Annotated in this window: 106 protein-coding genes and 4 tRNA genes (2 of these 110 only partly in view); 46 read left to right on the forward strand and 64 right to left on the reverse strand. The window is 72.9% G+C overall.

The window, feature by feature from the left end; genetic code table 11:
* The 5 genes from BX286_RS13940 to speB all read right to left on the reverse strand — a co-directional run.
* Window positions 1-1,486, reverse strand: the beginning of a protein-coding gene (locus tag BX286_RS13940) for an ABC transporter ATP-binding protein (RefSeq protein ID WP_121015054.1). It extends 2,279 nt beyond the left edge of the window; only the first 1,486 of its 3,765 coding nucleotides appear in the window; the start codon lies at window positions 1,484-1,486; its stop codon lies off the left edge, out of view.
* Between the two features lie 130 nt (window positions 1,487-1,616).
* Window positions 1,617-2,048, reverse strand: a complete 432-nt coding sequence (locus tag BX286_RS13945; protein ID WP_121015055.1) for a PIN domain nuclease — start codon at window positions 2,046-2,048, stop codon at window positions 1,617-1,619.
* Window positions 2,045-2,254, reverse strand: coding sequence for a type II toxin-antitoxin system VapB family antitoxin (locus BX286_RS13950; protein WP_079427092.1), 210 nt, complete (start codon window positions 2,252-2,254; stop codon window positions 2,045-2,047). Before BX286_RS13950 ends, BX286_RS13945 begins: the two co-directional genes overlap by 4 nt.
* 61 nt (window positions 2,255-2,315) lie before the next feature.
* Window positions 2,316-4,004: a thiamine pyrophosphate-binding protein gene (locus BX286_RS13955; protein WP_121015056.1), complete on the reverse strand. Its 1,689-nt coding sequence runs from the start codon at window positions 4,002-4,004 to the stop codon at window positions 2,316-2,318.
* Window positions 4,005-4,072: 68 nt separating this feature from the next.
* Window positions 4,073-5,041, reverse strand: a complete 969-nt coding sequence (gene speB / locus BX286_RS13960; RefSeq protein WP_045951081.1) for an agmatinase — start codon at window positions 5,039-5,041, stop codon at window positions 4,073-4,075.
* Window positions 5,042-5,157: 116 nt separating this feature from the next.
* Between speB and BX286_RS13965 the strand changes: the two genes are divergently transcribed.
* Complete coding sequence (locus tag BX286_RS13965) at window positions 5,158-7,035, forward strand: PucR family transcriptional regulator (RefSeq protein ID WP_261993417.1); 1,878 nt, start codon at window positions 5,158-5,160, stop codon at window positions 7,033-7,035.
* A 69-nt stretch (window positions 7,036-7,104) separates the two neighbouring features.
* On the opposite strand, the gene BX286_RS13970 is transcribed toward BX286_RS13965, so the two are convergent.
* A complete protein-coding gene (locus BX286_RS13970) occupies window positions 7,105-7,374 on the reverse strand; it encodes a hypothetical protein (protein WP_121015058.1) in 270 nt (89 codons plus the stop codon).
* Window positions 7,355-7,936, reverse strand: coding sequence for an RNA polymerase sigma factor (locus BX286_RS13975; protein WP_121015059.1), 582 nt, complete (start codon window positions 7,934-7,936; stop codon window positions 7,355-7,357). The genes BX286_RS13970 and BX286_RS13975 overlap by 20 nt, the downstream gene beginning before the upstream one ends.
* Before the next feature lie 272 nt (window positions 7,937-8,208).
* Between BX286_RS13975 and BX286_RS13980 the strand changes: the two genes are divergently transcribed.
* Complete coding sequence (locus BX286_RS13980; protein WP_079427101.1) at window positions 8,209-9,366, forward strand: acyl-CoA dehydrogenase family protein; 1,158 nt, start codon at window positions 8,209-8,211, stop codon at window positions 9,364-9,366.
* Between the two features lie 6 nt (window positions 9,367-9,372).
* Entirely contained in the window at window positions 9,373-10,251 is an 879-nt protein-coding gene (locus tag BX286_RS13985; RefSeq protein ID WP_079427103.1) for an acyl-CoA thioesterase II, read from the forward strand.
* Here the strand turns inward: BX286_RS13985 and BX286_RS13990 are convergent.
* Together BX286_RS13990 and BX286_RS13995 are read right to left on the reverse strand one after the other, a co-directional pair.
* On the reverse strand, window positions 10,208-10,597 hold the full coding sequence (locus tag BX286_RS13990; RefSeq protein WP_121015060.1) for a hypothetical protein: 390 nt from the start codon (window positions 10,595-10,597) through the stop codon (window positions 10,208-10,210). The two genes, BX286_RS13985 and BX286_RS13990, sit on opposite strands and share 44 nt — an antisense overlap.
* Before the next feature lie 38 nt (window positions 10,598-10,635).
* The gene (locus BX286_RS13995; RefSeq protein ID WP_079427107.1) at window positions 10,636-11,097 is read right to left on the reverse strand and encodes a MarR family winged helix-turn-helix transcriptional regulator; all 462 of its coding nucleotides are present in this window, start codon (window positions 11,095-11,097) and stop codon (window positions 10,636-10,638) included.
* 78 nt (window positions 11,098-11,175) lie between these two features.
* Here BX286_RS13995 and BX286_RS14000 point away from each other — a divergent pair, with 78 nt between their 5' ends.
* On the forward strand, window positions 11,176-12,033 hold the full coding sequence (locus BX286_RS14000; protein WP_121015061.1) for an SDR family NAD(P)-dependent oxidoreductase: 858 nt from the start codon (window positions 11,176-11,178) through the stop codon (window positions 12,031-12,033).
* A 9-nt stretch (window positions 12,034-12,042) separates the two neighbouring features.
* On the opposite strand, the gene BX286_RS14005 is transcribed toward BX286_RS14000, so the two are convergent.
* Together BX286_RS14005 and BX286_RS14010 are read right to left on the reverse strand one after the other, a co-directional pair.
* Window positions 12,043-12,852, reverse strand: a complete 810-nt coding sequence (locus BX286_RS14005; RefSeq protein ID WP_398898502.1) for a phosphatase — start codon at window positions 12,850-12,852, stop codon at window positions 12,043-12,045.
* Between the two features lie 62 nt (window positions 12,853-12,914).
* Window positions 12,915-13,493 carry a TetR/AcrR family transcriptional regulator gene (locus BX286_RS14010; RefSeq protein WP_079427116.1) on the reverse strand — a complete coding sequence of 193 codons (579 nt, stop codon included), beginning with the start codon at window positions 13,491-13,493 and terminating at the stop codon, window positions 12,915-12,917.
* Between the two features lie 101 nt (window positions 13,494-13,594).
* Between BX286_RS14010 and BX286_RS14015 the strand changes: the two genes are divergently transcribed.
* The 10 genes from BX286_RS14015 (at window position 13,595) to BX286_RS14060 (ending at window position 27,112) form a co-directional block, all read left to right on the forward strand.
* Window positions 13,595-15,211, forward strand: coding sequence for a carboxyl transferase domain-containing protein (locus tag BX286_RS14015; RefSeq protein WP_079427118.1), 1,617 nt, complete (start codon window positions 13,595-13,597; stop codon window positions 15,209-15,211).
* A 37-nt stretch (window positions 15,212-15,248) separates the two neighbouring features.
* Window positions 15,249-17,438 carry an acetyl-CoA carboxylase biotin carboxylase subunit gene (locus BX286_RS14020; RefSeq protein WP_121015062.1) on the forward strand — a complete coding sequence of 730 codons (2,190 nt, stop codon included), beginning with the start codon at window positions 15,249-15,251 and terminating at the stop codon, window positions 17,436-17,438.
* Between the two features lie 11 nt (window positions 17,439-17,449).
* Window positions 17,450-18,370, forward strand: a complete 921-nt coding sequence (locus BX286_RS14025; protein ID WP_121017639.1) for a hydroxymethylglutaryl-CoA lyase — start codon at window positions 17,450-17,452, stop codon at window positions 18,368-18,370.
* 7 nt (window positions 18,371-18,377) lie between these two features.
* Complete coding sequence (locus BX286_RS14030; RefSeq protein WP_121015063.1) at window positions 18,378-19,538, forward strand: acyl-CoA dehydrogenase family protein; 1,161 nt, start codon at window positions 18,378-18,380, stop codon at window positions 19,536-19,538.
* Between the two features lie 219 nt (window positions 19,539-19,757).
* Complete coding sequence (locus BX286_RS14035; RefSeq protein ID WP_079427124.1) at window positions 19,758-20,798, forward strand: ABC transporter substrate-binding protein; 1,041 nt, start codon at window positions 19,758-19,760, stop codon at window positions 20,796-20,798.
* Window positions 20,799-20,824: 26 nt separating this feature from the next.
* Window positions 20,825-21,769 carry a siderophore-interacting protein gene (locus BX286_RS14040; protein ID WP_121015064.1) on the forward strand — a complete coding sequence of 315 codons (945 nt, stop codon included), beginning with the start codon at window positions 20,825-20,827 and terminating at the stop codon, window positions 21,767-21,769.
* 139 nt (window positions 21,770-21,908) lie between these two features.
* A complete protein-coding gene (locus BX286_RS14045) occupies window positions 21,909-23,420 on the forward strand; it encodes an aspartate aminotransferase family protein (RefSeq protein ID WP_121015065.1) in 1,512 nt (503 codons plus the stop codon).
* A complete protein-coding gene (locus BX286_RS14050; RefSeq protein WP_187344137.1) occupies window positions 23,377-24,705 on the forward strand; it encodes a lysine N(6)-hydroxylase/L-ornithine N(5)-oxygenase family protein in 1,329 nt (442 codons plus the stop codon). The genes BX286_RS14045 and BX286_RS14050 overlap by 44 nt, the downstream gene beginning before the upstream one ends.
* Window positions 24,702-25,289: a GNAT family N-acetyltransferase gene (locus BX286_RS14055; protein WP_121015066.1), complete on the forward strand. Its 588-nt coding sequence runs from the start codon at window positions 24,702-24,704 to the stop codon at window positions 25,287-25,289. Before BX286_RS14050 ends, BX286_RS14055 begins: the two co-directional genes overlap by 4 nt.
* Complete coding sequence (locus tag BX286_RS14060) at window positions 25,286-27,112, forward strand: IucA/IucC family siderophore biosynthesis protein (protein ID WP_121015067.1); 1,827 nt, start codon at window positions 25,286-25,288, stop codon at window positions 27,110-27,112. Before BX286_RS14055 ends, BX286_RS14060 begins: the two co-directional genes overlap by 4 nt.
* Here BX286_RS14060 and BX286_RS14065 read toward each other — a convergent pair.
* Entirely contained in the window at window positions 27,105-27,302 is a 198-nt protein-coding gene (locus tag BX286_RS14065; RefSeq protein ID WP_079427136.1) for a hypothetical protein, read from the reverse strand. The two genes, BX286_RS14060 and BX286_RS14065, sit on opposite strands and share 8 nt — an antisense overlap.
* Window positions 27,303-27,453: 151 nt before the next feature.
* Here BX286_RS14065 and BX286_RS14070 point away from each other — a divergent pair, with 151 nt between their 5' ends.
* Window positions 27,454-28,884, forward strand: coding sequence for a hypothetical protein (locus tag BX286_RS14070; protein ID WP_148710268.1), 1,431 nt, complete (start codon window positions 27,454-27,456; stop codon window positions 28,882-28,884).
* Between the two features lie 45 nt (window positions 28,885-28,929).
* On the opposite strand, the gene BX286_RS14075 is transcribed toward BX286_RS14070, so the two are convergent.
* Complete coding sequence (locus tag BX286_RS14075) at window positions 28,930-30,567, reverse strand: beta-N-acetylhexosaminidase (RefSeq protein ID WP_121015069.1); 1,638 nt, start codon at window positions 30,565-30,567, stop codon at window positions 28,930-28,932.
* A 64-nt stretch (window positions 30,568-30,631) separates the two neighbouring features.
* On the opposite strand from BX286_RS14075, the gene BX286_RS14080 reads away from it, so the two are divergent.
* From BX286_RS14080 to glmS, 3 genes are all read left to right on the forward strand, one after another.
* Window positions 30,632-31,522, forward strand: a complete 891-nt coding sequence (locus tag BX286_RS14080; protein WP_079427142.1) for a DUF4429 domain-containing protein — start codon at window positions 30,632-30,634, stop codon at window positions 31,520-31,522.
* A gap of 106 nt (window positions 31,523-31,628) precedes the next feature.
* Window positions 31,629-31,904, forward strand: coding sequence for a hypothetical protein (locus tag BX286_RS14085; RefSeq protein WP_079427144.1), 276 nt, complete (start codon window positions 31,629-31,631; stop codon window positions 31,902-31,904).
* 92 nt (window positions 31,905-31,996) lie between these two features.
* A complete protein-coding gene (glmS, locus tag BX286_RS14090) occupies window positions 31,997-33,814 on the forward strand; it encodes a glutamine--fructose-6-phosphate transaminase (isomerizing) (RefSeq protein WP_079427145.1) in 1,818 nt (605 codons plus the stop codon).
* A 94-nt stretch (window positions 33,815-33,908) separates the two neighbouring features.
* On the opposite strand, the gene BX286_RS14095 is transcribed toward glmS, so the two are convergent.
* Both BX286_RS14095 and BX286_RS14100 read right to left on the reverse strand, forming a co-directional pair.
* Complete coding sequence (locus tag BX286_RS14095) at window positions 33,909-34,478, reverse strand: GPR1/FUN34/YaaH family transporter (RefSeq protein WP_079427147.1); 570 nt, start codon at window positions 34,476-34,478, stop codon at window positions 33,909-33,911.
* 97 nt (window positions 34,479-34,575) lie between these two features.
* Window positions 34,576-35,109, reverse strand: a complete 534-nt coding sequence (locus BX286_RS14100; RefSeq protein ID WP_079427149.1) for a universal stress protein — start codon at window positions 35,107-35,109, stop codon at window positions 34,576-34,578.
* Window positions 35,110-35,611: 502 nt separating this feature from the next.
* Between BX286_RS14100 and BX286_RS14105 the strand changes: the two genes are divergently transcribed.
* The 5 genes from BX286_RS14105 (at window position 35,612) to BX286_RS14125 (ending at window position 39,722) form a co-directional block, all read left to right on the forward strand.
* Entirely contained in the window at window positions 35,612-35,881 is a 270-nt protein-coding gene (locus BX286_RS14105; protein ID WP_398898507.1) for a hypothetical protein, read from the forward strand.
* A 376-nt stretch (window positions 35,882-36,257) separates the two neighbouring features.
* Window positions 36,258-37,430 carry a helix-turn-helix domain-containing protein gene (locus BX286_RS14110; protein WP_079427153.1) on the forward strand — a complete coding sequence of 391 codons (1,173 nt, stop codon included), beginning with the start codon at window positions 36,258-36,260 and terminating at the stop codon, window positions 37,428-37,430.
* A 92-nt stretch (window positions 37,431-37,522) separates the two neighbouring features.
* Window positions 37,523-38,125 carry an oligoribonuclease gene (orn, locus tag BX286_RS14115; protein ID WP_079427155.1) on the forward strand — a complete coding sequence of 201 codons (603 nt, stop codon included), beginning with the start codon at window positions 37,523-37,525 and terminating at the stop codon, window positions 38,123-38,125.
* A 105-nt stretch (window positions 38,126-38,230) separates the two neighbouring features.
* Window positions 38,231-38,303 (forward strand) — tRNA-His (locus BX286_RS14120).
* Window positions 38,304-38,540: 237 nt separating this feature from the next.
* A complete protein-coding gene (locus tag BX286_RS14125) occupies window positions 38,541-39,722 on the forward strand; it encodes an MFS transporter (protein ID WP_148710269.1) in 1,182 nt (393 codons plus the stop codon).
* Here the strand turns inward: BX286_RS14125 and BX286_RS36550 are convergent.
* From BX286_RS36550 to BX286_RS14140, 4 genes are all read right to left on the reverse strand, one after another.
* A complete protein-coding gene (locus BX286_RS36550; protein WP_159036783.1) occupies window positions 39,719-39,883 on the reverse strand; it encodes a hypothetical protein in 165 nt (54 codons plus the stop codon). The genes BX286_RS14125 and BX286_RS36550 overlap by 4 nt on opposite strands.
* 105 nt (window positions 39,884-39,988) lie before the next feature.
* Window positions 39,989-40,663, reverse strand: coding sequence for an NADPH-dependent F420 reductase (locus tag BX286_RS14130; protein ID WP_079427159.1), 675 nt, complete (start codon window positions 40,661-40,663; stop codon window positions 39,989-39,991).
* 134 nt (window positions 40,664-40,797) lie between these two features.
* Window positions 40,798-42,198, reverse strand: a complete 1,401-nt coding sequence (locus BX286_RS14135; RefSeq protein ID WP_079427161.1) for a HAMP domain-containing sensor histidine kinase — start codon at window positions 42,196-42,198, stop codon at window positions 40,798-40,800.
* Window positions 42,195-42,881: a response regulator transcription factor gene (locus tag BX286_RS14140; protein WP_185117278.1), complete on the reverse strand. Its 687-nt coding sequence runs from the start codon at window positions 42,879-42,881 to the stop codon at window positions 42,195-42,197. The genes BX286_RS14135 and BX286_RS14140 overlap by 4 nt, the downstream gene beginning before the upstream one ends.
* Window positions 42,882-42,959: 78 nt before the next feature.
* Here BX286_RS14140 and BX286_RS36555 point away from each other — a divergent pair, with 78 nt between their 5' ends.
* Window positions 42,960-43,520 (forward strand): hypothetical protein, encoded by a 561-nt coding sequence (locus BX286_RS36555; protein WP_079427165.1) that lies wholly within the window; start codon window positions 42,960-42,962, stop codon window positions 43,518-43,520.
* A 26-nt stretch (window positions 43,521-43,546) separates the two neighbouring features.
* Here the strand turns inward: BX286_RS36555 and BX286_RS14150 are convergent, their stop codons facing one another.
* Both BX286_RS14150 and BX286_RS14155 read right to left on the reverse strand, forming a co-directional pair.
* Window positions 43,547-44,443 (reverse strand): spermidine synthase, encoded by an 897-nt coding sequence (locus BX286_RS14150; RefSeq protein WP_079427167.1) that lies wholly within the window; start codon window positions 44,441-44,443, stop codon window positions 43,547-43,549.
* Between the two features lie 25 nt (window positions 44,444-44,468).
* Entirely contained in the window at window positions 44,469-44,924 is a 456-nt protein-coding gene (locus BX286_RS14155) for a hypothetical protein (RefSeq protein ID WP_121017640.1), read from the reverse strand.
* A gap of 237 nt (window positions 44,925-45,161) precedes the next feature.
* Here BX286_RS14155 and BX286_RS14160 point away from each other — a divergent pair, with 237 nt between their 5' ends.
* Window positions 45,162-46,490, forward strand: coding sequence for a transcriptional regulator (locus BX286_RS14160; RefSeq protein ID WP_079427172.1), 1,329 nt, complete (start codon window positions 45,162-45,164; stop codon window positions 46,488-46,490).
* A 133-nt stretch (window positions 46,491-46,623) separates the two neighbouring features.
* On the opposite strand, the gene BX286_RS14170 is transcribed toward BX286_RS14160, so the two are convergent.
* A complete protein-coding gene (locus tag BX286_RS14170; protein ID WP_079427174.1) occupies window positions 46,624-47,220 on the reverse strand; it encodes a histidine phosphatase family protein in 597 nt (198 codons plus the stop codon).
* 202 nt (window positions 47,221-47,422) lie between these two features.
* Here BX286_RS14170 and BX286_RS14175 point away from each other — a divergent pair, with 202 nt between their 5' ends.
* Genes BX286_RS14175 through BX286_RS14185 form a run of 3 tightly spaced genes read left to right on the forward strand, consistent with a single transcriptional unit; the run spans window position 47,423 to window position 51,479 of the window.
* Entirely contained in the window at window positions 47,423-48,592 is a 1,170-nt protein-coding gene (locus BX286_RS14175; protein ID WP_100863614.1) for a hypothetical protein, read from the forward strand.
* Window positions 48,580-50,151, forward strand: a complete 1,572-nt coding sequence (locus BX286_RS14180) for a hypothetical protein (RefSeq protein WP_079427178.1) — start codon at window positions 48,580-48,582, stop codon at window positions 50,149-50,151. Before BX286_RS14175 ends, BX286_RS14180 begins: the two co-directional genes overlap by 13 nt.
* Window positions 50,148-51,479: an AAA domain-containing protein gene (locus BX286_RS14185; protein WP_100863612.1), complete on the forward strand. Its 1,332-nt coding sequence runs from the start codon at window positions 50,148-50,150 to the stop codon at window positions 51,477-51,479. Before BX286_RS14180 ends, BX286_RS14185 begins: the two co-directional genes overlap by 4 nt.
* A gap of 4 nt (window positions 51,480-51,483) precedes the next feature.
* On the opposite strand, the gene BX286_RS14190 is transcribed toward BX286_RS14185, so the two are convergent.
* Window positions 51,484-51,966 carry a MarR family winged helix-turn-helix transcriptional regulator gene (locus BX286_RS14190; protein ID WP_079427182.1) on the reverse strand — a complete coding sequence of 161 codons (483 nt, stop codon included), beginning with the start codon at window positions 51,964-51,966 and terminating at the stop codon, window positions 51,484-51,486.
* A 136-nt stretch (window positions 51,967-52,102) separates the two neighbouring features.
* Between BX286_RS14190 and BX286_RS14195 the strand changes: the two genes are divergently transcribed.
* From BX286_RS14195 to BX286_RS14210, 4 genes are all read left to right on the forward strand, one after another.
* Window positions 52,103-52,660 (forward strand): NADPH-dependent FMN reductase, encoded by a 558-nt coding sequence (locus BX286_RS14195; RefSeq protein WP_121015071.1) that lies wholly within the window; start codon window positions 52,103-52,105, stop codon window positions 52,658-52,660.
* Window positions 52,661-52,734: 74 nt separating this feature from the next.
* Window positions 52,735-53,079, forward strand: a complete 345-nt coding sequence (locus BX286_RS14200; RefSeq protein WP_079427186.1) for a hypothetical protein — start codon at window positions 52,735-52,737, stop codon at window positions 53,077-53,079.
* Window positions 53,080-53,314: 235 nt separating this feature from the next.
* Window positions 53,315-53,920 carry a bifunctional DNA primase/polymerase gene (locus tag BX286_RS14205; RefSeq protein ID WP_107438258.1) on the forward strand — a complete coding sequence of 202 codons (606 nt, stop codon included), beginning with the start codon at window positions 53,315-53,317 and terminating at the stop codon, window positions 53,918-53,920.
* A tRNA-Lys gene (locus BX286_RS14210) sits at window positions 53,911-53,984 on the forward strand. Before BX286_RS14205 ends, BX286_RS14210 begins: the two co-directional genes overlap by 10 nt.
* Window positions 53,985-54,057: 73 nt before the next feature.
* Here BX286_RS14210 and BX286_RS14215 read toward each other — a convergent pair.
* Window positions 54,058-55,299 carry a M6 family metalloprotease domain-containing protein gene (locus tag BX286_RS14215; RefSeq protein ID WP_100863609.1) on the reverse strand — a complete coding sequence of 414 codons (1,242 nt, stop codon included), beginning with the start codon at window positions 55,297-55,299 and terminating at the stop codon, window positions 54,058-54,060.
* Window positions 55,300-55,665: 366 nt separating this feature from the next.
* Between BX286_RS14215 and BX286_RS14220 the strand changes: the two genes are divergently transcribed.
* Entirely contained in the window at window positions 55,666-57,621 is a 1,956-nt protein-coding gene (locus BX286_RS14220; RefSeq protein ID WP_187344138.1) for an EAL domain-containing protein, read from the forward strand.
* A 96-nt stretch (window positions 57,622-57,717) separates the two neighbouring features.
* Here BX286_RS14220 and BX286_RS14225 read toward each other — a convergent pair whose 3' ends face one another.
* Both BX286_RS14225 and BX286_RS14230 read right to left on the reverse strand, forming a co-directional pair.
* A complete protein-coding gene (locus BX286_RS14225; RefSeq protein WP_121015072.1) occupies window positions 57,718-59,409 on the reverse strand; it encodes a glycosyl hydrolase family 18 protein in 1,692 nt (563 codons plus the stop codon).
* Window positions 59,410-59,685: 276 nt separating this feature from the next.
* A complete protein-coding gene (locus BX286_RS14230) occupies window positions 59,686-61,008 on the reverse strand; it encodes an LLM class flavin-dependent oxidoreductase (protein ID WP_261993419.1) in 1,323 nt (440 codons plus the stop codon).
* Between the two features lie 121 nt (window positions 61,009-61,129).
* On the opposite strand from BX286_RS14230, the gene BX286_RS14235 reads away from it, so the two are divergent.
* Window positions 61,130-61,888 (forward strand): IclR family transcriptional regulator, encoded by a 759-nt coding sequence (locus BX286_RS14235; RefSeq protein ID WP_121015073.1) that lies wholly within the window; start codon window positions 61,130-61,132, stop codon window positions 61,886-61,888.
* Window positions 61,889-62,027: 139 nt separating this feature from the next.
* On the opposite strand, the gene BX286_RS14240 is transcribed toward BX286_RS14235, so the two are convergent.
* The 6 genes from BX286_RS14240 to BX286_RS14270 all read right to left on the reverse strand — a co-directional run bounded on the left by BX286_RS14240 (window position 62,028) and on the right by BX286_RS14270 (window position 71,233).
* Window positions 62,028-62,101: transfer RNA gene (locus BX286_RS14240), tRNA-Lys, on the reverse strand.
* A gap of 59 nt (window positions 62,102-62,160) precedes the next feature.
* On the reverse strand, window positions 62,161-62,889 hold the full coding sequence (locus BX286_RS14245; protein ID WP_148710270.1) for a hypothetical protein: 729 nt from the start codon (window positions 62,887-62,889) through the stop codon (window positions 62,161-62,163).
* Between the two features lie 50 nt (window positions 62,890-62,939).
* Window positions 62,940-64,766 carry an AMP-binding protein gene (locus tag BX286_RS14250; RefSeq protein WP_121015075.1) on the reverse strand — a complete coding sequence of 609 codons (1,827 nt, stop codon included), beginning with the start codon at window positions 64,764-64,766 and terminating at the stop codon, window positions 62,940-62,942.
* A 26-nt stretch (window positions 64,767-64,792) separates the two neighbouring features.
* The gene (locus tag BX286_RS14255; RefSeq protein ID WP_121015076.1) at window positions 64,793-65,413 is read right to left on the reverse strand and encodes a lytic polysaccharide monooxygenase; all 621 of its coding nucleotides are present in this window, start codon (window positions 65,411-65,413) and stop codon (window positions 64,793-64,795) included.
* A 364-nt stretch (window positions 65,414-65,777) separates the two neighbouring features.
* Window positions 65,778-67,409: an SPFH domain-containing protein gene (locus BX286_RS37000; protein WP_261993420.1), complete on the reverse strand. Its 1,632-nt coding sequence runs from the start codon at window positions 67,407-67,409 to the stop codon at window positions 65,778-65,780.
* A gap of 2,570 nt (window positions 67,410-69,979) precedes the next feature.
* On the reverse strand, window positions 69,980-71,233 hold the full coding sequence (locus tag BX286_RS14270) for a peptidoglycan-binding protein (protein WP_398898889.1): 1,254 nt from the start codon (window positions 71,231-71,233) through the stop codon (window positions 69,980-69,982).
* A gap of 704 nt (window positions 71,234-71,937) precedes the next feature.
* Here BX286_RS14270 and BX286_RS14275 point away from each other — a divergent pair.
* Window positions 71,938-72,011: transfer RNA gene (locus BX286_RS14275), tRNA-Lys, on the forward strand.
* A 77-nt stretch (window positions 72,012-72,088) separates the two neighbouring features.
* Here BX286_RS14275 and BX286_RS14280 read toward each other — a convergent pair.
* The 13 genes from BX286_RS14280 to BX286_RS14345 form a co-directional block, all read right to left on the reverse strand.
* Window positions 72,089-72,751 carry a class F sortase gene (locus BX286_RS14280; RefSeq protein ID WP_079427247.1) on the reverse strand — a complete coding sequence of 221 codons (663 nt, stop codon included), beginning with the start codon at window positions 72,749-72,751 and terminating at the stop codon, window positions 72,089-72,091.
* Complete coding sequence (locus BX286_RS14285; protein WP_121015079.1) at window positions 72,748-73,353, reverse strand: hypothetical protein; 606 nt, start codon at window positions 73,351-73,353, stop codon at window positions 72,748-72,750. The genes BX286_RS14280 and BX286_RS14285 overlap by 4 nt, the downstream gene beginning before the upstream one ends.
* A gap of 121 nt (window positions 73,354-73,474) precedes the next feature.
* Window positions 73,475-74,254: an HAD-IIA family hydrolase gene (locus BX286_RS14290; protein WP_079427251.1), complete on the reverse strand. Its 780-nt coding sequence runs from the start codon at window positions 74,252-74,254 to the stop codon at window positions 73,475-73,477.
* A gap of 110 nt (window positions 74,255-74,364) precedes the next feature.
* Window positions 74,365-75,972 carry an alkaline phosphatase family protein gene (locus tag BX286_RS14295; RefSeq protein WP_261993421.1) on the reverse strand — a complete coding sequence of 536 codons (1,608 nt, stop codon included), beginning with the start codon at window positions 75,970-75,972 and terminating at the stop codon, window positions 74,365-74,367.
* Between the two features lie 165 nt (window positions 75,973-76,137).
* Window positions 76,138-77,223 (reverse strand): 2-aminoethylphosphonate ABC transporter substrate-binding protein, encoded by a 1,086-nt coding sequence (locus BX286_RS14305; protein WP_100863603.1) that lies wholly within the window; start codon window positions 77,221-77,223, stop codon window positions 76,138-76,140.
* Between the two features lie 70 nt (window positions 77,224-77,293).
* Window positions 77,294-78,091 carry an ABC transporter permease gene (locus tag BX286_RS14310; RefSeq protein WP_079427255.1) on the reverse strand — a complete coding sequence of 266 codons (798 nt, stop codon included), beginning with the start codon at window positions 78,089-78,091 and terminating at the stop codon, window positions 77,294-77,296.
* The gene (locus BX286_RS14315; RefSeq protein ID WP_079427257.1) at window positions 78,078-79,001 is read right to left on the reverse strand and encodes a 2-aminoethylphosphonate ABC transporter permease subunit; all 924 of its coding nucleotides are present in this window, start codon (window positions 78,999-79,001) and stop codon (window positions 78,078-78,080) included. The genes BX286_RS14310 and BX286_RS14315 overlap by 14 nt, the downstream gene beginning before the upstream one ends.
* A gap of 229 nt (window positions 79,002-79,230) precedes the next feature.
* Entirely contained in the window at window positions 79,231-80,286 is a 1,056-nt protein-coding gene (locus BX286_RS14320) for an ABC transporter ATP-binding protein (RefSeq protein WP_100863600.1), read from the reverse strand.
* Window positions 80,283-81,008: a phosphonatase-like hydrolase gene (locus BX286_RS14325; RefSeq protein ID WP_121015081.1), complete on the reverse strand. Its 726-nt coding sequence runs from the start codon at window positions 81,006-81,008 to the stop codon at window positions 80,283-80,285. Before BX286_RS14325 ends, BX286_RS14320 begins: the two co-directional genes overlap by 4 nt.
* Window positions 81,009-81,013: 5 nt before the next feature.
* A complete protein-coding gene (locus BX286_RS14330) occupies window positions 81,014-82,135 on the reverse strand; it encodes a TIGR03364 family FAD-dependent oxidoreductase (RefSeq protein WP_079431738.1) in 1,122 nt (373 codons plus the stop codon).
* Between the two features lie 157 nt (window positions 82,136-82,292).
* Complete coding sequence (locus BX286_RS14335; protein WP_079427261.1) at window positions 82,293-83,066, reverse strand: GntR family transcriptional regulator; 774 nt, start codon at window positions 83,064-83,066, stop codon at window positions 82,293-82,295.
* Window positions 83,067-83,325: 259 nt separating this feature from the next.
* Window positions 83,326-84,120, reverse strand: a complete 795-nt coding sequence (locus BX286_RS14340; RefSeq protein WP_121015083.1) for a hypothetical protein — start codon at window positions 84,118-84,120, stop codon at window positions 83,326-83,328.
* Between the two features lie 401 nt (window positions 84,121-84,521).
* A complete protein-coding gene (locus BX286_RS14345; RefSeq protein ID WP_261993422.1) occupies window positions 84,522-85,961 on the reverse strand; it encodes an ROK family transcriptional regulator in 1,440 nt (479 codons plus the stop codon).
* 56 nt (window positions 85,962-86,017) lie between these two features.
* On the opposite strand from BX286_RS14345, the gene BX286_RS14350 reads away from it, so the two are divergent.
* Window positions 86,018-87,139, forward strand: coding sequence for a Gfo/Idh/MocA family oxidoreductase (locus BX286_RS14350; RefSeq protein ID WP_121015087.1), 1,122 nt, complete (start codon window positions 86,018-86,020; stop codon window positions 87,137-87,139).
* 83 nt (window positions 87,140-87,222) lie between these two features.
* On the forward strand, window positions 87,223-88,413 hold the full coding sequence (locus BX286_RS14355; RefSeq protein ID WP_148710271.1) for an ALF repeat-containing protein: 1,191 nt from the start codon (window positions 87,223-87,225) through the stop codon (window positions 88,411-88,413).
* Window positions 88,414-88,564: 151 nt separating this feature from the next.
* Here the strand turns inward: BX286_RS14355 and BX286_RS14360 are convergent, their stop codons facing one another.
* From BX286_RS14360 to BX286_RS14375, 4 genes are all read right to left on the reverse strand, one after another.
* The gene (locus tag BX286_RS14360) at window positions 88,565-89,422 is read right to left on the reverse strand and encodes a fumarylacetoacetate hydrolase family protein (protein ID WP_121015091.1); all 858 of its coding nucleotides are present in this window, start codon (window positions 89,420-89,422) and stop codon (window positions 88,565-88,567) included.
* 132 nt (window positions 89,423-89,554) lie between these two features.
* Complete coding sequence (locus BX286_RS14365) at window positions 89,555-90,247, reverse strand: YidC/Oxa1 family membrane protein insertase (RefSeq protein ID WP_121015093.1); 693 nt, start codon at window positions 90,245-90,247, stop codon at window positions 89,555-89,557.
* Between the two features lie 121 nt (window positions 90,248-90,368).
* Window positions 90,369-90,686: a DUF6412 domain-containing protein gene (locus BX286_RS14370; protein ID WP_398898516.1), complete on the reverse strand. Its 318-nt coding sequence runs from the start codon at window positions 90,684-90,686 to the stop codon at window positions 90,369-90,371.
* An 88-nt stretch (window positions 90,687-90,774) separates the two neighbouring features.
* On the reverse strand, window positions 90,775-91,665 hold the full coding sequence (locus BX286_RS14375; protein WP_315974719.1) for a class E sortase: 891 nt from the start codon (window positions 91,663-91,665) through the stop codon (window positions 90,775-90,777).
* 47 nt (window positions 91,666-91,712) lie between these two features.
* Here BX286_RS14375 and BX286_RS14380 point away from each other — a divergent pair, with 47 nt between their 5' ends.
* The 3 genes from BX286_RS14380 to BX286_RS14390 are packed head-to-tail and all read left to right on the forward strand — an operon-like array spanning window position 91,713 to window position 94,079.
* Entirely contained in the window at window positions 91,713-92,729 is a 1,017-nt protein-coding gene (locus BX286_RS14380; protein WP_121015095.1) for an SEC-C domain-containing protein, read from the forward strand.
* Window positions 92,730-92,782: 53 nt separating this feature from the next.
* Window positions 92,783-93,625, forward strand: a complete 843-nt coding sequence (locus BX286_RS14385; protein WP_187344139.1) for a NaeI family type II restriction endonuclease — start codon at window positions 92,783-92,785, stop codon at window positions 93,623-93,625.
* Entirely contained in the window at window positions 93,615-94,079 is a 465-nt protein-coding gene (locus tag BX286_RS14390) for a very short patch repair endonuclease (RefSeq protein ID WP_121015099.1), read from the forward strand. The genes BX286_RS14385 and BX286_RS14390 overlap by 11 nt, the downstream gene beginning before the upstream one ends.
* Window position 94,080: 1 nt before the next feature.
* Here the strand turns inward: BX286_RS14390 and BX286_RS14395 are convergent, their stop codons facing one another.
* From BX286_RS14395 to BX286_RS14410, 4 genes are all read right to left on the reverse strand, one after another.
* On the reverse strand, window positions 94,081-95,280 hold the full coding sequence (locus BX286_RS14395; protein ID WP_121015101.1) for a DNA cytosine methyltransferase: 1,200 nt from the start codon (window positions 95,278-95,280) through the stop codon (window positions 94,081-94,083).
* A 119-nt stretch (window positions 95,281-95,399) separates the two neighbouring features.
* Window positions 95,400-97,235, reverse strand: coding sequence for a DEAD/DEAH box helicase (locus tag BX286_RS14400; protein ID WP_121015103.1), 1,836 nt, complete (start codon window positions 97,233-97,235; stop codon window positions 95,400-95,402).
* Window positions 97,232-98,647 carry a transcriptional regulator gene (locus tag BX286_RS14405; RefSeq protein ID WP_121015105.1) on the reverse strand — a complete coding sequence of 472 codons (1,416 nt, stop codon included), beginning with the start codon at window positions 98,645-98,647 and terminating at the stop codon, window positions 97,232-97,234. The genes BX286_RS14400 and BX286_RS14405 overlap by 4 nt, the downstream gene beginning before the upstream one ends.
* Before the next feature lie 92 nt (window positions 98,648-98,739).
* Window positions 98,740-99,423, reverse strand: a complete 684-nt coding sequence (locus BX286_RS14410) for a hypothetical protein (RefSeq protein ID WP_121015106.1) — start codon at window positions 99,421-99,423, stop codon at window positions 98,740-98,742.
* A gap of 293 nt (window positions 99,424-99,716) precedes the next feature.
* Between BX286_RS14410 and BX286_RS14415 the strand changes: the two genes are divergently transcribed.
* Window positions 99,717-100,481: a hypothetical protein gene (locus tag BX286_RS14415; protein WP_148710272.1), complete on the forward strand. Its 765-nt coding sequence runs from the start codon at window positions 99,717-99,719 to the stop codon at window positions 100,479-100,481.
* On the opposite strand, the gene BX286_RS14420 is transcribed toward BX286_RS14415, so the two are convergent.
* Genes BX286_RS14420 through BX286_RS14430 form a run of 3 tightly spaced genes read right to left on the reverse strand, consistent with a single transcriptional unit; the run spans window position 100,456 to window position 102,113 of the window.
* Complete coding sequence (locus BX286_RS14420) at window positions 100,456-101,103, reverse strand: hypothetical protein (protein WP_121015108.1); 648 nt, start codon at window positions 101,101-101,103, stop codon at window positions 100,456-100,458. The two genes, BX286_RS14415 and BX286_RS14420, sit on opposite strands and share 26 nt — an antisense overlap.
* A gap of 44 nt (window positions 101,104-101,147) precedes the next feature.
* Window positions 101,148-101,504, reverse strand: a complete 357-nt coding sequence (locus tag BX286_RS14425; RefSeq protein WP_121015109.1) for a hypothetical protein — start codon at window positions 101,502-101,504, stop codon at window positions 101,148-101,150.
* 57 nt (window positions 101,505-101,561) lie between these two features.
* Window positions 101,562-102,113, reverse strand: a complete 552-nt coding sequence (locus BX286_RS14430; protein ID WP_199848320.1) for an N-acetyltransferase — start codon at window positions 102,111-102,113, stop codon at window positions 101,562-101,564.
* Between the two features lie 174 nt (window positions 102,114-102,287).
* Between BX286_RS14430 and BX286_RS36560 the strand changes: the two genes are divergently transcribed.
* On the forward strand, window positions 102,288-102,464 hold the full coding sequence (locus BX286_RS36560) for a hypothetical protein (protein ID WP_159036781.1): 177 nt from the start codon (window positions 102,288-102,290) through the stop codon (window positions 102,462-102,464).
* Window positions 102,465-102,555: 91 nt separating this feature from the next.
* Window positions 102,556-102,855, forward strand: a complete 300-nt coding sequence (locus BX286_RS14435) for a hypothetical protein (RefSeq protein ID WP_079427278.1) — start codon at window positions 102,556-102,558, stop codon at window positions 102,853-102,855.
* Window positions 102,856-103,033: 178 nt separating this feature from the next.
* On the opposite strand, the gene BX286_RS14440 is transcribed toward BX286_RS14435, so the two are convergent.
* The 5 genes from BX286_RS14440 to BX286_RS14460 form a co-directional block, all read right to left on the reverse strand.
* Window positions 103,034-104,341: a DUF445 domain-containing protein gene (locus BX286_RS14440; protein ID WP_100863593.1), complete on the reverse strand. Its 1,308-nt coding sequence runs from the start codon at window positions 104,339-104,341 to the stop codon at window positions 103,034-103,036.
* A gap of 99 nt (window positions 104,342-104,440) precedes the next feature.
* Window positions 104,441-105,277, reverse strand: coding sequence for a DUF1707 domain-containing protein (locus BX286_RS14445; RefSeq protein ID WP_261993423.1), 837 nt, complete (start codon window positions 105,275-105,277; stop codon window positions 104,441-104,443).
* Window positions 105,278-105,391: 114 nt separating this feature from the next.
* Window positions 105,392-106,354, reverse strand: a complete 963-nt coding sequence (locus BX286_RS14450; RefSeq protein ID WP_261993424.1) for an ATP-binding cassette domain-containing protein — start codon at window positions 106,352-106,354, stop codon at window positions 105,392-105,394.
* Between the two features lie 2 nt (window positions 106,355-106,356).
* Window positions 106,357-107,256, reverse strand: coding sequence for an ABC transporter permease (locus BX286_RS14455; RefSeq protein ID WP_121015110.1), 900 nt, complete (start codon window positions 107,254-107,256; stop codon window positions 106,357-106,359).
* Window positions 107,249-108,052, reverse strand: a complete 804-nt coding sequence (locus BX286_RS14460; RefSeq protein WP_121015111.1) for an ABC-2 family transporter protein — start codon at window positions 108,050-108,052, stop codon at window positions 107,249-107,251. The genes BX286_RS14455 and BX286_RS14460 overlap by 8 nt, the downstream gene beginning before the upstream one ends.
* A 174-nt stretch (window positions 108,053-108,226) precedes the next feature.
* Here BX286_RS14460 and BX286_RS14465 point away from each other — a divergent pair, with 174 nt between their 5' ends.
* On the forward strand, window positions 108,227-110,773 hold the full coding sequence (locus BX286_RS14465) for a transglycosylase domain-containing protein (protein ID WP_398898521.1): 2,547 nt from the start codon (window positions 108,227-108,229) through the stop codon (window positions 110,771-110,773).
* Between the two features lie 3 nt (window positions 110,774-110,776).
* On the opposite strand, the gene BX286_RS14470 is transcribed toward BX286_RS14465, so the two are convergent.
* From BX286_RS14470 to BX286_RS14480, 3 genes are all read right to left on the reverse strand, one after another.
* A complete protein-coding gene (locus BX286_RS14470) occupies window positions 110,777-111,097 on the reverse strand; it encodes a multidrug efflux SMR transporter (protein WP_079427291.1) in 321 nt (106 codons plus the stop codon).
* A gap of 197 nt (window positions 111,098-111,294) precedes the next feature.
* Window positions 111,295-111,636 (reverse strand): co-chaperone GroES, encoded by a 342-nt coding sequence (locus BX286_RS14475; protein WP_079427293.1) that lies wholly within the window; start codon window positions 111,634-111,636, stop codon window positions 111,295-111,297.
* A gap of 61 nt (window positions 111,637-111,697) precedes the next feature.
* A complete protein-coding gene (locus BX286_RS14480) occupies window positions 111,698-112,015 on the reverse strand; it encodes a DUF3618 domain-containing protein (protein WP_079427295.1) in 318 nt (105 codons plus the stop codon).
* A gap of 118 nt (window positions 112,016-112,133) precedes the next feature.
* Between BX286_RS14480 and bcp the strand changes: the two genes are divergently transcribed.
* Both bcp and BX286_RS14490 read left to right on the forward strand, forming a co-directional pair.
* Window positions 112,134-112,601, forward strand: coding sequence for a thioredoxin-dependent thiol peroxidase (bcp, locus tag BX286_RS14485; RefSeq protein ID WP_079427297.1), 468 nt, complete (start codon window positions 112,134-112,136; stop codon window positions 112,599-112,601).
* A gap of 149 nt (window positions 112,602-112,750) precedes the next feature.
* A protein-coding gene (locus BX286_RS14490; RefSeq protein ID WP_121017648.1) for an HNH endonuclease signature motif containing protein crosses the window boundary here: on the forward strand, window positions 112,751-112,946 show its 5' end (the start). Its footprint extends 446 nt past the window's final position; the window shows 196 of its 642 coding nt (coding positions 1-196); it begins with the start codon at window positions 112,751-112,753; the stop codon falls past the right edge of the window.

The following is a 112,946-nucleotide window of genomic DNA, read 5'->3' on the forward strand; positions in this document are numbered from 1 at the left end:
GGGGGTCGGTGAGGAGGGCGCGGGCGAGCGCGATCCGCTGGCGCTGGCCGCCGGAGAGGGTCAGGCCCTGTTCGCCGACCTTGGTGTCGTAGCCCGCGGGGAGGGCTTGAATGAACGATTCCGCTTGGGCCGCGCGGGCGGCGGCGCGGATCTCCTCGTCGGTGGCCTCGGGGCGGCCGTAGGCGAGGTTGGCGCGGATGGTGTCGGAGAAGAGGAACGAGTCCTCGGGCACCAGGCCGATGGCGGCGCGCAGCGAGTCGTACGTCAGCTCGCGCACGTCGTGGCCGCCGACGCGCACGGTGCCGTGGTCGGCGTCGTAGAAGCGCGGCAGGAGCAAGGAGACGGTGGACTTGCCGGAGCCCGAGGCGCCGACCACGGCGACGGTCTCGCCCTCGGCGACGGTGAGCGAGAACCCGTCGAGCACGGGCCGCTCGGGGTCGTAGCCGAAGCGGACGTCCTCGAACGCGACGGTGGCGGGCGCGTCGGCCGGCAGCTCCCGCGTCCCCTCCTCGATCACCGGCTCGGTGTCGATGAGCTCGAAGACCCGCTCGACGCCCGCCCGGGCCTGCTGGCCGACGGTCAGCACCATGGCGAGCATGCGGACGGGGCCCACCAGCTGGGCGAGGTAGGTGGAGAAGGCGACGAAGGTACCGAGGGTGATGTGCCCCCGGGTGGCCAGCCAGCCGCCGAGGGCCAGCATGGCGACCTGGCCGAGCGCGGGAACGGCCTGGAGGGCGGGGGTGTAGCGGGAGTTCATCCGGATGGCACGCATCCGCCCGCCGAACAGCCTGCGGCCGGCCTCGCGGAGCTTGCCGGTCTCCTGCTCCTCCTGCCCGAAGCCCTTGACCACGCGGACCCCGGTCACGGCCCCGTCGACGACGGTGGCGACGGCGGCGGCCTGGCTCTGCGCGTACCAGGTGGCGGGGAAGAGCTTCTTGCGGCTGCGCTTGGCGATGAACCACAGAGCGGGGGCCATCAGCAGCGCGACCACGGTCAGCAGCGGCGACAGCCAGACCATCACGGCCAGGGATATCCCGAAGAGCAGGAAGTTGCCGATGGTCATGGGCAGCATGAAGAGCAGGCCCTGGATCAGCTGGAGGTCGCTGGTGGCCCGCCCGACGACCTGGCCGGTCGAGAGCTCGTCCTGGCGCCGCCCGTCGAGGCGGGCGATGGTCCGGTACATGTCGGTGCGCAGGTCGTGCTGCACGTCGAGGGCGAGGCGGCCGCCGTAGTACCGGCGTATGTAGGTCAGCACGTAGACGAGCAGGGCGGCGCCGACGAGCAGGCCCGCCCAGGGGGCCATCGCCTTGGTCTCGTCCCCGATGACGTCGTCGATGATGACCCGGGTGACGAGCGGCACGAGCGCCATGACGGCCATACCGGCCAGCGAGGAGCCGAGCGCGAGCAGCACGTTGAGCTTGTACCGCCAGGTGTAGGCGGCGAGCCGCCTGCCCCAGCCCTGTTTCTCGCCAGCCGCCGCCGTCACGTGGGTGCCTCCCCGTAGGTCCTGTCCTGCCGAGACCCCCAACGCTGCGACCGGCGGATTTCATCCCGCCGCAACAATTCGAACATCCGCGTACGGCGCCTCCGGCGCACTCCGGAAGCGCCCGGACGGGCTAGGCGGTGCCGGGTGCTGCCGGGCGCCCCACCCAGACCACCGGCTGGCCCGTGACGCGGGCGATCGTCTCGAAGTCCTTGTCGTGGTGGAGCAGGGTCAGACCGGCCAGCTCGGCGGTGGCCGCCACCATGAGGTCGACGGGCCCCGCACTGCGGTGCTCGCCCCGGTCGGTGAGCATCCGCTGTACGGCACGGGCGCGCTGGTACACGCCGTCGGGGACGGGGACCCAGTTGAACAGCTCCGTCAGCAGGTCTTCCTTGTCCAGCCGGTCGGCCAGGGAGCGCGCCGAGTAGAGGATCTCCAGCTCGGTGACCTCACAGATGCCGATCACCCCTTCGACGAGGTGGCGGCTGAGGGGCTTGCGGACGGCCGGGTCGGTCAGGATCCGGGCCACGGCCGACGTGTCGATGAGATGGGTGACCGGGCTCACCGCCGGTAGTTCTCCTTGTCCAGGAGGAGGTCGAAGTCCCCGCGTTCACCCATCTGGGCGAGCCGTTCCAGAGCCCGCAGACGGCGGTGCCTCTTGGCGACTTCGAGCAGCGCCGCGTTGACCGTGTCCTTCTTCGTCTTGGTGCCCAGTATCGACGCGGCCTCGGCCAGGGCTTCGTCGTCGACGTCGACGTAGAGGTTCGACATATATGCCTCCTGGGTTCGGCGCATATGAAGCATATGCCGCCTCGCCCGGAGCGGGCCACCGCTAGCCCAGGTGGGTCGGGGCGAACATCTTCAGGGTGGCCGGGAGGACCAGGACCGAGGGGCCGGGGGTGGCGAGGGCTTCGGCCAGGTCCTTGCGGAGGGTGGCCGGGGTGGTGGTGGCCGCCGGGATGCCGAAGGAGCCGGCCAGGGCGGTGAAGTCGGGGCGGGTGAGTTCGGTGGCGGTGGTGCGGCCGTCGAAGGCGTCCGTCATGTACTCGCGCAGGATGCCGTAGCCGCCGTCGTCCACGATCAGCCAGGTGACGTCGAGGTCGTACTGCTTCGCGGTGGCGAGGTCGGCGACGGAGTACATCGCGCCGCCGTCGCCGGAGACCGCGAGGACCGGGGTGCCCGGCTCCGCGACCGCCGCGCCGAGGGCCGCCGGGAAGGCGTAGCCGAGGCCGCCGGCGCCCTGGGCGGAGTGCATGGTGTTGGGGTGCCTGGCGTCGAAGGCCGACCAGGCCCAGTAGGACAGGATCGTCATGTCCCAGAAGGAGGGGGAGCGGGCCGGGAGGGCGGACCGGATCGAGGTCAGCAGCTCCTGCTCCAGGGTGAGGTCCTGGGCGGCGAGGCGGGCAGCGATGTCGGCCAGGACCGCACGGACCCGGGCGGGGGCGTCGGCGTCCTCGCGGGGTTCGACCGTCTCCAGGAGGGCCTGGAGGGCCAGGCGGGCGTCCGCGTGGATGCCCAGGGCCGGGTGGTTGGACTCCAGCTTGCCGAGGTCGGCCTCGATCTGGACGACCCGGCCGGTGGGGAAGAACGTGTGGTAGTTGGAGCTGAGTTCGCCCAGGCCCGAGCCGACGACGAGGAGGACGTCGGCGTCCTCCAGGAAGTCCGTCATGTGGCGGTCCTCCAGCCAGGACTGGAGGGAGAGCGGGTGCGTCCAGGGGAAGGCGCCCTTGCCGCCGAAGGTGGTGACCACGGGCGCGTTCAGGCGCTCCGCGAGCTGCCTGAGCTTGCCGGCGGCGTCGGCGCGGACCACGCCGCCGCCCGCGATGATCACCGGGCGGGAGGCCCGGGACAGCCAGTGCGCCGCCAGTGCGGTCAGCTCCGGGCGCGGGGCCAGTTCACGCGGGGTCGCGTCCATGCCGGTGACCTGCGGGATCACCGTCTCCGCGCGGAGCACGTCCTCGGGGATCTCCACCCAGACGGGGCCGTGCGGGGCGGTCAGGGCCGACTCCCAGGCCTCGGCGACGACGGAGGGGATCTGGGAGGGGGTACGGGCGATGTGGACGGACTTGACCACGTCACGGAAGGACGCGGACTGCTCGCGCAGCTCGTGCAGGTGGCCCCGCCGGCCCCCGCCCAGGCCCGGGGACGGGACCTGGGAGGAGAGGGCGAGGACGGGCGCGGAGGCGGCCGCCGCCTCCGCGAGGGCCGGCAGGGACATCAGCGCCCCCGGGCCGGTGGAGAGCAGGAGCGGGACCGCCTCGCCCGTGAGGCGGCCGTAGGCGTCGGCGGCGAAGCCGGCGTTGTTCTCCGTGCGCAGACCGACCAGGCGCAGGTCGGAGCGGCCGACGGCGTCGAAGAGGGCGAGCGCGTGCTGCCCCGGCAGACCGAAGACGGTCGTCGCGCCGAGGCCGCGCAGCGTCTCCACGACCAGGTCCCCGCCCGTGCGGCCCGGCGGCGGGGCCAGGGCGGCCGCCGTCTGGGCCTCGGTGGGGCGGAGAACCAGGTCGTGGTCGTGCGTCACGTGCTTGCGTGCCCTTCGTGCCGGTGCGCCGCCGCGCTGTGCTGCCGGGCCGCCGTGCCCGCCGGGTGCTACTTGGCCTTCGAGGCGGCGATCTGGCGGCTCATGATCGTGGTGAGCTCGTACGCGGTGTGCGAGGCCGCGACCGAGGTGATCTCGGCGTGATCGTACGCCGGGGCGACCTCGACCACGTCGGCGGAAACGAGGTTGCAGGACGACAGACCGCGGATGATCTCCAGCAGCTCGCGGGAGGTCATGCCGCCCGCCTCCGGCGTGCCGGTGCCGGGCGCGTGGGCCGGGTCCAGGACGTCGATGTCGATGGAGATGTACAGCGGGCGGTCGCCGATGCGCTGGCGCAGCTGGTCGGCGATCTCGTCGGCACCGCGGCGGTAGACGTCCGCCGAGGTCACGATGCCGAAGCCCATCTTGGCGTCGTCGTCCAGGTCCTGCTTGCCGTACAGCGGGCCGCGGGTACCGACGTGGGACAGCGCCTCGGTGTCGAGGATGCCCTCCTCGACGGCGCGGCGGAACGGGGTGCCGTGGGTGTACTCGGCGCCGAAGTAGGTGTCCCAGGTGTCCAGGTGGGCGTCGAAGTGCAGCAGGGCGACCGGGCCGTGCTTCTTCGCGACCGAGCGCAGGAGGGGGAGGGCGATGGTGTGGTCGCCGCCGAGGGTCATCAGACGGGAGCCGGAGGACAGGAGCTCGTCCGCGGCGGCCTCGACCGTCTCGACGGCCTCGTTGATGTTGAAGGGGTTCACCGCGATGTCGCCGGCGTCCGCGACCTGCGCCAGGGCGAACGGGGAGGCGTCCTGCGCCGGGTTGTAGGGGCGCAGGAGGCGGGAGGCCTCGCGGATGGCGTTGCCGCCGAAGCGGGCGCCGGGGCGGTAGGAGACACCGGAGTCGAAGGGCACGCCGACCACGGCGACGTCGGCGGAGCCGACCTCGTCCAGGCGGGGCAGGCGGGCGAAGGTGGCCGGACCGGCGTAGCGCGGGATGCGGGAGGAGTCGACGGGGCCGCGCGGCGTCTGCTCGGTGCTCATGGGGGGTGCCCTTCTGGTGGTCCTGCTGGTGCGGTCTTTCGAGCGTAAGCGTGCCGCGCGGGGGTGGGGAGGGTACGTTTCATCCATCTGGCCACGCCGAAATGTACGGAGTATCCATGGCCGACCTCCCGGTCCCCCCGCATCCCGGCACCGGGCCCCGGGCGGCGTCGTCCGCCCCCGCCGGGGAACCGATGACGCCGCCCGTGGGGCTGGCGGGGCTGCTCGGGGAGCGGGGGCTCGGGCTGCGGCACCTCGCCGGGCCGGCGGTGGCGGAGGTGCACGGGGTGCACGCCTCCGAGATGGCGGACCCGTCCCCGTACCTGCTGGGCGGCGAGCTGCTGCTGACGGCCGGGGCCGGGCTGGGGGACGCGGATGCCGGGGCGTACGTCGCACGGCTGGTGCGGGCCGGGGTGGCGGGGCTGGGCTTCGGCGTGACGCCGGTCCACGAGACGGTCCCGGCCGGTCTGGCGGAGGCGTGCGCGGAGTACGGGCTGCCGCTGGTGGAGGTGCCGCCGGGGACCCCCTTCACGGCGGTCGCCCGCACGGTCTGGCGGCTGATGGCGGAGGCCCGCACGCGGGAGCTCCGCCGCGTCACCGAAGCCCAGCAGTCCCTGGCGGCGGCCGCCGCCCGCCCGGACCCGGTCCCGTCGGTCCTCTCCCGCCTGGCGGCGACCCTGGGGGGCTGGGCGGCGCTGTGGGAGCCGGACGCGGCGGGCGCCGACGAAGGGGAGCGACCCGGCCCGGCGGGCCCGGGCTCCGGCCCTGCGGGTGCTGCCGTCGGCACGGCCCCTGCCCCCGGGCCAGCGGATCGGCGCCGGGGTACCGGAGCAGGGCCGGGGGCCGGTGCGAGCACGGCCGCCGGGGCCGGTGCCGCCGGTGGGGCGGGCGTCGGGCCCGAGCCGGCGGGCCGGCGAGCCGGGGCGGGCACGGGCGCGGCCGCCGGGGCGGGTGCTGCCGGTGGGGCGGGCGTCGGGCCCGAGCCGGCGGGCCGGCGAGCCGGGGCGGGCACGGGCGCGGCCGCCGGGGCGGGTGCTGCCGGTGGGGCGGGTGCTGCCGGTGGGGCGGGCGTCGGGCCGGGCTCCACTGCCGACGGTGGCGCGCCGGCCACCGCGTTCCGTCCGGCCAGGGCGGCGGCCGGGCCCGAGCCCGGGGAGGAGGTGCGTGCCGCCCTGGCGGCGCTGGCGCGGCGGGTGGTGCCGGGGAGTGCCGCGACCGCGACCGACAGCCTGGGAGGTACCCAGCTGGCCGCCTACGCGGTCGGTGGCGGCCGGGTGCTGGCCCTGGCCACCCCCGGCCGGGCGGCGGGCGACCACACCATCGCCTCGGTCGGCGCCGTGCTGCTGACCCTGCTCACGGCGAGCGGCCCGGCCGGCGCGGAAGCGGCCGCGCTGGCCCGTCTCCTGCTGGACGGCGACCCGGCCGCCGCCCTCACCCCGGGCCCCTGGTACGCCGTCCACGCCCGGGGCGGCGGGGACCCGCGGGCCCTCGCGGCGGCGCTGGGCACCGTGCTGCTGGACCCGCGCGGGGACGGCGTGCGCCTGATCACCGACCGGGAGCCCGGCCCGCAGCCGGGGTGGCGGCTCGGGGTCAGCGCCCCTGCCGCACCGGCGGAGCTGCGCACGGCCGACGCCCAGGCCCGCCGCGCTCTGGCCCGCGCCGAGGCCTCCCGCACCCCGCTGGCCCGCCACACCGACCCCGGCGTCACGGGCCTGGTCGGCGCAGCGGAAGCCCGCGGCCACGCCGAAGCGCTGCTGCGGCCCCTCTCCCCCGCCCTCAGGGAGACCCTGCGCGCCTGGCTGTCCCACCACGGCAGCTGGGACCGCACGGCGGCGGCCCTGGGGGTCCACCGGAACACCGTCCGCCAGCGGATCGCCCGGTGCACGGCCCTGCTGGGCGACGCCGACCTGGACGACACGGACACCCGGATGGAGCTGTGGTTCGCCCTGCGGTGGCTCGGTCCGGCACCGGACCGGCCCTCCGGGCCCCCCGGCTGACGGCGACCCGGTGCACGTACCGCGGCGACTCGGCCGACCCCGCCCCCCGGGCGGCCTCCGCGGACGCGCTCAAGCAGGGGTGATCCGGCACCGCCCGCCCTCGCAGGAGCGCCGCAGCCGGCCCCTGGAGAGGGTCTGCACCAGGCCGACCGTCCAGCACATCGGGCAGCCGCGCAGCGCGAGCAGCCCGGCCGGCAGGAGGGCCAGGCTCACCGGCCAGGCGTACGGCAGGAGTGCGACGGCGCCGGCCAGCGAGCCGAAGCCCAGCGCGCCGCGCGCCAGATGCCGGGGCAGGGACGCACTGGCGAAGTCGGGGCCGTCAGCCTTCGGTGCGGGCATCGTTTCCTCCTGGGGCGGTGTCGAGGAGCGTCTGCCGGACCGCCGCGCGGGCCCGGTGGAGGCGGGACTTCATCGCCGGCGTGCTGAGGCCCAGCGCGTCGGCGACCATGCGGCCGCTGTGGCCTTGGACGTCCCGCATGATCAGCACCCGCCGCTGGTCGGGCGGCAGGGCCGCGACGGCCGCCGCCACCCGGCCCGCCTCCAGGCGGCGCAGCGCCTCGTCCTCCGCCGAGTCCACGGCGGTGCCGGGGGCCGCGTCGGGGGCCGCGGGGTGCTCCCGGTCGCGGACGACGGCACGGGCGCGCCGCAGGCATTCGTTGCGGACGATGCGGAACATCCACGAGGCCAGGGCGCCGGAGGCGCGCAGCATGCCGATCTTGCGGTAGAGGATGATCAGGGCCTCCTGCGCCGCGTCCTCGGCGTCCTCCGGGGTCGCGCACAGGGAGCGGGCGAAGCGCCGTACGTTCGGGTGCGAGCCCGAGACCAGGGCGGTGAGCGAGTCGAGGTCACCGCCCTGGGCCGCGGTGATCAGCCGTTCGCCGGGCCAGGACGGGTCAGCCACGTGCGCCGCGCCCCCGCTTCAGGACGAACACGCACGTGCAGAGCAGCACCGCGCCCACGGCGATGGCGATGGCGATACCGATGATCATGGCGACCTCCAGGTCCGTTCCGTACCCGCGTCCGTCGCGGTACGGGGATAAGAGGCACGGGCCACCGGAAAGGATTCAGCACCGGACGGCCGAGTCTGGACAGGATCCACAACCCGCCGGTAACTTAGCTATGAGCAAGCGCTTAGACATAAGCGGCGGACCGCCGCGACGAAGGGAGCCGGCCGTGCGCCGTACGGTGTTCAACGAGGACCACGAGGCGTTCCGCGAGACCCTCCGCGCCTTCATCGAGGCCGAGGTCGTCCCGGTCTACGACGAGTGGTTCCAGGCCGGCCAGGCGCCGCGCGACTTCTACTACAAGCTCGGCGAGCTGGGCGTCTTCGGCATCAACGTCCCCGAGGAGTTCGGCGGCGCGGGCCTGGACACCCACAAGTTCGAGGCCGTCCTGTACGAGGAGACCTCCCGCGCGGGCGTCAACTTCGGCGGTTCCGGCGTGCACGTGCTGCTCGCCCTGCCCTACATCAAGATGCTCGCCACCGACGAGCAGAAGAAGCGCTTCCTGCCGAAGTTCGTCTCCGGTGAGGAGATGTGGGCGCTCGCGATGACCGAGCCGGGCACCGGCTCCGACGTCGCCGGCATGAAGACCACCGCCAAGCTCTCCGAGGACGGCACGCACTACGTCCTCAACGGCTCCAAGACCTTCATCACCGGCGGCGTGCACGCCGACCGCGTGATCGTCTGCGCCCGTACCTCCGCCCCGAGCGAGGACGACCGCCGCTTCGGCATCTCCCTGTTCGCCGTGGACACCAAGTCCGAGGGCTACTCGATCGGCCGCAAGCTCGACAAGCTGGGCCTGAAGACCTCCGACACCGCCGAGCTGGCCTTCGTCGACGTCAAGGTCCCGGTCGAGGACCTGCTCGGCGAGGAGGGCAAGGGGTTCTACTACCTGGGCCACAACCTGGCCTCCGAGCGCTGGGGCATCGCCTTCGGCGCCTACGCCCAGGCCGCCGCGGCCGTCCGGTTCGCCCAGCAGTACGTCACGGACCGCACGGTCTTCGGCAAGCCGGTCGCGCACTTCCAGAACACCAAGTTCGAGCTGGCCGCCTGCCAGGCCGAGGTGGACGCCGCCCAGGCCGTCGCCGACCGCGCGCTGGAGGCCCTGGACGCGGGCGAGCTGACGCCGGCCGAGGCCGCCTCCGCGAAGCTCTTCTGCACCGAGGTCGCGCACCGCGTCATCGACCGCTGCCTCCAGCTGCACGGCGGCTACGGCTACATGAACGAGTACCCGATCGCCCGCCTGTACGCGGACAACCGCGTCAACCGCATCTACGGCGGCACCAGCGAGATCATGAAGTCGATCATCGCCAAGTCGATGGGTCTGTAAGTCCCCTTGAACGAAGCGCTCTCCGGTCTCCTCGATCTGCTCGACCTGGAGCAGATCGAGGAGAACATCTTCCGCGGGACCAGCCGCCCGTCGCTGATCCCGCGCGTCTTCGGCGGACAGGTCGCGGCCCAGGCGCTGGTCGCGGCCGGCCGCACCGTGCCCGGGGACCGTACGGCTCACTCGCTGCACTCGTACTTCCTGCGCACCGGTGACCCCGGCGCGCCCATCGTGTACACCGTCGACCGGATCCGCGACGGGCGCTCCTTCACCACGCGGCGGGTCGTCGCGGTGCAGCACGGGCAGCCGATCTTCCACCTGTCGGCCTCCTTCCAGGTGGACGAGGAGGGGCTGGACCACCAGATCCGCATGCCCGACGCGCCCGACCCGGAGACCCTGCCGACGGCCGCCGAGGCCCTGCCCGCCTACCGGGACCTGTTCCGGGACCCGGGCACGGTGGAGCGGCTGCTGGAGGCGCGCGGCGCCGTGGACCTGCGGTACGCGACGACGCCGCCGTGGGGGTCGATCGGCGAGCCGGTGGAGCCGCGCTCGCAGGTGTGGTTCCGCACGGCCGGCAAGCTCGACAGCGCCGACCCGCTGCTGCACACGTGCCTGGCCACGTACGTCTCGGACATGACCCTGCTGGACTCGGTACTGCTGGCGCACGGGCGCGGCGGCTGGGCGGTGGGCGACGTGGTCGGGGCCTCGCTGGACCACGCGATGTGGTTCCACCGGCCGCTGCGGGCGGACGAGTGGCTGCTGTACGACCAGGACTCGCCGACCTCGCACGGCGGACGGGGCCTGGGCCAGGCCCGGATCTGGACCCAGGACGGCCGGCTGGCCGTCACCGTGATCCAGGAGGGCGTGGTCCGCGTACCGCGAGGATGACGGCCGCCGCCACGGCCGCGAGGGTCGCGGCGGAGAGCACGGCCAGGCCGGGGTTCACATAGCCGGGGACCATGTCGTGGTGGGCGTTGCAGGTGCTCGACAGCGGCAGGAGCGATTCCCTGGCCTCCCCCGGCACGTAGACGGCTCCCTCGAAGAACTCGCAGGTCTTGTCCATGCGCAGGCCTCCTCCCAGGGCGTGGAAGAGGCCCCAGGCGTAGAGGGTGCAGGTGGCGAGGAAGAGGGTGACGGCCGCCCGCGCCCAGCGGGTCACGCCCGTCGCTCGCAGCACGGAGCGGATCCGCACGGTGAAGACGACCAGCAGGATCAGGCCGACGATGATGATCATGTGATCACCGTACGGCTGCTGCCGCACGCGCCTCCCCGCTACCCCTTGGGGCGGGCCTTCAGCTTGGCCCAGACCGCCTCCAGGGCGGCGATGTCGGCGTCGTCCAGCAGGTCGTCGAAAACCTCGGCGAGGGCCTCGCGGCGGGTGGCGTCGGCCTCGGCGTAGGTGCGGCGGCCGGCTTCGGTGAGGGCGATGCCGACCGAGCGGGCGTCGGTCGGGGAGGGTATCCGCTCGATGAGCCCGCGGGCCTGGAGCGAGTCGGCGACGCGCGAGACCTGGCTGCGGCTGAGCAGGGTCCTGGCGCCCAGCTCCGAGGGGGCCACCGGCTCCTGCTGCACGCTCAGCCACAGCATCACCTCGAACCACGACAACGGCAGGTCGTGGCGGCGCGTGAGCGCCTGGTCGACCCGGGCGGTGAGGGTGGTGCCGGCCCAGACCAGACCGTAGAAGGCGTGGTCACGGGGGGTGAGGCCGTCCAGGTTGAGGTTCGCGTGCGCCATGGGGAAAGGGTACCGGGTTGCGTGCACGTGCACACATCGTTAATGTGTGTGTGCACGCACAAATCTAGGGAGCCTTCCATGACCAGCACGTCCGCAAAGACCGTCCTCATCACCGGCACCTCATCCGGCATCGGACTCGCCGCCGCGGTGGCGGCGGCACGGGCCGGCTGGCACACCGTCGCCACCATGCGCGACACCTCCCGCTCCGAGGCCCTGGTCAAGGCCGCCGCCGAAGCCGGCGTCACCGGTCTCGTCCAGGTCAAGCGGCTCGACGTGACCGACGCGGACTCCGTCGCCGCCTGCGTGGCCGAGGTCGTCGCCGAACACGGCCACCTCGACGCCGTGGTGAACAACGCGGGCGCCGGCTTCGTCGGCACCGTCGAGCAGCACGGCATGGCGGAGGTGCGCTCCGTGATGGAGGTCAACTTCTTCGGCGTCGTCGAGCTCACCCGGGCCGCCCTCCCCCACCTGCGCGCCTCGGGCGGCCGGGTGATCACCGTCACCAGCGTCGGCGGCGTGGTCGGCCAGCCGTTCAACGAGTCCTACTGCGCGGCCAAGTTCGCCGTCGAGGGCTTCATGGAATCCCTCGCACCGGTCGCCGCGGCCGCGGGGGTCCAGGTCTCCGTCGTGGAACCGGGCGCCGTCTCCAGCGAGTTCGTCAACAACGTCGGCCTCGACATCCCGGCCCTGCTCGCCCAGGCGGGCCCGTACGCCCCGCAGCTCCAGGGCTACATCGACCACGCCATGCGGTCCTTCGGCAGCGACACCGCGCAGACCCCGGAGCAGGCGGCGGCGCCGGTCGTCGAGGCCCTGACCGCCGAGAACATGCCGTTCCGGATCCAGACCTCCGACTGGGCGCGCACCTTCGTGGGCAGGAAGCTCGCCGACCTCGACGGCTCCGCCGTCCAGACCGAGATGGGCTCCTGGCTCGGCTAGCCGGACGCGCTACAGCAGGCCCGCCGCCGACAGCAGGTACGCCACCATCGGGTCGTAGAAACGCGGATCGCGCACGTGGTCGTCCAGGGGGACCGCCACCTGGAGGGTGCCCTCCGCCTCCCCGAGGAACAGCGCGGGGTCGTTGGAGTCGGCGTAGCCCACGGCGTCCAGCCCCCGCTGCGCCGCGCACCCCGCCCAGCCGTGGTCGGCGACGACCAGGTCCGGCAGGGGGCGGCCCTCGGCCGCCAGGCCGTCCAGGACGGCCGCCATCGGGGCCGGGGAGTGGGTGTGCCACAGGGTCGCGCCCCGCTCCAGGACCGCCACGTCCGCGAACTGCCACACCGAGCCCTCGTCGGCGACGAGCCCCGCCGGGATGCGGACGATCTCGCAGCCCGCGGCGCGCAGCGCGCCGGCCGTGGCGCGGTGGACGTCCAGGAGGCCGCCCGGGTGGCCGGTGGCGAAGAGCACGCTCTGCCGGTCCAGCGCCGCCTTGCGCAGGCGGGCCGCCATCCGGTCGAGGCCCGCGACCGTCAGCTCCGGGTCGATGGTGTCCTGCCCGGCCCGGTGCGCCGGGTCGTCGACGACGCCGACGCGCTCCGCCATCACCGCCAGCACGTCCTGCTCGTCCGCCCAGCGGTCGCCGAGTTCCAGGCCCAGCCAGTAGTGCCGGTCGCCGTTGGCGAGCTTGCGGTAGTGGGAGAGGTTGTTCTCGCGCGGGGTGGCCACCTGTCCCGCGATGCGCGTACGCACCAGGTGGTCGATGAGCTGCGCGCGGCTGGGGGTCTCTATGGGCTCTGTCGGCTTCGGCATGCGGTCCATTCTGCCGCCGCCCGGCCGGATCCGTCCGCCGCGCCAAGCCGCCTTCAAGCCGGGAAGCCCCTTCACCCCGACAACGCCCCGAAGGCCCCGTGCGCGAGCCGGCGCAGCAGCGACTCCGTCGCCTCGCGGCTCGGCGCGCCCAGGTGCGGGGTGGAGTTCAGCAGGCCGAACACGGCGTGCACGGCGACCCGTACCTCCGCCTCCCCGACCTCGGGGTGCAGTTCGCGCACGACGGCCACCCACAACTCGACGTACTGGCGCTGGAGCTGCCGCACGAGCTTGCGGTCCTCGTCCTTGAGCCGGTCGAGCTCCCGGTCGTGCAGGGTGATCAGCGCCCGGTCGTCCAGCGCGAAGTCGATGTGCCCCTCGACCAGGGAGGCGAGCAGCGCCCGCGGGTCGGCCGCGGCCTCCTCGACCCGGCGCCGGCCGCCGGTCAGCAGCCGCTCGCTGATCCCGACCAGCAGCTCGGCGAGCATCGCGTCCTTGCCGGCGAAGTGCCGGTAGAGGCCCGGGCCGCTGATGCCGACCGCGGCCCCTATCTCGTCCACGCCCACGCCATGGAAGCCGCGCTCCGCGAAAAGCCGAGCGGCCTCGCGCAGGATCTGCTCGCGGCGGGTCGGGGTGGCAGCTCTGGTGCTCATGGGAATCCATTCTAGACAGGGCGGTTAGCGCTCGTTAACCTGTGACCCACACGCGTTAACGGTCATTAACACAGCAGGTACCGAGCAAGGGAGCTCGACCGATGCAGCAGGCACCAGTGCTGACGAGCGCCGCGGACCCGGCGTCCGAGGCCTGGCGGACCAATGAGGCCGCCCACCGCGAGCTCGCCGAGGGCCTGCGCGCCCGGCTGGACGCGGCCCGTCTCGGCGGCGGCGAGAGGGCCCGCGCCCGGCACACCGCGCGCGGCAAGCTCCTGCCCCGCGACCGCGTGGACACCCTCCTCGACCCCGGTTCCCCCTTCCTGGAGCTGGCCCCGCTGGCCGCCGAGGGGATGTACGGGGGAGCGGCCCCGGCGGCCGGCGTGATCGCGGGCATCGGCCGGGTCAGCGGCCGCGAGTGCGTGATCGTCGCCAACGACGCCACCGTCAAGGGCGGCACGTACTACCCGATGACGGTCAAGAAGCACCTGCGGGCGCAGGAGGTGGCGCTGGAGAACCGGCTGCCCTGCCTGTACCTGGTCGACTCGGGCGGCGCCTTCCTGCCCATGCAGGACGAGGTCTTCCCCGACCGGGAGCACTTCGGCCGGATCTTCTACAACCAGGCCCGCATGTCCGGCGCCGGCATCCCGCAGATCGCGGCCGTCCTCGGCTCCTGCACGGCGGGCGGCGCGTACGTCCCGGCGATGAGCGACGAGGCCGTCATCGTGCGCGGCCAGGGCACGATCTTCCTCGGCGGCCCGCCGCTGGTGAAGGCCGCCACCGGCGAGGTGGTCACGGCCGAGGAGCTCGGCGGCGGCGAGGTGCACTCGCGCACCTCCGGCGTGACCGACCACCTCGCGGAGGACGACGCGCACGCGCTGCGGATCGTCCGGAACATCGTGGCGACCCTGCCCGAGCGGGGGGCCCTGCCCTGGTCGGTCGAGCCGGCCGAGGAGCCGAAGGTGGACCCGTACGGGCTCTACGGCGCGGTCCCCGTCGACTCCCGCACCCCCTACGACGCCCGCGAGATCATCGCCCGCGTCGTGGACGGCTCCCGCTTCCAGGAGTTCAAGGCCGAGTTCGGGCAGACCCTGGTCACCGGCTTCGCCCGGATCCACGGCCACCCGGTCGGCATCATCGCCAACAACGGCATCCTCTTCTCCGAGTCCGCGCAGAAGGGCGCCCACTTCATCGAGCTGTGCGACCAGCGCGGCATCCCGCTGCTCTTCCTCCAGAACATCTCCGGCTTCATGGTCGGCCGCGACTACGAGGCGGGCGGCATCGCCAAGCACGGCGCGAAGATGGTCACCGCCGTGGCCTGCGCCCGGGTCCCGAAGCTGACCGTGGTGGTCGGCGGCTCGTACGGGGCGGGCAACTACTCGATGTGCGGCCGGGCGTACTCGCCGCGCTTCCTGTGGATGTGGCCCAACGCCAAGATCTCCGTGATGGGCGGCGAGCAGGCCGCCTCCGTCCTGGCCACCGTCAAGCGCGACCAGATCGAAGGCGCGGGCCAGGAGTGGCCCGCCGAGGACGAGGAGGCCTTCAAGGCCCCGGTCCGCGCGCAGTACGAGGAGCAGGGCAACGCCTACTACGCCACCGCCCGGCTGTGGGACGACGGGGTCATCGACCCCCTGGAGACCCGGCAGGTGCTGGGACTGGCCCTGACCGCGTGCGCGAACGCCCCGCTCGGCGAGCGCGGCTACGGCATCTTCCGCATGTGACCCGTGACTTGTGACTTGTGACGTGAGGACCTCACAGATGTTCAGCACTGTTCTGGTGGCGAACCGGGGCGAGATCGCCGTACGGGTCATCCGCACCCTGCGGGAGCTCGGGATCCGGTCCGTGGCCGTCTTCAGCGACGCCGACGCGGACGCCCGGCACGTACGGGAAGCCGACACGGCCGTCCGGATCGGCCCCGCTGCGGCCGCCGAGAGCTACCTGTCGGTCGAGAAGCTGCTCGACGCGGCCCGGCGCACGGGGGCCGAGGCCGTCCACCCCGGGTACGGGTTCCTCGCGGAGAACGCGGCCTTCGCACAGGCCTGCGCCGAGGCGGGGCTGGCCTTCATCGGGCCGCCCGCCTCGGCGATCTCCCTGATGGGCGACAAGATCCGGGCCAAGGAGACGGTGAAGGCCGCCGGGGTGCCGGTCGTGCCCGGGTCGTCCGGGAGCGGGCTGTCGGACGCCGAACTCGTCAAGGCCGCCGAGAAGATCGGCATGCCGGTGCTGCTGAAGCCCTCGGCGGGCGGCGGCGGCAAGGGCATGCGCCTGGTCCGGGACGCGGGGCTGCTCGCGGAGGAGATCGCGGCGGCCCGGCGCGAGGCGCGCTCCTCCTTCGGTGACGACACCCTGCTGGTGGAGCGGTGGGTGGACCGGCCGCGGCACATCGAGATCCAGGTCCTGGCCGACGCCCACGGCAACGTGGTGCACCTCGGCGAGCGCGAGTGCTCGCTCCAGCGGCGCCACCAGAAGGTCATCGAGGAGGCCCCCTCGGTCCTGCTGACCCCGCAGATCCGGGCGGCGATGGGCGCGGCGGCGGTGGAGGCGGCCCGCTCCTGCGGGTACGTCGGCGCGGGCACGGTGGAGTTCATCGTGCCGGGCGGCGACCCGTCCTCGTACTACTTCATGGAGATGAACACCCGCCTCCAGGTGGAGCACCCGGTCACGGAGCTGATCACCGGGCTGGACCTGGTGGAGCAGCAACTGCGGGTGGCCGCGGGGGCTCCGCTGGCCTTCGGCCAGGAGGACGTCCGGCTGAACGGGCACGCGATCGAGGCCCGGGTCTGCGCGGAGGACCCGGCGCGCGGGTTCCTGCCGTCCGGCGGCACGGTGCTGGCGCTGTCCGAGCCCTCGGGCGGCGCGGTGCGCACGGACTCCGGGCTGCTGGCCGGGGTGGACACGGGGTCGACGTACGACCCGATGCTGTCGAAGGTGATCGTCCACGGCCCCGACCGGGAGACGGCCCTGCGGATGCTGCGGGGGGCCCTCGCGGACACGGTGATCCTGGGCGTCCAGACGAACGCCGGGTTCCTGCGCAGACTCCTGGCCCACCCGGACGTGGTGTCCGGGAACCTGGACACGGGGCTGGTGGAGCGGGACCTGCCGTCCCTCCTGCCGGAGGGGGTCCCCGCCGAGGTGTACGCCGCCGCGGCGCTGCTGGCCCAGGCCTCTCTCCCCCACCCCGCCCCTTCCCGTAACCGGGGCTCCGCCCCGGACCCCGCGCCTCAAACGCCGACGGGGGGTAGCGCGGGCGCGTGGGCGGACCCGTTCTCCGCCGCCAACGGCTGGCGCCTGGGCGGCACCCCGGCCTGGACGGTCCGCCACTTCCGCCTCCCAGGCCAGGACCCGGTCACGGTCCGCACCCGCCAGCGGGGCACGGAGCAGGAGATCCTGCTGGGCACGGACACGCAGTCGCCTGCACAATCCGCAGCCGACAACCGAGCCGCACCAAATCCAGCCTCGCCTGGGGGTACCCCCGGACGGAGTCTGGGGGAGATTGAGGCGCGGGGTCTGGGGCAGAGCCCCAGGACGCCGGCCCGCGGCCGCATCATCAGCCTCACCCCCGACCGCCTCTCCGTCGAACTGGACGGCGTCACGCACCACTTCGCCCACGCCACCTCCCCGGAGGGGACCTGGCTCGGCCGCGACGCCGACTCCTGGCACGTCCAGCGCCACGACCCCGTCACTGCGAAGGGCGCGGCCAGCGCAAACGCCGACACCCTCGCCGCCCCCATGCCCGGCACGGTCACCGTCGTCAAGGTGGCCGTCGGGGACAAGGTGGCGGCCGGGCAAAGCCTGCTGGTCGTGGAGGCGATGAAGATGGAGCACGTCATCTCCGCCCCGCACGCTGGCACCGTCACCGAACTCGACGTCACCCCCGGCACCACGGTGGCCATGGACCAGGTCCTGGCCGTGATCACCCCCGACGAGGAAGCCGAGGCGAGCGAGTGAACGGGCTCCCCATGACCGTCCCGTCGCCCGCCGGGCTCCCCCCGCGGGTGCGGATCCACGAAGTCGGCGCCCGCGACGGCCTCCAGAACGAGAAGACGGCCGTCCCCACCGAGGTGAAGGCCGAGTTCATCCACCGGCTGGCCGCCGCCGGCCTGACCACCGTCGAGGCCACCAGCTTCGTCCACCCCAAGTGGGTGCCCCAGCTGGCCGACGCCGAGCAGCTGTTCCCGCTGCTCTCCGACGTCCCCGCGGACCTCCCCGTCCTGGTGCCCAACGAGCGCGGCCTCGACCGCGCCCTGGCCCTCGGGGCCACCCGCATCGCGGTGTTCGGCTCGGCCACCGAGACCTTCGCCGCGCGGAACCTGAACCGTACGGTCGCCGAGTCCCTGGCCATGTTCGAGCCCGTCGTGGCCCGCGCCAAGGAGGCCGGGGCGCACGTGCGCGGCTATCTGTCGATGTGCTTCGGCGACCCCTGGGAGGGTGCGGTCCCGGTCCCCCAGGTGGTCCGCACCGCCAAGGCGCTGCTGGACCTGGGCTGCGACGAGCTGAGCCTCGGCGACACCATCGGCGTCGCCACCCCCGGCCACGTCCAGGCGCTGCTCGGCGAGCTGAACGCGGCGGGCGTGGTCACCGGCCGGATCGGCGTGCACTTCCACGACACCTACGGCCAGGCCCTCTCCAACACCCTCGCCGCGCTCCAGCACGGCGTGACCACGGTCGACGCCTCCGCCGGCGGCCTCGGCGGCTGCCCGTACGCGAAGAGCGCCACCGGCAACCTGGCCACCGAGGACCTGGTGTGGATGCTCGACGGCCTCGGCATCGAGACCGGGGTCGACCTGGCCGCCCTCACCGCCACGAGCGTGTGGATGGCCGAACGGCTGGGCCGTCCCAGCCCCTCCCGTACCGTCCGCGCCCTCTCCCACAAGGAGTAACGAAGCCATGCCCCTCGACCACCGGCTCACCCCCGAGCACGAGGAACTCCGCCGCACCGTCGAGGCGTTCGCGCACGACGTGGTGGCGCCCAAGATCGGCGACCTGTACGAGCGCCACGAGTTCCCGTACGAGATCGTCCGCGAGATGGGCCGCATGGGCCTGTTCGGCCTGCCCTTCCCGGAGGAGTACGGCGGCATGGGCGGCGACTACCTCGCCCTCGGCATCGCCCTGGAGGAGCTGGCCCGCGTCGACTCCTCGGTCGCCATCACCCTGGAGGCGGGCGTCTCCCTGGGCGCCATGCCGATCTACCTGTTCGGTACGGAGGAGCAGAAGCGGGAGTGGCTGCCGAAGCTGTGCTCGGGCGAGGTGCTCGGCGCGTTCGGCCTGACCGAGCCCGGCGCCGGCAGCGACGCGGGCGGCACCCGCACCACGGCCGTCCGCGACGGCGACGAATGGGTCATCAACGGCTCCAAGTGCTTCATCACCAACTCCGGTACGGACATCACCGGTCTGGTCACGGTCACCGCGGTCACCGGCCGCAAGGCGGACGGCCGGCCGGAGATCTCCTCGATCATCGTCCCGTCCGGCACCCCGGGCTTCACGGTGGCGGCCCCGTACTCCAAGGTCGGCTGGAACTCCTCGGACACCCGTGAGCTGTCCTTCGACGAGGTCCGGGTGCCGGTCGCCAACCTGGTCGGCCAGGAGGGCCGCGGCTACGCCCAGTTCCTGCGGATCCTCGACGAGGGCCGGATCGCCATCGCGGCGCTGGCCACCGGTCTGGCGCAGGGCTGTGTGGACGAGTCGGTGAAGTACGCCAAGGAGCGTCAGGCCTTCGGGAAGGCGATCGGCGACAACCAGGCCATCCAGTTCAAGCTGGCCGACATGGAGACGCGCGCCCACATGGCCCGTCTGGGCTGGCGGGACGCGGCCTCGCGGCTGGTGGCGGGCGAGCCGTTCAAGAAGGAGGCGGCGATCGCGAAGCTGTACTCCTCCACGGTCGCCGTCGACAACGCGCGGGACGCCACGCAGATCCACGGCGGCTACGGGTTCATGAACGAGTACCCGGTGGCCCGGATGTGGCGGGACTCGAAGATCCTGGAGATCGGCGAGGGCACGAGCGAGGTCCAGCGCATGCTCATCGCCCGCGAACTGGGCTTCGCAGGCTGATCCCGCACCGGTCCTCGTACCGGTCCCCCGGCCGCCCCTCACGACGGCCCGCCCGCACGACGGCCCGCGCCCCCGGCGCGGGCCGTTGCGCGTTCGTGCGCCGGTGCGCCCCGAAAGAAGTTAGGTCCCCCTTACCGCTTTCGGCCAAGGTTAGGCTAACCTTCCCACCGAACGGCCTACCCTCGCAGCCGCCCTGCACGTACGAAAGCGGACACCGCCATGCCCAAGCCCAGCTCCACCTTCCTCTCCCGCCGCGGTCTCATCGCGGCCGGAGGCGCCCTCGGCCTCGTCGCGGCGCTCACCGCGTGCGGCGGCAGCGACAAGGCGAAGGACGGGGCGGGCGACCAGGGCGCTGCCGCATCGGGAGCCTGGAGCTTCAAGGACGACCTGGGCAAGACGGTCTCCGCCAAGTCCACGCCGAAGAACGTCGTGGCCTACACCGGCACCGCCGCCGCGCTCTACGACTACGGCGTGCAGGTCAAGGGCGTCTTCGGCCCGACGAAGCTGGCGGACGGCAAGCCCGACCCGATGGCCGGCACGATGGACATCTCCAAGGTCGAGATCCTCGGCAACGTCTACGACGAGTTCAACGTCGAGAAGTACGCGGCCCTCAAGCCGGACCTCCTCGCCACCAACACCTGGGACGGCTCGTACTGGTACGTCCCCGAGGCCTCCAAGGACAAGATCCTGAAGCTGGCCCCGGCCGCCGCCGTCGGCGTGGGCGACAAGGTGTCCATGGACAAGGCCCTGGAGCGCACCGCGGACCTCGCCAAGTCCCTCGGCGCCGACCTCAACACCAAGAAGAGCGCCGACGCGAAGGCCCGCTTCGACGCCGCCTCCGCCAAGGTCCGCGAGGCCGTCAAGGCCAACCCGGGCGTCAAGGTCCTCGTCGGCTCCGGCTCCGACCAGATGTTCTACGTCTCCACCCCGAAGACCTCCGCGGACCTGAAGTACTTCGAGTCCCTCGGCGTCGAGTTCGTCAGCCCGGAGCAGGACAAGCTCGACCCGCAGGGCTTCTACGAGAGCCTCAGCTGGGAGAACGCCGGCAAGTACAAGGCCGACGTCATCCTGCTCGACAACCGCACCCAGGCCCTCCAGCCCGAGGCCCTGAAGGCCAAGCCGACCTGGAACGAGCTCCCGGCGGTCAAGGCCGGCCAGGTCGCCCCGCGCGTGACCGAGCCGATCTACTCGTACGAGAAGTGCGCGCAGATCCTCGAGGACCTCGCGAAGACCATCCAGAACGCCAAGAAGCTCGGCTGACCCGGTAACCCAGGGGGGACCTCCGCATGACCGCCACCGCTTCCGACGCCGCCACCGCCACCGCCGCCGACACCGGCGCCGACGCGGCCGCGGCCGCCGCGCACTTCCGGTTCTTCACGCTCGAAGTCCTGCGCACGCGCCGCCTCGGCCACTCGTTCCTGCGCGTGACCTTCGGCGGGGAGTCCCTTGCGGCGTTCCGCTCGGGGGGCTACGACCAGAGCCTGTCGCTCTTCCTCCCCGTGGGGGACCAGGAGCACACCGAACTCCCCTCCACCGACGAGGACGCCTGGTTCGGCGCCTGGCGGTCGATGCCGGACGAGGTCCGGCCGGTGATGCGCTCGTACACCGTGCGCGAGCAGCGGCGGACGGAGGCGGGGGCGGACGAGGTGGACATCGACTTCGTCCTCCACGGGGACGCGTCCCCGGCCTCCCGCTGGGCGGGCCGGGCCGTGACCGGCCGCCGGATCATGGCGATCGGCCCGGCCGTGGCGGAGAACAAGTCGGTCCGCTTCCAGCGGCCGGACGACGCGGACACGGTACTGATGTACGCGGACGAGACCGCCCTGCCGGCCGCCGCGGCGATCCTGGACCGGCTGCCCGCCGGGACCAAGGTGAAGGCCTGGTTCGAGGTCCCGCACCCGGACGACCGGCTCAGCCTGCACACCCTCGCGGACCAGGACATCACCTGGATCGTGCGCGAGAAGGGCGAGGGCGCGGCGGCACGCACCGAACGGGTGCTGTCCGAGCTGCGTGCGGCGCAGCTCCCCGCCGCGCAGTCCCCGTACGCCTGGCTCGCGGGCGAGGCCGGGACGATCAGGGCAGTACGCCGCCACCTCGTGCAGGAACGTTCCGTCGACCGGCGCGCGGTGCGGTTCACCGGCTACTGGAGGCTCGGCGCGAGCGAGGAGCAGCTGCTCGCCGAGGCGTACGCGGGCAAGGCCCCGAGCGAAGACCCGGCGGCCGAGCTGTAGTCAACTCCCCATATTCGCAAGGTATTTGAGGAAGGGCCCCGGCGCCAGCCGGGGCCCTTCCTCATTTGTGATCTAACTTAGGTTAGGCTAACCTAAATCCCGCACCCACCCCCCGCTCTCCCCGCCCGGAGGAAAGTTGATGCGCTCGCATCTGCTGAACGAGACGACCGCGGACGAATACCGGCGCACCGTCACCGAGGGCGTCGAACGCGTCGCCGCCAAACTCGCGGCCACGCAGCGCCCCCACACCGGTATCTCCGTGGACGAACTCGCTCCGGTCATCGGCGGCATCGACCTCGACCGCCCCCTGGGCAACGCCGCCGCCGCCCTCGACGAGCTCGAGGACGTCTACCTGCGCGACGCCGTCTACTTCCACCACCCGCGCTACCTGGGCCACCTCAACTGCCCAGTCGTCATCCCCGCGGTGGTCGGCGAAGCCGTCCTGTCGGCCGTCAACTCCTCCCTCGACACCTGGGACCAGTCCATCGGCGGCACCCTCATCGAGCGCCGCCTCATCGACTGGACCGCCCGCCGCATCGGCCTCGGCGAAGGCGCCGACGGCATCTTCACCTCCGGCGGCAGCCAGTCGAACTTCCACGCGCTGCTCCTCGCCCGCGACGAGGCCTGCCGAATCGTCATGAAGCGTGCCCTGGACGCCGGGACCGAGCTCAGCAAGGCCGAACTCCTGCCCAAGCTGCGCATCTTCACCTCCGAGGCCAGCCACTTCAGCGTGCAGAAGTCGGCCGCCATGCTCGGCCTCGGCTACGAAGCCGTCATCGCGGTCCCCGTCGACCGGGCCCGCCGCATGGACACCTCCGTGCTCGCCCTGGAACTGGAGAACTGCGCCGCCGAGGGCCACTTCCCCATGGCCGTCGTCGCCACCGCCGGCACCACCGACTTCGGGTCCATCGACCCGCTCCCCGAGATCGCCCGCCTGGCCTCCGAGCACTCCGCGTGGATGCACGTGGACGCCGCCTACGGCTGCGGACTGCTGGTCTCCCCCACCCGCCGCCACCTCCTCGACGGCATAGAGCACGCCGACTCGGTGACCGTGGACTACCACAAGTCCTTCTTCCAGCCCGTGAGTTCCAGCGCGATGCTGGTCCGCGACCGCGACACCCTCGCGCACGCCACGTACCACGCGGACTACCTCAACCCGCGCCGGATGGCCGAGGAGCGGATCCCCAACCAGGTCGACAAGTCCATCCAGACCACGCGCCGCTTCGACGCCCTGAAACTCTGGATGACCCTGCGCATCATGGGCGCCGACGCCGTCGGCTCCCTCTTCGACGAGGTCGTCGGCCTCGCCGCGGCCGGCTGGGAGATCCTTGACGCCGACCCCCGCTTCGAGGTGGTCGTGAGGCCGCAGCTCTCCACCCTGGTCTTCCGCTACGTCCCCGCCGCCGAAGCCGGCGAAGCCGGCGCCGGCCCGCGCCCCGAACTGCTCGACGAGGCCCAGCTGCACGCCCGCAAGGCCCTGTTCGCCTCCGGCGAGGCCGTCGTGGCCGGCACCAAGGTGGACGGGAAGCAGTACCTGAAGTTCACCCTCCTCAACCCGCAGACCACGACGGCCGACATCACCGCCGTCCTCGACCTCATCGCCGCACATGCCGAGCAGTTCCTGGGAGAGTCCCTTGCCGTCCACCGCTAAGCCCTACGACTTCATCGGCATCGGCCTGGGCCCCTTCAACCTGGGACTGGCCTGCCTGACCGCGCCCATCGACGAGCTGGACGGCCTGTTCATCGAGTCGAAGCCGCACTTCGAGTGGCACGCCGGCATGTTCCTCGACGGCGCCCACCTCCAGACGCCGTTCATGTCGGACCTGGTCACCCTCGCCGACCCCACCTCGCCCTTCTCCTTCCTGAACTACCTGAAGGACAAGGACCGGCTGTACTCCTTCTACATCCGCGAGAACTTCTACCCGCTGCGCGCCGAGTACAACGACTACTGCCGCTGGGCCGCCGACCGGCTCGACAACGTCCGGTACTCCACCTCCGTCACCGAGGTCGCGTACGACGAGGAAGCCGGGCTCTACGAGGTGCGCACCGACCGCGGCGAGACGTTCCTCGCCCGCCGCCTGGTCCTCGGCACCGGCACCCCGCCGCACGTCCCCGCGTCCTGCGAGAACCTGGGCGGCGACTTCCTCCACAACTCCACCTACATGGAGCACAAGGAAGTCCTCCGGAAGAAGAAGTCGATCACTCTGATCGGCTCCGGCCAGAGCGCGGCCGAGATCTACTACGACCTCCTCGCCGAGATCGACGTCCACGGCTACCAGCTCAACTGGGTGACCCGCTCCCCGCGCTTCTTCCCGCTCGAATACACCAAGCTCACCCTGGAGATGACCTCCCCGGAGTACGTGGACTACTTCCACGCCCTCCCCGAGGAGACCCGCTACCGCCTCGAAACCCAGCAGAAGAACCTGTTCAAGGGCATCGACGGCGACCTGGTCAACGCCATCTTCGACCTGCTCTACCAAAAGCGCGTCGAGATGCCGGGCCAGGTCCCCACGACCCTGCTCACCAACACCTCCCTGAACAGCACGGCGTACGACACCACCACCGGCACGTACACCCTCGGGCTGCGCCAGGAGGAGCAGGAGCGGGACTTCTCCCTCACCACCGAGGGCCTGGTCCTCGCCACCGGCTACAAGTACCGCATCCCGGAGTTCCTGGCGCCCGTCCGCGACCGCCTGAACTTCGACGGCCACGGCCGCCTCGACGCCGCCCGCAACTACGCGGTCGACATCACCGGCCGCGGGATCTACCTCCAGAACGGCACCACCCACAACCACTCCCTCACCTCGCCCGACCTGGGCATGGCCGCGTACCGCAACGCGTACATCGTTTCCGAACTCCTCGGCCGCGAGCACTACAAGGTCGAGAAGTCCATCGCGTTCCAGCAGTTCGCCGCCCCGGAAGGCACGCACGCATGAGCACCACCGAAACCCTCTTCACCCGCACCGACCCCGCCCTGGGCACCTTCGCGATCCGTCCCCTGGACCCCTTCGCGGACGCGGAACTCCTCCACGCCTGGGTCACCCACCCGAAGGCCGCGTTCTGGATGATGCAGGACGCCACCCTCACCGACGTCGAGCGCGAATACGTGCGCATCACCGCGCACGAGCACCACCAGGCCTTCCTCGGCCTCCACGAGGGCCGCCCGGCCTTCCTGATGGAGCGCTACGACCCGGCCCGCCTGGAGCTCGTCGGCCTCTACGACGCGCAGCCGGGTGACGTGGGCATGCACTTCCTGGTCGCCCCGACCGACACCCCGCTCCCCGGCTTCACCCGCGCCGTGATCACCACCGTCATGGCGGCCCTCTTCGCCGACCCGGCCACCGAGCGCGTCGTCGTCGAACCGGACGTCCGCAACACCGCCGTCCACGCCCTCAACGAGGCCGTCGGCTTCGTCCCCGAAGGCCCCGTCACCAAGCCGGAGAAGGAAGCCCTCCTCAGCTTCTGCACCCGGGCCCAGTTCGAGGCGGCCACCGCCCTCACCACCGGGGTCTCGATATGAACCTCTCCGCCGACATCGCCCACCTCACCCCGGAGCTGTGGGCCCGCGCCAACCGCGCCCTGGTCCGCAAGGCCCTGGCGGAGTTCTCCCACGAGCGCCTGCTGACCCCGAAGCCCCTGGGCGAGGACCTGTACGCCGTCCTCAGCGACGACGGCACGGTCGAGTACCGCTTCCGCGCGGTCCTGCACGCCCTGGACCACTGGGCGGTGGACGAGCAGTCCATCACCCGCCACCGCGACGGCACCGAGCTCGCCCTCGACGCCCTGGACTTCCACATAGAGTTCCGGGACGCCCTCGGCCTGAGCGCGGAGGTCCTGCCCGTCTACCTGGAGGAGATCTCCTCCACCCTGGCCGGCACCGGCTACAAGTACACCAAGCCGCACACCCCCTCCGCGGTCCTCGCGAAGTCCTCGTTCCAGGACATCGAGACGGGCATGACCGAGGGCCACCCCTGCTTCGTCGCCAACAACGGCCGCCTGGGCTTCGGCGTGCACGAGTACCGCGCGTACGCCCCCGAGACCGCGAACCCGGTCCACCTGGTCTGGGCCGCCGCCCACAAGGACGTCTCCACCTTCACGGCGGGCGCGGGCCTGGACCACGACACGTTCATCCGCGAGGAACTGGGCGAGGCGGCCGTCTCCGGCTTCGCGGCGAAGCTCACCGCCCTCGGCCTGGACCCGTCGGACTACCACTACTTCCCCATCCACCCCTGGCAGTGGTGGAACAAGACGACGGTCACCTTCGCCGCCGAGATCGCCCATCGCCGTCTGGTCCTCCTGGGCGAGGGCGAGGACGCCTACCTCCCCCAGCAGTCGATCCGCACCTTCTTCAACACGACGACCCCCACCAAGCACTACGTCAAGACGGCCATCTCGGTCCTCAACATGGGCTTCATGCGGGGCCTGTCGGCGGCCTACATGGAGGCCACCCCGGCCATCAACGACTGGCTCCACCAGCTCATCCAATCGGACGAGACGCTCCGCTCCGTCAACTTCTCGATCATCCGCGAGCGCGCGGCGATCGGCTACCACCACCGCCAGTACGAACGCGCGACGGACCGCTACTCCCCGTACCGCAAGATGCTGGCCGCCCTGTGGCGCGAGTCGCCGGTGAACTCCCTGCGCGAGGGCGAGCGCCTGGCCACGATGGCCTCCCTCCTCCACGTGGACGAGGACGGCAAGTCCTTCGTCGGCGCCCTCATCGAGGAATCGGGCCTCACCCCCGCCGAGTGGCTCCGCCCCTACCTCCGCGCCTACCTGCTCCCCCTCCTGCACTGCTTCTACCAGTACGACCTCGCCTACATGCCGCACGGCGAGAACACGATCCTGGTGATCAAGGACGGGGTGGTCCAGCGGGCGGTCTTCAAGGACATCGCCGAGGAAATCGTGGTCATGGACCCCGACGCGGTCCTCCCGCCGGCGGTCGAGCGCATCCGGGCCGACATCCCGGAGGACATGAAGCTGCTGTCCATCTTCACGGACGTCTTCGACTGCTTCTTCCGCTTCCTGAACTCCATCCTGGTGACGGAAGGCATCTGCACCGAATCGACGTTCTGGCAGGCGGTGGCGGACTGCGCCCACGACTACCAGCAGTCCCTCCCCGCCCTGGCGGACCGCTTCGCCCGCTACGACCTCTTCACGCCGGAGTTCCAGCTCTCCTGCCTCAACCGCCTCCAGCTGCGCAACAACAAGCAGATGGTCGACCTGTCCGACCCCTCGGCAGCCCTCCAACTGATCGGCACCCTCAAAAACCCCCTCACCCCCTTCACCCGCCCCGGCAGCCGTTCCAGCGGCCCACGGTTGCGAACGGCCGTTGTCAGTTGATGGATTCGCCGTCGTAACTGCCCCCCGCGCAGATCCACCGGCCGGAACCGGGGTCGTACTGCACCGTTCCACCGCCGGCCTTGCAGCCCGGCTCGTCGATACCCGGTGCGGCGGCCTGCACGGCGGGCGCCAGGGCGCCGAGAGCGGCCAGGATCACGGCGGCGATGAATGTGAGAAGTCGAGTACGCATGGGAGCTCCTGTAAGGACGAGCGACACCACCACGTCATGACCAGCTTCACCCAGGACCGTCTCATGCGCACCAGATGCGTGGAGCCCAGCTGGGGCGGGGCGCGCACCTGCTCCAGAGGCGCCTTCCCCGAACAGGCGGCAGGCTGGTGCTATGGCGAACCTGCCCGAGGTAACCGTAGGGCCGCCTGATGACCTTGGCTGGCGAAAAGTCTCGACGAAAGGCAAGTGCGCAGGCAAGGTGCGGTCTCCCGGGGAACTCCGAAGATTTCTGCAACGTGCCGGGCTGAAACCCGAACACCCCGTCCACTGGCTCGGTGGAGACAGCCTTGTCTGGCCGGACAGAACGGCACAGCGGCGCATAGTGGGCAGCCTCATGTGCATCGGCTTCCTGTTGACCGCCGTACTGCTCCTGAGAATCGGCTGGATGGACAGCCAGCGCGCCCTGACGTTCGGCGAGCGACTCGCCGGATACTCCGTACTGGCTGCGGGTCTGGTGGAGCTGATCGCCGCACTGGCCACTCTCGATTACTGGCACCAGCGGAAGCGGGCCTACTCGGGGCCGCTCCTCATGGCCGGAGTCGGAATCGTCTTCCTCTGCAGCTCCTCGCTCCTTTTCCTGCAGATCGGCGAGCGTTTCACCGGCTGGTCGGTGATCGGGATCTCCTTCCTCACCGGATCCATTCTGGCCGGGGTCGAGCTCGTCAAGCTCCGGGCATGGAAGGGGCTTCGCTATCCCGGGCGCATAGCGATCGGCGCGATCGTGCCCGCCCTGCTCGCCGGTATCAACCTGGCGTATACGCAGCTCTACGTACCCACCGTGACGGCTCCGCTGATCATGAGTGGCGCCGAATTCAAGGAGGCGAGCCTGGACAGCGCCAGATCGGTACTGCACGTGACGGTCCATGCCTACGTGAGGAACAACGGCAGCGTTCCCGTCTACATCCTCGGCAGCATCTACTGGGTCCATGGCGGACCGGCCAACGATATCCACCAGACCACGGATCCCAGCTCCAGCTTTAAATTGATCTACGATGGCGAATTCGTCACCCCGGCAGGGCGTGAACTGGACCCGGGGGAAGAGATATCACAGGACGCGGTCATCGACATCAAGGATCCCGACAAACTCAAACTCGACTACGAGATACTCAGGACCCAGACCGAGATATATGCGATCAGGCGGGACAGGATGACACTGCCTCCCGAGTACGGGCAGTCCCGAAGCTCCGTCGAGGCACTCAAGAGGGACAGGAAATGGAGCGCCGGGGAACCCGGGAACGCAATATACAGGGATGAATCCAACATCTCGAACAGCAGCGAGATCCTCAACATCGCCCGAGGTCGGCAGTCCATTCGCGCGTGGAAGCTGTCCTTCCCGAACTGGTCGCGCATAGAATTGGCCATAACGCCGCCGGGCGGCAGAATCACCTTCGACCCCCACGACCCCCACTACCGGAAACAGCTCATCGACCGGTACGGCCTCTCGCTGGCACGCGGGTCCATGGACCAGACGCCCTTCAAGATGCTCCTGGAGAAGGCCCGCGCCGCCGAGAAGCACCCGGCCCCGGAGCAGTCCGGGCAGTGACGTTCCGTCAAGCCGGTGGACACTGGGCCCGCGAAGGGGCGAGGGCTACGGCCACGGCACCTCCGGGGCGCGGTAGTAGGTGATGTCCTGGGCGTCCAGGCGGGGGCCCTGGGACGCCAGGCGCTGGCGGTGGGTGGTCCAGTTCAGGGCGGCGGGCGGGGACCAGGCGAGTTCCGCGAGGCTGAGGAGGCGGGGGAAGGCCATCAGTTCCCAGTCGGCGCGGGTGGAGATGGTCTCCGTCCAGAGGGGGGCCTCCACGCCCAGGACCGCGGATTCGGGGACGTCGGGGAGGTAGGAGCCCGGGTTCCAGGCGTAGGCGCGCTGGGCGGGGACGTACCCGGCCCACGCCAGGCCCGGGCGGGTCTGCTGGTCGTACTTCATGTCCAGGTAGGCGTGGTCCGCCGGGGAGAGGACCACCCGGTGGCCCGCCTTGGCGGCCGCGGCCACCGCCGCCTTCTCCGCGGCGGGGGTGCGGTCGTGGCCCCAGTACTGGAGGACCGCGCCCGGTGCCGGGCGGGCCGAGGCGAGCTGGTGCCAGGCCATCACCGTCTTGCCGTGCCGGGCCACCACCGCCTGGGCGCGGTCCATGAACCTGGCGTAGTCCGCCGCCGGGGTGGAGTGGGCCTCGTCGCCGCCGATGTGGAGGTAGGGGCCGGGGGTGAGGGCGGCGAGTTCACCGAGGACGTCGTCGATGAACTCGTACGTGCGCTCCTTGCCCACGCACAGCGAGCTGAAGCCGACCTTGACGCCGGTGTAGCGCGCGGGCGCCTTGCCGTCGCAGGTCAGCTCGCCGTAGGCGGCCTGGGCGGCGTTGACGTGGCCCGGCATGTCGATCTCCGGGACGAGGGTGACGTAGCGGTCAGCCGCGTAGGCGACCAGTTCGCGGTAGTCGTCCTTGGACCAGGAGCCGCCGGGCCCGCCGCCCACCTCGCTCGCGCCGCCGTACTCGGCGAGCCGGGGCCAGGAGTCGACGGCGATCCGCCAGCCCTGGTCGTCGGTGAGGTGCACGTGCAGGGTGTTGATCTTGTACTGGGCGAGCTGGTCGACGTACCGCTCCACCTGCTCGACCGGGAAGTGGTGCCGGGCGACGTCGATCATGGCACCGCGGTAGGCGAAGCGCGGGGTGTCCGTCACCGTCCCGCCCGGGACCGTCCCCGCGCCCCGTGCCGGCAGCAGCTGCCGCAGCGTCTGGCCCGCGTGGAAGAGACCGGCCGGGGTGCGGGCGGTGAGGGTGACGCCCGTGGCGGTGGTCCGGAGCCGGTAGCCCTCCTCGCCCAGGTCCGCCGCGCCGCCGTCCAGCCGCAGCCTCACCCCGTCGCCGCCACCGTCCTCACCGCCCGACCCACCCGACCCTCCCGGCCCGCCCGGCCCGTCCGCCCCGTCCACCACCGGCAGCGGCAGCCCGGTCGGCCCGCGCAGCTGCTCCGCGAGGAGCTCGCCGATCCGCCGGACCTCCTCAGGGGCGCCCGGCCCTCCCGTACGGATGACCGTGCCCGCCCCGAAGGCGTAGCCGGGCCCCTCGGCGCGCACGGCCGCCGGCGCCGGCAGGAGCCGCTGGTACGGGGTGAGCACGGCGGCGGCGGCCGGCTTGGCGTCGTCCCCGTGGGCGGCGGTGCAGGCGGCGGAGGGCCAGACGGCGGCCAGGGCCACGAGGGTGCCGAGCGTGCGGCGCAGGACTCTCATGCGCCCAGGTATAGGCCAAACGGCCTCCAGCCGGACCCCGTGGACCCGATGGGAGAATCCCCGGATGGCGGAAATCATCCAGAAGGACGGTACTTGGACCTTCGACGGGGACACGGTGCGCATCGTGCCGGGCCGCGACAAGGGGGTGGGGCTGCTGCGGCAGCAGCTCGGTGAGGTGGTCGTGCCGCTGCGCGCGATCGGGGGGATCAGTTACGAGCCGGGCCGCAAGTCGGGGCGGCTGCGGCTGCGCCTGCGGGACGGCGCGGACCCGCTGCTCCAGGTGACCGGCGGACGGCTGCCGGAGTCCTCGGACCCGTACCGGCTGGGCGTGGAGCCGGACCGGACCGGGGTGGCGGAGTACTTCGTCGACGAGGTGCGCAGCGCCCTGCTGCTGGAGCAGGTGGATCCCGGCCCGTCGGACGCCTATCTGCTGCCGGGCCCGGCGGTGCCGATCTCGGTCGGCGCGGGCGACGGGACGGCCTCCTTCGACGGCGACCGGGTGGTGCTGGACTGGAACTGGACCACCGAGGAGGCGAAGGCCTCGGGCGGTCCGCGCGAGTTCCGGGTCGCGGACGTGCGGACGGTGGAGTGGACCCCCTCGAAGGGGCTGGAGAACGGCTGGCTTCGGTTCACCCTCACGGGTGCCCCGCCGGCCCCCGCGCCCAAGTACGACCCGCACACGGTGGAGCTCTTCGGCTTCAAGAAGGACCCGCTGATGGCCCTGGTCGCGGCGGCGGTGGCGGTACGGATGCCGCACCCGGCGGCCCCGGCTCCGCAGGTCCCCGCCCCCGCCCCCGTCCCCCTGGCGGAGGCGGCCCCGGCCCTGGCGGGCGAGCCGGCGGACCACGACACCCTGCTGCGGCGTCTGCGCGAGCTGGGGGAGCTGCACCAGAGCGGGGTCCTCACCGCGGACGAGTTCACGGCGGCGAAGGCCGCCATTCTGGGCGGTTTCTAACCAAACGAGACCGGAATCACCTATTCCTTGGTCCAGACCAGCATGATCCTGCCCGATTCCGGGCAGGATCTTTGCGTTTCTGCCCCTAGGCCGTCAATATCTACTGGTGCTCGACCGCCGACCGTCCCATGACGAACTCGTCGACCACCTGGTACGCACCACCGCGCTGCAGCGCGGCGAGGCCGCCCGGGTGGTGCTCGACGTACTCGCGTACTTCGACGAGACGACCGAGGAGTTCGTCCGTCGCCGCCACCGCGAGCTGCAGTCCGGCGGAGCGGTCAACGCGGAGATCTTCGAGCGGATCGCGGCGGAACTGCCGCACCGCGCCGTGGCGCCCCCGGAGCTCTCGCTCCGGCAGCTGCGCCGCATCGTCTACGGCTGAGACGCCGCATCGTCTCCAGCCGGGGGCGGGCCCCGCACGGGGCCGGTACGCGTCCGGGCACGGACACCGAACTTCAGGAGGGGCAACACCGTATGTGCGGAATCGTCGGTTACATCGGCAAGCGTGACGTGGCACCACTGCTGCTGGAAGGCCTCCAGCGGCTCGAATACCGCGGCTACGACTCGGCGGGCATCGTCGTCAACAGCCCGAAGTCGGCAGCCCTGAAGGTCGTCAAGGCCAAGGGCCGGGTCCGCGACCTGGAGTCCCGCGTCCCCAAGCGCTTCGCCGGCACCACCGGCATCGCCCACACCCGCTGGGCCACCCACGGCGCGCCGAGCGACATCAACTCGCACCCGCACCTGGACGCCGAGAACAAGGTCGCGGTCGTCCACAACGGCATCGTCGACAACGCCGCCGAGCTCCGCGCCAAGCTGGAGGCCGACGGTGTGGTCTTCGTCTCCGAGACCGACACCGAGGTGCTCGTCCACCTGATCGCCCGCTCCCAGGCCGTCACCCTGGAGGAGAAGGTCCGCGAGGCGCTCAAGGTCGTCGAGGGCACCTACGGCATCGCCGTCATGCACGCCGACTTCGCCGACCGCATCGTCGTCGCCCGCAACGGCTCCCCGGTCGTCCTCGGCATCGGCGAGAAGGAGATGTTCGTCGCCTCGGACGTCGCCGCGCTCGTCGCCCACACCCGCCAGGTCGTCACCCTCGACGACGGCGAGATGGCCACCCTCAAGGCCGACGACTTCCGCACGTACACCACCAGCGGTACGACGACCACCGCCACGCCCGAGACCGTGGAGTGGGAGGCCGCCTCCTACGACATGGGCGGCCACGACACGTACATGCACAAGGAGATCTCCGAGCAGCCCGACGCGGTCGACCGCGTGCTGCGCGGCCGGATCGACGACCGCTTCTCCACCGTCCACCTGGGCGGCCTGAACCTGGACCCGCGCGAGGCCCGCGGCATCCGCCGGGTCAAGATCCTCGGCTGCGGCACCTCGTACCACGCGGGCATGATCGGCGCCGGCCTCATCGAGAGCCTGGCCCGCATCCCCGCCGACGCCGAGCCGGCCTCCGAGTTCCGCTACCGCAACCCGGTCGTGGACCCCGACACCCTCTACATCGCCGTCTCCCAGTCCGGTGAGACCTACGACGTGCTCGCGGCGGTGCAGGAGCTCAAGCGCAAGGGCGCCCGCGTCCTCGGCGTGGTCAACGTGGTCGGCTCGGCCATCGCCCGCGAGGCCGACGGCGGCGTGTACGTGCACGCCGGCCCCGAGGTCTGCGTCGTGTCCACCAAGTGCTTCACGAACACCGTCACCGCGTTCGCCCTGCTCGCCCTGCACCTGGGCCGCATCCGCGACCTGTCCGTCGCCGACGGCAAGCGGATCATCGAGGGCCTGCGCAAGCTCCCCGGCCAGATCCAGGAGATCCTGGAGGGCGAGGAGGACATCAAGAAGCTGGCGGCCGAGTACGCCGAGGCCAAGTCGATGATGTTCATCGGCCGGGTGCGCGGCTACCCGGTGGCCCTGGAGGCCTCCCTGAAGCTGAAGGAGATCTCCTACATCCACGCCGAGGCCTACCCGGCCTCCGAGCTCAAGCACGGCCCGCTCGCGCTCATCGAGCCGGCGATGCCGACGGTCGCGATCGTCCCGGACGACGACCTGCTGGAGAAGAACCGCGCGGCGCTGGAGGAGATCAAGGCCCGCAGCGGCCGGATCCTGGCGGTCGCCCACCGGGTGCAGGAGAAGGCCGACCACACGATCCTCGTCCCGAAGAACGAGGACGAGCTGGACCCGATCCTGATGGGCATCCCGCTCCAGCTGCTGGCGTACCACACCGCCCTGGCCCTGGGCCGGGACATCGACAAGCCGCGCAACCTGGCGAAGTCGGTCACGGTCGAGTAGGACCCGCCACAGCACCGCCCGCGGTACGCGACAGGGGCGCCACCGGTAACTCCGGTGGCGCCCCTGCCCGCCCAGCCCGCGGTGCGGGCCGGGTTCAGCCCGCCGCGACCGCTCCCCTTCCGGCCGACTTGCCGAGGGCCATCGGCCAGTGCGCCAGCGTCGCCGTGGCCCCGTACCAGGCCAGCAGGCCGGACACGGCCGCGACCCAGCCGCCGGCCTTGGCCAGGCCCGCGCTGTCCGCGAAGGCGCCTATGGCCAGCAGGATCAGGGCGAGGGTGAGCAGTCCGTAGACGCCCTGGCCGAACAGACCGCTCGCGGCGGCGAGCGTGAGGGTCAGCGCGAGCATCGCGAAGAGGACCAGAAACGTTCCGGCCGCCTCGTCGGACACCGTGGCCCCCGCGCCCTTGGCCCAGGTGAACCAGAAGATGCCCAGGCCCGCGAACGCGGTGCCGTTGAACCCGTTGCCGCCCCGGTATTCCAGGAGACCGAGGAGGAAGAGGGCCGCGCCGCCGACGTACATCGCGAGCGACACGGAGTTGGCAGCGGTGACACCGGACAGGACGCCGGTGTGGCCGATACCGAACGCGAGAAGGGTGAGACCCAGGGCGATGTTCCCCAGGGTCGAAGTCGAGGCCGTGCTTCCCGCAGAGACACCATTGTCCACGGCGGGCTCCCTTCGATCTGCAGTTGTTTGCTGCGTCCCAGCAGCACTTATCTACCCTTTACGCGGGTTCACAACCGCACAACCGGAATACAGAGGGTCACGGAATGACAACGACGGGTCGCTGCGCCCGCTTGGCCAGACGCCCCGCGACCGAGCCGAAGATGCGGCCGACCAGACCGTGAGTGGAACCGACCACGATGGCGTCCGCCGAGTATTCCCGGCCGACCTCCTCCAGCTCGTGGCAGATGTCCCCGCCCCGCTCCACCAGGATCCACGGCACCTCGGAGAGGTAGTCCGCGCAGGCGAGCTCCAGGCCCAGCACCTCGGTGCGGTGGTCCGGCACGTCCACGAAGACCGGGGGCTCACAGCCGGCCCACACCGTCGTGGGGAGCCGGTTCGCCACGTGCACGATGATCAGGCCGGAGCCGGAGCGCCGGGCCATGCCGATCGCGTAGGCGAGGGCGCGCTCACTGGACGTGGAGCCGTCGAAGCCCACCACCACCCCGTGCCGGAAGGCAGGGTCGCAGGGCAGGCGTGTCTGTTCCACCGCGCGCAGGTCGCTCGATGCGGAATCGGCGAATTGGTGCTTGCGCTTGCGGTCCGCGGGTTCGAAGAATTCGTGACCGGCCATGGATGTCTCGGCGAAAAGTCCTCGGGGGAAGCGACAGGGGCGGTTTCGGCGACTCGGGCTTTCTGACGACGAGGCGGGCGTTTTGGCGACGCTGCGTGACGGAGTTCTGTCCTGGAAGCATCTTTCCAAGCCCTTACCCACCAGGGTACGGCGACACTCCCGTCCTGCACAGGGCATGCCGCCCTTGGAGAGCGTCCAAGGGAGCATGCCGGAGCGGAGCCCCCTTGGCAATGGCCGCTGTCCCCTACAGCCAGTGACGGAAGACCCTCGCGCCACCCGTGCGCGCAGTGACCGGGACCTGTGCGCGAGCGTTGGACAGGAGTCCGACCGTCCAGGAAGAGCCCGCAGGGAGTACGCCGTGCCCGGCCATCCGGTTCACCCCGTCCAGCCCGTCCAGCCCGCTCCGCCGACATCCTCCGCTCCCTCCGGGCACCCCTACCCGCGTCACCCGTCCGTGCGGTCCGCCTCGGGCCGGCCGCATGACGACCCCGGGGGTGACGTGGTGCGCTGGGCCGCCTTCAGCTGCCTGCTCGTGCCGGTGGTCCTGGTGGTCTACGGGACTTCGTACGGCGGGGCCGCCGTGGCCACCCTGGGTCTGGCCGCCGTCACCGCCGCCTGCCGGGTGCTGCTGCGGCACTCCGAGAAGGCGGGACGGGCCGCGGCCCGGGTGGCGGGGCGGGAGCCGCACGGGCACCGCGGCCGGCACTCCCGCAGCGGGTCCGGCGCCCACCGCGGCTGCCACGGCCCCATGGGCCCCTCCCCTCACGACTGACCGATTCGCACGTACACACCCGGTTGTTTTCAGCCAACTTCCGGACCGAACGCTTCCCTTGCCGGAATGTCCCCCCAACCCCCCTACCACCAGCGACGACAGAGCGAAGGGGGCGAAAACACCCCATGGGTACTGGCCACGACCGGATCGTGAGGTTCCCGTGCGGGTAGCGGAGTGGAACGCTTCCTGATCGAATGCTTTTCGCCAAGTTGCCAAGTCGACATAGCGCTGCGTGCTGAACTTGTCACGCCGACACCACGGGACGCAGTAGATTCGATCATGTATTTACGGCGGGGGATCCACGTGCAAGGCCGAGGGGAAACGTGCAGGTGCGACCAGACCAAGGAGTCGCGACACCCAAGGGGGGCTTAGCGCCATGAGCCAGGATTCCACCGCAGTCATCGCCGACGCGGGCAGGAAGCTCGCGGGGCGTCGCCGCAGAGAGATCGTCGCCGTGCTGCTGTTCAGCGGCGGGCCGATCTTCGAGAGTTCCATTCCGCTGTCCGTGTTCGGCATCGACCGCCAGGACGCCGGAGTGCCGCGCTACCGGCTGCTCGTGTGCGCCGGGGAGGACGGTCCGCTGCGGACCACCGGCGGACTCGAACTGACCGCGCCGTACGGGCTGGAGGCCATCGCCCGCGCGGGCACGGTCGTCGTCCCGGCCTGGCGCTCCATCACCTCCCCGCCGCCGCCGGAGGCGCTCGACGCCCTGCGGCTGGCGCACGAGGAGGGCGCCCGGATCGTCGGCCTGTGCACGGGTGCGTTCGTGCTCGCCGCCGCCGGACTGCTGGACGGCCGGCCCGCGACGACGCACTGGATGTACGCGCCGACGCTGGCCAAGCGCTACCCGTCCGTCCACGTCGACCCGCGCGAGCTGTTCGTCGACGACGGCGACGTGCTGACCTCCGCCGGTACCGCGGCCGGAATCGACCTGTGCCTGCACATCGTGCGCACGGACCACGGCAGCGAGGCGGCCGGGGCGCTGGCCCGCCGGCTCGTCGTCCCGCCGCGCCGCACCGGCGGCCAGGAGCGCTACCTCGACCGGTCGCTGCCCGAGGAGATCGGCGCCGACCCGCTCGCCGAGGTCGTGGCCTGGGCGCTGGAGCACCTGCACGAGCAGTTCGACGTGGAGACGCTGGCCGCCCGCGCCTACATGAGCCGGCGCACCTTCGACCGCCGGTTCCGCTCGCTGACCGGCAGCGCGCCGCTCCAGTGGCTGATCACCCAGCGGGTGCTCCAGGCACAGCGGCTGCTGGAGACCTCCGACTACTCGGTCGACGAGGTCGCCGGACGCTGCGGCTTCCGCTCGCCGGTCGCCCTGCGCGGCCACTTCCGCCGGCAGCTGGGGTCCTCCCCGGCCGCCTACCGCTCCGCCTACCGGGCGCGCCGGCCGCAGGCCGACGTGTCCCCCGTGTCGGAGATCTCCGGGACCGCGCTGCCGCACCAGCGGACCCCGCAGCCCCAGCGGGCCGCGGCGGCCCTGGCCGCGTCCGGTCCGAGCGTGACGGAGCTCTACGCCCCGGGCCGGGTGCTGCGCGAACACGCGTAGCCGCCGCCCCGACGACCCGGAAGACGCATGACGAAGGCCCCCCGCATCGGCCGGACACCACCGCGGGGGGCCTTCGGCATAAGGTGGGGCGCATGAACGATCGCATGGTGTGGATCGACTGCGAGATGACCGGGCTCTCGTTGACGGACGACGCACTTATCGAGGTGGCCGCGCTGGTCACCGACTCGGAGCTCAACGTGCTCGGCGAAGGCGTGGACATCGTGATCCGCCCGCCGGACGCGGCCCTGGAGAACATGCCGGACGTGGTGCGCGAGATGCACACCGCCTCCGGCCTGCTCGACGAGCTGGCCGGCGGCACGACCCTGGCCGACGCGGAGGCACAGGTCCTGGCGTACGTGCGTGAGCACGTCAAGGAGCCGCGCAAGGCACCGCTGTGCGGGAACTCCGTCGGCACCGACCGCGGCTTCCTGTCGCGCGACATGCCGGCCCTGGAGGCCCACCTGCACTACCGGATCGTCGACGTGTCCTCGGTCAAGGAGCTGGCGCGCCGCTGGTACCCGCGGGCGTACTTCAACAGTCCGCCGAAGAACGGCAACCACCGGGCGCTCGCGGACATCAAGGAGTCCATCGCCGAGCTGCGGTACTACCGCGAGGCGGTCTTCGTCCCGCAGCCCGGACCGGACTCGGACACGGCGAAGGCCATCGCCGCCAAGCACGTGGTCGCCGACGAGTAGGACCGCCCGCGGCGCCGCCGCAAGGGGTACGGGGAAAGGGGGGAGCGAGCACCCTCCCGGACCCTGTACCCTTTTCTTCGGCCGGTCGTTCCACGACCGGACATGGTGGGTGTAGCTCAGTTGGTAGAGCACCTGGTTGTGGTCCAGGTGGCCGCGGGTTCGAGTCCCGTCACTCACCCTGTGGGAAGGCCCCGGTCCGCGAAAGCGGACCGGGGCCTTCCGCGTTTTTCGGCTACGGCCCGGGTCCGGCGGGGGTTCCCGGACCCGGGCCGGCCGGGCTAACGTCCACGGCAACGGGCAACGGTGCGCGCCGGAGACACGGGAGGGTCGGCGTGCGGCTGGAGGTTGCCCCATGTCCGCACCGGAGACGTCCCGGACGTCGCAGACGTCCGATCCAGGGTCCGCGCCCGGGCCCGTGAAGGCCGGATTCCGCGGGGTGTTCGCACTCGGCGGCACGACCCTGCCCCTGTACGCGTTCCTCGCCCGGCTCCCCGCCGCGCTCTGCCCCATCGGAACGCTGCTGCTCATCAACGACCGCGACGGGATCGGCGACGCCGGGACCGTGGCCGCCGCCCTCTGGCTGGGCCAGACCCTGGGCGGCCCGGTGATCGGCCGGCTCGCCGACCGGCGCGGCCACCGCCCGGTCCTGCTGGCCGCCTGCGCCGCGAACGGCCTGGTCCTGGCCCTGCTGGTCTGCGCCGTCCTGAGCGGGCTGCCGCTGGGCGCCCGGATCGGGCTCGCCGTCGCGGCCGGGCTGACCGTTCCGCAGGTGGGGCCGCTGGCGCGGGCCCGCTGGGCGCGGCTGGCCGGCCCCGACCGGGCGCTGCTGGGGTCGGCGCTGTCCTTCGACACCACCCTCGACGAGGCCTCCTTCATGGTGGGGCCCGCGCTGGCCGGGATCCTGGCGGTGACCGTGCACCCGGCCTCGGCGCTGGTGCTGGCCGCCGTCCTGATCCTGGTGTTCGGGACCCTGTTCGCCCTGCACCCCAGCGCGCCCGGGCCGGCGACGGGGCGGGGCGGGCGGGCCGGCGTACGGCTGTGGTCGCCGGGGCTGGCCCTGCTGTTCGCGCTGGCCGTGCTCCAGGGGGCCGCGTGGAGCGGGGCCAACACGGGGGTCAACGCCCTCGCGAAGTCCCTGGGCCAGGGCGGTACGGCCGGGCTGGTGTGGGCGGCGATGGCGGTGACCAGTTCGGCCGCCGGTTTCGTCACGGTGGCCCGGCCCGGGTCGGCGGACCTGGTGACGCGGCTGCGGTGGACGATCGGGCTCCAGGCGGTGCTCACACTGCCGCTGCTCGCGGTGACCGGGCCCTGGGGGGCGGCCGCGGCCGTCGCCGGGATCGGGCTCGCGGTGGCCCCGCACCTGATCGCCCTGTTCGGGCTGGTGGAGCGGACCGGACCGGAACTGCGGATGGGCGAGGCGATGACGGTGGTGGGCAGCGGCCTGATCGTCGGCCAGGCCCTGGCCGCGGCGGCGTCCGGCCCCCTGGCCGCCGCGTACGGCCACCGGGCGGCGTTCGCCGTGTCCTGCGCGGCGGTGACCGCCTCGGCGATACTGGCCCTCACGGCGGGCGGCAGGCTCCGGCCGGCCAGGCTCTAGGCGAGGGTGCGGACCGAGCGCACGCCCTCGTGGAGGCCGAAACAGGCGGCCTCCGGCCGGACCCTCTCCAGGAACTTCCGCATCGCCTGGACCAGGGCCCCGGTCTTGATGTCCTCGTTGCCGGCGGCCGTGTCCAGGTGGGCCCTGAGCATCACCCTCATGTGCGGTTCCCTCCGTCACCCCCCACCCTCCGCACGGGCCGGGGGCGCGGCAACATCTGCGCCCCCGTCCGGGCAGCTCAGGGGGCAGGCGTCAGGAGGAAGGGGTCAGGAGGAAGGGTGGGCCGTCTGGATGTGGAAGTTGAAGTCCGCGTGTCCCAGGGTTCCCATCAGACGCAGCCACACCGGCAGCAGCATCTCCGTGCCGCGTGCGGTCTCGATGCCGCCGAGATCGATGATCGACGCTTCCGGCCAGCCGAAGGAGACCAGCAGGGCGTGGACGGCCTTCTTCGCGTCGGAGTCGTCGCCGGAGAGGAAGACGGAGTGCTCGCCGGGGACCCGGGCGGGGTCGACCATGATCTGGCAGTTCATGGTGTTGAGGGTCTTGACCACCCGCAGCTGCGGGAAGGTGCGCTGGATCAGCTCGCCGAGGCTGTCGTCGCCGACCGGGTCCAGGCGGGGCGGGAAGCCGTGCGAGAAGTCCAGCGGGTTCGCGATGTCGATGAGGACCTTGCCGTCGAGGTGGGCGGCGTCGGCCTCGGTCAGCGCCTCGACGCTGACCCGTCCGCCGGTGGCGTTGACCAGCGTCTCGCCGTGCCGTGCGGCCTCCGGGAAGGCGGCGAGGGCGACCGACGGGTGGGCCTCCTGCCATGCGGCGTACTCCGCCCGGTCGAGGGTGGCCCGCGGGTCACGGGTGCCGATGACCACCTCGTGGCCCAGGGAGGCCAGGCGGGCGGCCACCGTACGGCCGACGATTCCGGTGCCGAGAACTGCGTAACGCATGCGGATGTCCTTTTCCGAAGGGTGTGACACGAGCCGTGCGCGGGATGCGGCCGAACGCGACGGCCCCTGCGTGCCGGCCGCCAACCGGCCCGGACCGTACGGTATTGCACCCGCCCGGCACCGGAGGCGCGCCTTCACCCCGTCGGGCCGGTCCGCTCGCCCCTGCGCCTGCCGCGCGCGCGGCGGTCGCGGCGGCCGCCCGGGCCGCGGCGCCGGGCGCGGTCGTCCAGGGCGAGCCACACCCGCACCTCCGTCCCCCCGAGCACGGAGCGCCCCAGCCGTACGTCGCCGCCCGTGGACTCCGCGACGCGGCGCACGATGTCCAGGCCGAGCCCCGTGGAGCCGTCGCGGCCCCCGTCGTTGCCGCGCCGCAGGGCCGCCTCCGGGTCGGCGATGCCGGGGCCCGCGTCGGAGACCAGGACGATCACGGCGTCCCCCGCGTCGTGGACGTCGACCGCGAACGGGGTGGCCTCGGGGGTGTGCCGGAAGACGTTGCCGAGCAGGGCGTCGAGGGCGGCCGCCAGCTCGGGCCGGGCCACCGGCACCCGTACGGTGCGGTCCACGCCCGCGAGCCGCACCTCGCGCCCCTCGTCCTCCGCGAGCGCGGACCAGAAGGCCATCCGGTCGCGGATCACCTCGGACGCATCGCAGCCGGCCGTGGCCGCCGCGGCGGCGGGGGGCCGCTGTTCGCGGGCGGTGCGGATGATGGTGTCGACCTCGCGCTCCAGCTGCTCCACCGCCGCCCGGGTGTGTTCGGCGGCCGGGCCGTCGCCCAGGGAGGCCGCGTTGAGCCGCAGCACGGTCAGCGGGGTGCGCAGCCGGTGGGAGAGGTCGGCGGCGAGTTCCCGCTCGTTGGCGAGGAGTTCGACGACCTGGTCGGCCATCGAGTTGAACGCGACGGCCGCCGAACGCAGTTCCTTGGGCCCCTCCTCGGGCACCCGGGCCCCGAGCCGCCCCTCGCCCAGCTGGTGCGCGGCGTCCGCGAGCCGTTCGGCCGGGCGGACGAGGCGGGCGCCGAGCCGGTCGGCGACCGCCACCGAGCCGACGACCAGGGCGAGGCCGACGCCGGCGAGGATCAGCCAGGCGGTGGCGACCCCGTTGCTGACCTCGCTCTCCGGTACGTAGATCTCGATGACGGCGATGTCCCCGGAGCCGAGGGCGATGGGCTGGAGCAGCGCGGAGCCCCCGCCGGCGGCCCCGGCGGTGGTGGCCCGGCCCATGGAGCGGGTCTCGGCCACCGCGTGCGCGCCCGCCCAGCCGTCGCCGATGTCCACGGGGGCGGCGCCGCCGATGGCGGGGACGTGGACGGCCATCCGCCGGGCGGCGCCCATTTCGGTGGACTCGACGGCCTTGCGCAGCTGGACCGGGTCGGTGGTGATGGACAGGGTCGGCCCCATGGTGGCGGCCTGCCGCTCGGCATTGGAGAAGGCCCGGTCGCTGGCCATCTCCTGCACCACGAGCCCCAGGGGCACCGCGAAGGCCACGGCCACCATGGTGGTGACGGCCAGACAGACCTTGACCAGCGCCCATCTCACAGCGGCGGTTCCAGCTTCACGCCCACGCCCCTCAGCGTGTGCAGGTACCGCGGCCGGGCGGCGGTCTCGCCGAGTTTGCGGCGGAGCCATGACAGGTGGACGTCGATGGTCTGGTCGTCCCCGTACGACTGCTGCCAGACCTCGGCGAGCAGCTCGCGCCGGGCGACGACCACCCCGGGCCGCCCGGCGAGGAACGCCAGCAGGTCGAACTCCCGCCGGGTCAGGTCGAGTACGGCCCCGTCCAGCTCGGCCTGGCGGCGCAGCGGGTCGATGGCGAGCCCGCCGACGCGCAGCACGCGCGGGGGCGGTTCGGCCGCGGCGGCCTGGGAGCGGCGCAGGACGGCGGCCATCCGGGCGGAGAGGTGCTCGACGGAGAACGGCTTGGTGAGGTAGTCGTCCGCGCCGTCGTTGAGGAGCCGGACGATCTCGGCCTCGTCGTCGCGGGCCGTGGCGATGATGACCGGCACGTCGGTGATGCCCCGCAGCATCTTCAGCGCCTCGGAGCCGTCGAGGTCGGGCAGGCCGAGGTCGAGGATGACCACGTCGAAGCGGTGGTGGGCGACCTCCCGCAGGGCCTCCAGCGCCGTGCCGACGCTCCGTACGGTGTGGGAGGCCTCGGTCAGGTGCCGGATCAGGGCGGAACGTACGAACTGGTCGTCCTCGACCACGAGCACACTAGCCATGGGCGCACGGTAGTCCATTCGGGCGACCCCGGGAGGTGCCGGGACGGGTCTGTGACGTGTGGTGCACTATGTGCCCTGATGCGACGAGGACTTGTACATGCCATGGCCTGGGTGGTGGCGACCGCGGCCGCCGTGACCCTGTCGTGGTGGGGTGTGCGCACCGTCATGTCCGGGACGGCCTACGATCCTCCGCTCGCGGTTCCGCTGACGACCCGGCCGCTGTCCTCCTCGACGCGGGGGCCGGAACCGGTGCCGTCGCCGCCGGCCGGGTCCGTGCCGCCCTCGGCCCCGCCCTCGCCGTCCGCACCGGGTTCCTCGTCACCGCCGGTCTCCCCCTCCGCGCCCGCGCGGTCGAAGTCCGCCCCGCCGGCCGGGCAGCAGCGCCCGGTCCAGGAGGCCGGCGGGCAGGGCGGGTCCGGGAACGTGAAGGGGTACTCGGTCTCGGGCGGCCGGGTGGTCTTCGACCTCGGCACCTCCTCCGCCGCCCTGGTCTCGGCGACCCCGGAGGCGGGGTGGCGGGTGCAGGTGTGGAAGCAGGACTTCTGGATCCGGGTCACGTTCACCCGTGACGGCCGCGAGGTGTCGGTGTTCTGCACCTGGCACGACCACCCGCCGACGGTGGAGACCGTCGACCCGTAGCCCCGCCCGGCCCGGCCTGACCTGGCCTAGCGGAACACCGAGGCCGGCGGCTGCGGCGAGGCGGTCGCCGAGGCGTCGGAGACGGGGGGCGCTCCGCCGGTGAAGTCCGTCAGGGCCCGGCCGTGTTCCACCCGGCCCGGGTGCGGGTCGCTCGCCACGCGGCGGGTGAACTCCGCGACCGGCAGCTCCCGGTCGGAGGCCACGAGCACCGCATTGCCGAAACGTTTCCCCCGCCAGACGACGGGATCCGCGGCCAACGCCAGCCGCTCGAAGCGGGAGGCGGCGGTGGCCACCTGGCCCCGCAGGTGCGCCAGTGGGGGCCCGTCGGCGAGGTTGGCCACGTACCACCCGGTGGGCGACAGCGCCCGGCGCACGTCGTCCAGGAACTCGGCGCTGGTCAGGTGCGCCGGGGTGCGGGCCCCGCTGAACACGTCCGCTATGACCAGGTCCGCCCAGCCGTCCGGGACCTTCGCCAGCCCCGCCCGCGCGTCGACCGCCCGGACCCGGACCCGCGCCTGCGGGTCGAGCGGCAGGTGTTCCCGTACGAAGGCCACCAGGGCGGCGTCGACCTCCACCACCTGCTGCGCGGAGCGGGGGCGCGCGGCGGCCGTGTAGCGGGCCAGGGTGAAGGCGCCGCCGCCCAGGTGCACCACGTTCAGGGGCTGCCGGGCGGGGGCGATGAGGTCGATCAGGTGGCCGATGCGGCGCTGGTAGGCGAAGTCCAGGTGCCCGGGGTCGTCCAGGTCGACGTGGGACTGCGGAGCCCCGTCGATCAGCAGGGTCCAGGCGCGGGCGCGCTCGCGGTCCGGGGACAGCTCGGCCAGACCGCCGCCCACCTGCCCGGTGACCGGCTCGGCGGCACCCCGCCGGGCCGCCGCGTCGCGGTTCCTGCCCTTGTCCCTGCCCGTACCCTTGCCTGCCACGCCCCCATTATCGCTGGCCAGAGCTTCACCGGCAGTTGTCGGCCGCCTCGATCAGCCGGGCCGCCTCGCCGAGCGCCGCCCGCAGCACCTCCGGATCGGTGACCGGCCCCACCGCCTCCGGCGGCAGCAGCCAGCCCGTACCGCCCGCGGGGGGCGCGGCGGCCAGGTCGCCGAAGCGCATCCCGCGCCCGTTGGTCTGCGTACAGGCACTGCCCGGCAGGTCCCAGGCGTCGGCGGTGCCGGGCGGGACGAGGAAGCCGAGGGTGTCGCCGGAGCAGTCGTGCAGGACCGGACCGACCGCGGGCACGGCCTGCCCGGCGCCCCGGCGGATGATGTCCACGGCCTCCAGCCCCTGCCGGACCGAGACCGTCACCAGGTCCGGCGCCGGGAAGGGGACCGGGACCGGGGCCGGCGCCGGGGCCGGGGCGGTAAGGGGGGTCGCGCCGGCCTCGGGCGCGGTGTTCGTACCAATGCTGTCCATGCCGGCCTCCACCAAGGGGAACCCCTCCTCGATCCGTATCCGCATGGGTTCAACGCCGCGAAGCGTCAACAGGTGCGGCGGCAAGACGCCGCAAAGGATGGCAGTTCATGGCGGATCGCGGGTGAGATATCCGTTTTGTAGCCAAACACCGCATGAGGCCCCCCTCGCTGGCGGTACGTTCATGCGCGCCGGAGCACCCGACTCCGGGGCGAGCGTGTCCAGAGAGGCAGAGCGTCCATGGCGGCGTCACCCCACTCACCCAACTCCAGCTTCCGCCGGCTGCGCGGAGCGCACTCCCCCGCCGAGTTCGCGGCCATGGTGCGCCGGGCCGCACGGGAGATCGGCGAAACGGTTTCCTGCGACGCCCGCTACATCGGCCGCGTCGAATCGGGCGAGATCCGCTGCCCCAACTACGCCTACGAGCGGGTCTTCCTCCATATGTTCCCCGGCCGCACCCTGGCCGACCTGGGCTTCTCCCCCCGCGAGGCGGTCCGCGGGCGGGCCGCGCAGCGCGCCTTGCCCACCCCGCCCGTCTTCACCCACCTCATCCACCGTTCCAAGGAGAGCGACGTGCTGCGCCGCGCGTTCATGGCGAGCGGCTCCGCGACCGTGGCGGCCGCGACGCTCGGCCTCACCCTGCTCGGCGACAGCCGCCGCATCCCCTCCCGGGCCGGCGAGGCCGAGGCCGCCGCGGTCGAGGACGCCGTGCGCCAGATCCGGCTGCTGGACGACCGGCACGGCGCCGACGCCCTCTACCGGCGGGCCGCCCAGCCCCTGCGCACCGCCTACGCCCTGCTCGACGCGGGAGCCACCCGGCAGTCCACGGAGGACCGGCTGCACGCGGGCGCCGGGGAGCTGGCCGTCTCGGTGGGCTGGCTGGCCCACGACTCCGGCCGCTTCGAGGACGCCCGCTCGCACTACGCCGAGGCCCTGGCCACCGCCCGGGTCGCGGGGGACGCGGGTCTGGAGGCGCACGCGTTCAGCAACATGGCCTTCCTGGCCCGGGACTGCGGCCGCCCCCGCGAGTCGGTACGGGCCGCCCAGGCGGGCCGGCGGGCGGCCCGCTCGCTGGGCTCGCCCCGGCTGCTGTCGCTGCTGGCGCTGCGGGAGGCGGGCGGCTGGTCGGGGCTCGGGGACCGCAGGGCCTGCGAGGAGGCGCTGACGCGGGCGCACACCGAGTTCGCGCGGGGGGCGTGCGCCGCCGACCCGGAGTGGATGTCCTTCTTCGGCGAGGCCGAGCTGGAGTCCCTGGAGTCCCGCTGCTGGGCGGCGCTCGGGGAACACGCCCGCGCGGCGCGACACGCCCGCCGGGCGGCCGACCTCCAGGACCCGCACTTCGCGCGGAACGTGGCCCTCTACACCGCCGAGCTCGCCGACGACCTGGCCCGCGCAGGGGCGCCCGACGAGGCCGCCTGGGCGGGCGGGCGGGTGCTCGACCTGCTCGCGGAGGTCCAGTCGACCCGGATCCGCGCCATGCTGGCGGGCACCGCCCGCACCCTGGTCCCGCACCAGCGCTCCCCACGCGTCGGCACCTTCCTGACCCGCCACGCCCAGGCACAGGCGTAGACGCGGGCCCGGGCCCGGGCCGGGCACAGGCACAGGCCGAGGTCCGGACGCAGGCCCGGACGGAGGCCCGGGCGCAGGCCGAGGTCCGGACGCAGGCCCGGACGGAGGCCCGGGCGGGACGGTCGGCCGGGGGCTACCCGTCCAGGTGCCCCGTGTCGTTCCAGCGCTCCAGGGCCGGCGCCCCGTACGCCCAGCCCAGGACCGACAAGGAGGTCGGGTCCAGGCGGATGCGCGCGCCGAAGGAGGCCTCGAAACCCAGCCAGCGGGCGGCGAGGGTGCGCAGGACGTGCCCGTGCGCGAAGACCAGGACGTCCCGCTCGGCCGAGCGCGCCCAGGTGACCACCTCGTCCGCGCGGGCGGCGACGTCGGCGACGGCCTCCCCGCCGGGCACCCCGTCGCGCCAGATCAGCCAGCCCGGCCGGACCGCCTGGATCTCGGCCGGGGTCATCCCCTCGTAGTCGCCGTAGTCCCACTCCATGAGGGTGTCCCACGGCTCGGCCTGCGCCCCGAAGCCCGCCAGGTCACAGCTCTCGCTCGCCCGGACCAGCGGACTGGTGCGCACCTCCAGGCCGCGCAGCGAGCTCCAGGGCTCGCCGGCGAGCCGCTCGCCCAGCCGCTTCGCCCCCTGCCTGCCCTCCTCCAGCAGGGGCACGTCCGTGCGCCCGGTGTGCTTGCCGAGCAGGGACCATGCCGTCTGGCCGTGGCGGGCCAGCAGGATGCGCGGGGCCATCAGCGTTTCTCCCGGTCCGTGGTGGTTCGCCCTGGCATGCGCGAATCCGTCGTCCCACCATCATCGCCGACGAGAACGGGGGGCGACTCCGCCCGCCCGGCGATGGCCCGGTTCCGCGCGTACGGCCGGCCGCGACGGCGAGAACCGGTCCGTTTCGGCCGTAGGTCCACGATTGTCAGTGGCGGATGGGACACTTCCGCCCGTGAGCTCCTACCCGCCCAGCGGCCCGCCCCAGACGACGACACTGCGGCAGCGGCTCGCTGACCTGCGCGGCCCCGCCGTGCCGCCCCGTCCGCTCGACGCCCGGGCGCTCGCCGCGCTCGCCGCGAACCCGGGCTGCGGCAGACGGGCGCTCCTCGACGGCGCCGGAGTGGACAAGACGGCCCTGGCCGCGGCCCTCGGCACACCGGCGGCTTTCGGCCAGTCGCAGTTCGCGATCATCCGCGGGAACTCCTTCGAGGCCAAGGTCAAGGGCGACGGCGGAGCCGAACTGCTGCGCCTGGTGCACGCCCGCCTCGGCGCAGGGGCCGAGCCGCCCGGGTCCGGCGCCCGGGTGCCCGACCTCACCGCCGCCGGACCGGAGGGCCGGGCCGCCCGGACCGCGCTGGCCCTGCGGGAGGCCACCGCCGCGCGGACGTGGACCCTGCTGGACCATCCGATGCTGGCCCTGGAGGTGGCGGGCACCCCCGCCTACCTGGAACCGGACGCCGTCGTGGTGCACCCCGACGGCCGCTGGACCGTCGTGGAGATCAAGTCGTTCCCGATGATCGACGGAGCCGCCGACGCCGCGAAGGTGGGCGCCGCCGCCCGGCAGGCCGCCGTCTACGTGCTGGCCCTGGAGCAGACCGCCGCGAAGCTGTCCGGGGCCGAGGTGGACCACCGGATCCTGCTGGTCTGCCCCAAGGACTTCTCCAACCTGCCCACCGCCGAACCCGTGGACGTCCGCCGCGAACGGGCCGTCACCCGCCGCCAGCTGGAGCGGCTGACCCGGATCGAGGACCTGGCCGCCGGCCTGCCCGACGGGCTCTGCTTCGACCCCGCCCGCCCCGCCGAGGAACTGACCGAGGCCGTCGCCGCGGTCTCCGCCGCCTACGCCCCCGAGTGCCTGGCCGCCTGCGAGCTGGCCTTCCACTGCCGCGAGCGCTCCCGCGCCGCCGGGGAGCCCGCCGCGCTCGGCCGGTCCGTACGCGGTGAGCTGGGCGGGCTGGCCGGCGTCGAGGAAGCCCTCGCGGCCGCCTCCGGCGCGGGCCCCGACGGCGACCCCACCGCGGACGCGCTGCGCCGGGCGGCCCGGCTGCGCGCCGAAGCCCTGGAGCAGGCCGCCGCCCGCCCCCCGTACCAGGCCCCGGAGACCCCCGAATGCCCCTGCTGAGCACCCTCGCCCGGCTGGAGGCGGTCCGCGCGGGCCGCGCCCGGCCGCTGGCGACCGTACGCCACCGCCACCTGGGCGCCGAGCCGCTGGTCCTCGTACCGCTGACCACCGCCGGTGAGGCCGGGGCCCCGCTCGGGGCGATGCTGGGCACCGACCGGAACGAGCCGCGGATCCTCGTCATACCGCAGCCCCGCGACCGGGACCTGCGCTGGGAGTTCCTCGGCGAGCTGGCACGGCTGCTGATGCCCTACATCGAGGCCTACGAGGACGTCGTCGAGCCCGCCGAGCGGTCCGAGACCGACCCGGAGACCGGCCGCAGGACCAAGGTCGAGGCCGAACTGTGCGTGGACGCGCCGCAGATCGTCGTACCGAGCCGGGCAGGCATCGAGTACGTACGGCTGCTGGGCCGCTCGATGCGGTTCCGCCGGACCGCCGAGGAGGACCCCGAGAACCCGTACCCGGCGCCCTCCCGGGTCCCGCTGCTGGGCCGCTGGCTCACCCACCTCGCCGAACGCTCCCGGGTGCCCGGCTCCTCCATGCTGCTGGCCGCCACCGACCTGCTCTCCCGGCACTGGGCGACCGGCCAGAGCAGCCTGGAGGACCAGCACCTGGGCTCCCTGCTGGCCTGGATCGCCCCGCCCGAGGGCGTCCGCGGCGCCGAGTGGGCGCTGCGGATGGAGCTCGGCCGGGACCAGGACGGACAGTTGCTGTGCCCGCCGGCCGGCCCGGCCACCGACCCCGCCTTCGACAACCGGCTGCTGGCCCCGGCGATCGCGAAGTTCGACGCGGCGCGCGCGGCGGGCGAGCCCCGCGACGGGGACACCGCGCGGCTCGCCGAGCGGGCGGTCCGGCGGCTGGTGCTGGGGCAGATGGAGAACACCTGGTGGCAGACGTGGGAGGCGATCGACCTGCTGCGCACCCTGCCGCCCGGCGAGCGGACCGAGGAGCGCTGGACCCGCGACCGCTGGTCCTTCACCGGCCACCGCGACCGGGTCCGCGCGGGCGAACCGCCGCAGCCGCGCCGCGACGACGCGGTGACGGCGGCCCAGAAGCTCGCCACGCGGGAGACCGAACAGGTACGCCTCGACGCCCAGGAGGCCCTGGACGACCCCCTCGTCATGGCGGAGCGGCGGTTCGCGGGCGAGGCCTTCGCCGGTGAGGTCACCGAGGTGACGATGGAGTGGACCGAGGGCAAGCGGCCCCGCCCGCGCCCGCTGCTGACGGTGGCCACCGACGACCGGCCGCAGCTCGCGGACGAAGGCGGCGGCAAGGTGTTCCGCTCCCTGGACGGCCGCCAGCAGGCCTTCGAGTTCGTCGGCCGCGCGGAGGACGGCCGGCTGCTGCTGCGGGTCCTCGACAAGATGGGCGCGGGCCGGGAACCGGCGGCGGGCTCGGTGCCGGAGAAGGGCGACCGGGTGTGCTGGACCCTGTTCGAGCACGACGCGCGCGGCGGACCGAAGCTGCCCGACCCGGAGAACACCCCGTGGACGCACGGCGGCCCGCCGGGATCCGCGACCGCCCCCGCCCTGGACGCCGTGACCGACGAGGACCTCCTGTGACCACCGCCTTCGACCCGGGCGCGGCCGCCGACCGGGCGACCGCCGCCATCCTCCACGACACCCTGCACGGCACCGAGCGGGGCGTGGTCGTCGACTCCCCGCCCGGGGCCGGCAAGTCGACACTGGTGGTGCGCGCGGCCCGGGAGCTGGCCGCCGCCGGGCGCCGGCTGATGGTGGTCGCACAGACCAACGCGCAGGTCGACGACCTGGTGCTGCGGCTCGCCGAGAAGGACCCGGAGCTGAAGGTCGGCCGACTGCACAGCAGCGACGCCGACGCCTACGACCCGGCCCTGCGCGACCTGCCGTCGGTCACCCTCTCCGCCAGACCGGCCGACCTGGCCGAACTGCCCGTCACCATCTCCACGGCCGCGAAGTGGGCTTACGTGAAGGCGGAGCCCTGGGAGCACGCGATCGTGGACGAGGCGTACCAGATGCGCTCCGACGCGCTGCTCGCCGTGGCCGGGCTGTTCGAGCGGGCCCTGTTCGTGGGCGACCCGGGGCAGCTGGACCCGTTCAGCGTGGTCGGCGCGGAGCAGTGGGCCGGGCTGTCCTACGACCCCTCCGCCTCGGCGGTGAGCACCCTCCTCGCCCACAACCCCCAACTGCCGCAGCACCGGCTCCCGGTGTCGTGGCGGCTCCCGGCGACGGCCGCGCCGCTGGTCTCGCGCGCCTTCTACCCGTACTCGCAGTTCCGCAGCGGCACCGGCCCGGGCGAGCGGCGGCTCGCGTACGGGGTCCCGTCGGACGGCTCCGGCCCGGACCGGGTCCTGGACGAGGCGGCCGAGGCGGGCTGGGGCCTGCTGGAGCTCCCCGCCCGGCACACCCCGCGCACCGACCCGGAGGCGGTGGGGGCGGTGGCCCTGGTGGTCCGCCGCGCCCTGGACCGCGGGGCGGTCACCTCGGACGAGCGCTCCCCGGCCCCCGCGCCCCTGACCGCGTCCCGCATCGCGGTGGGCACCGCGCACCGCGACCAGGCGGCGGCGGTCCGCACGGCTCTGGGCGCCCTCGGCGTCACGGGCGTCACGGTGGACACCGCGAACCGCCTCCAGGGCCGCGAGTACGACCTCACGGTGGTCCTCCACCCCCTGTCGGGCCGCCCCGACGCGACCGCCTTCCACCTGGAGACGGGCCGCCTCTGCGTCCTGGCTTCCCGCCACCGGCACGCCTGCGTGGTGGTGGCCCGGGCGGGCATCGCGGAACTCCTGGACGACCACCCGTCCACGGAACCGGTCCAGCTGGGCGCGACGATCAAGTTCCCGGACGGCTGGGAGGCCAACCACTCGGTCCTGTCCCACCTCGCCGAACACCGCGTGGCCTGGCGGCCGTAGGCGCCTACTTGCGGGTGGCGCCGAAGTTCCGGCGGAGGGTTTCGCCGACCTCGGCGAAGGTGCGCAGCTGATCGGGCGTCAGGATGTCGATCAGGTGGCGGCGTACGGATGCGACGTGGCGCGGGGCCGCCTCGGTGATCGCGTCCACCCCGGCGCCGGTGAGCACCACTTCCGCGCCCCGGCCGTCGGAGGCGACCTCCTCGCGGCGCACCAGGCCGCGCTGTTCCATGCGGGTGAGCTGATGGGACAGCCGGCTGCGGGACCAGCTCATCAGGCAGGCGAGCGCGGTGATGCGCATGCGGTGGCCGTCGGTGGAGCCGAGCACCGACAGGACGTCGTAGTCGGCTTCGGAGAGCGCGCTGTCCTGCTGGAGGTCGCGGGCGATCTCGGCGTTGACGAGGGGGAACATCCGACGCCAGGCGTACCAGGCGTCCTGCTCGGACTCGGTGAGCCAGCGGGGGTGGGCGGACTCGGGCACTTCGGTCATGGGAGCAGACTAACCAGTTTGGTGACACATCACCTACCTAGTTGACACATCACGCACCGTCGAGTTGTCTATATGACACGTCAACAACAAGACTCCGTGCGCACCATCACCTCCGCACCGAACGGGAGTTCACGTCATGACCCGCCTGCACGTCATCTACGCCGCGCACCGCCCCACCTCCGCCGGCGGCCCCCTCGCCCGCTGGGTGGCCGACCTCGCCCGCGAGCACGGCTCCTTCGAGGTGACCCCGGTCGACCTCGCCGAGGTCGCCCTGCCGTTCCTGGACGAGCCGGAGTTCCCCTCCAGCGGCAACTACGTCCACCGGCACACCCTCGACTGGAGCGCGCTCATCGACTCCGCCGAGGCGTTCGTGTTCGTCCTGCCGATGTACAACGGCGGCTTCACCGCCCCCTTCAAGAACGCCGTCGACTTCCTCTACCGCGAGTGGCAGGGCAAGCCGGTCGGCATCGTCAGCTACAGCGCGGGCGGCACGGGCGGCGCCCCGGCCGCCGAGATGCTGCTGCCGGTGCTCACCCAGGTCGGCATGGTGCCCGCGGCCCGCTCGGTGGCGGTCCCCGGCGTCCTCGGCCTGCTCGGCGCCGACGGCTTCGCCGCGCCGGAGGGCCTGACGGCCGAGGTGTCGGGCGTGCTCGACGACATCGCGGCGCTGGTGAAGGAGCCCGCGACGGCGTGACGCCCGGCACCCTTGCCAGGCGTTGGACAATGGAGGGTGGCCCGGAGGAATTTCGTACGCGCAGGAGGACACGCATGGCAGAGCCCGAGCGGACCGAGCGGAGGCAGCGGCCGGCACCGCTGCTCTTCGAGCCCTCGGAAGCCGTCGCGGACCCGGAGCACTTCTTCGACCTGGAGTCGATCGAGGATCCGCGGGAGCTGCTGGCGCGCGCGACCGAGCTGACGCTGGCCTTCCGGGCCGCGCAGAACCGGGCGGAGGAGTTCCAGGCCCTGGCGGCGGCCCAGCTGGCCGACCCCCGCCGCTTCGACCGCCTCTCCCCGTCCGCGATCGCCGAGGCGGCGGAATGGACCGAGGACTACGCCCGCCGCATGATCGAATTCGGCGAAGACCTCCAACGCGGCACCCCACCGGAGTCCTGACCCCGCGGGGGGTGGTGGGGGGGTGCTCCCGCCCGGCGGTGCCGGAATGCCGACCGGAGCCGGGAAGGCCGGGACCGCCGCGAGGTGGGTGGGCAAACACCGGCCCGCCCCCGGCCCCTCGAGGGGGCGATGGCCCGCCCCGAGCGCCGCGCAAAATACCGCACCTACCCCCCTCCTGTCCCGGTTTTCGGTAACTCGTGGGAACCGACACACTACGCGCGGTAGACATTGGCATATGACGATCCTGACGACGGCCACCGGCTGCACCGCCCTCGACGGCATCGACGCGCGTACCGCGCCCGCCACGCAGGTCACCCCGCAGGGCGCCGCCTGGCTGGCCTCCGCTTCGGCGCAGCCGGGGAGCACCCTCGCCGTGTGGGAGGGGCGGCCCGACGCTCACGCCGTGCTGCCGTGCGGGACCGCCTTCGACGTCGTCAACGTTCCGCTCGTGCTCGGCCGGCGCATGCTCGACCTGCTCTGGGAGCGCGGGCCCGGGTCGGGGCCGGCCGCCGTGCACCGGGGGCGGATGCTGCTCTTCGCCTCGCCCGGGACGGCCCACCGGCTCCCCGCGCTGCTCGCCTGGGAGGAGTGGGGGCCGACCGCACCGGCCCCGGCGCCCCTGTGCCACGGTCACGGCGACGCCGTGACCGTGCCTCCGCTGCGACCCGGTTCCGGGCCCTCCCGGTGGCTGGTGGCGCCGGACACGCGGATGCCCTGGCTGCCCGGTCCGGACTGCCTGCTGTGGGCGTTCCTGCACGCCGCACGGGGTCCGGCCCCGGTATCGATTTTTGGTTCGGCGGATCCGGATGCTAATGTCTACGACGTCAGCAAGCGCCGCTAGCTCAGTTGGTTAGAGCAGCTGACTCTTAATCAGCGGGTCCGGGGTTCGAGTCCCTGGCGGCGCACAGACGGGAGAAGGCCCCCACTCATCGAGTGGGGGCCTTCTTCGTGTCCGGGCGTCCCGGGGCGGGCGCGGCGTCAGGTCGTGATCTTCACCGTGTACGCCCCCGACGGTGTCCGGTCCGCCACCTCGATGGTGATCCGCTCCCCCGGCACGGTGAAGGTCTCCCCCACCTCCAGCGGCGCGTCCGCCAGCGGCGGGTACACCGAGCGGTCCCAGCAGGCCTCCGTGCGCGGGTGGCCGTCCAGCACCTCGATGGGGCCGCCGCCCGAGGCCGCCTCGTTGTGGACCCGGTAGACCAGGACCCCCTCCGTGCAGGTGTCCCCGTCGTTGCCGGCGGAGCCGCGCGCCTCGACCGCGATGGCGCTGCCGGGGCCCGTACGGATCACCGCGAGGCGGGTGCCGCCCGTGGCTCCGGGCTGCAGGGGCTGCGAGAGCGGCTGGAGGGTGTGCAGGGAGGTGCCGGAGCGCACGCAGTCGACCTGGGAGGCGTCCAGCCAGCCCAGCTTCCACTTCTGCCATCCGAACAGGTCCGGGGCCATCCCGAACTGGCTGCCCATGACGTCCCAGTCGCCGACGTACGTGTCCCAGTCGCCCTTGCCGTCCGTCGGGCGGTGGTAGAGGTCGGGCAGGTCGAAGACGTGCCCGGTCTCGTGCGCCAGCACGTTGCGGTCGGGCGGGTGCCGCTCGAAGACGGTGACGATCCGCCTGAGGTCGGTGCCGTCGGCGCGCAGGGGGCGGTCGAAGTTGACGACCTTGGTGGCGTCGGAGTCCACGCCCGGGGCGTTGGGGTCGGCGACGAAGTACACGATGTCGTACCGGCTGAAGTCCACCGACGGGTCGGCGGCGGCCACCGCGTCCCGCAGGTAGGCGGCCCGGGCGTCCGGGGCCCAGTCGCGCTGTATCCCGTACGCGGTCGACGGGCGGGGCATCCGGACCCACTGCTGCTGCGGGTGCGGGACCAGCCGGAAGCGGCCGTAGGAGGCCCGCTCGAAGAAGTCGCTGGTCGCCGGGAAGTAGTCGGCGGCCAGTTCCCGGGGGGTGACGGCGGTCTGGTGGTCGGGGAAGGAGAGGAAGACCATCACCGCGTTGAGGGTGCGCACCGGCTTGGGGTAGGCCCGGTTCCAGGTGTCCAGGCCGAGGGAGTGGTGTGCGGCCGTGCGGGTCAGTGCGCAGGGCCCGCCGGTGGCGGGGCTCGCGGCCACGGCGGGTCCCGCGACGAGCGACATGGCGGCGAGCGCCGTCATCGAGGTGAGGATGGCCGCCGTACTTCGCAAGCGGGAGCGGTCCACTCCCCCGGGTGTCAGCTGTCGCGGCACATCGACCTCCGGTAGTGGATTCGTCCTGTTCCATCCACCTTGAGGCGATTGTCTTACTTATGCGCGGTTCCCCTGCCCCACACGAGTGAGCACTACGGCAAGCTGGTGACCTCCGGGGTTCACGCACATACTTACGGAACGTCACGACCGGTCACCCGGGATCAGACCTGGACCCGGTGCGCTCACGGGCGTGCGGAATCGGTCATCCACCGACGGCCGACGGGGCGTCAGAGACCGGCCGACGGGACGTCAGCACGGCGACGGCCCGTGCCCCACACGGCGACGCCGCTGGATAGGGCCTCCGGCAGCCTCTATGATCGGCACACTTTCCTGCACCGACACTCACGAACACTGCGGGAGCCAAGGGTGAACGGAAGCTCAGACGGAACCGGTTCGGCAGCCGACAGCATCCGATCGGCCCTTACGGAGCGTCACCCAGCAGTGCCGGCCGTGCCGGGCATGTCCGCGCCGTCGTCACGGCTCGCGGCCGCTGCCCCGGCCGGCGACACCGCCAGGGCCGACGCCGGCATCGGAACCGGCACCGGCACCGGCACCGACGTCAGGGCGGCCGGGGTGATCGGCAGTGCGGCGGCGGGCGAAGCCCGCGACTACCGGGCCGCCTTCGACGCGGCCCACCTCGCCATGGCCCTCGTCGGCCGCGGCGGCGACGTCATCGCCGCCAACCGGGCGCTGGCCGCCCTGCTGGGCAGCGAGCCGCACGAGCTCACCGGGCAGTGCGCCGCCGACCTGGTGGACCTGGCCGCCGAGGCCCGCACCTGGCAGGCCTACCAGGAGGTGCTGCGCGGACGGCAGGCCCGGCTGCGCTGCACCCGCCGCCTCAAACACCCCGACGGGCACTCGCTGTGGACCGAGGTCACCCTGGGCCCCGTGCCCGGCACGCCGGACGTCCTGCTGTCCGTCGCCGACATCAGCGACCGGCGCGACCTCCAGGCCCGGCTCCGCCACCTCCAGATGCACGACCCGGTGACCCGCCTGCCCAACCGGGCGCTCTTCTTCGAGCGGCTTTCGGCGGCCCTGGAGTCCTCCGCGTACGGCAGCGGCGGGACGGGCCGGATCGGCCTGTGCTACCTGGACCTCGACGGGTTCAAGGCCGTCAACGACACCCTGGGCCACCGGGTCGGAGACCGGCTGCTCACCGCCGTCGCGGCCCGGCTGACGCAGTGCGCCGACCAGTCCGGGTACGGGCGTTCGGGCGGGCACCTCGTGGCCCGGCTCGGCGGCGACGAGTTCGCGCTGCTGGTGGAGGACTCCACCGGCACCGAACAGCTCGCCGAGCTCGCGCGCAGCGTGCTGGCCGCCGTCCAGGAGCCCTTCGACCTGGCCGGGCAGCGGCTCTCGGTGTCCGCGTCGATCGGCGTGGTGGAGCGGGACGCGGCCGGGACCTCGGCGACGGGCCTGATGCAGGCGGCCGACACGACCCTGTACTGGGCGAAGGCCGACGGCAAGGCCCGCTGGACCCTCTTCGACCCCGAGCGCAACGCGCACCGGATGACCCGGCAGGCCCTGTCGAGCTCGCTGCGCCCGGCCGTGGAGGGCGGCGAGTTCGAGCTGGAGTACCAGCCGCTGGTGGACCTGGAGAGCGGGGTGGTGCGCGGGGTGGAGGCCCTGGTGCGCTGGAACCACCCGCAGTTCGGGACGTTGACGCCGAATCGGTTCATCGGGATCGCCGAGGAGGACGGGTCGATCGTGCAGCTGGGCCAGTGGGTGCTGCGTACGGCCTGCCGGCAGGCGCGGCGCTGGCAGATCGAGCAGCCCAGCGACTCCCCGGTGTTCGTGTCGGTGAACGTGGCCGTGCGCCAGGTGTGGGACTCGGACCTGGTGGGCGACGTCGCGGAGATCCTCGCCGAGACGGGGCTGGCCCCGCAGCTGCTCCAGCTGGAGCTGACGGAGTCCGCGGTGATGGGTTCGGCGGGGCGGCCCCTGCAGGCCCTCCAGGCGCTCAGCGACATGGGCGTGCGGATCGCGATCGACGACTTCGGCACCGGGTACTCGAACCTGGCCTACCTGTCGCGGCTGCCGGTGTCGGTGCTCAAGCTGGACGGGTCCTTCGTGCGCGGCTTCCGCTACGAGGAGGGCACGCATCCGAACCCGGCCGACGAGACGATCGTGGAGGCCCTGGTGCAGCTGGCGCACCGGCTGGGGCTGACGGTGACCGCCGAGTGCGTGGAGACCGCCGGCCAGGCGGCCCGGCTGCGGCGGGTGGGGTGCGACACCGGTCAGGGCTGGCTGTACTCGCGCGCGGTGGCCCCGGAGCGGATCGCCGAGATGATCAGCGCCCGTCCGGACGTCTCCGGGCTCTGAGGGGCGCCCCTCCCGGGCCGGTGGCGCCGGGCGCACGGCCGCCCCCGGCCCGGGAGGGGCGCGGGGGCGGCCGGCGCTCGGCGCCGGGTGGGGGGATCAGCAGGCGCCGAGGTCCTTCCAGACGCCCCATTCACCGGTGGTGCCGGGCACCTCGTTCTGCGTCCACCACTGGGCCTTCCACTTGTGGCCGTTGTACGCGACCTCGCTGCCGCCGGTGTAGACCTGGCCCGCGACGTACGCCGGGGTGCTGCCGCAGCCGGTGCCGGGCGGGGTGGTCGGGGGCGTCGTGGGCGGGGTGGTGGGCGGCGTCGTCGGCGGGGTGGTGGGGGGCGTGGTGGCGCCGCCGAGGGCGTCGTTGATCTGGTTCAGCAGGGTGGTCTTGTCGTCCAGGCCGAGCAGGGAGTACATCATCGCGCCGGCCAGGCCGCGGCTCTTGCCGTAGTCGACCCGGGCCTGGATGGACTTCTGGTTCAGGCCGGTGAAGAACTCGCCGTCCTTGTAGAAGTACGAGGCCTTGGCCTGGTCGTCCCAGAAGGTGGTGGCCGGGTTGTCGACGATGCCGCCGAGTTCCTTGTAGTTGGCGATGCCGGCCTGCTGGGAGGTGGGGCGGGCGCCCGAGGGGCCGGTGGCGGTCTGGGCGAGGCCGTTGGCGGTGCCGGCGGGGACGCCCTTCCAGCCGCGGTAGTAGAACTCGTAGCCCAGGGTCAGCTTGTTCGCGGGGAAGCCGCCCGCGATGCCGTAGGCCGGGTTGCCGTCGAGCCAGGAGTCGATGGCGTTCTTGATGCCGTACTTCTGGGTGCCGGGCGCGATCGGGTCGGTCGGGTCGGCGGGCGAGTCCAGCAGCGGGGACTGGTGGTAGGTCGGCCCGTCGCCGTCCCAGGCGCCGTGCATGTCGTACGTCATGATGTTCGCGTAGTCGAGGTACGAACCGATCTTGTCCGTCTCGATGTACTTGATCTTGTCCTGGCCGGCCGGGAGGGCCGCGGTCAGCAGGTACTTCTTGCCGCCGTTGGCCTGGCCGTAGGCGTCGAGCTGGTCGCGGAACTCCTTGAGCAGCAGGGTGAAGTTCTGCTTGTCCTCGGGGGCGTAGTGGTTGCCGAGGTGGCCGCCGGAGGAGCCCGGGTACTCCCAGTCGATGTCGATGCCGTCGAAGATGCCGGCCGCCGCGCCGGGGCCGCCGTAGCCGTCGGCCTTGGGGAGGTTGCCCTTGATGTACTGGTCGATGCAGGAGGACACGAACTTCTTGCGGGAGGCGTCGGTCTTCGCCGCGTCGCTGAAGTACTTGGAGTAGGTCCAGCCGCCGATCGATATGTTGATCTTCAGGTTGGGGTACTTCGCCTTCAGCTGCTTGAACTGGTTGAAGACGCCCACGATCGGCTGGTCCCACTTGTCGGCGACCCCGCTGACGCTGTCGGCCGCGCCGAAGGACTTGCTGTAGTCGGCGTACGAGTCGCCCGCCCCGTCACCGGCGTTGGGGTTGTTGTCGTCCCCGGCCGCCTTGTTCGCCTCGAAACAGGTGAGGTCGGTGGGGTGGATGTTGCCGAACGAGTAGTTGATGACGTCGAGCTTGCCCGCGATGCCCCGGGTGTCCAGGTGCTTGGGGTAGAACGCGTTGCCGTACACGCTCCACTGGTCGTAGTAGGCGATCCGCACGCCGCCGGCGGCGGTTCCGGAGGCGGTGGCCGTGGCGGCGGCCTGGGCGGTGCCGATTCCCGCGAAGGCGGCCAGTGCCCCGGCCGCCAGCGCGGCCGTGGCGGCGGCCGCGACGAGGGGTTTACGGATGTGCATGAACTGCCTCCGGGGGGTGGGGGGGGAGGGCATCAGCTTCGGGTGAGAGAAGTGATAGCGATCACGACACACCCCAGTCAATGGTTTGGACCAAATAAGGACTAGACCACTGAGCCGGTAAATCCCCTCGTCAGAGGCACGGGCGCACAGCAGGAACCGCCCGCCACCCCGGGTGACGAGCGGTTTAAGGATGCCTTAGGTCACGCTCCGGCAAGCTTTCGGCAACAAACCAGCCAAACCCCGTTCTCCTGCGTCCGGTTGGAATCGAGCCCGGAACTAGGCGGTCACGGGCATGCTGTACGCATCTGCGACGAGCTCGTACGAGCGCAGCCGGGCCGCCCCGCCGTGCGCGTTCGCGGTCAGCATCAGCTCGTCCGCGCCCGTCCGCTCCACCAGCGCGTCGAGGCCCGAGCGGACCTCGTCGGGGGTGCCGTGGACGATGTTCGCGAGCCAGCCGTCCACGAACTCCCGCTCCAGCGGCGAGAACGGGTACGCGGCCGCCTCCTCCGGCGTCGGGACCAGCCCGGGCCGGCCGCTGCGCAGCCGGAGCATCGACAGTGCGCCGGTGAGCACCTGCGCGCGGGCCTGTGCGCCGGTGTCGGCGGCGAGCGCCGACACCCCGATCAGGGCGTACGGGGCGTCCAGCACGGCCGAGGGCCGGAAGCTCTGCCGGTAGAGGTCCAGGGCGGGCAGGGTGCCGGCGGCGGAGAAGTGGTGGGCGTAGGCGAACGGCAGTCCGAGCTCCCCCGCCAGGCGGGCGCTGAAACCGGACGAGCCCAGGAGCCAGATCGGGGGCCGGGCGGCGGGCCCCTGCACCGGGCCGGGCACGGCGTGCACGCGGGCGTACGGGTGCCCGTCGGGGAAGTCGTCGTCGAGGAAGCGGGTCAGTTCCGCGAGCCGCCGGGGGAACTCGTCCGCCGCCTCGTCCAGCCGTCCGGGCCCGCGCAGCGCGGCGGCCGTGCGGGGGTCGGTGCCCGGCGCCCGGCCCAGCCCGAGGTCGACCCGGCCCGGGGCCAGGGCTTCGAGGGTGCCGAACTGCTCGGCGACGGCCAGCGGCGCGTGGTTGGGCAGCATGACCCCGCCCGAGCCGAGGCGGATGCGGGAGGTGTGCGCGGCGAGGTGGGCCAGGATCACCGCCGGGGAGGAGCTGGCGACCCCGGGCATGGAGTGGTGCTCGGCGACCCAGTGGCGGTGGTAGCCGCGGGACTCGGCGAGCCGGGATATCTCCACGCTGGTGCGCAGGGAGGCGCGGGCGGTGCTGCCGCTGCCGACGGTGACCAGGTCGAGGACGGACAGTGGCACCGGCGCCGAACCCCGGACGACCCCGCGGACGGGGCCGGCCGCGGCGGCTTCCGGCGCGGCGGGGGCGGTGGGTCCCGTGGCGTGGGGTCCCGTGGCGTGGGGTCCCGTGGCAGCGGCTCCCGTACCCTCGGGGGCCGTTGCCCCAGGGCCCGTGGCCTCGGTGTCGCTCATCGTCGTCGCTCCCGTTCCGTCCGGCTGGTACGCCCCGCCGGGCGCCCGTACGGAGAAGGGGAACGGGGAGCGGCCGCCGGGCATTCCCGGCAGACGGCACAGGTCCATGACCGTGGCATATGCCACGCGAATAGACCAGGCCAGAGGAGCTTGATTAAGCCATCAATCTCCTCAACAGACGCTCCACACGGGCTCCTTGATGGCTATCGTGGTAGAGCAAGCGGTAACAACCTGGTAGGGGGAAACCGTGGCGCTGAAGCCCGAGCCGACCGCGCCGTTCCACTCGGTGCAGTACGCCCTGCGCGTACTCGAAACGATCTCGCGGCACACCGGCGGTGTGACCGACGTACAGATCGCGCGTGAGACCGGCCTGCCCGCGGTCCATCTCACCCCGATGCTGCTCATGCTGCGCCGGGAAGGGTACGTGCTCCAGGTCTCCGACGGCGCCTACGCCATAGGGGACTCCCTCGTCCTGCTCGGGTCCGGGTCCGACCGCCAGCAAGCCCTCCAGGAGAAGCTCCAGGACACCCTGGACCGGCTGCGCGACTCGGTGGGCGTGGCCGTCTACATCAGCCGCTACGTGGACGGCGAGGTCCGGATCACCCAGTTCGCGGACAGTCCGCGCACCCCCAAGGTGCACGAGTGGGTCGACTTCCGCTCGGCGGCGCACGCCAGCGCGGTCGGCAAGTGCCTGCTCACCCAGCTCGACCAGAACGGGCGGCGCGACCACCTGTCCCGGCACAAGATCGCCCGGCTGACGTCGAAGACGATCGTGAACGAGCGGATCCTGTTCTCGAAGCTGGACAGCCAGCCGGCCACCGTGCCCGTGCTGGACCTCCAGGAGTACGCCGTGGGCACGGTCTGCGCGGCGGTGCCGATCACGGCCGGGGCGGCCGTGGGCTGCCTGGCCCTGTCCATGCCCGTCGAGCACGCGCACCGGCTGCGCGCCGCCGCCGACGAGCTGAACCGGAAGGCCGCGCCACTGCTGCTGTCGCTCACGCTCTGAGGGACGGGCGGACGGGGGCGGGGAGGGCGTGGCGTGGGGTGCTGCGCGCTGTGGGTTGCGTGACCCGGGGGCCTGCCACCCCGGTTCGGAAAGCACTTCGGGCGGTTCCCGGTGAACCGGAAACCGCCCGAAGATCAGGTGCGCCGCCAGGGACTCGAACCCCGGACCCGCTGATTAAGAGTCAGCTGCTCTAACCAACTGAGCTAGCGGCGCTTGCTGACAGAGAAAATACTACCTGGTCCCGAGGGGTGCTCCAAACCAGATCCGCGCGGTCACCAGGAGAGGGCCGCGATCTCGGTCCCGTCGGGGGTGCGGACCCGGACGGTGCCGGTGTCCCCGTAGACCTCGTGGCGCCAGTCCGCGAAGACCTGCGCGACCCGGCGGGCGTCCTCGCCGAGGCCCTTGCCGACGGAGCCGGTGGTGAAGACGACCCGGGCCTCGGAGGTCCCGCCCGTCTTGCGGACCCGGACCTCCTTGAGGCTGCCGGGCGGCATGAGCGAGTCGGCGCGGGTGCGGTGGCGGGCGTAGTAGGCGCCGAGGTCGCCGGTCATGTCGTACCAGCCGTCCACCACCGGGCAGGGGCGGGCGGAGCCGGCGGGCGCCGCGCCACCGCCGTCGGTGGGCGGGCCGGGGGTGCCGGGGTCCTGGTCGGTGGGGGGCTGAGGGGTGCCCGTGTCCTCGTCGGTGGGCGGGCCGGGGGTGCCCGTGTCCTCGTCGGTGGGGGGCTGGGGGGTGCCCGGGTCCTCGTCGGTGGGGGGCTCGGGGGCCGTGGCGGTGCGGTCCTCCGTCGGGAGGTCCGCGACGGCCGGGCCGCAGGTCGTGGCGGCCGGGAGCGGGCCGGGCGGCGGGGCCGCCCGGCCCGTCACGTGCGTCCCGCAGGCCGCCAGGGCCAGGCTGAGGACCAGGGCCGCCGCGGCCGCCCAGGCCTTCGCGGCCGACGGCGTGACGGGTGGTGTGGCGGGTGGCGTTGCGGGTGGTGTGGCGGGTGGTGTGGTCGTCATGGGAACCCCCCTCCCCAGGGAAGAGGGCCGCGCGGCGCCTCCGGTTCCGTTCAGCGCTCCAGCAGGTCCCGGCGCCCCTGGTCCTCGTACGTCGAGAGCAGCGCCTCCAGGGCCGGCCCGTCGAGCGGGCGGTAGACGCCGGCGACTCGGTGCCAGACGGGTTCGGGGCACAGGAACCCGGCCCGGCGCAGGCCGGCCCGGTGGACCTTGTTCGTCGCCGTGACGGGCATCGCGTCGAGGATCCGCACGTAGCGCGGGGCCATCTTCGTCCCCAGGTCCGGCTGGGCGGCGAGGAACGCGGCGAAGGCCCCCGGGTCGAAGGACGCGCCCTCGCGCAGGGCCACGGCGGCCATCACCTGGTCCCCCGCCACCTCGTCCGGGACCGCGTACACGGCGACGGCCGTCGCGGCCTCCCAGCGGGCCAGGATGTTCTCGATCATCGCGGCGGCCAGGTTCTCGCTGTCGACGCGCAGCCGGTCGTCCGCGCGGCCCGCGAAGTAGAGGAAGCCGTCGGGGTCCCGGAAGAACAGGTCGCCCGTCCAGTACCAGCCTCCCCCGGGCTCCGTCCGGGGGTGCGCCGAGCGGGTGCGGGCGGCCTCGGCCTCGGGGTTGCGCCAGTAGCCCTCGAAGTGGCTGCGGCCGCGGTTGACCAGCTCGCCTATGGCCTCGTCGCCGTTGCGCAGGCGGCCGCGCGCGTCCAGGAGGGCCGGGGGGCATTCGCGGCCCGTCTCCGGATCGACGACGGCCAGGTCGTCGCCCGCGCCGGCCCGGCCGAGGGCGCCCGGCGGGGTGTCGGGGGTGTTCCCCCCGCTACCGCCGGGAGGTGCCCCCAGGATCGAGGCGCCGCCCTCGGTGGCCCCGTACCCCTCGACCAGCCGGACCCCGAACCGCTCGGCGAAGCGGGCCGCGTCCACGGCCCCGGCCTCGGTGCCGAAGCCGAGGCGCAGGGTGTGCTCGCGGTCGTCGGGGCGCGGGTCGGTGGCGAGGAGGTACTGGACGGCACGGCCGACGTAGGTGAAATAGGTGGCCCCGTAGCCGCGCACGTCGTCCAGGAACGCGGAGGCGGAGAAGCGGCGGCGCAGGGCGACGGGGGCGCCGGCGACGACGGCGGGCAGCCAGCAGGCCATGACGGCGTTGCCGTGGAAGAGGGGCATGCAGACGTAGTGGACGTCGTCGGGGGTGACGCGGAACCGGCGGGCGAGGGAGTGGCCCGCGGCGGCGAGGCGGCCCTGGCTGCAGATGGCGGCCTTGGGGGCGCCGGTGGAGCCGGAGGTGAAGTAGAGGAGCAGCCGGCTGTCGGGGCGGGGGCCGCCGGGGCGGACGTGGGCCTCGCCGGGCTTGGCGGCGGCGTAGGGGGCGAGCAGGGCCTCGTACTCCTCGGTGCCGGTGACGAGGATCCGTACGCCGGGCAGGTCGAGGCCGCGCAGGAGCGGGAGGTGGGCGGGCTCGGTGACGAGGAGGCGGCAGTCGGTGTGGAGGATGTCGCGGGCCAGCTCGGGGCCGCGGCGGGTGGGGTTGATCCCGGCGACGGCGGCCCCGGCGAGGGCCGCCGCGCCGAGCCAGAAGGGGAACTCGGGGGTGTTGTCGAGCAGCACCCCCACGTGCGGCTCCGCCCCCGGCGGCAGGAGGTCGGTGAGGAGCGCGGCGCGGGCGGCCGCCTCCTGGGCGGTGCGGTGGCGGGTGAGGACGGTGGCCGGCGTCCGGGTGGCCCCGGGGCCGGCCTCCGCGCCGTACTTCAGCCCGGGCCGGTGGTCGCCCCACTGGCGCGCGATGAGCTCCGCGACGGTTCCGGGGGCGGGTGCGGGGTCGGGTTCGGGGTCGGGGTCGGGTTCGGGGTCGGGGTCGGGGTCGGTGATGGTGGTCGTCGTCGTCCGCATGCCGCCGGAGGGTAACTGACGTTGCGTCAGAACTGAACGTCGGAGCAGGCGTAGAAGGCCATCGCGGTGTCGTTGACGGTCCAGACGGCGAGGATCATGTGCCGGCCGGTCTTGCCGCTGGGCATGGCGCCGTGGTGGATGGTGGTCATGTCCGGGCGGGCGCCGTTGTAGGGGACGACGAGGAAGGGCTGGGAGTCGAGGGAGGCGCGGGTGAGGGGCTTGGTGGGGTCCCAGCCGTTCTTGGTGACGTAGTACTTGAAGTCGGTGGTGGAGTGGTTGGCGGTGAACTGCCAGCGGAAGTCGAAGCTCTGGCCGGAGGCCACGCGGGTCGCGGGCCAGGTTCCGCCGCGGGGGTCGTCGAGCTGGGCGAACTCGCTGTGGCCGCCGGAACAGATCTGGCCGTCGGCGGGGCCGGCCGCCGGGAAGCCCTTGTAGCCCTCGACGCTCTGCGGCTCCCACTGGATGGGGCCGCAGTCGGGGACGGTCTTGTTGGCGCAGAGCTTCTGGCGGCTGATGGGGGTGTCGGTGTAGCCGTGGCCGCTGGCGGCGGGGGCGGTGATCAGGGTCGCGCCGGCGAGGAGGACGGCGCCGAGCGCGGTGGCGCCGGCGGCGCGGCCGGGTATTCCGGGTATGCGGAAGGGACGCATGTTGCTGCTCCTTGGGTGTGGGGGGAGAGCCTGGCGGGGCTCGTGTGCGCGGTGGTGCGGCTGCCCCGTGTGCGTAGTCGTGCGGCTGCCGGTGCGCGCGCTCTTGTGCGTGCTCGTGTGCGTGCGCTCGTGTGCGTGCGCTCGTGTGCGTGCGCTCGTGTGCGTGCGTGCGCTTGCGTGGGGGCGGGCGCGGGGCTGGGGTGCGGGTACGGGGGCGGGCCACGGGTGGGGAGAGCTAGGTCTAGACCAAGTCCCACAGTATTGACGGCAGTTGGCCCTGTCCATCCCCATGCGAAAACGGGTGGTCCGGTCATTACCGGCCACCCGTTCTCCCTTTGAGCGCTGTTGAGCGCGGTTGTGGCGGTTATTGATCGGACCTGCCGGTGTAGAAGGCGACGGTGAGGTCCTTCACGAGCGCCTTGCGCTCGTAGTCGTCCAGCTCGACGATCCCGCGCGAGGTGAGCCGGTGCACCGTGTCGTCCACGGCGTCCACGACGGCGGTGAGGACGGTGTCACGGTGCTTGGCGTCGATCGCCGCGATCCGGCGGCGGCGCATCGCCTCGGCCACCTCCGGGGCGTACTCGATGCGGGTGGGCTGCGCGGAGAACACCTCGATGCCGATCGCCTCGGTCTCGGCGGCGAGGGTCCGGGTCAGCGCCTCGCCGACGGCCTCGGCGTCGCGCAGGGTCGGGGCGTCGTCGTGGAAGGCGTCGGCCGGGAGCCGGGACAGGACGCGGGCCGTGGCCGACTCGACCTGCTCGGCGAGGTAGTCGATGTGGTCCTCGACGGCGAGGGTGGCCCGGGCGGTGTCCCGGACCTGCCAGACGACCTGGACGACCACCTGGAGGGCAAGGCCGCCGGAGTCGACGGCGGGCATGGGCTCGCTGCGCCAGTGCCGCAGCCGCACGTCCACGCGGCGGCGCAGCAGCAGGGGGCTGATCCAGGTCAGGCCGGTACGGCGGACGGTGCCGCGGTAGCTGCCGAAGAGGGTGAGCACCCAGGCGTGGCCGGCCCTGGCGCGGCCGAGGCCGCCGAGGGCGAGGAGGGTGACGACGCCGAGGAAGGCGAGCGGGGGCCAGTGGGTGGCGCGGAGCCCGTGGTAGGGGCGGGGCGGCACCCCGAAGGCGGCGACGAGGGCGGCGGGGACGACCCCGGCGCGCCACAGCACGGCCGCGCAGCCGGTGAGGGCGAGGGCGCCGACGACGACGGCGATCCACCCGGGCAGCACGGGCCCCCGGTGCTCGCGCAACCGCTCGTCCCCACGGGGCACCCGCCGCCCGGCCGTCGCCGCACGCTCGGCGGGGCGGGGGGTGAGGGCGGCGGTGGTCTTGGCCCCGGCCATGGTGGTGGTCGTGGTCGTCGCCCCGGTCTTGGTCGCGGTCCCGTTCGCGGTCCCGGCCGTGGTCCCGGGCCGGGTCGTGGTCGCGGTTTCGGGGGTCATGGGCTGGGCCCGGAAGGGCAGATGGACCGGAACCTCGATAACGGCGGCCCCGCGCACGGGCGCGCGTCGTGCGAGGGGGCCTGCGGCGGTCTCCCCCCGTGCCCCTTCCCGTCCTCCCTCGATCCCCCGCGCGACGGCCTGCGCGACGACCTCGGCCACCCCGGGCCCGGGCACCCCGGCCCCTTGCGGATGCGGGATCCCTGCGGGGTGCTGGGGCGCGGTGGGGGCCTCGGGCACGGGGGGCGTCGGCTCGGCCGGGGGCTGCGGGGCCGGGTGAGGGGCGTGGCCGTCCCCGGCGCTGCCAGCAGTGGCGGCGTCCGGACCTTGGGGCTCTGCCCGGGTGGCGTGGCCCTGCGGGCCCGTGCGGGCCGGGGCGATCGCGGGCTCCTGCTCCGCGCGGGCGGCGTGGGGCTGCGGGGCGGTGCGGGCGGCGGGCGTGACCCGGGGCTGCCGCTCCGTGCGGGCGGTGGCGGGACGGGGCTCCGTCCGGGTGGTGGCGGGCTGGAAGTCGGGGCGGGCGGTGGTGGGTTGCGGCTCGGCGTGGGGAGCGGGCACGGCCGGGCGCGGTGGCTCCGCGCGCAGGGCGTGGGGGTGCGGCTCGGTGCGCGGGGCCGGAGCGGTCGGGTGCTCCGGCTCTCCGGCACCCGCGCGGGCCGGGACCCTCAGCCTCTCGTCGACGGCATCCTCCGGCGCGTGTAGGGCGGTTCGGGTCCCGGCGGGCGACTCCGTGGGGCGCCCGGCCGCGGCTACCGCCGGCGGTGCAGGCGTCCGGGCAGCGGTAGTCGACTCCGACGCAGGGTCGGCCGTCCGGGCCGGGGTGGGGGTGGTCGTGGGTTCGCGGGCGGGGTCGGTGTCGGCTGGGTGACCAGTCCGGGGGGAGGTCACGGGGGCCTCGTAACCGGCGCGGGACGAGGGCAGATGGTTCTCCTGACCCGCCGAGGTCACAGGAGCCTCCTGACCGGCCCGGGCCGAGGTCACGGGGTCCTCCTGACCCACGCGGAAGGACGACAAACGGGCCTCCTGACCGGCCCGGGCCGAGGACACAGAAGCCTCCTCACCGGTCCGGGGTGAAGTCACGGGGCCCTCCTGACCCACACGGGAAGACGACAAACGGGCCTCCTGACCAGCCCGGGGCGAGGACACAGGAATCTCCTGACCAGCCCCGGGCGGGGGCTCGGGGCCCTCGTGGCCCGCACGGGAAGAGGACAGAGGAGCCTGCTGACCGAGCCGGGACACAGAGGCTTCCTCACCGGCTCGCGGCGAGGTCGCAGGAGCCTCCTGACCAGGTTGCGGCGAGGTCACGGGGGCGACGTGACCCGTGCGGGATGAGGCCGCTGAGGCCTCGGGGCGGGTTCCGAGAACCGGGTCGGGCGCCTGGTCGGGCGTCGTGCCGGCCCGTGCGGGCGCCATCGCCCCGGCCCGGGCCGGGTGGGGTCCCTCCCCTGCCGGGGCCGGAGCCTGCGGACGTGTCGGGTCTCCGGCCTCCCCGAGGTGGGACGGAAGTTCCGCACTCCGGCCCGCGTGGGCCACCGGGTCCGTCGCGGCGGGGTGTCCGGGGGCGGACTCCCGAGGCGCCGTACCCCTGGGCGAAGACGACGCGGCGGAAGTGCGCGCCGAAGGCGCGGGCTCCCCGACAGCGGGCCGGGCCGGAGCCTCGGACGCAGCCAGACCGGTCGAGGGCTCCGCGGTGACGGGGGCCGCCGGGCCACCGGCCGGGTGCGCCACCTGGACCGGCAGGTCCGCACCGGCAGGGTGCCTGGCAGCCGTCGACCCCGACAAGGACTCCGAGGCGGCCGCCACGGCCGGCCCGGCCGGGTGCGCGGCCGCAGCGGCGGACACGGCGGGCTGAGGCTCCGAGCGGGGCGTCAGGGCCGGGGCGGCGGGGCCGGAGGTGAAGCGGGTGGCTCCCGTCGGGCGCTCTGCCGTGCCCCTGGCCGACGCCACCGGCCGCGGGCCGGAGTCTCCGGTACGGGTCTCGGCGACAGGTCCGGCGGTACGGCGCGGTGCCTGCCGGGCTGCGTCGCCGACCCGGACCACCCGCGTCGGGTCCGGAGCCCAGGTCGGCGCAACGACACGAGGCCGTGGGGTGTCGGCCTGCGGGGCGGAGGGGCCTCCGGCAGGGGCAGTGAGCGGCGACGCGGACCGGGCGGCGGCCGGTACCGCCCCGTCCGGCGCGGTACCGGCCGGCCGGGACGCCGTCGGCAACGCACCGGCCGACACCGGCTGATGGGGCGTGGCGGCCGGGGCTGTCGTCGTCCTGTCCAGGCGGGCGACTCCGGCCCGTGGGGTGGCTGCGGCCTCAGCCGAAGGCGCCACGTCCACGGATGCGGCCTGAGCGGACGCCACCCCGCGCGCCGCCTGCCACTCGGGGCTCGGCTCGGGCGCACGCGGCGGGGCAGCCGCAGCCGTCGATGTCTCCGGGGCAGCTACGGGGCGGAGCACAGGGGGCAACTCACCGTCGCCGGGCGGCCCGGAGGCAACGCCCGGCGCCCCGGCCGGAGCAAACAGCCCGCCAGACCTGGCCGAAGCCATGGCCCCGGCCCGGGACACCGACGGAAGCTCACCGGCCCGCCCGGCGGCAACGCCCTCCACCTCGGCCCGGATCGCCTCCCCGGGCCGGGCCACCGACGCCAGCTCGCCGTCACGGGCCCGCCCGACGGAAACCCCCGCCACGTCGGCCGGAGCAGAAAACCCGCCGGACCCGGACGAGGCCATGGCCCCGGACCGGGACGCCGCCGGAAGCTCACCGGGCCGCCCGGCGGCCACGCCCTCCGCCTCGGCCCGGACCGCAGCCCCGGGACGGGCCACCGGCGGCAGCTCGCCGTCTCGGGCTCGCCCGGCGGCGACCCCCGCTGCGCCGGACCCGGCCGGAGCCATGGCCCCGGGCAGGGGCACCGCCGGAAGCTCTCCGGGCCGCCCGGCGGCCACGCCCTCCGCCTCGGCCGGGATCGCCGCCCCGGGACGGGACGCCGGCGGCGGATCGTCGTGACGGGGCCGCGCGGTGGCGGTCGGTGTCGGCAGCGGTCCGGGCGGTGTCGCGTGGTGGGGGGTGGTGGCGGAGGGTGGGGCGGGGTGGAAGGTGCCCGTCGTGGACGTGGTGCGGGTGGGGTACATCGTTGCCTCCGTCATGCGAACAGCCGGCGCCAGGTTTCCGGGCCCGGGTAGCCGTCGGCCATGGCGCCGCGCCAGCCCTGCGCGCGCTGGAAGGCCTCGACGTTGCGGCGGTCTGCCTCGGTCCAGGTCTGGCCCGGGCCGGCCGTGTAGTACTTGCCGAAGCCCTTCCTCACCAACTGCCGCCCCATCGCGACGATCGCCAGGTGGGACTGGCCCGGGCGGAAGGCCCTAGGGCCGGGGTAGGCCGGGACCCCGGCCGGGCCCGGGCGGGGGGCCGGCGGGGGCGGCGGGGGCGTCGTACGGCCCGTCGGCACGATGTCCGCGCCCTGGTGCTGGACCAGCAGCCGCCAGGTGTCCGGGCCCGGGATGCCGTCCGCGTCGGCGCCCGTCCAGCCCTGCGCCAGCTGGAACGCCTCCGTGGCCTGCCGGTCGGCCTCGCTCCACTTGGTGCTCGGCCCGTTGGGGTAGAACCGCAGGGCGCCGCGGTCGATCAGCATCCGCCCCAGCTCGGCGACGTACTTGTTGTCGGCGCCGGGGCCGAACTTGGACGCTCCGGGGAAGGTGACCGTGGGCTGCTGCGCGGGCGGCACCGAGTCGCCCGGGAGGATCCCGCCGGTCACCCCGTTGAACCGGTACGGGACGTACTTGGCCGCGTTGTTCCAGTACCCGTACGGCGTGGCCAGCCGCCGTGTGACCGGCGGGGTCTGCTCGTAGGCGATGTAGTGCGTGTGCGTCTCGTCGACCCAGCCGCCGAACAGGACCACGTGCGAGCCCTTGTTGGGGTCCGCCGGGTTGTGGAAGAGGAGCATGTCGCCGGGCAGGAGCTCTTCCTTCGTGATCTTCGTGGCGAAGGTGTCGAGGCTGCCGGTCCACTCGTTCGTACCGAGGTTCCAGGCCATGGAGACGTATCCCGAGCAGTCCTGCCGGTATCCGTCCGTCCAGTACTCGGACATGCTGTACGGGACCTGCGCCTCCAGCCACAGCTTCGCCCGGTTGATGATCGTGGCTCGGTCGATGCGCCGCGCGAGGGACGGCGCGCCCGGCCGTGCCGGCCCGGAGGCCGGGGGGCGCGGGCGGCCGTGCAGCGGGGCCCGGCCGCCCTGCGGGCTGCCCGGCGTGTCCCGGGCCGACGGACCGGGACCGGCCTCATGGGCAGGGGCGGCCTCGTGGGCGGGACCGGCCTCGCGGGCGGAGGCGGCCGCGCGGGTGGCGGGGTCGGCCGCGCGCGTGGTGGGGGCCTGCTGCGGGGTGTCGGCCGAGTGCAGGGTGGGGGCCTGGTGGGGGGTGCCGGCCGAGTCCCGGGTACCGCCCGCGTGCGGGGCAGCGGCCTCGTGCGGCGCAGCAGCCGCTTGCGGGTCAGCGGCCTCGTGCCGGGTGTCGGCCGGGTTCGCCCGCCCGCCCGCGTGCGCGGGGCCGGCCGAGGGCGCCGGGGTCGCCGCGCGCGCCAGGGGCGGTAGCGGGTCCGTGGGGCGGGGGGGCGGCGGGGTGGCGTGGTGGGCGGCCGCCTGGCCGCCGCCGCCCAGGACCACCCCGGCCGCCGTGGCCAGCACCAGCGCACGGCGGGCTCCGCGTACGGCCGGCAGCCCGGCGTCGCGCAGCGCTATGGCCCGCCCGCGGGCGAGGGCCCTGCGGCGCTGGGCGCAGCCGGGGCAGGCGCAGTCGCCGGCGGGCTCGTACTCCTCGAAGACAGGCATCGGCATCTGCACATGCACCGGAGGCTGCGTCGTCATGCGGTTCCGTCCACTCCCCTGATCGGTCCTGATCAGTCCTGAGGGGTCCCCTGATCAGGGCCGATCGCTCCTGTTCGTCGTCGGTCCGGGCCGCAGCCGTACCCGACGGAGCGTCAGATGCGGTTCGGCCCAGACATATCGTGCACGAAAAACCCCTCAAACATGGGTTAATCGGACAACGCGGGCGCGGCTGGTCACGAGCACCCCCACCAGTGGGGTAGAGTTTTCCCTGTCAGCAAGCGCCGCTAGCTCAGTTGGTTAGAGCAGCTGACTCTTAATCAGCGGGTCCGGGGTTCGAGTCCCTGGCGGCGCACAGACAAGGGGAAGCCCCTCGTAGCGAAAGCTACGAGGGGCTTCTTCGTTCTGCCGGAAGCCAGGGGCCGGCCGCCTCTACGCCGCCGCCCCCGGCCTGGTCCCCGCACCCGTCAGGTACGCCGAGACCACCACGTTCGCCGAGTACTGTCCGGCCGCCTTGTCGTAGGTCCCGCCGCAGGTCACCAGCCTCAGCTCGGCGCGGCCCGGGACCCGCGGCCCGTACGCCTTGGCGGGGTCGAAGCCCGCGCGCTCGTAGACCCGTACGTCCTCGACGGTGAACTCGGCGACCGTCCCGTCCGCCCGCGCCACCCGGACCTTCTCCCCCGGCTTGACCGAGCCCAGGCCGAAGAACACGGCCGGCTTGGCCTTCGTGTCCACGTGCCCCACCATCAGCGCCGCCCCCACCGCACCCGGTGCGGGGCCCGCGCCCCACCAGCCCACCGTGCCGGGCAGCTCGTACGGCGGCGGCTCGATCGCCCCCTGCCGGTCCAGGCCCCGCGCGATCACCGGCGCCTGCACCCCCAGCGACGGTACGTCGACCCGCGCGGGCATCGCCGCCGTCAGGGGGGCCCGCGCCGCCGGGAGGCCCGGGCCCGCCTGGCCGCCGGGCCGCCCGGAGAGCGGGCCCGCCGGCACCCCCGTGATCTCCTTGCCCCACAGCCAGAGCCCGAGCACCAGCACCGACCAGGCCGTGAAGGTCAGCAGCCGGCCGCCGGCCAGGGGGCGGGGCCCGCTCATCCGTCGTTGCGGCGGCGGCGCAGGGTCAGGGCGCGCCCGGCGACCACCAGCGTGGCGGCGGCGGCCAGGACCGCGCCGACCACGGTCTGCGACAGGCCGGGCCCGTCACCGTGGTGGCTCTTCTTCGCGGCGGAGGCGGAAGCCAGCCGGGTGGTCTCGGCGACCTGGGCGGCCATCGCGCCGCCGCCCGCGTGGACCGGCCAGACCGGCGAGTGGTGGGGGTCGGGGCGGTGGTCGCGGCGGACCTCCAGCGAACCGCGAAGGCCCTCGTCGCGGCCCTCGCACTTGACCCGGACCTCGTGCCACCCCGGGTCGGCGTGCCGGCGGATCTCGGCCTCGCCGAAGAGGGTGCGGGGGTCCTCGTGGCCCTTGTGCAGCCGGACCTCCCCCTCGAAGACGGGGGAACGGGCCACCGCCCAGTCACCCTCACAGGCGCGCACGCGGACCTTGACCCGGTCGCCGGGCTCGGCCGGGTTCGGTTCGACGGAGACACCGCCGCGGTCCCCGTCGTATCCGAGGGCGGCGGGGGCGGTCACGGCGGTGCAGGCCGCCAGGGTCACGGCCACCGCTGCGGCACGGAGAGCGATCAGAGAACTTCGCATGGTGAACCTCCTCACAAGGAGATTCACGCGCGGCGCGCCGCTCCGCATCCGGAGCGGCGCTCTCTTGGCCCGTACGTGTCAGCCGTATGCGCCAACGCGGCAGCCGCGGCGCCCTCCGCGACTACACCAGGTCGACGAGATCCGCGATGGAGTCCACCGTCCGGGTCGGACGGTAGGGGAACTTCTCGGTGTCCTCGACCGTGGTCAGCCCGGTCAGCACGAGGAAGGTCTGCATGCCCGCCTCCAGGCCGGCCAGTACGTCGGTGTCCATCCGGTCGCCGATCATCGCGCTGGTCTCGGAGTGGGCGCCGATGGCGTTGAGGCCCGTACGCATCATCAGCGGGTTGGGCTTGCCGGCGAAGTACGGCTTCTTGCCGGTCGCCTTGGTGATCAGCGCGGCGACCGCGCCCGTGGCCGGGAGCGGGCCCTCGGTGGAGGGGCCGGTCTCGTCGGGGTTGGTGCAGATGAAGCGGGCGCCGTCGTTGATCAGCCGGACGGCCTTGGTCATGGCCTCGAAGCTGTAGGTGCGCGTCTCGCCGAGCACGACGTAGTCGGGCTGGTGGTCGGTGAGGATGTAGCCGATGTCGTGCAGGGCGGTGGTCAGCCCCGCCTCGCCGATGACGTACGCCGTGCCGCCCGGGCGCTGGTCGTCGAGGAACTTCGCGGTGGCGAGCGCCGAGGTCCAGATGTTGTCCACGGGCACGTCCAGGCCCATGCGGCTGAGCCGGGCCTGGAGGTCGCGCGGGGTGTAGATGGAGTTGTTGGTGAGGACCAGGAAGGGCTTGCCGGACTCGCGCAGCCGCTTGATGAAGGCATCGGCGCCGGGGATCGGCGTGCCCTCGTGGATGAGGACGCCGTCCATGTCGGTGAGCCAGGATTCGATCGGCTTGCGCTCTGCCACGGATTTCTCTCCGCTCTTCGATGGCCGCTGACCTGTGGGTCTGTGGTCTGTACCACCCACCCTAGCGGGCGCGGGCCGTGGGCGCCGGGGGCGTCCACGGCCCGGACGGCCTAGCGGAGGCGGACGTCGTCGACGGTCCAGTACCAGTTGTTGTCGCCGCTGTAGCGGAAGCGGACCTGGACGTCGGTGGCGCCCGCCGGGATCGGCAGCGGCAGGGACTCGGACGCGGCCACGGCGTCGGCGGTGTACGTCTTCACCACGACCGGGGCGGCGCCGTCGTACGAGACGAGGACCTGAGCGGTCTGGCCGGCCTCGTGGCGGTAGTGCGTCCGGAAGTCCAGGGTGCGCGTGGTGCCGCCGGTGACCGCCCACTTGGGGGTGATCAGGGTGGAGTCGAAGGTGCCCGTGTGGGTCTTGTCGTCCCACTCGTCGGAGTCGGCGACGGCGAACACGTCACGGGAGCGGACGCCCAGCTCGCGCCACTGGTCGCGCTGCGCCTGGCTCCAGAACTCGTCGGTGGAGAAGGCCCATCCGGCCCACTCGGTGACGCCGCCCGTGCCCATCCTGGAGTTGTCCACGGACCAGCCGGCGGGCGGAGTGTGCGTGAAGCCCTTCGTCCCGGCCGGGATGCCGGTCTCGTCCACGCGGGCCCGGAGGGCGGGGCGCAGGGTGTCGAAGGGGTCGTTGTCGGGGCTGTCGAGGGGGACGCCGTCGAGCCCTGTGGTGGGGACGCCGACCTGGGCGAGGGCGGTGGCGGCGACGTCGACGAGCTTGACGTCGTCGCGGACCGAACCGGCGGGGATCCCGGCGCCCTTGGCGATGACGAAGGTGCCGCGCTCCTGGATGGTGGAGCCGCCGTGGCCGCCGGCGTCGGTGTGGCCGTGGTCGGTGGTGACCAGGATCTTCCAGTTCTCCTGGGCGTAGGCGGGGCGGGCCTTGACGGCGGTGAGGAGCTGACCGACGAGGGTGTCGACGCGGCCGATGGCGTCGAGGTACTGCCGGCTGGCGGCGCCGTAGGAGTGGCCGGCGGAGTCGACCTGGCCGAAGTAGACGAAGGAGGCGTCGGGGTTGCCGTCGCGCAGCTCGGCGGAGGCGGCCGTGGCGATCTTCGGGTCCTCGTTGCCGTAGCCGTCGCGGTCTCCCGTGAGGGAGAGGCGCTTGTCGGCCTTGGCGGAGAAGACGGGGCCGTTCTGGTCGGTGGAGGTGAGGGGCTCCCAGTCGGCGGCCGCATAGGTGTTGAGGGCCGGGTTGGCGTTCTCGGCGCGGGTGAGGAAGTCCGGGTGGGCGGTGAAGTTCTTGCCGGTGAAGGAGTTGTCCTTCACCCCGTGCTGGTCGGGCCAGACGCCGGTGGCGATGGTGGACCAGCCGGGGCCGGAGGAGGTGGCGGCCATGGGGCTCGCGTAGAGGGTGCTGCGGGCGGTGAGGCCTTCGGCCATCAGGCCTTTGAGGTGGGGGGCGTTGGCGGCCTTGACGCGGTCGAGGACCACGCCGTCGAGGCCGATGACGAGGACCTTGCCGACGGAGCCGGCGGTGGTGGCGGTGGTGGCGGTGGTGGCGGTGGCGGGCTTGGCCGCGGCCGCCTTGGCCGCCGCTTCGGCCGCGGCCCTGGGGTCGCCGGGGGCGGCGGTGGCCGGGGTGGTGAGGCCGAGGGCGGTGGCGATGAGCGCCGTGGCGGTGGCGGTCACGGCGAGGGTGCGTCCGCGCAGGTCAGGGGACACGTACTCCTCCAGGAGCAAGTGGGTGTGGGCCGGGTGTGCGCGTGCGGGCGCCGCGGGCGCAGGGACGGGCGCGCATGCGGCGGGTCCGGACCGAGGTGCGGTTTCGGTCCAGACCCGTTATCCGTTCGATATGGTTCCCGGTGGGGGTGGCCGGGAGGTGAAGGCTCAGCTGCCGGTCGCGGACTTCCAGGCGTCGACGTAGCCCGTGAGGTTCTTGTCGATGTCGGTCCAGTCCGGCTCGAACACCTCGACGCCGGTCATCAGCTGGGTGAGCTCGATGGCGTTGGCGTCGGTGGGCTTGACGTCCGTACGGGCCGGGAAGCCGCCGCCGACCTCGCTGACCAGCTTCTGGGCGTCCTCGCTGAGCAGGTAGTCGAGGAGCTTCTTGCCGTTCTCGGTGTGCGGGGCCTTGGCGACCAGCCCGGCCGCGTACGGGAGGGCGAAGGTGGTGGGCTTGCCGCCGTCCTTGGCGGGGAACCAGATGCCGAGGTTGGGCATGGACTTGGACTGGGCGAAGTTCATCTGGACGTCGCCGTTGGCGACGAGCAGCTCGCCCTTGTCGGTCTTCGGGGCGAGCTTGCTGGTGGAGGAGGACGGGCCGACGTTGTTGGCCTGGAGCTTCTTGAGGAAGTCCATCGCCTGGTCCTTGCCGCCGAAGTCGTGCAGGGACTTGACGAGGACGGCTGTGCCGTCGCCCGCGACGCCGGGGGTGGAGTACTGGAGCTTGCCCTTGTACTTGGCGTCCAGCAGCTCCTCCCAGGTCCTGGGGGCGCTGGTGAGCTCCTTCTTGTTGTAGACGAACCCGAAGTAGTTGTTGACGACGGAGGTCCACTTGGCGTCGGCGGACTTGTCGGCGCCGCTGACCTTGTCGGAGCCCTGGGGGGCGTAGGGCTGGAGCAGGCCCTTGCCGTCGGCCTGCTGGATGAAGGGCGGCAGGGTGATCAGTACGTCGGCCTGGGTGTTGGTCTTCTCGCGGAGGGCGCGCTGGACCATCTCGCCGGAGCCGCCCTCGACGTACTTGACCTCGATGCCGGTCTTCTTGGTGAAGTCGGCGAAGACCTTGTCGTACCAGCCGTCGCCCTTGTCGCTCTTGAGGCCGTCGGCGCTGTAGACGGTGACGGTCTTCCCGCCGCCCCCGCCGGAGTCGGCGCCGGCGGTGGTGGAGGAGCCGCCGCAGGCGGTGAGGGCGGCGGCGAGGGTGAGGCCGGTGGTGAGGGCGGTGGCGGTGCGGAGCAGGAGCGCTCTGGACATGGGACTTCCTTACGGGGGGGCGGGGACGGGGGTTTGGCAGCCGGGGGGCGGCTGGGGGGCGCCGGGGGTGTCAGCGGTAGGAGGCTCGGGTGCGGATGCGGGAGACGGCCAGGAGGACCAGCAGGGTGGTGGCCATCAGCACCACGGCCACGGCGGATCCGCCGAAGAGCGAACCGCGGTCGGTGGCGGTGAAGATCCGGACCGGGAGGGGCATCCAGTCCGGCGGGTAGAGCATCATCGTGGCGCTCAGCTCACCCATGGAGAGGGCGAAGCAGAGCCCGGCGGCCGCCGTGAGGGACGGCAGCAGGAGGGGGAGCCTGACCCGCCACAGCACGTACGCGGGACGGGCGCCCAGGGAGGCGGCCGCCTGCTCGTACGCGGGGTCGAGTCGCACGAGGGCCGCCGAGACCGACTGGTAGGCGAAGGCCGTGACGAGGATCGTGTGCGCCAGGACCACGATCGTGCTCGTGCCGTTGAGCAGCAGCGGGGGCTTGCTGAACGCGACGAGGACGGCCAGGCCCACGACCACGGACGGCACGGCCACCGGCAGCATGAACAGGGCGTCCAGGACGCGCTTGCCGCGCTTGCCGAGCGCGGCGGCGGCCAGGGCGGCCCAGGTGCCGGCGGCGAGCGCGAGGAGGCTCGCGGCCAGGGCGGTGACCAGGGAGGTCGTCAGTGCCTGGAGGGACTCGCCCTGGACGGCGGAGGCGTAGTTGGCGGTGGTGGGGCCGGAGGGGAAGGCGCCGGACCAGTGGGTGGCGAAGGAGGCGGCCACGACGACGAGGAGGGGCAGGGCGAAGAGGGGGACGAAGAGGATCCCGAACAGGCTCCAGGCGGCCCAGCGGCCGCCCCTGCTATGCACCAGCACGCTTGCCCACCACCCGGTAGAGGCCGAACAGGCCGATGGATATGGCGATGTTGACGACGGCGGCCACGCAGGCGGCCGGGTAGTCGGACTCGAGGATCGCCTTGCCGTAGACGAGCATCGGGAGGGTCGTGACGCCCTTGGCTCCGGTGAAGAGCACGATCCCGAACTCGTTGAGGCACATGACGAGGACGAGGCTGCCGCCCGCCGCGAGGGCGGGAAGGGCCTCGGGGAGGATCACCTGGCGGACGATCCGGGCGGGGCGGGCGCCGAGGCCGGCGGCGACCTCCAGCTGGGCGGTGTCCAGCTGGGAGAAGGCGGCGAGCAGCGGGCGCATCACGAAGGGGGTGAAGTACGTGATCTCCGCGAGGAGGACGCCCCAGGGGGTGGTGAGGAAGTGGAACGGGCCTTCGGCGCCGCCGAGGAGGTCGGTCCAGAGCCCGTTGGCCATGCCGACGGTGCCGTAGATGAAGAGGAGGGCGAGGGTGATGAGGAAGGAGGGGAAGGAGAGGAAGACGTCGATGAACTTGGCGACGGCCTTGGCCCCGGGGAAGGGCACGAAGGCGATGACCAGGGCGAGGGTGAAGCCGAGGAGGAGGCAGCCGGCGGTGGCGGCGAGGGCCAGCCAGACGGTGGTGCCGAGGGCTTCGCGGAAGGCGTGGGAGGCGAAGACGGCGGTGTAGGCGTCGAAGGCGCCGCCGTCGGCGGCGTCGTCCGGGGTGAGGGACTGCCGGACGACCAGGGCGAGGGGGTAGAGGAAGACCAGCCCGAGCACGGCGACGGGGGGCAGGGCCCACAGCGCCGCCCGGGGCAGCCGGCTCCCGGGCGGGGCCGCTTCCCGGGGTGGCTTCCGGCTGCCGGGCGGGGGTGTGGCGCCGGGCGCGGTCGTGGCGCCGGGCGGGGGTGTGGGCACGGGCGGGGTGGCAGCCGGGGGCGGTACGGGACCCGCAGCCGGAGGCGGTACGGGACCCGGAGCCGGGGCGGGCACGGGACCCGCAGCCGGAGGCGGGACGGGACCCGCAGCCGGGGGCGGGAAGGGACCCGCAGCCGGTCCCGGCTCCGGTGGCGCGGCCGGGCCGCCGGGGGGCCGGGCCGGGGGCAGGGGGTCCGGGCGGGCCTGGGCGGCCGGGTGGCCGGTGGCCTCAGGCATCCGCGACCCCCGCCGCCAGGAGCACCGCGTCGCGGGGCTCGAAGTGGAGGGTGACCACGTCGCCGAGGGCCGGGGTCTCCCGCAGTTCGGGGAGGTCCGCCTTGACGCGGTGCCCGTCGACGTCGACGTACAGCCGGTGCGTCGAGCCGCGCCACTGCACCTCGGTGATGGTGCCGCGCAGGGCGTTGGGGCCCTCGCCGAGCCCCAGCAGGTGCGGCCGTACGCACAGGGTGGCGGTCGCCCCGGGGGCCGCGCGTCCGGTGTCGAGGTCCAGGGGGCGGCCCGCGAAGACGGCGCCGCCGCCGGCGCCTGCGACCGTCACCGGGAGCAGGTTGGCGTTGCCGACGAAGGACGCGGTGAACTCCGTGCGCGGCGCCCGGTACAGCTGCTGCGGGGTGCCGCAGTCCTGGAGGCGGGCGCGGTCCATCACGGCGATCCGGTCGGCCAGGGTCAGGGCCTCGACCTGGTCGTGGGTGACGTACAGGATGGAGACGTCGGGGAGTTCGCGGTGCAGCCGGGCCAGTTCGGCGAGCATCCCGGAGCGCAGCTGTGCGTCCAGGGCGGAGAGGGGTTCGTCCAGCAGGAGGACGCCGGGGCGGATGGCGAGGGCGCGGGCGATGGCCACCCGTTGCTGCTGTCCGCCGGAGAGCTCGCGGGGGTAGCGCTTGGCGTACGCGGCCATCCCCGTCATCTCCAGGGCCTCGGTGACCCGGGCGGGGATCTCGGCCTTGGGGGTCTTCCGGGCGCGCAGGCCGAAGGCGACGTTGTCCTCGACCCGCATGTGCGGGAAGAGCGCGTACTGCTGGACGACCATGCCGATGCCCCGTTTGTGCGGGGGCAGGGTGGTGACGTCCTGACCGCCGATCAGTACCCGCCCTGAGACGGGCCGGACGAAGCCGGCCACGGCGCGCAGGGCGGTGGTCTTGCCGGAGCCGGAGGGGCCGAGGAGGGCCATGACCTCGCCGGGTTCGACGGTCAGGTCGAGGGAGTCCAGGACGGTGGTGCCGTGGTAGGCGACCGATACGGAGTCGAAGCGGATGCCGCTCACGAGGACCCCGCGAGGAGGAGGGCCGGGAGTTCGGCGACCGAGCCGAGGACGTGCGTGGCTCCGTGCCCGGTGAGCGTGGCCCGGTCGTGGGCCCCGGTGAGGACCCCGGCGACGGTGCCGGCGCCGGCGCGGCGGCCGCTGAGCATGTCGTACGCGGTGTCCCCGGCGACGACGGTCTCGCGCACGTCGTCCACCGCGCCGGTGCGCAGGAACGCGGCCAGCACCATGTCGGGGTAGGGGCGGCCGCGGCCGCCCGCGTCGGCGGGGCAGAGGGTGAGGTCGGCCAGGCCGCGCCAGCCGAGGGCGTCGAGGATGGCGTCCTGGGTGACGCGGGCGAAGCCGGTGGTCAGGACGACGGTGTGGCCGGCGGCGCGGAGTTCCTCGATGGTCTCGCGGGCGCCGGGGAGCCCGGCGACGAGGCCGCCGTCGACGAGTTCCGCGTAGGCCTGCTCGAAGGCGGAGTTGGCGGCCTGGGCGCGTTCCTCCGTGCCGAAGAGGTGGCGGAAGACGGAGATCTTCGACTCGCCCATGGTGTCGCGGACGTACTGGAGCTTCGCGGCGTGGGCGGGGGTGCCGGGCTCCACGCCGAGGCGTTCGGCGGCGCGTTCGAAGGCGCGCTCGACGAGGCCGCCGTCGGCGACGGTGGTGCCGGCCATGTCGAGGACGATCAGCCTCTTGGGGGCGGGGGTTGCGGTGGCGGGGGTTGCGGTCGTGTCGGTCATGCGGCTCACCAGCCCAGTTCGTTCGCGGTGGTTTCGGCGATGGCAGGCGAGCAGGTCATGCCCCGGCCGCCCGGTCCGGTGACGAGCCAGACGCCTTCGCCGACCTGCTGGCGGTGGACGACGCGGCTGGTGTCGGAGCACTGCGCGTACACGCCCGCCCAGCGGTGCCTGATCTTCGGCAGCGGGCGGCCCAGGAAGGACTCGGCGACCTCGGTGAGGTGGTCGTAGGGGTCCTCGAGGGTGTCGAAGGCGAAGGGGTGCTCGTACTCGTGGGTGTCGCCGATGGTCAGGCCGCCGTCCCGGCGCTGGACCATCAGCAGCTGCATCTTGTGCGCGGCGGCGACGGGCGCCTGGGCCTGGGAGGCGTTGAGCTCGTCCAGGGCCGCCGACCGGTAGGCCGGGTAGTAGCGGAAGCTGTCGGCGTCCGCGACGGAGGTGGTGAGCGGCTCGCCGAGGGGGGCGGTCTGCATCATCTGGAGCCGGACGCGGCGCACGGGCAGGCCGGGGGCGAGCTCGCGGACCAGGCCGGAGAGCCAGGCGCCGGTGGCGAGGACGACCGCGTCGCCGCGGTGGACGTCGCCGTGGTCGTCGCGGACGGCGGCGGGGCCGGCCAGGTCACGGACCTCACGGCCGGGCAGGAAGGTGTAGCGGCCGGAGGCGCGCAGGGCCTCGCGGAGGTGGAGCTGGGCGGTGCGCGGTTCGACGGCCGCGTCGCGCTCGCACCACAGGGCGGCCTCGAACGCGCCGCGCAGGGCGGGGTTGACGGCCCGGGCCTCTTCGGCGGTGACCAGCTTGTAGCCGCGGGCGGCGGCGTCGGCGCGGGCGACGGCCGCCTCGGCGACCGCGTACTCGCGGGCGTTGCGCACGGGGGTGAGGGAGCCGATGGCGCGGAAGCCCAGGCCGGGCACCTCCGCGCCGATCCGCTCCCAGAGCTCGCGGGCCCGCAGGGCGGTGTCGAGCTCCTCGCCCCCGGCCCGGCCGCTGACCCAGATCTGGCCGAAATTGCGCAGCGAGGCGCCGCGGGCCTCGGCTTCGCGCTCGATCTGGACGACCTCGTGGCCGCGTTGGACTGCTTGCCAGGCGTGCATGGTGCCGACCACGCCGCCTCCGACGACTATGACTCTCACGGCGTCCACGGTCGGGGCGGTCCGTGACCCGGGAGGATCGGGTGGGCGACGGGCCGGTGAACAGCCCTCGACGCTTGGACTAGACCCGTTATCATTCTGTTATCTTAGTCGGTCTGGTTTGGGAGCTTTCGTTTCGTTTCCTCCGGGGCCGCAGGGCTTATTCGGGCCGCAGGCGGGTCGTGAAGCTGAACCGGTCGCCACGGTAGAGCGAACGCACCCGCTCCAGCGGCCAGCCGTCCTGGTCCCGGGAGAAACGGTGGATGAGCAGCATCGGCAGCGCCGGCGGGGTGCCGATCAGGAGGGCCTCGCGGGGGGTGGCGAGGACGGTTTCCAGCTTCTCGTCGGCGTCGCCGAAGGAGATGCCGAGGCTGTCGCGGAGGTACCCGTAGAAGGAGGAGTCCGGCTGGAAATCGACGTCGAGGCGGGGCGCGCGGGCCACCCGGACGTACGTGCTCTCCAGTCCGACGCGCTCGTCGTCGGCGAGCAGCACGCGCTCCAGGTGCCAGACGGGCTCACCGGCCTCGGCGCCGATGCCGCGGGCGAGTTCGGGCGGGCAGGGGAAGCGTTCCAGGCCGATCAGGTGACGGCCGGGCCGGCGGCCCTGGCGGCGCACGCCCTCGGTGTAGCTGGCGAGGGAGAGGGGCTGCTCCAGCTTGGGCCCGGCGACGACGGTACCCCGGCCGGCCCGGCGGAGCCGGCCCTCCAGCAGCAGCTCCCGCAGCGCCTGCCGCACGGTCTCGCGGGCCACCTCGTACCGCTCGGCGAGGTCCCGCTCGGTGGGCAGCGCCCCGCCTTCGCCGAGCTCGTCGAGGAGCTCGGCGATCCGGGCCTTGACGGCGTAGTACTTGGGGATGCGGCCGTGCTCGGGGATCCCGGAGCGGACGGGCGAGCCGGGGCGGTGGGGGGCGGGGTGCCGGTTCTGTTCTTCCACGGTCGGACTGTACGTGCGGGAGGTGTACGGGAGGGGTGGGGGGCGGCCTGACCTGCGGGGGGAGTGGGCGACGGGTGGCGGGTAACGGGGTCGGGGCGGGGCGGCGGGGCGGGGCAGCGGGGTCGGGCGCGGGCCGGGACGGGGGCCGGGACGAGCTCCCGGAGGCGGGGCCTGCACGCGAGGCTTGGGCGGGGCCCCAGACGCAGGCCCGGACGCGGGGCCTGCACGCGGGGCCCGGACGGGATCCCGCACGGGGGTTTCAGCGCAAGGGGCGTGTGCTCTGCGGGGTGCGGCGAAGGCGGCGGGCGCCGAGCAGCAGGCCGCCGCCTGCGGCCAGGGCGGCGACGGCTCCGGCGCCGTAGGCCCACTCCCGGGGCCCGGTGTGCGCGAGCGAGCCCGCGGCGGCCTCGGCCGCGGCCGCATCCTGCGGTTCCTCCGGGCCCTCCACGGAGAACCGGTACCCGCCGGCTTCGCCGACCCACTCCCCGTCGTCCCCCTTCCGCTGCACCAGCGCGGCATCGGCGACGACCTCGCCGAGGGGGGCGTCCGGGGCGAAGGCGAGCTGCACCTTGACGGTGGCGGAGCCGCCGGCCGGTACGGAGAAGCCGGGGAAGGCGTCCTTGCCGTCGAACACGGCGATGATCTCGTCGCGGTCGCTGCGTTCGAGGCTGACGGGGAAGGGGCCGCCGGGGGCTTCGAACTCCATGCGGAGGTGGGCGGGGCGCAGGGCCCGGGCGGGGTCGGTGAACACGATCACGGGGTGGATGGCGGTGCAGGTGGCGCCGGTGGCGTTCGTCAGGTCCAGCAGCCAGCTCTGCGGGCCTCCGCCGGCCCGGTAGACCGACGGCCCGCCACGGATGCGGGCCCCGATCGGGAAGGCGCCGCTCTTGCCGTCCCCGCAGCTGGCACGCGCGCGGGAGGGCAACGCCGGCGCGGGCATGGCGGGGGCGGGGGCGGGGTGGGGGCCGCCGCCGGTGCCGTTGTCCGCGGTGGCGGAGGGTGCGGCGAGGGCGAGGAGGAGGGCGGTGAGGGCGGGGGCGTTGCGCAGTCGCATGGAAGACCTCGCTGCTCGCCGGACGGAGTGATGATCGGACGAGGCGACAATCACCCCGCCCCTGCCCGCACCCTCCCACGCCCCCACACCCCAACCCCACCCCCACGCCCGACTCCTCGCCGTTTACCCCCGGATGGCCCTGGGTGCCGGGGGTTGGGGCCCGAGGGGTCGCCCAGCGCATCTTCAGCCCCGCCTGGGGGCACCTCTCTCAGCGGTAGCTGAGAGAGGCTGGCGGAGCCCCCCCCGGAGGCTGCCCAGCACCACAGGGGCCGGGGCAACGCCCCGGCGAACGGTGGAAGGGCGGGTAGGGGACCGCTCCGCGCAGTGGCACCCCGGCCGGCCGACGCAACGACGCCGCACGGCACAACCGGCCAACCGGGCCGCGCGGCCCACCCGCCGGCTCAGCCACGCCCGAACAGCGGCGCCAGCACCAGCTCCGCCGCCCCCTCCGCGACACCGGCCGGCGCGAGCCCCACCACCGGCGGCTCGGCCGTCAGGGCCCGGGCGGCCAGCACCTCCCGCACCCCCCTCACGAACACCTCCGGCGCCCCCGCCACCACCCGGCCCCCCAGCAGCACCCGGTCCACGTCCAGCAGCGCGACCAGGTTCGCCGCCCCCTCCCCCAGCACCCGCGCCGCCCCCGCCAGGTCGCCCCGGGCCACCGCCTCCAGGCAGAGCACCTCCAGGCAGCCCCGGCCCCCGCACCGGCAGGGCGGCCCGTCCGGCCGCAGCACCTGGTGCCCGAACTCCCCCGCCCCCGACCGCGCACCCCGGTAGACCGCCCCGCCCAGCCGCAGCCCCGCCCCGAGCCCGGTCCCGAAGTGCAGGTACACGGCAGAACCCGAGCCACGCCCATCAGACCAGGGCCCGCCCGAACCCAGCTCACCCGACGCCGACCCCTCCGACGCCAGCCCATCCGAACGCGCCCCGCCCGCCCTGGGCCACCCCGAACCCAGCCCATCCGACGCCGACCCACCCGACGCCAGCCCAGCCAACCCGAGCCCACCCGAACCGGGCCCACCCAACCCGAGCCCGCCCGACGCCAGCCCACCCGAACCGGCCCCAGCCAACCCGAGCCCACCCGACGCGGCCCCACCCGACCAGAGCCCACCCGACGCGGCCCCACCCGACCAGAGCCCACCCGACGCGGGCCCACCCGACGCGGGCCCACCCGACCCCGGCCCACTCGCCCCCGCCCCGTCAAGCGCACCCCACCCCGCCGCAGCGACCCCGGCGTTGGTGTCCTTGTCCACCACCACCGCCACCCCCAGCCGCCCCGCCAGCACCTCCTTCAACGGGTACCCCTCCCACTCCGGGAAGCCCGTCACCCGCCCCAGCACCCCGGTCCGCCAGTCCAGCGGCCCCGGCGCGGCCACGCCCACCCCAAGCAGCAGCGGCGCCTCCAGCCCGCCCGAGACCCGCCCGACCGCCCGTACGGCAGCCTCCGCCACCGCCTCCGGGCCGACCCCGAAGTCCAGCAGGCCGCTCCACTGCTCGACGACGCCACCCGCCAGGTCGACCCGTACGGCCCGGAGCTCGTCCCGGTCCAGGTGCACCCCCACCGCGCACCGGGCGCCGGGGACCAGCCGCAGCCGGGTGCGCGGCTTGCCGCCGGTCGAGGCGTCGCGGCCGGCCTCGGCCACCAGGCCCTCGGCCGTGAGCCGGGCGGTGATCTTGCTGACGGCCTGCGGGGTGAGCCCCGTCCGGGCGGCGAGCTCGGCGCGCCCCAGCCCTGGCGGGCCCGCGGCGCGCAGCAGGTCCAGCAGCAGGGCCTCGTTGTGCCCGCGCAGCGCCGGCAGGTTCACTCCGCCCCGGCCACCGTCCACGTTCGCCCTGTTCACCCGCCCATTGTCCACCCTCCTTGCACTTACACAACACTGTTGCCAAAGTGGAACCCATGAACGCCTCCCCAGCCTCCCCCTCCACCTCCCCCCACACCCCCCTGCGCGTCGCGCTGGTCGGCTACGGACTCGCCGGCTCCGTCTTCCACGCCCCGCTCGTGACCGCGACCGAGGGCCTCGTCCTCGACACGATCGTCACCTCCGACCCCGGCCGGCAGGCCCAGGCCCGCGAGGCCTACCCCGGCGTCCGCATCGCCGCCTCCGCCGACGAGCTGTGGGAGCGCACCGGCGACGCCGAGGACTCCCTCGGCCTCGTCGTCATCGCCTCCCCCAACAAGACCCACGTCCCGCTCGCCACCGCCGCCCTCACCGCCGGCCTCCCCGTGGTCGTGGACAAGCCGCTCGCCGCCACCGCCGCCGAGGCCCGCGAACTCGCCGCGCTCGCCGAGCGGACCGGCACCTTCCTCTCCGTCTTCCAGAACCGCCGCTGGGACAACGACTTCCTCACCGTGCGCCGCCTCCTCGCCGACGGCGAACTGGGCGAGATCCAGCGCTTCGAGTCCCGCTACGAGCGCTGGCGCCCCCAGCTCAAGGGCGGCTGGCGCGAGTCCGGAGCACCGGAGGAGATCGGCGGCCTGCTGTACGACCTGGGCAGCCACGTCGTCGACCAGGCGCTGGTGCTGTTCGGGCCGGCCGTACGGGTCTACGCGGAGACCGACGTACGCCGCCCGGGCGCCGAGGCCGACGACGACACGTTCATCGCGATCACGCACGCGAACGGCATCCGCTCCCACCTCTACGTCAGCGCCACCGCCGCGCAGCTCGGCCCGCGCTTCCGTGTCCTCGGCTCGCGGGCGGGCTACGTCAAGTACGGCCTGGACCCGCAGGAGGCCGCGCTGCGCGAGGGGCTGCGGCCGGGCGGTGCGGGCGGGCCAGCATGGGGCGAGGAGCCGGAGCACCTGTGGGGGCGGCTCGGCTCGGGCGAATCCCCGCTGACCGGCGGCGGCGATCCGGTGCCCACGGTTCCGGGCGACTACCCGGCCTACTACGCGGCGGTGGCGGAGGCGCTGCGCACGGGCGGACCGGCCCCGGTCACGGCCGACGAGGCGGCGCACTGCCTGGCGGTGCTGGAGGCGGCGCGCGTTTCGTCCCGTGAGGGGTCGGTCGTCGCCCTGTGATCCAACCTGTCGCAAAATCGACGGTTTGCGGGCATGGAAACGATCTATCCTTCACAAGCTGCCGATGATCACACTTGTGAAGAATGGACGTCCCGCCTGTGAAGCTGCCCCGGATCGCATCGATCGTGGCCACCGCCGCGATCGCCCCGGCCGTCCTGCTCTCCTCGCCCGCTTTCGCCGCGGACGGCGCGTCGGCGACGCCGTCCAGCCCGTCCACCCCGCCCTCTCCGACCGCGCCCGACCAGGGTTCTGAGGGGAAGCCGGCGGCGGACAAGCCCGCCGAGGACCCCCAGGCGGCGAAGGACCGGGCGGCGATCGAAGCGATCCTCGCCGACCCGGCCCGCGGTCCCGGCGTCCGTCAGGCGGCCGCGAAGGCGCTCAAGGGAACAGCCGCGGAGATGCGGCAGTTCCTGACGGTCGAGCTGGCGGAGCAGCAGTTCGTCGACGACGAGGTCAAGATCTCCCGGATCCACAACGACGGCGGCCCCGCCGTGAAGGCGGCCGCGATCGAGGCCCTCCGCAAGCAAACCCAGGCGGCGTACACGGAGTTCCTGAAGGAGGGGCAGCACGCGGCCCGCCTCAAGGACGACCGCGTCGAGCTGGCGCGCATGCTGAACGGCGCCGGCCGGGGCGTCACCCAGGCCGTGAACGAGCTGCTGGACCACGGCACGCGCGAGCAGATCCGCGAGTTCGTCGCCACCGGCCAGCACAAGGTCCGCGCGGAGGACGACCGGGTCGCGCTCTTCGGGATGATCAAGGACGCGGGCCCGGGCCTCAAGGAGGGGATCATCAAGCTCCTCGAAGGCAACCCGACCCCGGCGCAGCTGCGCACCTTCGTGACGACCACCCAGCACGAGCTGCGCGACGAGGACAACAAGGTGCAGATCGCGTCCATGGTCGCCAAGGCCGGCCCGGAGCTGAAGAAGGCCGCCCTCGCGGCCCTCAAGGGCACGCCGGAGGACCGCGCCGCCTTCCTCAAGACCGGCCAGCACGTGGCCCGGGCCAAGGACGAGGGCCACGGCACGGGCGGCGGCGGCAGCGCAACCGGCACGGGCAGTGGCACCGGCAACGGCGCCCAGCAGGCCGTCGCCACGGGCACCGGCAAGGGCAACGGCAACGCCGCCCCGGCCGGCGGCTCCTCCTCCGGCCCGCTCGCGAGCACCGGCGCCGGTTCGGAGACCACCTGGATGGCCGGCGCCGGCGCCGCCGCCCTCACCGCGGGCGCAGGCCTGGTCGTGGCCAACCGCCGCCGCCGCACGTCGGCCGAAGGCTGACCCACACGGGTCACCCCCCCGACGAAGGGGCGGGCCGGCCGCCCACAGGCAGCCCGCCCCGCCCCCTCCCCTCCGCCTACGGCGGCCCTAGGCGCCCTTGAACCCTCGGCCCCTTGAACCCTCGGCCGCTTGAGCCCTCGGCGCCCCTGAGCTACGCGCCCTTGAACTCCTGGCGCTGCCGGCCGAGCCCCGCGATCTCCAGTTCCACGACGTCGCCGGCCCGCAGGTACGGCTTCGGCTCCGGCTGGCCCATGGCCACGCCCGCCGGGGTGCCCGTGACGATCACGTCACCGGGGTAGAGGGTCATGAACTGGCTCAGGTACCGCACGACCTCGCCCACCGGGAAGATCTGGTCCGAGGTGTTGCCGTCCTGCTTGAGTTCGCCGTTGACCCACAGCTTCACGTCCAGGACCTGCGGGTCCGGGATCTCGTCGGCGGTGACCAGCCAGGGGCCGAGCGGGGTGAACGTCTCGCAGTTCTTGCCCTTGTCCCAGGTGCCGCCGCGCTCGATCTGGAACTCGCGCTCCGACACGTCGTTGACCAGGGTGTATCCGCCGACGTGCGCGAGGCCTTCCTCGGCGGAGCCCAGGTAGCGGGCGGTGCTGCCGATGACGACGCCGAGCTCGGCCTCCCAGTCGGTCTTCACGCTGCCGCGCGGGATGAACACGGTGTCGTCCGGGCCGACCACGGTGTCCGCGGCCTTCAGGAACAGGATCGGCTCGGCCGGCGGCTCCGCGCCGATCTCGGCCGCGTGCCCGAAGTAGTTCAGGCCGATGCCCACGACCTTGCCGATGCGGCCGACCGGGGAGCCGACGCGCAGCCCCTCCGCGTCGAGCGCCGGGAGCTCACCGGCCGCGGCGGCGTCCCGTACGCGGGAGAGCACAGAGTCGTCGGCCAGCAGGGCCCCGTCCACATCCGTGATCAGGCCGGACAGATCCCGAAGGGTCCCGTGCTGGTCGAGCAGCGCGGGACGCTCCGACCCAGCGGGTCCGACACGCAGCAGCTTCATGGGCATTCTCCCGTGGTCGTGGGTGGTCGGCCCGCGGGCATGCCAGAGGCACCCGAGGGCCGGCCGATGGGTTGCGGCCATCGGAGGATTGGCTGATCCTCCAAGATGCCCGCCCCATCCGCAAGACCCTGTTCACAGACTGGAACGCACCGCTCCGTCCACCGCCGAACCCGCCCCCGCAGCGGCCCGCCGCTGGAGCCAGGCCCGCTCGGCGACCGACCAGGCCGTGGTGGTCAGCAGGTACAGCCCGGCGGCCAGTGGCACGACGGCAGCCGTGATCAGCGTCCCGAACGACAGCAGCGGCAGCACCCCGCCCAGCTTGCGCATCGCGGCCAGCTGCCCGGCGGTCGGCGCGGCCGCCGCCCCGCCCGCCCCCTTCACCGAGGAGGGCGGCACGGGCAGCACGGGCGCCACGACCGGCGCGGCCGCCGCGGCCCGCCGCCCCCGCACGGCACTCCACGCAGCCACCACCGCGATCGCGGCGAACAGCCCCAGGAACACCAGCCCCTGCGGCCCGAACACGCCGCCCGCCTCCAGCGCCCCGGACCACCGCGCCCCGAGGGGCGCGGCGAACAGCCGGTGGCCGAGCAGCTCGTCCCCCGAGGAGAACGACCGGTACATCAGGTAGAACACCGGCAGCTGCAGCAGCATCGGCAGACACCCCGCCCCCGGGGTCGCCGCACGGAACGCGGCACGGCCCAGCGGGAACAGGGCGAGCCGTACGAGCAGGGTGAACAGCACGATCGCGGCAGCGGTCGCGGACTCGGCCAGTACCGGCTCCAGGAGCCGGCCCAGCTCGGCAACGAGATGAGTGAAAACGGACACGCGGGCCCTCCGAGGGGTCTCGTCAAACGTCGAAAAGGTGCATTTCGGCGCGACGACCCACGAGGGGCGACAACAGCGTTCAGTCGAAGGAAGAGCAGAAGGCAGCGGACACTGCGCGCCCCTACGCGGCCGTCAGGACCAGACGGCCGGGCGCCCTGGGCCGCGACCGGCCCGAAGCGTCGGGATCGCGCTGCGGCAGGAACGCCGTGCGCTGCTCGCGATCACGGATCGCGGTACGTATTCGGTGCGGCGGAACGGGCCGCACGAGGCACGCCGCCGCCAGCACGGCCGCACCCACGGCGACCGCCGCGGCCAGCGCGACCACCCCGGCCGCCAGGCCGGCCTCCCCGGACAGCAGCCCCAGCACCCCGCCGAGCAGCAGGAGCCCGACGAGCAGCCGGGCGGCGCGGGAGCCCTCGTGGAACAAGAAGGAGGACACGCCGAACCGCCGATCCTCAACCGCACGACCCACGCGAACCACCCCCCTCACCACACCAGAACTCACGATCGACACCAGCTCCTCGATCCTAACGGCTCCCACCGACAACGCCCTTGAGGGTCCCCCAGACCACCAGCCGGTACTTGGACGTGTACTCCGGGGTGCAGGTCGTCAGCGTGATGTACGACCCGGCCTCCTCGTACCCGTACCCGGGCTTCACCCCGCTGCGCGGCACCGGCGCGATCACCCCCACGTCCCCCGGCCTCGTCTCCGCCAGCACCTTCCCCACCACGTACGTGTACCGCCGTCCCCGCAGGTCGACGGACACCTCGTCCCCCGCCCGCAGCCGGTTCAGGTACCGGAACGGCTCCCCGTGCGTGTTCCGGTGCCCGGCCAGCGCGAAGTTCCCCTCCGCCCCCGGCTGCGCCGTCCCCGGGTAGTGCCCCACGTAGCCCTTGTCCAGCACGGCCCGCCGGTCGACCCCCTCCGCGACGGGCACGGCCAGCCCGAGCCGGGGGATCCGCAACACCCCGTACGCCTCGTCCCGCGCCGGCCCGGCACCCCCGCCCGCGGGCTTCCCACCCTTCCCACCGCCCCCGGCCCCCGCCGAAGCCCCGGACCCGCCGGAACCCCCACCAGCCCCCTCACCCGAACCCCCGCTAGAACCCCCCTCGACCACCCCTGGAACCTCCCCCACCCCAGACACCCCAGCCGCCCCCTCTCCTCCTCCCCCTCCCCCTCCTCCCCCTCCTCCCCCTTCTGCCCATCCCCTCTCCAGGGCCCGGACCTGCGCCTGCGCCCCGGCCACGGCCTGCCGATTGGTCCACCACACCTGGTGCACCACCAGCAACGCCACCACCACCCCCACCGTGGTCAGGACCTCACCGGCCCCCCACAGCAGCCGCGCGAACCCGGCCCGGCCCGCCCGCCGACCGCCCCCTTGCACCACCACGCGCACCTGATCCCGCACGGCCGGCACCCTAAGACTTCCCCCCTCAACTGACCAGCGGCAGTACGGTGTGAACCATGCGCCCCGACACGCCTGCAGAGCACATCGCCGAAGCCGAGCGCCTCATCCGCACGGCGACCCGCTACCCCGAGGACCAGGAACCCCTCCTCCTCCAGGCCGCGGCCCACCTCGAACTGGGCGACGCCCGGGATCGCGCGAGCGCGCTCTACGACCGCCTGCTGTCCGCCTCCCCCGCCAACCCCCACCTGATCAAGGCCCGCCAGGCCGCGAACCTGTGGGAGTACGGCCACGAGGCCGAGGCCCGCGCCCTGATCTCCGGCATTCGCGCCGCCGCCCCCGCGGACCCGGCCCCCTGGGAGATCATCGCGGAGGCCCTCGAGGCCCACGACGAGCTCGAAGCCTCCCACGAGTGCTTCACGGAGGCGGCGGCCCTCCTCACCTCGGAGGACACCCCCCTCACCCAGGCCACGACCGCGCTCCTGACGGGCCGCCACCGCGTCCGCCGGCTCCTCGCGCTCCCCCACGACGACTGGGACATGGTCGCCGACACCCGCCACATCGGCCCGATCCCGCTGGACGAACTCCACGACCCCAAGCGCATCTGGGCCCTGGGCTCCAACGACCCGGCGGAACTCCGCGCCGAGATCGCCCGCCTGCGCGCCGAACTCGGCGACCGCCGCGCCGCCCTCTCGCGCCCCTTCCCGGTGGCCATCCTCCACTGGCCCGCCCGCGAACTGGCCGAACTCCTCACCAGCTACCCCACCCTGGCGGCGGAGTACCCCACCCACGAGGCCCACCTGGCGAAGGTCGAGTCCTCCCTGCGCACCCTGGCCGCCTCGGGCACCACGAACCTCGGCATCGTCACGGCCAGCGTCCCCTCGTACGAGGCCTTCGCCGCATCGGAAAAATCCTCCCCGGCCTCCCCGTCCCTCCTGGCGGAATACGCCACCACCCTGGCCGCCCGAGGCAAAGCCACCCCCTGGCCCCCCACCCCCACGGCCCCCTGCTGGTGCACCTCAGGCAAGCCGTACGCGGAGTGCCACGGGGAAAGCTCGGGGGCGGCAGACGTATGAGCAGAGGACGTCTCGTCCTCCAGGAACCAGGGGAAATCTGCACGAACACCGACGTGGGTGAGCATGCGCTGCTCGCGCCCGGCGATGACGCGGACGCCCAGGCCGTCCTGGACTGGCTGCGGCCCTTCGATGTTGCTGGGCTCTACACGGGCGCCATCGCCAACGCGATCGACTATGTCCTGGACGGAGCACGGACCGGCCGGTACTACCTGCTCTCTACCGATGTCCACCCGGGCGAGAGGGCCTCTGTGGGGGCAAAGCTCGAGTACGAGGTTCTCCGCTCGTTCTCGCTTCCGAAGGAGCGCCCGCTCGACACGCACATCGCAAAGGTGCCGGTCGACATCAAGGCGACCGTCGGTTCGAACTGGGCGATACCGTCGGAAGCGCACTGCCAGCTGTGCATCTGTACCCAGATACAGCTCGGGCGGGGCCGGCACCGCTCGTGGCTGGTCCGGGCCCACCGCTCGTGGCTCTACCGGGGCAAGGGCAACAAGGACGGCAAGCGAGGCCTCGCCGTCGAAGCCCGCGACCGGTGGAGCATTCCGCTGTACGACTGGACCCCGTTGCCGGTCAATCCCCTGACCCTGCTCACCACGGAGCAGGCTGGCCGCGTCCTGGCGAAGCATCCGGGCCAGGAACACCGCTTCGCCATGATGTTCCGGTACCTGGAAGGGCACGTCATCCCGCGCAGTGTCATCGCGACGGTTGGCGCGGGCAAGCTTGACCCGCTCCGGCGTGCCCGCAACATCAGGAAGCATCTGGCTAAGGATGGCCTTACCCTGCTGTGCGGGAAGTGGCGGGACCAGCAGGATCTCGCAGCCGCTCACAAAATCACTCTGGGGCCGGAGGACTGGGTGGCCCTGCGGCTGGAGGAAGGGTGGGCTCATGACGGGTGAGAACCCGTGGCAGCCTCCCGAGGGCTCCTGGGCCTCCTCGGCTGCCCGGCGGCGCAACATGCAGGCGATCCGCAGCCGCGACACCAAGCCGGAGCGTGTGATCCGGCAGCTGGTCCACGCGCAGGGGCTGCGCTACCGGGTCGCCGCCCGTCCCCTGCCTGATCTCCGGCGGACAGCCGACCTCGTCTTCCGGCGGGCGAAGGTGGCCGTTTTCATCGACGGCTGCTACTGGCACGGCTGCCCTGAGCACTATGTGCCGCCCAGGACCAATCCCGGCTACTGGTCGGACAAGGTGGCCCGGAATATGGCGCGGGACCGCGACACGGACCAGCAGCTGGAGCGGGCTGGCTGGCTCGTGCTCCGGTTCTGGGAGCACGAGCAGTCCGACGTCTGTGCCGCCACGATCGTGTCCATGGTCCAGGACCGCCGCGGCCGGCCGGCCGAGGCGGACTGACTTAAGGAGCCTCGCCCAGGCCGCTCCCGGCCGCAGCGTTCAGTACCCGGGCGATGGCCTCTCCGACCACGCGCGCCACAGGCGGCGGAAATGCGTTCCCAACCTGCCGGTACTGGGCTGTCTTACCCGGAAGGCGCCCCTGGTTCTTGTCGCCCTCGAAGTCCCACTCCGGCGGGAAGCCCTGGATGAGGGCAGCCTGGCCCACTGTCAGCATCGGCCCTTCCGCCCGGAACAGATCGCGCTCGCGGCTCTTCTTCTCTTCCACGTCCTTGGGCGAGTTGGCAACACCCAGAGCGTTGACACCCAGGGCCTTCCACGCCGCCTTGGCCCGGCTGGGGCCGAGATCTGCTCCGCCGTGCTTCTTGGATCCGCCGACGAGAGTCGGTGCGATGGCACCGCTCATACCCTGCCAGCGCTTGAGCGCGTCCGTGGCCTTCAGGCCGATCGTCCCGCCCTGGGCAATGTACGGGGCGTAGCGGGCCTCCATGCTCGGGCCGAGCGCCTGCGCCACGGTGACGGGGCTCCCCTGGGGCTGAGGCCACTGGAACGCGCTGGTTCCGAGGACGTCCTTCCGGATCGCCACGAGAATGGCCCGCGGCCGGAGCTGAGGGACGCCAAAATCACTCGCCTCGATGACGTTCCAGCCGCAGACCTTGTAATCGGCGCCGTCAAAATCGGTCTCGACGCCCGTCTGGGGATCCTTGGCACGCCCTCCCTGAAGACGCGCGATCACCCAGTCACGGTAGTCCGAGAATTTGTCATCCATGATTCCACGGACGTTTTCAATCATCACGGCCTGCGGATGAAGCTCGTCCACGAGTTCCAGCATCCGCGGGAAAAGATCACGCTCATCGTCCTTGCCCAGCTGCTTTCCGGCATGCGAGAACGGGGGGCACGGGACTCCGCCCGCCAGGAGGCCGAGCTCTCCCCGCCGCAGCTGGCGGCCCAGATACTCGACCGGCCTTTCCAGGTCGACCAGGGGCTTGAAATCATTCACATCCGCATGGACGATGTCGCAGAATTTGCGTTCGAATTCCCAGCCGTCCCGGGCCTCGATGTTGCGCCGCAGCGTTGCGACCGCGTACTGATCGATCTCGACGAGTGCGAGATGACTGAAGCCAGCCTGGTGGAGGCCAATGGCCTGCCCTCCGGCGCCGGCGCAAATCTCAATCGAGGTCAGCGTGTGATCGCTGGCACCCATCGAGTCCTCCTGGTGTGGCAGATGCAGACAGGCCAGTGTCGCATCTGCCACTGACACCCGGCGAAACCCCAGCCCAGACCGGCACGCCGGACCCAGTCGGCACACCTGCCCCGTGCGCGTCACCGGACCGCCGCAGCCTCCACGTGCTCCAGCAGTGCCCGCACGTCAGCCGCGTCCATACCGCCCGCCACCGCCTGCTCCTCCTGCAGGTCGCCCAGCTGCCGCACTGAGGGGTCGTCGAGGATGCTCCCCATGAACTCCAGTTTCTCGGATAGCCGGAGCGCGACCACCTCGTCGATCGTGCCCTCTGACGCGAGGACCGTGACACGGGTCTCAGTATCCGGGGCGAGACCCAGGCGATGGATACGGTCCAGGCTCTGCAGGAACCTGCCAGCCATGAAGTCCCGGTCGACGTAGACAGCATCATGACAGTCCTGGTGCAGGCTGATGCCCTCTCCGAGCGTAGCCGGGTTGGAGATCAGGACGAAGCAGTCGGGATCTTGCCGGAAGCGCCTGATCTGGTCTTCCCGGTCCGGAGTACCGCCGTGGACTACTGCGGGCCGGTACTCATCCAGCAGCACCTCAAGGCTGGTGATGTTGCGGACGAAGGTGGACCAGACCAGCGTTTTCCGGCCAGCCGCCGCATTACGGGACACGATGTCCCGCACTTCCCGGTATTTCGGCGGCATCTCATGCTGGGGAAGCCGCTGAAGCAACGTGAAAAGCGATTCTCCAGCCGGCACCTCCAGGGGCGGAACCTGGAAATTCAGGGGTTCGTACTTGCTGCTGCCTTCCACCAGCAGTGCTGGGCTCGAGGCCGCCATGAGCAGCCGGAGCATCGCTTTACCCAGTGCGTCGAAGTCCCCTCGGGAAAGTTCTGCGCGGGCGGTGAAGCGGCCAACGAGGGCATCGTAGATCTCCCGGTGCAGGCCTTCGAGCGGGACGGTCCGCATGACCGGCTGGAACGGCGGGAGCCCCAGTTCCTTCTTCGTCGTACGGGTGAAGAGCGGCCGCAGGACGGAACTCGCGTGGGCGAGGTCACCGCCGGCCACGGCCTGCGTCACCACACGGCGGCCGTGCCCCGGCCAGACGAAAGAGAGCAGGTTCTCCAGGTCCCTCGCCCCGTTGGGGGCAGGTGTACCCGTCAGGATGAGACGACGGCGGCTGAGCGGCCCGAGTGCCATGCAGGCGCTGCCGTACGTGCCTTGCGCTCCCAGCTTCATCCGGTGCGCTTCGTCGAGGATCACCATGGAAGGAGCCGCGCGGAGCCAGCCCGCCAGGCCCGTCAGGGAGCGGTCCAGACGCTCGTAGTTGACCACCAGGATCTCCGCGTGCGGATCCGGGGTCTTCTCCATGACGGTGGTCACCGGAGGCGCATCGAAACACTCACGGCTCTCCGAGAGCCACGATTCGTACGCCGACTTCGGACTCACCACGAGAAGCCGCCGTGCGGCCCCGCGTTCCTTCATGGCCGCGTAGACCGCAAGGCCGACACGGGTCTTGCCAGCACCGGGAACACTGAAGTTGGCGCCGTGCCGCATCGCGAGCAGCCTGGAGATGTCACGCTGCTGGAAAGCGGTGAGATCCGCGCGCCAGCCGGCCCCCAGCACCTGCTGCGGCAGTGCCCCGCTGTCAGCGCACTCGGTGCCGGCAGAGTCCTGCGCACCGTGCTCCAGGAACCGGGACGCCTGTTCCGCGTCGTCGAGGACGTCACTGACCAGGGCGAGCAGTTCCTCGTCCCACTCGACGGAGTCCGGATCCGGCCAGTCCGACAGGACGTGCAGGCCCGACAAGAAGTCGTCGAGCGGCACTTCCAGCAGCAGCGGCCCACGCTGACCGCCCACCGGAAAACCTGCGGCGAGGTGCGTCAGGTCAGCACCGAACGGCTCAGTGGCACGGAGCAGGGCGTTGGTGCGGGAGATGTCGAAGCCAAGGCGGAGCGACGGCTCGCTCATGCCTCCTCCTGCCGCACGGCGTCCAGCAGCCAGACCACTCCGTCACCAGGCTCTTGGATGCGGGCGGCTTCGCGCGCCAGCTTCTTCAGGCTGGTCCGGAGGGCAAGGATCGCCTCGTCCAGCGTCTCCTCGTCCAGGTTGCGTGAGGCGCGTGCGAGCGTCATGTCCGTGACGCACTGCTCAATGTCCTGGACGGCGTCGTGAAGGCGGTCGGGGGCTGCCTGCTTGCGCTTTCGCACCCGCGCGTCCTTGCCGGCTGGAACGAGGGCTTCATTCACCGCCTCTCTGGCCTGCTGCCACAGCGCGGCCGCTTCGTCGGACTGTTCCTGGCTCACCCCCTCGGGTGCCCGCTCCACCGCCTTCGCCCGCAGCAGGGTGTTGGTGAATGCCTTCGCAGCCGCCACCTGCGGATTGTCGCCCGGAAGTGAGCGGTTGAGCCCAGGGATAACCCTGGCCGCCGCCGGCTGGTCTGGAGCCTGCTGCAGCTGCTCGGGAAGGTGCCGCTGCAGGTAGCGGGTGCGGAAGTCCACGTCGGCGAGACGGACGTCCGTCTTCGAGAACTCCAGGACGATCAGCGCGAGCCTGTTCTCCTTCAGCAGGTCCGCCTGCCCGGGATTCTGGCGCGCCGCCTTCGCGTAGGCCCGGTGAAGTTCACGGAGCTTCTCCTGGTGGTCCTCGAAGTCCATGAGCTTGAGCTGGGCCGACCCAGTCTTGGAACGCGTGACGAGGTCGTTGAGGGTGGACAGCACCCACCGGTCCTGTTCGGCCGTCTCCGTCCGGATACGGAAGTCCTTCGCGATGTCGGCGAGCGGCCGGCCAGCAGCGGCCTGCTCCTCGATGGTGAGCAGCCTGTTGATGTACGAATACGGCCGGCGCGTGTCGTGGCGGAGCTGAAGGGACAACTCGACCGCGTTGATGTCCGCCCAGGTACACGATTCCGGCAGGACGCCGACGCGGACGCTGGGCACTCCGAGCTCACGCAGGGCCGCGACCCGCGTGTTGCCGTTGACGAGGATCCCGTCACGGGTCATGAGACCCGGCTCGTTCTGCCGGTAGTCTTTCAGGCTCTGCCTGAGTTCGTCGAAGTCCCCGTCCCGCTTGGCCGGGTTCGAGGGCAGAGCCTGAAGCAGATAGCGGAGGTACTCCTGGCTCTCCGGGCTCCACGGGGCTTCTGTGAGCAGGGCATCACGCTCTGGGTCAAAGCTGCGCTGCGCGCGGATGCGGTGCGTGGCGGGGTTGAAATACACCTGGTCGATGGGCATGTCGATGACCTGGACCACCAAGGGCTTGGTGCGCCACTCGATCGTCAGCGTCTCCTGGAGCCCGCCGCCGTCACTGACTTCCTTGAGCCGCGTCTCGACCAGCTCCTGGATCATCGTGGCGCGGGGCGGCCGGCCGAAGTCCATGCTCACGGTGCGTTCTCCTCTGACTGCATGTCCGTGGGATACGTGGTGGGTTGGGGCGGGTAGGGCCGCGCTGTCTACGCGACCCCGTGTTCGTATTGTCAGACCGGCGGGAGGCCAAGGGATTCGCGGACCTTGTTCCTCGCGTCGGCCGGCAGCGTTCGGATGTCGGCCCAGAGCCGCTCCACCTCTGCGAACTCCCGCGCATCCGCCGCTACCCAGTCGGTCAGGGTCTTGCGGTCCATTCCCGCCAGGCGTTCCACCCGGACCAGGACGCTGCCGAGGTCAGCGGTCAGACCCCGGCCGCCCACACGGCACCGGTTGCATTCGGCCACGTTCTCCACAGTGGTGGCACCGTCCGGCTGGACCACCGGGCGCCGGGCGATGTCAAGCTGGGCGGACTCATAGGTCCCGGGGTACATCTCGCCGGCGGTGATGCCGCAGGAACGGCAGTGATGGCCGTCCCGTGCCAGGATTTCACGGCGCTGGGTATCGCTCAGGGACGTGGCCGGCCTGGTGCCCTTGCCCGGCTCCCAGACGGGTTCTCCCGCAGACACAAAACGCTGTTCGTGCTGACCGAGCGTCAAGTCCTCCCGGTGCGTGTCGATCCTCCAACCGAAGTCACGCAGGTCCCGCACCCGGCGGTCGGCCTGGCTCACCCCCGGAAACGCTCGCTTCACGTCCTCCTTCGTGAATGCGTTTCCTTCCCCCACCACCGTAACGAGCCACAGCGCAGCACGCTTCATCGTGCCGAACTTCTTGTCCTCCCAGGACGGAAGAGCCATTGCCTATCTCCTTATTCCCGTCAACCGCGAACTGTCCGCGCGGCGCCTGAGGACCCCCTACCGGCCGCGTCGGCGAACGACGCAACTGTCACTCAGCGGCTCAGCCCAACGCCATACCTGCCGCGATTTCGAGGTCAGTTGAAAACTTCAGGCAGTTCACGCAGCGGCCGACTGCCGGAAGAATTCGGCGGTGTACTGGCCAACAGGGGAACGGAGTCGTGATGCCTCGGCGCAGCAGGAAGTGGAAGGAGCTGCCTCCGGATCTACCGCAGGCACACAGGGAGTTCGTCCTGGTGCTGCGGAAGCTGCGCGATTGCAGCCCCCGCACGCAGGCGGCGATCGCCGCGTCGGGATTCCTCGTGGCGACCAGCCTTTCCAACCACCTCAACGGCGGCCGCATTCCGGACGAGTCGCTGGTCAGGGCGTTCTACAGAGTGATCCAGGACGAGGTTTCAGCAGCCGGGACAGCAGCCGTGCCGCTGCCGTGCTCGCTGGAGGAGCTGCTGGAGTTGCGGCGCCTGGCCCGCGTTCAGCACTGCTCCTGTGTTCCTCACCCCCGGGCCGCCCCGCCTGGTGGGAGCGGGACGGAAACGCCGGCTTCACCGGTTTCCGAGCCTGCGCCCGTTCGGCCTTCGCTCAGGGCAGGCAGACGCCGCCTACGCCACGGCAGAGCACTTACCCGCACTGCAGTATTCGCGGCCTCCGCACGGCAGCGCGTGCCGGTCCCCCTCCAGGAGGGGGACCGGCCGCGCGCGCTCGTCGTCGATACCGACTGGACCGAGATGCAGACGCTTACCGGCTTCCTTTCCGACGGCAGGCGTCGCGACGCAGGCCTGCTGCTGTGGCGCGCGGGACGGACCCTCTCCGCACCAGAGCTTGTCGAAGCCATCAGCTCCTGCCGGGCGGCAGGTTTAGACGAGGCTGCGGAATCCGTCCTGACCAGTGCCAGCGAACGGGCCGACAAACAGGCTGTTCTTAACATCGTGGCCGCACTGCGGCACGCCGGCCGGGAAGAGGACGTCGAGTACTTGCTCACGGCCGCGACTCGCGATCAGTAGGCCAGGGCAGCTCGAGCTGTTGGTGGCCGCGGGCTGTGGCGGTGGGTGGGGTGGGGCGGGGGGTGGTGAGGGTGAGGAGGGTGCGGAGGGCCGCGAGGACTTCGTCTGGGGTGTCCCGGATCATCGACGGGGTGGCGCTGACCACCAGGACGCCGTGGGATTCCAGGCGGAGGCGGCGGCGGAGGGTGGCGTGCCAGGCGTCGCGGGTGTAGTGGTACTCCGCCGAGTCGACCTCCAGGGCCACGCCCTCGTCGGGCCAGTAGGCGTCCGGGCTGGCCAGGAAGGTGCCGTCCGGGGTGTAGAGGCGTGCGTTCCACAGCGGGGGCGGGAGGTCCGTGCCGGTGAGGGCGTCGCGGGCCTGGGCTTCGGCGACCGAGCGGACCCCGGCCAGGAGTTCCCCGGCGGCGGCGTGGATCGCCGGGCGGGACAGGAGGCGGGCGCTGCGGAGTTCGGTGTGGAGGTCGTGCGGGTGGCACCAGCCCCACTGGACGACCTGGGCCAGCACGGAGCGGACCCGCTCGGCGCTCGGGCAGCGGGCGGCGAAGTCGGCGGCCGCGCGGACCGGGCGGGCGCTGGGCACGCCCGAGACGGCCAGGGTGCCCGGCCAGCGGGCGGTCGTCACGGGGCGGACCTGAGGGGTGCCGGTGAGCCGGCGCGGGCTGCGGATCAGGACGTCGGCGGGGCGTCGCGGATGCCGAGGAGGGTGAGCGCGGCTCCGCCGGTGAGGGCCGCGGTGTCGCCGGTGAGGGGGTCCGCGGTGGGTTCGGCGGCGTACAGGACGGCGGCCAGGGCGCGTTGGCGGTGGTCGGGAGGGCCCGTCTGGAGGAGGTAGACGCGGGGCAGGAGGCGTTGCCAGGGGCCGCCGGGGCGGATGCGGGAGGTGATGGTGGTGTGGGGGACGCGGGCGGTGGTGAGTTGGTGGCGGGTGGCGAGGTTCAGCTGGCGGCGGGTGAGGGATGTGGGGGTGGGGGATGTGGGGGTGGGGGGCGTAGGGGTTGGGGTGCTTGCTTTGTGGGTGATCATGGCCCCGGTATGCCCGGGGTGGGCGTGTCCAGTCGTCTCTTTCGGGTGGCGGTGGGGTCAGTGCGGGTGGTCCGATCGGCCCGGGTGGTTCGGGGAGAGGAAGACGACCACGTTCGTCTCGGTGCCCGGGAGGGCGGGGACCTCGTGCCAGCCGAGGCGGTGGTAGGTGGCGACGGTGTCCTCGGCCAGGCGTGAGGTGAGGAGCCACGCGCGGTGTTCGGGGGCGTCGGCGGTGATCTCCGTGAGGAGGGCCCGGCCGGCGCCGGTGCCGCGTGCGTAGGCCCGTACGGCCAGTTCGTCCACCTCCAGGGCGCCGACCAGCAGGTCGCGCACCCGGTCCGGGCCGAGCTGCGCGGCGACCTGGGGATAGCCCCGGCCCCCGGGGAAGGGGGCCGGGGTCAGCCAGGCCGTCGCGAAGCCGTCGACGCCGGCGGGGGACTGTACGAAGGCGGTACGGAATCCGGGGCGGCGGACGTCGGTGTGGAGGCGGCCCGCGAACTGGCGAATGGTTTCTGCGTCTTCGTTCCAGGGCGGGGCGGAGAAGACGTCGGCGTAGGCGTCGAGGAGTTCGTCCGCGAGGTCGAGGACGGCGCGGCCGTAGGAGATCACGAGCGGCTCCGGGGGTGGGTGGATGGGTGGGGGGCGGGGTGGTTGCCGAGTGTGGGTGAAACCGAAAGTAGGTGACGGGGGCGCGGAACCTGCGGATAGGAGGAACCCGGCGTGTGCCGACAAATCGGCCGTCGTGTGTGCGTGTCGCGGGGCGGCGCCGGGCGTTGAGCAGCCGTGGACAGACTGCTGCTGGTGGCGGGCCGATGTGCGCTCGCCTTCCTTCTCGTCCTCGGGGTCGTGGCGCTGCTGCCGCGCGCGGTGCGCGAGGCGCTGCCCGACGCCGTGGTGGGCGGGGCCGTGCTCGCGCTGGGAGCGGTGGGTGTCCGCCGGGGTTCCAGGCGTCCGCGTTAGCCTCGTGAGTAGTTCATCGCATGACATGACTTATCTGGCGCGTACGTGGATTTGTGTGGTGCGTACGTCTGACACGACGAGGGAGTTCGACATGGCGCGGGTACCGAGTTCCGCGGTGGCGGCAGCCGGGCTGATCGGCGGCTACGCCGTCGCCCGGTGGACGAAGAAGCGCCCCCTGGGCGGGGTCGTGCTCGGCGCCGCCGGGATCGTGGCCGGCCGGGAGTGGCACCGCCGCGGCGGGGTCCCGGCGGCGGCCGGCCTGGGGGCGCTGTACCTCGCGGGCTTCGCGGGGGCGCATCCGCTGGCGAAGAAGGTCGGCGCGTGGCCGGCGGTGGCCGGAGCGGCCGGCGTCGTCGCGGCGACGGCGTGGGCGGTGTCCGACCGGGGGTGACCCCGCCCGGGGGGCGGGGCGGCGGGGTCGCTGGCCATTGCCCCCCTTGAGGGGGAGGCGGGGCGGTGGCGGGGCGGTGGCGGAGTGTGCCGGCCGCCCTCCGCCTGTACCGCACGCGACCGGCACCGAAATGCCGGACGGGACCGGCCGGGTGGTCGGGGCCCCGGTGGGGCGGCGGCTAGGCGCCGAGCGTGCGGGAGACCGTGTAGATCAGGAGGCCCGCCAAGGCGCCGACCACGGTGCCGTTGATGCGGATGAACTGGAGGTCGCGGCCGATGTGGGCCTCGATCTTGCGGGAGGTGTGTTCCGCGTCCCAGGCGGCCACCGTGTCGGTGATCAGGGAGGTGATCTCCGTGCGGTACGTGGTGACGACGTAGACCAGCGCGCCCTCGATCCAGCCCTCCACCTTCGCCTGCAGGCGGCCGTCGGTGGCCAGGCGGGCGCCCAGGGAGATCAGGGAGGAGCGGACGCGCAGGCGCAGTTCGCTGCGTTCGTCCTCCGCCGCCGAGATGATCATCGAGCGGACCGCCGTCCACGCCGACGCGATCACGTCCTGCACCTCGCCCCGCGCCAGGACCTCCGACTTCAGCCGTTCCACCCGGGCCCGCGTCTCCGTGTCCGCCTGGAGGTCCGCCGCGAAGTCCGTCAGGAAGCGGTCCACCGCCCCGCGCGCCGGGTGGCCCGGCATGTCGCGCATCTCCGTGACGAACCGCAGCAGCTCCTTGTACACCCGGTCACCGACCTTGCGGTCGACGAAGCGCGGGGTCCAGCCCGGGGCGCCGCCCTGGACCGCGTCCATGACGGAGTCCCCGTGGGTGACCAGCCAGTCGTGGGCCTTGGCGCAGATCAGGTCGACCGCCCGGTGGTGTCCTCCGTCGGCGACGACGCGCTCCAGGGTCTTGCCGATGCCCGGCGCGATCTCCGCCGCCTCCGCCCGGCGGGTGATGGCCTCGCCGACCACGGCCTGGACGTCGGAGTCGCGCAGGACGGTGAGGGCGCCGCGCAGGGCGGTGGCCAGTTCCGCCGTGACCCGGTCGGCGTGCTCGGGCTCGGCCAGCCAGGCGCCGAGGCGGCCGCCGATGCCCAGGGCGTGCAGCCGGGCGCGTACGACGTCGGCGGAGAGGAAGTTCTCGCCCACGAACTCCCCCAGCGAGACCCCCAGCTGGTCCTTCTTCGTGGGGATGATCGCCGTGTGGGGGATGGGCAGCCCCAGGGGGTGGCGGAAGAGGGCCGTCACCGCGAACCAGTCGGCGAGCGCGCCGACCATGCCGGCCTCCGCCGCGGCGGCTACGTATCCGGCCCAGCCGCCCGCGCCCCAGGCCTGCTGGGCGCATGTGGCCAGGACGTAGACCACCGCGACGACGATCAGCAGACCCGTCGCGGTCGTCTTCATGCGGCGGACGCCCCGCCGCCGCTCTTCGTCCGCCTCGTTGAAGACGAACGCGCCGCGGGCGGATGGGCCCGCAGCCGGTCCCGGTTCCTTCATGTGGTGCTCCTGCCTTCCCCCGATGGCCGGTTTTGTCTGCATAGCATCCGACTCCCGGGAGGGCCGGGGAGTTCCCGGCGCGCCGCCGACCGGGTCCCGCTAGAGCTCCTTGCGGACCTCGCCGCCGCCCAGGTTCCTGCCGCCCTTCGGCTGCTTGGGAGGCTTCGGCGCCTTGACCTTGACCGCCACTCCGCCCCAGAAGGCGAGGCCGTTGACGATCACCCGCGGGGCCCCAGGTTCCGGGCGGCTCTCCAGGGACCGGCCCTGGTCGAAGCCCCCCATGATGCCGATGCCCCGTACGTCGACCTCGACGCCCGGCGGGACGGTGATCTCGATGCCGCCCATGATGGCCACGCAGGTGATGACGACCTCGCGCGCCGCGAAGTCGGCCTCGCGCAGGTCGAGCTCGCCGCCGCCCCAGAAGGCCACGGCGTTGAACTGCGCGGGCACCGTCCAGTGCCCCTTGCGCTGGAACCCCGACATGATCGCGACCGCCGACGAGGAGGCCCACGTACCGCCGATGCGGGACTGCCAGGACGAGGTGGCGGAGACGGGGCCGGGAGCGTAGGAGAGGGCCGAGGAGGACTCGGGGGCCGGAAGGTCGCTGGTCAGGGGTTCGAGTTCGGCGTACGTACGGGACTTGTACGCCGCCTCCAGCCGCTCCTCGAACTCCTCCATGTCCAGCCGGCCCTCGGCGACGGCGTCCCGCAGGCGCTCGACGACCCGCTCGCGGTCGGCGTCCGACGCCCGCAGGGAGGGGGCGGCCTCCGCCCGAGATGCCCGAGGGGCCTGAGATGTCTGAGGGGCCTGAGATACCTGAGATACCTGAGATGCCTGAGGGGCCTGAGGGGCCTGGCCTTGGGGGCCCTGGCCTTGGGGGGCCTTGTCCAGGGAGGTCTTCTCCGGCGTCGCCTGCTCCGGGCGCTCGTCACTCATGCGGGTCAGACTATGCAGAGAAGCCCGGCGGTTGAACGGTCCCGACCCCGGGCGGCACCCCGACCCCGCCCCTGATTTCCCCCTGACCTCCGCCCCCGGACGGCCCCGCCCCCCTCAGCCCCGCCCCGCGTACATCCGTGCGATCACGTCCTCGATGTCCGGCTCCCGCACCGACAGGTCCAGCAGCGGATACCGCGCCGCCACCGCCGCCACCAGCGGCGCCGCCGACTCCCGGGCCGGGAAGGCCAGCCACTGCCGCGCCCCCTCCACCCGCACCACCCGCGCCCCCGCCACTTCCAGCGGCGGGAGCTCCCGCTCCAGGTCCACCACCAGGGTCCGCTCACCGCCCTCCCCCAGCGCGTGCAGACCGCCCAGCGCCCCGTCGTACACCAGCCGGCCGTGGTCGATGACCATCACCCGTTCGCACAGCTGCTCGATGTCCTGGAGGTCGTGCGTCGTCAGCAGCACCGTCGTCCCGAGCTCCTCGTTCAGCTGCCGCAGGAACTCCCGCACCCGCGCCTTGCTGACCACGTCCAGCCCGATCGTCGGCTCGTCCAGGTACAGCACCTCCGGGTCGTGCAGCAGCGCCGCCGCGATGTCCCCGCGCATCCGCTGCCCCAGCGACAGCTGCCGCACCGGCACGTCCAGCAGCGCCGCGAGGTCCAGCCGGTCCACGCAGCGGTCCAGGTTCTCCCGGAACCGGGCCTGCGGAATGCGGTACATGCGGCGCATCAGCCCGTACGAGTCCTTCAGCGGCAGGTCCCACCACAGGGTGGTCCGCTGCCCGAAGACCACCCCGATCCGGTGCGCGAGGCGCATCCGCTCCCGCGACGGGTCGATGCCCGCGACCCGCAGCCGGCCGCCGCTCGGGGTGAGGATGCCCGTCAGCATCTTGATCGTGGTGGACTTCCCCGCGCCGTTGGGCCCGATGTACCCGACCACCTCGCCCCGGGCGACCTCGAAACTGATCCCGTCCACCGCCCTGACCTGGCGTTTCTCCCGGCGCATCAGCCCGACACGGCGCCGGACTTCGAAGACCTTCTCGACCGCCTCCAGAGAGACGAGAACATCGGACACGACTAGCTCCCCGTGCTTCGGTACGAACGGACCCCCGCGCGCCACGCCAGCGACGCGGGCAGGAACACCGCGAAGGCGACCAGCGGGCTCAGGTACGCGACCCACCCCGGCAGCCCCAGCGGATCGGGCCGGCCCAGCACGTACAGCGCGGGCAGCCAGTTGACGAAGGCCAGCGGGACCACGAAGGTCACCCCGCGCAGCAGCTCCTTCCCGAACACCGTCGGCGGGTACTGGAGCATGGTGCAGCCCCCGTACGTGAAGGAGTTCTGCACCTCCGCCGCGTCCCCGGCGACGAACTGGAAGGCCGCCCCGGCCACGAGCACCCCGCCGAAGATCCCCGCCCCGGCCACCACCATGACCGGCACCAGCAGCACCTTCCCCGGCGTCCAGTCCACGTCCAGCACCGAGAGCGCCCAGCCCAGCACCCCCAGCCCCTGCGCGATCCGCCCCAGCCGCCGCAGCGCGAACCGGTCCGCGGCCACCTGCGCGAGCAGCGGGACGGGCCGCACCAGCATGGTGTCGAGGGAGCCGTCGCGGATCCGGGCGCCGACCCGCTCGGTGTTGCCGAGGAGCAGGTCCGCCAGCCCGAGCGAGGCGGAGCAGGACCCGTACAGGAGGGCGATCTCGGGAAGGGTGAACCCGCCGAGCGCCTCCACGTGGGAGAACATGACGGCGATCGCGACGAAGTCGAGCACCGTGATGGCCGCGTTCCCGACCGTGGCCAGCAGGAACGACGCCCGGTACGCCATCGTCGAGCGGATCCACATCCCCACGATCAGCCCGTAGCCCCGCAGCCCCTCGCGCAGCCGGCCACCACGCCCCGACGCGGGCTCGTACGGCCACCGCCCCGGCCCGCCCGGTGCCGCCCCCGTCCCCGTACGGCTCACCACCGTCTCAGCCACCCTGGACCACCACCTTCCGCGTGGCCGCCGACTGCACCAGCCGCCCCGCGCCCAGCAGCCCCACCGCCCACACCGCCTGGAAGCCCAGCGCCCGCACCGCTCCTCCGGACCCGGCGTGGGTGCCGAGCAGCACGTCCAGCGGGACCTGGAGCATCGCGGCCCACGGCAGCAGCCGCACCACCTCGCCGAAGCCTCCGGGGAAGACGGTCAGGGGCAGCAGCATCCCGGAGAAGAAGACGGTGACGACGGTCGCCATCAGGTTGACGCCCGCCCCGTCCAGCAGCCAGAACGCGGCCAGCGCCAGCAGGTACCGCACCCCGAACCCGACGACCAGCCCGAGGGCCACCGACAGCAGGAACAGCAGCCAGCGCAGCGGATCGGACGGCAGCGCCAGGGTGAAGACACACGCCCCGGCCACCAGCGGCAACAGCCCGCGCCCCAGCAGCTGGAAGCCCGCACGGCCCAGGTCGGTCGCCAGCCACCAGGCCTGGAGGTCGGCCGGGCGGTACAGGTCGACGGCGACGTCACCCGTACGGATGCGTTCCTGGAGCTCCTCCTGGAAGCCGCCGCCGATGAGCGAGGCGGCCGCCAGCAGGGCCTGGCTGACCCAGACGAAGGTGAGGGCCTGGGCCTGGTCGTAGCCGCCGAGGTGGGGGCGCTCGTCCCACAGGGCGATGTACGTGTACGCGACGATGAAGCCGAAGACCGTGTTGGTGAAGACGCCTGCGGCGGTCGCCGTCCCGTAGGCCGCGTAGCGGCGGAACCCGCCCGCGGCGACGGCCAGATAGAGCCGCACCGTATCCCTCCGTTTTCCACGTCGTTCCTACGTCGGCCAAAGCGCGCGAGCTTAGTGCGGAGGGGCGAGCCACGCGACCGTTTTATGCCCGTCCGGAGCGGAAGCAGCGGCCATCGGGTAGACACCATGAGGTACAGATGTGGATATTGCGCACGGTCACGAGGAGTCCCGGCGATGAGCGACCAGTCACCACCCCCGGGCTGGACCCCTCGTGATCCGGACACCCCGAAGCCGCAGGGGCCCACGGGACCACGGGGCGACGGCGGCAAGGACAACAGCAAGGGCAAGGGCAAGGGCAGCCGCAACGCCAAGGCCAAGGGCAAGGGCAAGGCCAAGGCCGGCCCCAACGGCAGCGCCAGCGCCAGCCCGAGCCCCAAGGTGAAACGCAAGCGCACCGGATGGCGGCGTCTCCTCCCCACCTGGCGGATGGTCCTCGGCGGGATCCTGCTGCTCCTCCTGCTGCTCGGCGGCGCGCTCGTCGCCGGCTACCTGCTGGTCGACATCCCGCCGGCCAACTCGGCCGCCACCGCCCAGTCCAACGTGTTCCTCTACGCCGACGGTTCCCAGCTCGCCCGCGACGGCGAGGTCAACCGCGTCAACGTCCCGCTCTCCCAGGTCCCCCGCACCGTCCAGGAGGCCGTACTGGCCGCCGAGGACCGGGACTTCTATTCCGAACGGGCGGTGGACCCCAAGGCGATGATCCGCGCCGCCTGGAACACCGCCACCGGCAAGGGCACGCAGTCCGGCTCCACCATCACCCAGCAGTACGTCAAGAACTACTACCTGGGCCAGGAACAGACGATCAAACGCAAGGTCAAGGAGTTCTTCATCGCGATCAAACTCGGTCGCGAGAAGTCGAAGGACTACATCCTCGAGGGCTACCTGAACACCAGTTACTTCGGCCGCAACGCCTACGGCATCCAGGCCGCCGCCCAGGCCTACTACGGCAAGGACGTCAACAAGCTCACCACCCCCGAAGGCGCCTACCTCGCCACCCTCCTCAACTCCCCCAGCGCCTTCGACGTCGTCGCCCACCCCCAGAGCCGCGCCCGCGCCCTCGCCCGCTGGAACTACGTCCTCGACGGCATGGTCAAGAAGAAGTGGATGACCCCCGAGGAGCGGGCCGCGGCCACCTTCCCCGAACCGGGCAAGGTCCGCGCCGCCGCCGGACTCTCCGGCCAGCGCGGCTACCTCGTCGAAGCCGTCAAGGACTACATCTCCGAACACAAGATCCTCGACGACAAGACCCTGGCCGAGGGCGGGTACCGGATCACCACCACCATCGACAAGCGCCGCGAGAACGCCTTCGTCGACGCCGTCCAGAAGCAGATGGTCGACAAGCTCGACCCGGCGGGCCGCCCGGCCGACAAGGTGGTGCGCGCCGGCGGGGTCTCCATCGACCCGGCCACCGGCAAGGTCGTCGCCATGTACGGCGGCATCGACTACACCAGGCAGTACGTCAACAACGCGACCCGGCACGACTACCAGGTGGCCTCCACCTTCAAGCCGTTCGTCTTCGCCTCCGCCGTCGAGAACGACTCCCGCACCCAGGACGGCCGCCGGATCACCCCGAACACGGTCTACAACGGCGACAACCGGCGCCGCGTCGTCGGCACCCGCATTCCCTACGCCCCCGAGAACGAGGGCCAGCAGTCGTACGGTCAGATCACCGTCAACACCGCCACCGACCTCTCCGTCAACACCGTCTTCGCCCAGATGGTCGTCGACGTCGGCACGGAGAAGGTCAAGCAGACGGCGATCGGCCTCGGCCTCCCCGAGGACACGCCGAACTTCGACGCCGTCCCGGCCATGGCGCTCGGCACCATGCAGGCCAGCGTGCTGGACATGACCCAGGCGTACGCGACCCTCGCCGACCACGGCCGGCGCACCCCGTACACCCTCGTGGAGAAGATCACCAAGGAGGGCGACACCCTGCACCTGCCCGACCGCACCCCCCAGCAGGCCGTGAGCCGCGAAGCGGCCGACACGACCACCTCCATGCTGGTCAGCGTCGTGGACAACGGCACCGGTACGGAGGCCCTCGCGGCCGGCCGGCCGGCGGCGGGCAAGACCGGCACCGCCGAGCAGGACCGCGCCGCCTGGTTCGCCGCGTACACCCCCGACCTGGTGACGGTCGTCTCGGTCATGGGACAGGACCCCGACTCGGGCACCCTCGAACCCCTGTACGGGGCCCTCGGCGAACCCCGCCTCGGAGGCGGCGGCTACCCGGCGCGGATCTGGGCGGCGTACACGAAGAAGGCCCTGGAGGGGACGGAGCCGGCCGACTTCGACCTGGACCTCCAGCCGGGCGCGGCCCAGCCCCCGCCACCGGTCCAGCCCACCACCCCGCAGCAGCCCCAGGGCAGCCGCCCGCCGTGGCTGCCGGACCAGAGCGGCCGCCCCAACCCCCCGAACGGGGGCCAGGACAACGGCGGGCGGACGAACGGGGGCCAGAACACGGGAGGCCAGACGAACGGCGGCCAGAACACGGGAGGCCAGAACACCGGAGGCCAGACGACAGGAGGCCAGACCAACGGCGGTCAGACCAACGGAGGCCAGAACACCGGAGGCCAGACCAACGGCGGTCAGACGACCGGCGGCCAGACCAACGGAGGCGACACCACGGGCGCCACGGGCGGCGGTGGCGAAACCAACGGCGGCCAGGCCACGGGCGGCGGCCTCACCCCGCGCCGCCGCCCTCCGTCGCTGTTCCTCGAATGACCGTCAGTGGCCGGAGGTGGCCTTCAGCCCCACCACCGCGACCAGCAGCAGACAGATGAAGAAGATCCGGGCGGCGGTGACGGGCTCCCCCAGCACCGCCATGCCGAGCACCGCCGCACCGGCCGCACCGATGCCCACCCACACGCCGTACGCCGTACCGATGGGCAGGGTCTTGGCCGCGTAGGACAGCAGCACCATGCTGGCGACGATCCCGGCACCGGTGAACACCGACGGCCACAGCCGGGTGAAGCCCTCGGTGAACTTCATGCCGATCGACCAGCCGACCTCGAGCAGGCCGGCGAAGAGAAGAAGAACCCAGGCCATGACGGCACCTCCGGGACGAGAACGGAACGGGGGTGCGTCGTCTTTGCACGCTGGTCCAGCCGATCCGATCGACCCAGCTGACCCAGCTACCCGGTACGGCGCGTCTCGTCGGGGTGGTTCCCCACCACCGTAGCAAAGGGCGTGCAAAAGGGCCGGTGACCCGGGTCACCAGCCCTTTCTCGTACCGCGTCCGTCAGTCAGAGGTACAGCCCGGTCGAGTCCTTCGACCCCTCCAGCCGCTCCGCCGCCACGGCGTGCAGGTCCCGCTCGCGCATCAGCACGTACGTCGCCCCCCGCACCTCGACCTCGGCGCGGTCCTCGGGGTCGTACAGCACGCGGTCGCCGGGCTCCACGCTCCGTACGTTCTGCCCGACCGCGACCACCTCGGCCCAGGCGAGCCGCTTGCCCACCGCGGCCGTCGCCGGGATCAGGATCCCGCCGCCCGAGCGCCGCTCGCCCTCGGGGGTGTCGGACTTCACGAGCACGCGGTCGTGGAGCATGCGGATGGGCAGCTTGTCGTGGGTGGTGTTCTCGCTCACGCCACGAACCTACCTGCCGCCGCGCGCCGCGCACCCGTGAGGGTCGACATCACGGCGGACGTCACCGCTTGCGGCGCGCGGAAGCCACGAGCAGCCCGACCACGCCGGCCGCGAGCAGCACGACGGGGGCGATCCGCTCGAAGCGCGGGGCGCCGTCCTCGTGGCGCAGGCCGTCCTTCACGTCGGTGATCAGCCGGTTGACGCACGCGACGGCGCGCCCGGCGGTGTGGTCGACCGTCGAGGCGACCCTGGCCTTCGCGTCCCCGATGATCGTCTGCGGGTGCATGCGCACGCCGATCTCGTCGAGCGTCTCGGCGAGCTGCTCGCGGCGGCGGACGATGTCCGCCTCGATCTGTGCGGGGGTCCTGGCTTCCGGCACCGCGCTGCCTCCGTCGTCGTGTCTGGTCTTGTATGGGCTTGATCCGTCATGGACAGTCTGTCAGCTCAGTCAGCTTAGGCTCATGCCGTACGGATCCCCTCCCGAGGAGAGCACTGACATGAGCGAGCGACTCCAGCCGGGCGACCCCGCCCCCGCCTTCACCCTGCCCGACGCGGACGGCAACGAGGTGTCGCTGGCCGACCACAAGGGCCGCAAGGTGATCGTGTACTTCTACCCGGCGGCCCTGACCCCCGGCTGCACGAAGCAGGCCTGCGACTTCACGGACAACCTGGACGTGCTGGCCACGGCCGGCTACGACGTCATCGGCGTCTCCCCGGACAAGCCGGAGAAGCTGGCGAAGTTCCGCGAGCAGGAGCACCTGAAGGTCACCCTGGTCGGCGACCCGGAGAAGGAGGTCCTGGCGGCGTACGGGGCCTTCGGCGAGAAGAAGCTGTACGGCAAGACGGTGACCGGGGTCATCCGCTCCACGGTGGTCGTGGACGAGGAGGGCAAGGTCGAGCACGCCTTCTACAACGTCAAGGCGACGGGCCACGTAGCGAAGATCATCAAGGACCTGGGCATCTGACCCCGCCCACCCGTCCCCGCGGAACGGTCCGCACCCTCCCGGTGCGGACCGTTCCGCTTATCGGACGAAACCTGCCGTAACCGTCCGACTACCGATCCGTTACTCCATGCGAGGTCCGCACACGTGGCCGAGAACAGGGGGTGGCGACCATGCCGGTCAGTCCGTACACGAAGGAACGCCTCGCGGAGGCGGCAGGCTCTTCCAGGACACTGAGCGAGGCACTGGAGCGGCTCGGGGTGGATCCGCGCGGTGGATCACGGCGCTACGTTCGCAACCGCATGCGCAAGCTCGGGATCGAGATCTCCCACTTCGAGAAGGAGGGGGTGAAGTGGACCGCGGAGGTCC

The organism is Streptomyces sp. 3211.6 (assembly GCF_003634815.1).
Lineage (GTDB): Bacteria > Actinomycetota > Actinomycetes > Streptomycetales > Streptomycetaceae > Streptomyces > Streptomyces katrae_A.

Coding starts and splice junctions, on each gene's coding strand:
- BX286_RS14200 (WP_079427186.1), top strand. CDS start 52,735: ATGGCAGAGCCCGAGCGGACCGAGCGGAGGCAGCGGCCGGCACCGCTG.
- BX286_RS14010 (WP_079427116.1), bottom strand. CDS start 13,493: ATGAGCACCAGAGCTGCCACCCCGACCCGCCGCGAGCAGATCCTGCGC.
- BX286_RS14425 (WP_121015109.1), bottom strand. CDS start 101,504: ATGATCACCCACAAAGCAAGCACCCCAACCCCTACGCCCCCCACCCCC.
- BX286_RS14435 (WP_079427278.1), top strand. CDS start 102,556: ATGGCGCGGGTACCGAGTTCCGCGGTGGCGGCAGCCGGGCTGATCGGC.
- BX286_RS14205 (WP_107438258.1), top strand. CDS start 53,315: ATGACGATCCTGACGACGGCCACCGGCTGCACCGCCCTCGACGGCATC.
- BX286_RS14100 (WP_079427149.1), bottom strand. CDS start 35,109: ATGGCCGGTCACGAATTCTTCGAACCCGCGGACCGCAAGCGCAAGCAC.
- BX286_RS14195 (WP_121015071.1), top strand. CDS start 52,103: ATGACCCGCCTGCACGTCATCTACGCCGCGCACCGCCCCACCTCCGCC.
- BX286_RS14245 (WP_148710270.1), bottom strand. CDS start 62,889: ATGACGACCACACCACCCGCCACACCACCCGCAACGCCACCCGCCACA.
- BX286_RS14340 (WP_121015083.1), bottom strand. CDS start 84,120: ATGCGACTGCGCAACGCCCCCGCCCTCACCGCCCTCCTCCTCGCCCTC.
- BX286_RS14065 (WP_079427136.1), bottom strand. CDS start 27,302: ATGCGTACTCGACTTCTCACATTCATCGCCGCCGTGATCCTGGCCGCT.
- BX286_RS14355 (WP_148710271.1), top strand. CDS start 87,223: ATGGACGTCCCGCCTGTGAAGCTGCCCCGGATCGCATCGATCGTGGCC.
- BX286_RS14470 (WP_079427291.1), bottom strand. CDS start 111,097: ATGGCCTGGGTTCTTCTTCTCTTCGCCGGCCTGCTCGAGGTCGGCTGG.
- BX286_RS14070 (WP_148710268.1), top strand. CDS start 27,454: ATGGCGAACCTGCCCGAGGTAACCGTAGGGCCGCCTGATGACCTTGGC.
- BX286_RS14440 (WP_100863593.1), bottom strand. CDS start 104,341: ATGAAGGAACCGGGACCGGCTGCGGGCCCATCCGCCCGCGGCGCGTTC.
- BX286_RS14285 (WP_121015079.1), bottom strand. CDS start 73,353: ATGCGAAGTTCTCTGATCGCTCTCCGTGCCGCAGCGGTGGCCGTGACC.
- BX286_RS14055 (WP_121015066.1), top strand. CDS start 24,702: ATGAGCACCACCGAAACCCTCTTCACCCGCACCGACCCCGCCCTGGGC.
- glmS (WP_079427145.1), top strand. CDS start 31,997: ATGTGCGGAATCGTCGGTTACATCGGCAAGCGTGACGTGGCACCACTG.
- BX286_RS14350 (WP_121015087.1), top strand. CDS start 86,018: ATGAACGCCTCCCCAGCCTCCCCCTCCACCTCCCCCCACACCCCCCTG.
- speB (WP_045951081.1), bottom strand. CDS start 5,041: ATGAGCACCGAGCAGACGCCGCGCGGCCCCGTCGACTCCTCCCGCATC.
- BX286_RS14160 (WP_079427172.1), top strand. CDS start 45,162: ATGGCGGCGTCACCCCACTCACCCAACTCCAGCTTCCGCCGGCTGCGC.
- BX286_RS13990 (WP_121015060.1), bottom strand. CDS start 10,597: ATGATCATCATCGTCGGCCTGATCCTGCTGGTCGTCTTCACCGTGCGG.
- BX286_RS14015 (WP_079427118.1), top strand. CDS start 13,595: ATGCAGCAGGCACCAGTGCTGACGAGCGCCGCGGACCCGGCGTCCGAG.
- BX286_RS14040 (WP_121015064.1), top strand. CDS start 20,825: ATGACCGCCACCGCTTCCGACGCCGCCACCGCCACCGCCGCCGACACC.
- BX286_RS14325 (WP_121015081.1), bottom strand. CDS start 81,008: ATGACCGACACGACCGCAACCCCCGCCACCGCAACCCCCGCCCCCAAG.
- BX286_RS36550 (WP_159036783.1), bottom strand. CDS start 39,883: ATGAGGGTGATGCTCAGGGCCCACCTGGACACGGCCGCCGGCAACGAG.
- BX286_RS14025 (WP_121017639.1), top strand. CDS start 17,450: ATGACCGTCCCGTCGCCCGCCGGGCTCCCCCCGCGGGTGCGGATCCAC.
- BX286_RS14005 (WP_398898502.1), bottom strand. CDS start 12,852: ATGGACCGCATGCCGAAGCCGACAGAGCCCATAGAGACCCCCAGCCGC.
- BX286_RS13965 (WP_261993417.1), top strand. CDS start 5,158: ATGGCCGACCTCCCGGTCCCCCCGCATCCCGGCACCGGGCCCCGGGCG.
- BX286_RS14045 (WP_121015065.1), top strand. CDS start 21,909: ATGCGCTCGCATCTGCTGAACGAGACGACCGCGGACGAATACCGGCGC.
- BX286_RS14190 (WP_079427182.1), bottom strand. CDS start 51,966: ATGACCGAAGTGCCCGAGTCCGCCCACCCCCGCTGGCTCACCGAGTCC.
- BX286_RS14445 (WP_261993423.1), bottom strand. CDS start 105,277: ATGAGTGACGAGCGCCCGGAGCAGGCGACGCCGGAGAAGACCTCCCTG.
- BX286_RS14110 (WP_079427153.1), top strand. CDS start 36,258: ATGAGCCAGGATTCCACCGCAGTCATCGCCGACGCGGGCAGGAAGCTC.
- BX286_RS14060 (WP_121015067.1), top strand. CDS start 25,286: ATGAACCTCTCCGCCGACATCGCCCACCTCACCCCGGAGCTGTGGGCC.
- BX286_RS14075 (WP_121015069.1), bottom strand. CDS start 30,567: ATGAGAGTCCTGCGCCGCACGCTCGGCACCCTCGTGGCCCTGGCCGCC.
- BX286_RS14380 (WP_121015095.1), top strand. CDS start 91,713: ATGCGCCCCGACACGCCTGCAGAGCACATCGCCGAAGCCGAGCGCCTC.
- BX286_RS14030 (WP_121015063.1), top strand. CDS start 18,378: ATGCCCCTCGACCACCGGCTCACCCCCGAGCACGAGGAACTCCGCCGC.
- BX286_RS14080 (WP_079427142.1), top strand. CDS start 30,632: ATGGCGGAAATCATCCAGAAGGACGGTACTTGGACCTTCGACGGGGAC.
- BX286_RS14280 (WP_079427247.1), bottom strand. CDS start 72,751: ATGAGCGGGCCCCGCCCCCTGGCCGGCGGCCGGCTGCTGACCTTCACG.
- bcp (WP_079427297.1), top strand. CDS start 112,134: ATGAGCGAGCGACTCCAGCCGGGCGACCCCGCCCCCGCCTTCACCCTG.
- BX286_RS14140 (WP_185117278.1), bottom strand. CDS start 42,881: ATGGCTAGTGTGCTCGTGGTCGAGGACGACCAGTTCGTACGTTCCGCC.
- BX286_RS14400 (WP_121015103.1), bottom strand. CDS start 97,235: ATGAGCGAGCCGTCGCTCCGCCTTGGCTTCGACATCTCCCGCACCAAC.
- BX286_RS14130 (WP_079427159.1), bottom strand. CDS start 40,663: ATGCGTTACGCAGTTCTCGGCACCGGAATCGTCGGCCGTACGGTGGCC.
- BX286_RS14020 (WP_121015062.1), top strand. CDS start 15,249: ATGTTCAGCACTGTTCTGGTGGCGAACCGGGGCGAGATCGCCGTACGG.
- BX286_RS14390 (WP_121015099.1), top strand. CDS start 93,615: ATGACGGGTGAGAACCCGTGGCAGCCTCCCGAGGGCTCCTGGGCCTCC.
- BX286_RS14170 (WP_079427174.1), bottom strand. CDS start 47,220: ATGGCCCCGCGCATCCTGCTGGCCCGCCACGGCCAGACGGCATGGTCC.
- BX286_RS14250 (WP_121015075.1), bottom strand. CDS start 64,766: ATGCGGACGACGACGACCACCATCACCGACCCCGACCCCGACCCCGAA.
- BX286_RS13970 (WP_121015058.1), bottom strand. CDS start 7,374: ATGCCCGCACCGAAGGCTGACGGCCCCGACTTCGCCAGTGCGTCCCTG.
- orn (WP_079427155.1), top strand. CDS start 37,523: ATGAACGATCGCATGGTGTGGATCGACTGCGAGATGACCGGGCTCTCG.
- BX286_RS13995 (WP_079427107.1), bottom strand. CDS start 11,097: ATGGCGCACGCGAACCTCAACCTGGACGGCCTCACCCCCCGTGACCAC.
- BX286_RS14255 (WP_121015076.1), bottom strand. CDS start 65,413: ATGCGTCCCTTCCGCATACCCGGAATACCCGGCCGCGCCGCCGGCGCC.
- BX286_RS14360 (WP_121015091.1), bottom strand. CDS start 89,422: ATGAAGCTGCTGCGTGTCGGACCCGCTGGGTCGGAGCGTCCCGCGCTG.
- BX286_RS14155 (WP_121017640.1), bottom strand. CDS start 44,924: ATGGACAGCATTGGTACGAACACCGCGCCCGAGGCCGGCGCGACCCCC.
- BX286_RS14180 (WP_079427178.1), top strand. CDS start 48,580: ATGCCCCTGCTGAGCACCCTCGCCCGGCTGGAGGCGGTCCGCGCGGGC.
- BX286_RS14395 (WP_121015101.1), bottom strand. CDS start 95,280: ATGGGTGCCAGCGATCACACGCTGACCTCGATTGAGATTTGCGCCGGC.
- BX286_RS36555 (WP_079427165.1), top strand. CDS start 42,960: ATGCGACGAGGACTTGTACATGCCATGGCCTGGGTGGTGGCGACCGCG.
- BX286_RS14000 (WP_121015061.1), top strand. CDS start 11,176: ATGACCAGCACGTCCGCAAAGACCGTCCTCATCACCGGCACCTCATCC.
- BX286_RS14035 (WP_079427124.1), top strand. CDS start 19,758: ATGCCCAAGCCCAGCTCCACCTTCCTCTCCCGCCGCGGTCTCATCGCG.
- BX286_RS13950 (WP_079427092.1), bottom strand. CDS start 2,254: ATGTCGAACCTCTACGTCGACGTCGACGACGAAGCCCTGGCCGAGGCC.
- BX286_RS14225 (WP_121015072.1), bottom strand. CDS start 59,409: ATGCACATCCGTAAACCCCTCGTCGCGGCCGCCGCCACGGCCGCGCTG.
- BX286_RS14305 (WP_100863603.1), bottom strand. CDS start 77,223: ATGTCCAGAGCGCTCCTGCTCCGCACCGCCACCGCCCTCACCACCGGC.
- BX286_RS14410 (WP_121015106.1), bottom strand. CDS start 99,423: ATGGCTCTTCCGTCCTGGGAGGACAAGAAGTTCGGCACGATGAAGCGT.
- BX286_RS14050 (WP_187344137.1), top strand. CDS start 23,377: ATGCCGAGCAGTTCCTGGGAGAGTCCCTTGCCGTCCACCGCTAAGCCC.
- BX286_RS14465 (WP_398898521.1), top strand. CDS start 108,227: ATGAGCGACCAGTCACCACCCCCGGGCTGGACCCCTCGTGATCCGGAC.